102 protein-coding genes, 1 tRNA gene, 1 pseudogene, 1 riboswitch and 2 other annotated features are annotated in these 115,269 nt (G+C 29.7%); of the genes and pseudogenes, 42 read left to right on the forward strand and 62 right to left on the reverse strand.

Translation table 11 applies throughout. From position 1 onward, the window contains the following. The 11 genes and pseudogenes from BUA92_RS15525 to BUA92_RS15575 all read right to left on the reverse strand — a co-directional run. Positions 1 to 749: sulfide/dihydroorotate dehydrogenase-like FAD/NAD-binding protein (locus tag BUA92_RS15525; RefSeq protein WP_073021018.1), on the reverse strand; the 749-nt coding region annotated here is incomplete at its 3' end. 30 nt (positions 750 to 779) lie between these two features. Continuing rightward, entirely contained in the window at positions 780 to 1,853 is a 1,074-nt protein-coding gene (locus BUA92_RS15530) for a 2,3-butanediol dehydrogenase (RefSeq protein ID WP_073021021.1), read from the reverse strand. Between the two features lie 154 nt (positions 1,854 to 2,007). Beyond that, positions 2,008 to 3,948 carry a sigma-54-dependent Fis family transcriptional regulator gene (locus tag BUA92_RS15535; RefSeq protein ID WP_073021024.1) on the reverse strand — a complete coding sequence of 647 codons (1,941 nt, stop codon included), beginning with the start codon at positions 3,946 to 3,948 and terminating at the stop codon, positions 2,008 to 2,010. 34 nt (positions 3,949 to 3,982) lie between these two features. Further along, positions 3,983 to 5,926 (reverse strand): endonuclease MutS2, encoded by a 1,944-nt coding sequence (locus tag BUA92_RS15540; RefSeq protein ID WP_073021027.1) that lies wholly within the window; start codon positions 5,924 to 5,926, stop codon positions 3,983 to 3,985. A gap of 364 nt (positions 5,927 to 6,290) precedes the next feature. Next, positions 6,291 to 7,328: a low-specificity L-threonine aldolase gene (gene ltaE, locus BUA92_RS15545; RefSeq protein ID WP_073021030.1), complete on the reverse strand. Its 1,038-nt coding sequence runs from the start codon at positions 7,326 to 7,328 to the stop codon at positions 6,291 to 6,293. Positions 7,329 to 7,364: 36 nt separating this feature from the next. Next, a complete protein-coding gene (locus BUA92_RS15550) occupies positions 7,365 to 8,327 on the reverse strand; it encodes an AEC family transporter (protein WP_073021034.1) in 963 nt (320 codons plus the stop codon). Between the two features lie 165 nt (positions 8,328 to 8,492). Then, positions 8,493 to 16,505, reverse strand: coding sequence for a SpaA isopeptide-forming pilin-related protein (locus BUA92_RS15555; protein ID WP_073021037.1), 8,013 nt, complete (start codon positions 16,503 to 16,505; stop codon positions 8,493 to 8,495). 244 nt (positions 16,506 to 16,749) lie between these two features. Continuing rightward, positions 16,750 to 17,811: an anti-sigma-I factor RsgI family protein gene (locus BUA92_RS15560; protein WP_073021039.1), complete on the reverse strand. Its 1,062-nt coding sequence runs from the start codon at positions 17,809 to 17,811 to the stop codon at positions 16,750 to 16,752. Positions 17,812 to 17,813: 2 nt separating this feature from the next. Further along, positions 17,814 to 18,515 (reverse strand): RNA polymerase sigma-I factor, encoded by a 702-nt coding sequence (sigI, locus tag BUA92_RS15565; protein WP_073021041.1) that lies wholly within the window; start codon positions 18,513 to 18,515, stop codon positions 17,814 to 17,816. Between the two features lie 203 nt (positions 18,516 to 18,718). Further along, a complete protein-coding gene (locus BUA92_RS15570) occupies positions 18,719 to 19,393 on the reverse strand; it encodes an LPXTG cell wall anchor domain-containing protein (protein WP_073021044.1) in 675 nt (224 codons plus the stop codon). 60 nt (positions 19,394 to 19,453) lie between these two features. Next, positions 19,454 to 24,330 (reverse strand): annotated as a pseudogene (locus BUA92_RS15575) (SpaA isopeptide-forming pilin-related protein); the annotation flags it as partial. Positions 24,331 to 24,693: 363 nt separating this feature from the next. On the opposite strand from BUA92_RS15575, the gene rsgA reads away from it, so the two are divergent. Next, complete coding sequence (gene rsgA / locus BUA92_RS15580; RefSeq protein ID WP_073021049.1) at positions 24,694 to 25,761, forward strand: ribosome small subunit-dependent GTPase A; 1,068 nt, start codon at positions 24,694 to 24,696, stop codon at positions 25,759 to 25,761. Positions 25,762 to 25,824: 63 nt separating this feature from the next. On the opposite strand, the gene BUA92_RS15585 is transcribed toward rsgA, so the two are convergent. Together BUA92_RS15585 and BUA92_RS15590 are read right to left on the reverse strand one after the other, a co-directional pair. Continuing rightward, positions 25,825 to 26,781, reverse strand: coding sequence for a metallophosphoesterase family protein (locus tag BUA92_RS15585; RefSeq protein ID WP_073021051.1), 957 nt, complete (start codon positions 26,779 to 26,781; stop codon positions 25,825 to 25,827). A gap of 136 nt (positions 26,782 to 26,917) precedes the next feature. Beyond that, a complete protein-coding gene (locus BUA92_RS15590; RefSeq protein ID WP_073021052.1) occupies positions 26,918 to 27,472 on the reverse strand; it encodes a rubrerythrin family protein in 555 nt (184 codons plus the stop codon). Between the two features lie 178 nt (positions 27,473 to 27,650). On the opposite strand from BUA92_RS15590, the gene BUA92_RS15595 reads away from it, so the two are divergent. Then, entirely contained in the window at positions 27,651 to 28,076 is a 426-nt protein-coding gene (locus tag BUA92_RS15595; RefSeq protein WP_073021054.1) for a Fur family transcriptional regulator, read from the forward strand. Positions 28,077 to 28,252: 176 nt separating this feature from the next. Beyond that, entirely contained in the window at positions 28,253 to 28,729 is a 477-nt protein-coding gene (locus BUA92_RS15600) for a Dps family protein (RefSeq protein WP_073021055.1), read from the forward strand. Positions 28,730 to 28,989: 260 nt separating this feature from the next. On the opposite strand, the gene tyrS is transcribed toward BUA92_RS15600, so the two are convergent. The 3 genes from tyrS to BUA92_RS23760 all read right to left on the reverse strand — a co-directional run bounded on the left by tyrS (position 28,990) and on the right by BUA92_RS23760 (position 32,841). After that, on the reverse strand, positions 28,990 to 30,183 hold the full coding sequence (tyrS, locus tag BUA92_RS15605; protein ID WP_073021057.1) for a tyrosine--tRNA ligase: 1,194 nt from the start codon (positions 30,181 to 30,183) through the stop codon (positions 28,990 to 28,992). A gap of 167 nt (positions 30,184 to 30,350) precedes the next feature. Further along, positions 30,351 to 30,610 (reverse strand) — a binding site (T-box leader). 29 nt (positions 30,611 to 30,639) lie between these two features. Continuing rightward, a complete protein-coding gene (abc-f, locus tag BUA92_RS15610) occupies positions 30,640 to 32,526 on the reverse strand; it encodes a ribosomal protection-like ABC-F family protein (RefSeq protein WP_073021058.1) in 1,887 nt (628 codons plus the stop codon). 183 nt (positions 32,527 to 32,709) lie between these two features. Further along, positions 32,710 to 32,841 (reverse strand): hypothetical protein, encoded by a 132-nt coding sequence (locus tag BUA92_RS23760; protein WP_275299576.1) that lies wholly within the window; start codon positions 32,839 to 32,841, stop codon positions 32,710 to 32,712. A gap of 129 nt (positions 32,842 to 32,970) precedes the next feature. Here BUA92_RS23760 and BUA92_RS15615 point away from each other — a divergent pair, with 129 nt between their 5' ends. Together BUA92_RS15615 and BUA92_RS15620 are read left to right on the forward strand one after the other, a co-directional pair. Beyond that, the gene (locus BUA92_RS15615; protein ID WP_073021061.1) at positions 32,971 to 33,726 is read left to right on the forward strand and encodes a TSUP family transporter; all 756 of its coding nucleotides are present in this window, start codon (positions 32,971 to 32,973) and stop codon (positions 33,724 to 33,726) included. A 95-nt stretch (positions 33,727 to 33,821) separates the two neighbouring features. Beyond that, a complete protein-coding gene (locus BUA92_RS15620) occupies positions 33,822 to 34,523 on the forward strand; it encodes a lysoplasmalogenase family protein (protein ID WP_073021064.1) in 702 nt (233 codons plus the stop codon). On the opposite strand, the gene desB is transcribed toward BUA92_RS15620, so the two are convergent. Then, on the reverse strand, positions 34,520 to 35,578 hold the full coding sequence (desB, locus tag BUA92_RS15625) for a Delta(10) desaturase DesB (RefSeq protein WP_073021067.1): 1,059 nt from the start codon (positions 35,576 to 35,578) through the stop codon (positions 34,520 to 34,522). The genes BUA92_RS15620 and desB overlap by 4 nt on opposite strands. Positions 35,579 to 35,732: 154 nt before the next feature. Further along, positions 35,733 to 36,584: a GNAT family N-acetyltransferase gene (locus BUA92_RS15630; RefSeq protein WP_073021070.1), complete on the reverse strand. Its 852-nt coding sequence runs from the start codon at positions 36,582 to 36,584 to the stop codon at positions 35,733 to 35,735. A gap of 121 nt (positions 36,585 to 36,705) precedes the next feature. Here BUA92_RS15630 and BUA92_RS15635 point away from each other — a divergent pair, with 121 nt between their 5' ends. Both BUA92_RS15635 and BUA92_RS15640 read left to right on the forward strand, forming a co-directional pair. After that, positions 36,706 to 37,533, forward strand: a complete 828-nt coding sequence (locus BUA92_RS15635) for a TPM domain-containing protein (RefSeq protein WP_073021074.1) — start codon at positions 36,706 to 36,708, stop codon at positions 37,531 to 37,533. Positions 37,534 to 37,559: 26 nt separating this feature from the next. Continuing rightward, positions 37,560 to 38,123, forward strand: a complete 564-nt coding sequence (locus BUA92_RS15640) for a LemA family protein (RefSeq protein ID WP_073021077.1) — start codon at positions 37,560 to 37,562, stop codon at positions 38,121 to 38,123. Positions 38,124 to 38,167: 44 nt separating this feature from the next. On the opposite strand, the gene BUA92_RS15645 is transcribed toward BUA92_RS15640, so the two are convergent. The 13 genes from BUA92_RS15645 to BUA92_RS15705 form a co-directional block, all read right to left on the reverse strand. After that, the gene (locus BUA92_RS15645; protein ID WP_073021082.1) at positions 38,168 to 39,142 is read right to left on the reverse strand and encodes a 2-hydroxyacid dehydrogenase; all 975 of its coding nucleotides are present in this window, start codon (positions 39,140 to 39,142) and stop codon (positions 38,168 to 38,170) included. A 97-nt stretch (positions 39,143 to 39,239) separates the two neighbouring features. Beyond that, positions 39,240 to 40,268: a DUF4179 domain-containing protein gene (locus tag BUA92_RS15650; RefSeq protein ID WP_073021085.1), complete on the reverse strand. Its 1,029-nt coding sequence runs from the start codon at positions 40,266 to 40,268 to the stop codon at positions 39,240 to 39,242. Next, the gene (locus BUA92_RS15655) at positions 40,240 to 40,833 is read right to left on the reverse strand and encodes a sigma-70 family RNA polymerase sigma factor (RefSeq protein WP_073021088.1); all 594 of its coding nucleotides are present in this window, start codon (positions 40,831 to 40,833) and stop codon (positions 40,240 to 40,242) included. The genes BUA92_RS15650 and BUA92_RS15655 overlap by 29 nt, the downstream gene beginning before the upstream one ends. A gap of 124 nt (positions 40,834 to 40,957) precedes the next feature. Next, positions 40,958 to 42,406 (reverse strand): MocR-like pyridoxine biosynthesis transcription factor PdxR, encoded by a 1,449-nt coding sequence (gene pdxR / locus BUA92_RS15660; protein WP_073021092.1) that lies wholly within the window; start codon positions 42,404 to 42,406, stop codon positions 40,958 to 40,960. Between the two features lie 14 nt (positions 42,407 to 42,420). Beyond that, a complete protein-coding gene (locus BUA92_RS15665; RefSeq protein WP_073021095.1) occupies positions 42,421 to 43,317 on the reverse strand; it encodes a D-alanine--D-alanine ligase in 897 nt (298 codons plus the stop codon). Between the two features lie 304 nt (positions 43,318 to 43,621). Beyond that, positions 43,622 to 44,143, reverse strand: coding sequence for a cysteine hydrolase family protein (locus tag BUA92_RS15670; RefSeq protein ID WP_073021098.1), 522 nt, complete (start codon positions 44,141 to 44,143; stop codon positions 43,622 to 43,624). 14 nt (positions 44,144 to 44,157) lie between these two features. Beyond that, on the reverse strand, positions 44,158 to 44,484 hold the full coding sequence (locus BUA92_RS15675) for a DUF1904 family protein (RefSeq protein WP_073021101.1): 327 nt from the start codon (positions 44,482 to 44,484) through the stop codon (positions 44,158 to 44,160). 97 nt (positions 44,485 to 44,581) lie between these two features. Continuing rightward, positions 44,582 to 45,925, reverse strand: coding sequence for a M56 family metallopeptidase (locus BUA92_RS15680; RefSeq protein ID WP_083553552.1), 1,344 nt, complete (start codon positions 45,923 to 45,925; stop codon positions 44,582 to 44,584). Continuing rightward, complete coding sequence (locus tag BUA92_RS15685; protein WP_073021105.1) at positions 45,922 to 46,281, reverse strand: BlaI/MecI/CopY family transcriptional regulator; 360 nt, start codon at positions 46,279 to 46,281, stop codon at positions 45,922 to 45,924. Before BUA92_RS15685 ends, BUA92_RS15680 begins: the two co-directional genes overlap by 4 nt. Positions 46,282 to 46,444: 163 nt before the next feature. Continuing rightward, on the reverse strand, positions 46,445 to 47,587 hold the full coding sequence (locus BUA92_RS15690) for a glycerate kinase family protein (protein WP_073021109.1): 1,143 nt from the start codon (positions 47,585 to 47,587) through the stop codon (positions 46,445 to 46,447). A gap of 22 nt (positions 47,588 to 47,609) precedes the next feature. Next, positions 47,610 to 48,122, reverse strand: a complete 513-nt coding sequence (locus tag BUA92_RS15695; RefSeq protein ID WP_073021112.1) for a PTS sugar transporter subunit IIA — start codon at positions 48,120 to 48,122, stop codon at positions 47,610 to 47,612. Positions 48,123 to 48,202: 80 nt separating this feature from the next. Further along, complete coding sequence (locus BUA92_RS15700; RefSeq protein ID WP_073021115.1) at positions 48,203 to 49,525, reverse strand: 6-phospho-alpha-glucosidase; 1,323 nt, start codon at positions 49,523 to 49,525, stop codon at positions 48,203 to 48,205. Between the two features lie 65 nt (positions 49,526 to 49,590). Further along, positions 49,591 to 51,150 (reverse strand): PTS transporter subunit EIIC, encoded by a 1,560-nt coding sequence (locus BUA92_RS15705; protein WP_073021118.1) that lies wholly within the window; start codon positions 51,148 to 51,150, stop codon positions 49,591 to 49,593. A gap of 239 nt (positions 51,151 to 51,389) precedes the next feature. Here BUA92_RS15705 and BUA92_RS15710 point away from each other — a divergent pair, with 239 nt between their 5' ends. After that, positions 51,390 to 52,166: a MurR/RpiR family transcriptional regulator gene (locus BUA92_RS15710; protein ID WP_073021121.1), complete on the forward strand. Its 777-nt coding sequence runs from the start codon at positions 51,390 to 51,392 to the stop codon at positions 52,164 to 52,166. Positions 52,167 to 52,177: 11 nt separating this feature from the next. Here BUA92_RS15710 and yeiL read toward each other — a convergent pair whose 3' ends face one another. Beyond that, the gene (yeiL, locus tag BUA92_RS15715) at positions 52,178 to 52,852 is read right to left on the reverse strand and encodes a transcriptional regulator YeiL (RefSeq protein WP_073021124.1); all 675 of its coding nucleotides are present in this window, start codon (positions 52,850 to 52,852) and stop codon (positions 52,178 to 52,180) included. Between the two features lie 134 nt (positions 52,853 to 52,986). Between yeiL and BUA92_RS15720 the strand changes: the two genes are divergently transcribed. Continuing rightward, a complete protein-coding gene (locus tag BUA92_RS15720) occupies positions 52,987 to 53,409 on the forward strand; it encodes a DMT family transporter (RefSeq protein ID WP_073021126.1) in 423 nt (140 codons plus the stop codon). Between the two features lie 12 nt (positions 53,410 to 53,421). Further along, on the forward strand, positions 53,422 to 53,877 hold the full coding sequence (locus tag BUA92_RS15725; protein WP_423236813.1) for a DMT family transporter: 456 nt from the start codon (positions 53,422 to 53,424) through the stop codon (positions 53,875 to 53,877). Here BUA92_RS15725 and BUA92_RS15730 read toward each other — a convergent pair. The 9 genes from BUA92_RS15730 to BUA92_RS15765 form a co-directional block, all read right to left on the reverse strand. After that, the gene (locus BUA92_RS15730; protein ID WP_073021129.1) at positions 53,869 to 54,963 is read right to left on the reverse strand and encodes a GerAB/ArcD/ProY family transporter; all 1,095 of its coding nucleotides are present in this window, start codon (positions 54,961 to 54,963) and stop codon (positions 53,869 to 53,871) included. The genes BUA92_RS15725 and BUA92_RS15730 overlap by 9 nt on opposite strands. Before the next feature lie 11 nt (positions 54,964 to 54,974). Next, entirely contained in the window at positions 54,975 to 55,106 is a 132-nt protein-coding gene (locus BUA92_RS23765; protein ID WP_278335142.1) for a hypothetical protein, read from the reverse strand. A gap of 20 nt (positions 55,107 to 55,126) precedes the next feature. Continuing rightward, the gene (locus tag BUA92_RS15735) at positions 55,127 to 56,305 is read right to left on the reverse strand and encodes a Ger(x)C family spore germination protein (protein ID WP_073021131.1); all 1,179 of its coding nucleotides are present in this window, start codon (positions 56,303 to 56,305) and stop codon (positions 55,127 to 55,129) included. Then, positions 56,295 to 57,854, reverse strand: a complete 1,560-nt coding sequence (locus tag BUA92_RS15740) for a spore germination protein (RefSeq protein WP_073021134.1) — start codon at positions 57,852 to 57,854, stop codon at positions 56,295 to 56,297. The genes BUA92_RS15735 and BUA92_RS15740 overlap by 11 nt, the downstream gene beginning before the upstream one ends. Before the next feature lie 128 nt (positions 57,855 to 57,982). Next, entirely contained in the window at positions 57,983 to 59,344 is a 1,362-nt protein-coding gene (locus BUA92_RS15745) for a DUF4179 domain-containing protein (RefSeq protein ID WP_073021136.1), read from the reverse strand. Beyond that, positions 59,337 to 59,891 (reverse strand): RNA polymerase sigma factor, encoded by a 555-nt coding sequence (locus BUA92_RS15750; RefSeq protein WP_139259357.1) that lies wholly within the window; start codon positions 59,889 to 59,891, stop codon positions 59,337 to 59,339. The genes BUA92_RS15745 and BUA92_RS15750 overlap by 8 nt, the downstream gene beginning before the upstream one ends. Before the next feature lie 130 nt (positions 59,892 to 60,021). Next, positions 60,022 to 60,759 carry an ABC transporter permease gene (locus tag BUA92_RS15755; protein ID WP_073021138.1) on the reverse strand — a complete coding sequence of 246 codons (738 nt, stop codon included), beginning with the start codon at positions 60,757 to 60,759 and terminating at the stop codon, positions 60,022 to 60,024. Between the two features lie 2 nt (positions 60,760 to 60,761). Beyond that, positions 60,762 to 61,517 carry an ABC transporter permease gene (locus BUA92_RS15760; RefSeq protein ID WP_073021139.1) on the reverse strand — a complete coding sequence of 252 codons (756 nt, stop codon included), beginning with the start codon at positions 61,515 to 61,517 and terminating at the stop codon, positions 60,762 to 60,764. Further along, positions 61,517 to 62,428 (reverse strand): ABC transporter ATP-binding protein, encoded by a 912-nt coding sequence (locus BUA92_RS15765; RefSeq protein ID WP_073021140.1) that lies wholly within the window; start codon positions 62,426 to 62,428, stop codon positions 61,517 to 61,519. The genes BUA92_RS15760 and BUA92_RS15765 overlap by 1 nt, the downstream gene beginning before the upstream one ends. A gap of 150 nt (positions 62,429 to 62,578) precedes the next feature. On the opposite strand from BUA92_RS15765, the gene BUA92_RS15770 reads away from it, so the two are divergent. From BUA92_RS15770 to BUA92_RS15805, 8 genes are all read left to right on the forward strand, one after another. Next, positions 62,579 to 63,292 carry a response regulator transcription factor gene (locus BUA92_RS15770; RefSeq protein ID WP_073021141.1) on the forward strand — a complete coding sequence of 238 codons (714 nt, stop codon included), beginning with the start codon at positions 62,579 to 62,581 and terminating at the stop codon, positions 63,290 to 63,292. Then, positions 63,292 to 64,701, forward strand: a complete 1,410-nt coding sequence (locus BUA92_RS15775; protein ID WP_073021142.1) for a sensor histidine kinase — start codon at positions 63,292 to 63,294, stop codon at positions 64,699 to 64,701. The genes BUA92_RS15770 and BUA92_RS15775 overlap by 1 nt, the downstream gene beginning before the upstream one ends. A gap of 114 nt (positions 64,702 to 64,815) precedes the next feature. Beyond that, positions 64,816 to 66,741, forward strand: a complete 1,926-nt coding sequence (locus BUA92_RS15780; RefSeq protein ID WP_073021143.1) for a U32 family peptidase — start codon at positions 64,816 to 64,818, stop codon at positions 66,739 to 66,741. A gap of 15 nt (positions 66,742 to 66,756) precedes the next feature. After that, the gene (locus BUA92_RS15785; protein WP_073021144.1) at positions 66,757 to 68,025 is read left to right on the forward strand and encodes an aspartate aminotransferase family protein; all 1,269 of its coding nucleotides are present in this window, start codon (positions 66,757 to 66,759) and stop codon (positions 68,023 to 68,025) included. 81 nt (positions 68,026 to 68,106) lie between these two features. Beyond that, the gene (locus BUA92_RS15790; RefSeq protein WP_021804076.1) at positions 68,107 to 68,976 is read left to right on the forward strand and encodes a UbiA-like polyprenyltransferase; all 870 of its coding nucleotides are present in this window, start codon (positions 68,107 to 68,109) and stop codon (positions 68,974 to 68,976) included. Positions 68,977 to 68,995: 19 nt separating this feature from the next. Next, positions 68,996 to 69,946, forward strand: a complete 951-nt coding sequence (locus tag BUA92_RS15795; protein WP_073021146.1) for an ABC transporter substrate-binding protein — start codon at positions 68,996 to 68,998, stop codon at positions 69,944 to 69,946. 19 nt (positions 69,947 to 69,965) lie between these two features. Beyond that, positions 69,966 to 70,721 (forward strand): ABC transporter ATP-binding protein, encoded by a 756-nt coding sequence (locus tag BUA92_RS15800; protein WP_073021147.1) that lies wholly within the window; start codon positions 69,966 to 69,968, stop codon positions 70,719 to 70,721. After that, on the forward strand, positions 70,718 to 71,461 hold the full coding sequence (locus BUA92_RS15805; RefSeq protein WP_073021148.1) for an ABC transporter permease: 744 nt from the start codon (positions 70,718 to 70,720) through the stop codon (positions 71,459 to 71,461). Before BUA92_RS15800 ends, BUA92_RS15805 begins: the two co-directional genes overlap by 4 nt. Positions 71,462 to 71,525: 64 nt before the next feature. Here the strand turns inward: BUA92_RS15805 and BUA92_RS15810 are convergent, their stop codons facing one another. After that, positions 71,526 to 71,687 carry an aspartyl-phosphate phosphatase Spo0E family protein gene (locus tag BUA92_RS15810; RefSeq protein ID WP_083553554.1) on the reverse strand — a complete coding sequence of 54 codons (162 nt, stop codon included), beginning with the start codon at positions 71,685 to 71,687 and terminating at the stop codon, positions 71,526 to 71,528. Between the two features lie 155 nt (positions 71,688 to 71,842). Here BUA92_RS15810 and BUA92_RS15815 point away from each other — a divergent pair, with 155 nt between their 5' ends. After that, positions 71,843 to 72,226: a helix-turn-helix domain-containing protein gene (locus BUA92_RS15815; RefSeq protein WP_073021149.1), complete on the forward strand. Its 384-nt coding sequence runs from the start codon at positions 71,843 to 71,845 to the stop codon at positions 72,224 to 72,226. An 81-nt stretch (positions 72,227 to 72,307) separates the two neighbouring features. Here BUA92_RS15815 and BUA92_RS15820 read toward each other — a convergent pair whose 3' ends face one another. The 4 genes from BUA92_RS15820 to BUA92_RS15835 all read right to left on the reverse strand — a co-directional run bounded on the left by BUA92_RS15820 (position 72,308) and on the right by BUA92_RS15835 (position 75,713). Beyond that, complete coding sequence (locus tag BUA92_RS15820; protein ID WP_073021150.1) at positions 72,308 to 72,790, reverse strand: Hsp20/alpha crystallin family protein; 483 nt, start codon at positions 72,788 to 72,790, stop codon at positions 72,308 to 72,310. 123 nt (positions 72,791 to 72,913) lie between these two features. Continuing rightward, positions 72,914 to 74,191: a serine--tRNA ligase gene (gene serS / locus BUA92_RS15825; protein WP_073021151.1), complete on the reverse strand. Its 1,278-nt coding sequence runs from the start codon at positions 74,189 to 74,191 to the stop codon at positions 72,914 to 72,916. 70 nt (positions 74,192 to 74,261) lie between these two features. After that, positions 74,262 to 74,468, reverse strand: a binding site (T-box leader). A 141-nt stretch (positions 74,469 to 74,609) separates the two neighbouring features. Next, entirely contained in the window at positions 74,610 to 74,885 is a 276-nt protein-coding gene (locus tag BUA92_RS15830) for a CD3324 family protein (protein ID WP_073021152.1), read from the reverse strand. Positions 74,886 to 75,095: 210 nt separating this feature from the next. Next, positions 75,096 to 75,713: a DUF1062 domain-containing protein gene (locus tag BUA92_RS15835; RefSeq protein WP_073021153.1), complete on the reverse strand. Its 618-nt coding sequence runs from the start codon at positions 75,711 to 75,713 to the stop codon at positions 75,096 to 75,098. A gap of 309 nt (positions 75,714 to 76,022) precedes the next feature. Here BUA92_RS15835 and BUA92_RS15840 point away from each other — a divergent pair, with 309 nt between their 5' ends. From BUA92_RS15840 to BUA92_RS15865, 6 genes are all read left to right on the forward strand, one after another. Then, a complete protein-coding gene (locus tag BUA92_RS15840) occupies positions 76,023 to 76,514 on the forward strand; it encodes an RNA polymerase sigma factor (protein WP_073021154.1) in 492 nt (163 codons plus the stop codon). Beyond that, positions 76,507 to 77,655 carry an anti sigma factor C-terminal domain-containing protein gene (locus tag BUA92_RS15845; RefSeq protein ID WP_073021161.1) on the forward strand — a complete coding sequence of 383 codons (1,149 nt, stop codon included), beginning with the start codon at positions 76,507 to 76,509 and terminating at the stop codon, positions 77,653 to 77,655. Before BUA92_RS15840 ends, BUA92_RS15845 begins: the two co-directional genes overlap by 8 nt. Positions 77,656 to 77,935: 280 nt before the next feature. Then, complete coding sequence (locus BUA92_RS15850) at positions 77,936 to 78,484, forward strand: PadR family transcriptional regulator (protein WP_073021163.1); 549 nt, start codon at positions 77,936 to 77,938, stop codon at positions 78,482 to 78,484. A gap of 266 nt (positions 78,485 to 78,750) precedes the next feature. Further along, positions 78,751 to 79,986 carry an L-lactate MFS transporter gene (locus BUA92_RS15855; protein WP_073021165.1) on the forward strand — a complete coding sequence of 412 codons (1,236 nt, stop codon included), beginning with the start codon at positions 78,751 to 78,753 and terminating at the stop codon, positions 79,984 to 79,986. A gap of 235 nt (positions 79,987 to 80,221) precedes the next feature. Continuing rightward, complete coding sequence (locus BUA92_RS15860) at positions 80,222 to 82,216, forward strand: methyl-accepting chemotaxis protein (protein WP_073021167.1); 1,995 nt, start codon at positions 80,222 to 80,224, stop codon at positions 82,214 to 82,216. Positions 82,217 to 82,453: 237 nt separating this feature from the next. Next, the gene (locus BUA92_RS15865) at positions 82,454 to 83,149 is read left to right on the forward strand and encodes a phage replisome organizer N-terminal domain-containing protein (protein ID WP_073021170.1); all 696 of its coding nucleotides are present in this window, start codon (positions 82,454 to 82,456) and stop codon (positions 83,147 to 83,149) included. A gap of 807 nt (positions 83,150 to 83,956) precedes the next feature. Here the strand turns inward: BUA92_RS15865 and BUA92_RS15870 are convergent. Then, the gene (locus BUA92_RS15870; protein ID WP_073021172.1) at positions 83,957 to 84,628 is read right to left on the reverse strand and encodes a type II toxin-antitoxin system PemK/MazF family toxin; all 672 of its coding nucleotides are present in this window, start codon (positions 84,626 to 84,628) and stop codon (positions 83,957 to 83,959) included. A 606-nt stretch (positions 84,629 to 85,234) separates the two neighbouring features. Between BUA92_RS15870 and BUA92_RS15875 the strand changes: the two genes are divergently transcribed. Then, the gene (locus BUA92_RS15875) at positions 85,235 to 86,563 is read left to right on the forward strand and encodes a hypothetical protein (RefSeq protein ID WP_073021174.1); all 1,329 of its coding nucleotides are present in this window, start codon (positions 85,235 to 85,237) and stop codon (positions 86,561 to 86,563) included. A 266-nt stretch (positions 86,564 to 86,829) separates the two neighbouring features. Here the strand turns inward: BUA92_RS15875 and BUA92_RS15880 are convergent, their stop codons facing one another. Both BUA92_RS15880 and BUA92_RS15885 read right to left on the reverse strand, forming a co-directional pair. Then, on the reverse strand, positions 86,830 to 87,864 hold the full coding sequence (locus tag BUA92_RS15880) for a hypothetical protein (protein WP_073021176.1): 1,035 nt from the start codon (positions 87,862 to 87,864) through the stop codon (positions 86,830 to 86,832). A gap of 190 nt (positions 87,865 to 88,054) precedes the next feature. Further along, on the reverse strand, positions 88,055 to 88,288 hold the full coding sequence (locus BUA92_RS15885; protein ID WP_073021178.1) for a helix-turn-helix domain-containing protein: 234 nt from the start codon (positions 88,286 to 88,288) through the stop codon (positions 88,055 to 88,057). Between the two features lie 119 nt (positions 88,289 to 88,407). Here BUA92_RS15885 and BUA92_RS15890 point away from each other — a divergent pair, with 119 nt between their 5' ends. The 5 genes from BUA92_RS15890 (at position 88,408) to BUA92_RS15910 (ending at position 92,695) form a co-directional block, all read left to right on the forward strand. After that, positions 88,408 to 89,175 carry a hypothetical protein gene (locus BUA92_RS15890; protein WP_073021180.1) on the forward strand — a complete coding sequence of 256 codons (768 nt, stop codon included), beginning with the start codon at positions 88,408 to 88,410 and terminating at the stop codon, positions 89,173 to 89,175. A 32-nt stretch (positions 89,176 to 89,207) separates the two neighbouring features. Next, the gene (locus BUA92_RS15895) at positions 89,208 to 90,308 is read left to right on the forward strand and encodes a hypothetical protein (RefSeq protein ID WP_073021182.1); all 1,101 of its coding nucleotides are present in this window, start codon (positions 89,208 to 89,210) and stop codon (positions 90,306 to 90,308) included. 252 nt (positions 90,309 to 90,560) lie between these two features. Further along, the gene (locus BUA92_RS15900; RefSeq protein WP_073021184.1) at positions 90,561 to 91,184 is read left to right on the forward strand and encodes a recombinase family protein; all 624 of its coding nucleotides are present in this window, start codon (positions 90,561 to 90,563) and stop codon (positions 91,182 to 91,184) included. A 5-nt stretch (positions 91,185 to 91,189) separates the two neighbouring features. Further along, positions 91,190 to 91,714, forward strand: a complete 525-nt coding sequence (locus BUA92_RS15905) for an ABC transporter substrate-binding protein (protein WP_073021186.1) — start codon at positions 91,190 to 91,192, stop codon at positions 91,712 to 91,714. Positions 91,715 to 91,876: 162 nt separating this feature from the next. Next, positions 91,877 to 92,695, forward strand: coding sequence for a hypothetical protein (locus BUA92_RS15910; protein ID WP_139259358.1), 819 nt, complete (start codon positions 91,877 to 91,879; stop codon positions 92,693 to 92,695). Between the two features lie 180 nt (positions 92,696 to 92,875). Here the strand turns inward: BUA92_RS15910 and BUA92_RS15915 are convergent, their stop codons facing one another. Next, on the reverse strand, positions 92,876 to 94,201 hold the full coding sequence (locus BUA92_RS15915) for a hypothetical protein (protein ID WP_073021191.1): 1,326 nt from the start codon (positions 94,199 to 94,201) through the stop codon (positions 92,876 to 92,878). Positions 94,202 to 94,647: 446 nt separating this feature from the next. Between BUA92_RS15915 and BUA92_RS15920 the strand changes: the two genes are divergently transcribed. The 4 genes from BUA92_RS15920 (at position 94,648) to BUA92_RS15930 (ending at position 98,500) form a co-directional block, all read left to right on the forward strand. Beyond that, the gene (locus BUA92_RS15920) at positions 94,648 to 94,827 is read left to right on the forward strand and encodes a hypothetical protein (RefSeq protein WP_073021193.1); all 180 of its coding nucleotides are present in this window, start codon (positions 94,648 to 94,650) and stop codon (positions 94,825 to 94,827) included. A gap of 692 nt (positions 94,828 to 95,519) precedes the next feature. After that, positions 95,520 to 96,458, forward strand: a complete 939-nt coding sequence (locus BUA92_RS15925) for a tyrosine-type recombinase/integrase (RefSeq protein ID WP_073021196.1) — start codon at positions 95,520 to 95,522, stop codon at positions 96,456 to 96,458. Positions 96,459 to 96,670: 212 nt separating this feature from the next. Then, positions 96,671 to 96,826, forward strand: coding sequence for a hypothetical protein (locus BUA92_RS23365; RefSeq protein WP_175550916.1), 156 nt, complete (start codon positions 96,671 to 96,673; stop codon positions 96,824 to 96,826). Positions 96,827 to 96,868: 42 nt separating this feature from the next. Further along, complete coding sequence (locus BUA92_RS15930) at positions 96,869 to 98,500, forward strand: recombinase family protein (RefSeq protein ID WP_073021198.1); 1,632 nt, start codon at positions 96,869 to 96,871, stop codon at positions 98,498 to 98,500. On the opposite strand, the gene rlmH is transcribed toward BUA92_RS15930, so the two are convergent. The 10 genes from rlmH to BUA92_RS15980 form a co-directional block, all read right to left on the reverse strand. Further along, positions 98,472 to 98,951, reverse strand: a complete 480-nt coding sequence (gene rlmH, locus BUA92_RS15935) for a 23S rRNA (pseudouridine(1915)-N(3))-methyltransferase RlmH (RefSeq protein WP_073021200.1) — start codon at positions 98,949 to 98,951, stop codon at positions 98,472 to 98,474. The genes BUA92_RS15930 and rlmH overlap by 29 nt on opposite strands. Positions 98,952 to 99,108: 157 nt before the next feature. Next, positions 99,109 to 100,173, reverse strand: a complete 1,065-nt coding sequence (locus tag BUA92_RS15940; protein ID WP_073021202.1) for an ROK family protein — start codon at positions 100,171 to 100,173, stop codon at positions 99,109 to 99,111. A 123-nt stretch (positions 100,174 to 100,296) separates the two neighbouring features. Beyond that, positions 100,297 to 101,727, reverse strand: coding sequence for an MFS transporter (locus BUA92_RS15945; RefSeq protein ID WP_073021204.1), 1,431 nt, complete (start codon positions 101,725 to 101,727; stop codon positions 100,297 to 100,299). A gap of 161 nt (positions 101,728 to 101,888) precedes the next feature. Continuing rightward, positions 101,889 to 103,025, reverse strand: coding sequence for a trans-sulfuration enzyme family protein (locus BUA92_RS15950; protein WP_073021206.1), 1,137 nt, complete (start codon positions 103,023 to 103,025; stop codon positions 101,889 to 101,891). 5 nt (positions 103,026 to 103,030) lie between these two features. Beyond that, a complete protein-coding gene (locus tag BUA92_RS15955) occupies positions 103,031 to 104,182 on the reverse strand; it encodes a trans-sulfuration enzyme family protein (RefSeq protein WP_073021208.1) in 1,152 nt (383 codons plus the stop codon). 75 nt (positions 104,183 to 104,257) lie between these two features. Further along, a riboswitch (SAM riboswitch) is annotated at positions 104,258 to 104,372 on the reverse strand. A gap of 49 nt (positions 104,373 to 104,421) precedes the next feature. Further along, positions 104,422 to 104,925, reverse strand: coding sequence for an SEC-C metal-binding domain-containing protein (locus BUA92_RS15960; protein ID WP_073021211.1), 504 nt, complete (start codon positions 104,923 to 104,925; stop codon positions 104,422 to 104,424). Positions 104,926 to 104,990: 65 nt separating this feature from the next. Further along, positions 104,991 to 105,143, reverse strand: a complete 153-nt coding sequence (locus BUA92_RS15965; protein ID WP_021804048.1) for a CxxH/CxxC protein — start codon at positions 105,141 to 105,143, stop codon at positions 104,991 to 104,993. A gap of 16 nt (positions 105,144 to 105,159) precedes the next feature. Further along, complete coding sequence (locus BUA92_RS15970) at positions 105,160 to 105,951, reverse strand: MBL fold metallo-hydrolase (protein WP_073021213.1); 792 nt, start codon at positions 105,949 to 105,951, stop codon at positions 105,160 to 105,162. Between the two features lie 18 nt (positions 105,952 to 105,969). After that, on the reverse strand, positions 105,970 to 107,232 hold the full coding sequence (locus BUA92_RS15975; RefSeq protein ID WP_021804047.1) for a UDP-N-acetylglucosamine 1-carboxyvinyltransferase: 1,263 nt from the start codon (positions 107,230 to 107,232) through the stop codon (positions 105,970 to 105,972). Between the two features lie 259 nt (positions 107,233 to 107,491). After that, a complete protein-coding gene (locus tag BUA92_RS15980) occupies positions 107,492 to 107,659 on the reverse strand; it encodes a DUF1540 domain-containing protein (RefSeq protein WP_021804046.1) in 168 nt (55 codons plus the stop codon). Between the two features lie 129 nt (positions 107,660 to 107,788). Between BUA92_RS15980 and BUA92_RS15985 the strand changes: the two genes are divergently transcribed. The 5 genes from BUA92_RS15985 (at position 107,789) to BUA92_RS16005 (ending at position 111,598) form a co-directional block, all read left to right on the forward strand. Further along, a complete protein-coding gene (locus BUA92_RS15985) occupies positions 107,789 to 108,337 on the forward strand; it encodes a 2'-5' RNA ligase family protein (protein WP_021804045.1) in 549 nt (182 codons plus the stop codon). A 135-nt stretch (positions 108,338 to 108,472) separates the two neighbouring features. Next, entirely contained in the window at positions 108,473 to 108,952 is a 480-nt protein-coding gene (locus BUA92_RS15990) for a dUTP diphosphatase (protein ID WP_073021215.1), read from the forward strand. Positions 108,953 to 109,052: 100 nt separating this feature from the next. Next, positions 109,053 to 109,484, forward strand: a complete 432-nt coding sequence (locus tag BUA92_RS15995; protein WP_073021217.1) for a DMT family transporter — start codon at positions 109,053 to 109,055, stop codon at positions 109,482 to 109,484. Between the two features lie 14 nt (positions 109,485 to 109,498). Beyond that, positions 109,499 to 110,314: an MBL fold metallo-hydrolase gene (locus tag BUA92_RS16000; RefSeq protein WP_073021219.1), complete on the forward strand. Its 816-nt coding sequence runs from the start codon at positions 109,499 to 109,501 to the stop codon at positions 110,312 to 110,314. Positions 110,315 to 110,401: 87 nt separating this feature from the next. Continuing rightward, positions 110,402 to 111,598, forward strand: a complete 1,197-nt coding sequence (locus tag BUA92_RS16005) for a S8 family serine peptidase (RefSeq protein WP_073021221.1) — start codon at positions 110,402 to 110,404, stop codon at positions 111,596 to 111,598. Between the two features lie 30 nt (positions 111,599 to 111,628). On the opposite strand, the gene BUA92_RS16010 is transcribed toward BUA92_RS16005, so the two are convergent. Next, positions 111,629 to 112,786 carry a peptidoglycan DD-metalloendopeptidase family protein gene (locus BUA92_RS16010; protein ID WP_073021315.1) on the reverse strand — a complete coding sequence of 386 codons (1,158 nt, stop codon included), beginning with the start codon at positions 112,784 to 112,786 and terminating at the stop codon, positions 111,629 to 111,631. Positions 112,787 to 113,038: 252 nt separating this feature from the next. Between BUA92_RS16010 and BUA92_RS16015 the strand changes: the two genes are divergently transcribed. Continuing rightward, positions 113,039 to 114,034 carry a DnaD domain protein gene (locus BUA92_RS16015; RefSeq protein WP_073021223.1) on the forward strand — a complete coding sequence of 332 codons (996 nt, stop codon included), beginning with the start codon at positions 113,039 to 113,041 and terminating at the stop codon, positions 114,032 to 114,034. Further along, the gene (locus BUA92_RS16020) at positions 114,027 to 115,013 is read left to right on the forward strand and encodes an ATP-binding protein (protein ID WP_073021225.1); all 987 of its coding nucleotides are present in this window, start codon (positions 114,027 to 114,029) and stop codon (positions 115,011 to 115,013) included. The genes BUA92_RS16015 and BUA92_RS16020 overlap by 8 nt, the downstream gene beginning before the upstream one ends. Positions 115,014 to 115,188: 175 nt before the next feature. Here BUA92_RS16020 and BUA92_RS16025 read toward each other — a convergent pair. Next, positions 115,189 to 115,265: transfer RNA gene (locus BUA92_RS16025), tRNA-Asp, on the reverse strand. Between the last annotated feature and the right edge of the window lie 4 nt (positions 115,266 to 115,269).

Here is a 115,269-nt window from a genome sequence, read left to right on the forward strand (position 1 = left end):
TCTGGACCATCTACACAAGCAAACTTAACTTCGTTTCCCACAGTTACTCTACAAGCTCCACACATTCCTGTTCCGTCTACCATGATTGGGTTTAAGCTTACTATTGTGTTTATATCTAACTCTTTAGTTAATAGACATACGAACTTCATCATTATCATAGGTCCTATGGCTACTACTAAGTCATATTCTTTTCCTTGATTTTGTACTAAATCTTTAAGTACTTCTGTTACTAATCCTTTATGTCCATAGGAACCGTCATCTGTTGCTATATATAGGTTTCCTGCTACTTCTCTCATCTCATCTTCTAATATTAATATATCTTTGCTTTTTGCCCCAACTATAACATCTACATTAATTCCTTTTGAATTTAGCCACTTAACTTGTGGATATACTGGTGCAGTTCCAACTCCACCTGCTATAAATACTATTTTCTTTTTCTTTAACTCCTCTAAATCTTCATGTACCATTTCTGAAGGTACTCCAAGTGGGCCAACAAAGTCATGGAAGTAATCTCCTTCATTGTAAGTAGCCATTTTTTGTGTTGAGCCACCTAAGGTTTGAAACACTATTGTTACCGTTCCAGCTTCAGCGTCATAATCACATATGGTTAATGGAATTCTTTCACCTTTTTCATCCATTTTAACTATGATAAATTGTCCTGGATTTGATGATTTTGCTACTCTTGGTGCTTCTATATCCATTAGATAGATATTTTCGTTTAACTGTCTTTTTTTAACTATCTTGTACATTTTTCTCCTCCATATATTAATCTTCTGTTTTTACAATAATTCTTTCTCTGGTGTTACTAATATTTTTACGTGTTTCTTTTTCTCTGGTCCTGTTAATGCTCCAAATCCTTTTTCAACTATATCGTCAATGTATACCTTAGATGTTATATATCCCTCAGCTTTTATTCTTCCATCATTCATTTGTGCCATTGTTGCAGGGAATTCATGTCTGTAAGCTAATGTTCCTACTATTTTCTTTTCAGTAAATACTAGCTTGTTAGGATTTATATTAACTTCACCTTCCCAAATACTTGTTACTACTAAAGTCCCTTCAAATTTAAGTGAGTCAAGGCCTGTATCTAAACCTATCTTTGCTCCAGTTGTCTCAAATGCTACATCAACACCCAATCCGCCTGTTAACTTTTTAACTTCTGTAGCTATGTCACATTCATTAGGATCTAATACATAATCAGCTCCAGCTCTTTTTGCATATTCTTGTCTTATAGACTTTCTTTGTAGTACTATTACTAAACTAGCTCCTGCTGCCTTTAAACACTCAATAGTAGCAAGTCCTATTGGTCCTGAGCCCAATACTAAAGCTGTGTTTCCAGTTACAAACTTAGCTATTCTTATTGAATGTAGTGCTACTGCCATTGGCTCTACTAGTGCTGCTTGTTCGTATGACATTCCCTCTGGAATCTTGTGTATGTATTCTTGTTGGAAAACTGTATATTCTGCAAATCCACCACCAGATCCACATAAACCATGAAAACCTAATTTTTCACAAAGATTGTATTTTCCTTCTTTGCAGGCTGGGCATTCACCGCAAACAACCATAGGCTCAACTATAACTCTATCTCCTTTTTTAAACTTACTAACACCTTCTCCAACCTCTACAACTTCTCCAGAAAACTCATGTCCTAATACAACTGGTGCCACATTTTTACTTAAAGGATGAGGTTGTCCAACTGGTATAAAAATAGGCCCTCCTAAGTATTCATGAAGATCTGACCCACATATGCCACACCATTTTACTTTAACTTTTACTGTTCCTTCTAAAACCTTTGGTTCCTCTATCTCTTCTACTCTAACATCTTTAACTCCATACCATAATGCTGCTTTCATAACTATTCCTCCTAATCGTTACTTTCTTAACGTTAATGTTAATTTATTCACAAATATTAAAGCAACTATTATGCCAAAACAAAAAGGACTTAATTAAGCCCTTTTTATCTTCACATTCTCAAAATGAAACATTTATATCTGTATCATTTTGAGATTATTTAAAGATTTTCTCATTATGATACAGTGATATATTATATTTTTTTATCTTTCTATAAATAGTTGCTCTGCTAATATTGAGAAGTAAGGCAGCTTTTACTATATTTCCTTCACAACTATATATAGCTTTTTCTATGTTTTCTTTTTCTAATTCCTGCATTGATATTACTTCTTCATTATTTGTGAGTAATTCCTTATCTAAACTTACTTCACAATCTTCTTTAGCGCTTAGTTCATCTTCGCTTAAGTAATAGTCTCTTTCCACAACATTTCTAAGCTCTCTTACATTTCCGCTCCATTCCAACTGTTTAAGTTTCTCTATATAATCTGGAGTAACTATCTTATCAATAGAATTATTGCTATTCAATAGCTGGATAAAACTATTTACTAATGACTCTATATCTTCTTTTCTTTCTCTCAGTGGAAGTGTTTTTATATTTATTACACTTAATCTATAATATAAATCTTCTCTAAAACTCTTTTTTCTTATCTCATCCTTAAGAACTCTATTAGTTGCACCTATAACTCTAACATTTAATTGTTTCTCATAAGTTGCTCCTATTCTAGTGATCTTATTATTATCCAATACCCTTAAAAGCTTGCTTTGTATGTCTAAAGGTAGTTCTCCTATCTCATCTAAAAAAATTGTTCCTCCATCAGCTAGTTCAAACTTTCCTGGGTTACCTTCTTTATTGGCTCCAGTAAAAGCCCCTCTTTCATATCCAAAGAATTCACTTTCCACGAGTTCTCTCGGAATAGAGGCACAATTTATTGCTACAAAAGGTTTATTAGATCTTTTACTGAAGTTATGAATAGCCTGTGCTATAACTTCTTTACCAGTGCCACTCTCTCCTTCAATTAAAATATTACAATCACTACTTGAAGCTTTTCTTGCCATATTTATAACTTCTTTCATCTTAGAGTTATTGGTTATAAAGTCCTCAAAGGTATAGGTTGCTTTATAACCTACAATTTTTCCTACAAGTTTATGAACGTGTTTAGCTTCTCTAAGGCTAATAACTATACCATTAATCTCTTCATTTGTTTTTATTGGTACAACATTTATTATGCATTTTATAATTTTAGATTTTATATAAAAGTCACAATCTATATTATTATGTCCTTTAGCATTAATTATTTCTTCAAGATCTATGTTTCTTATTACACTCTTTATATTTAAGTCTAGAGCTTCTTCTCTGGATAATCTTAAAACTTCACTTGCTCTATTATTTATTCTTTGTATTTTTAAATCTCTATCTAATGAAATAAGGCCTTCAAACACAGAATCAAATGTTGTATTTAAAAGATTATATGAATTAGTTAAAGCTACTTGTTTCTCTATTGCTTGGGCAGCTGAAATAACCATGGCTAATGTATGTAAATGGGCATCTGACCTATTTCCAGACATATTAATACAGCCAACTAAGTTCCCATGTTCATCATTTATGGGAGCTGCAGAGCAAGTCCATGAATGTTGACTCTTTCCATAGTGCTCTGCTCCAATGGTTTGTAATGGCTTATTTAAATACATAGCTGTTCCTATAGCATTAGTTCCAACCATCTTTTCAGTCCATAATGCACCCTTTACAAAATTTAGCTCATCTGCTCTTTTCATTATGTCCTTATCTCCGATTATATGAATTATATATCCATCTCTATCTGTAAGCATTATTGCAAAACCTGTTCCTTCAACAATATTATAGAGACTTTTCATTATTGGAATTGCTACCGATATTAATGTTTCATTTTCATTTTCTTTTGCTTTTACTTCAACATCTATTTTATATCTGTTACTTCCTCTTCCGCTATTATAATCAACCCCATAGGTTTTGCATCTAACCCAAGATTCAGAAATTTCTTTTCTCACCTTTGGCTCCACATAATCATTCTCTACAAAGTTTTTCCATGCATTCTCTATAAAATTTATATAATCTCCCATACAAATCAGCTCCTAAAACTAAAAATATAAAGTTTTATTTATCCTCTATATTAATTATCATACCATCAACATGTCTCTTGTTCATAACTTTATTCTTTTTTCTATTTTCTTTGCTTTCAAAAATAATATCAAAGTCATAATCCTCAGGATACAATTCTTCTTTATCTATATAAAGAGATAATCTTTTCTTATTAACTCTTATTTTTTTCCTCATAACCATAACTCCATACTCGCCTTTAGAGTTTTCAGTTTCACATATAACACCTGTTCTATTCATAAAGGTTATAAATACAGAATCTCCAATATTAAATAGGGGTTCCTTTGGCTTATCTTTAACCTGATTATTTTTCTTTTCTAAAATCTTTATCTTTTCTATTTTCTCTTCATTAATTTTAGTTTCTTCAAGCTTATTAGTGTTTACTATTTTATATTGAGAGTAATCCACTTTTTCCTTATAAGCTATCTCATGGGCTTTTTCAATTAATTTCTTTTCCATCCCAAGTCTTAGTGCAATTAAAAAAGCGTTGCTTTCACCAGGTTTTCCTATATTAAGCTTGTATAATGGTTTAAGGGTTTCTATATCAAACTCCATAGAGCCATTTATAAAACCTTCGTGTTTTTCTGCAAAATTTTTAATTTCATTGTAGTGAGTTGTAGCACATATAGTTGCCCCTTTATCGTATATCTCTTCAAGTACTGAAATAGCAATCCCCATACCTTCTCCTGGATCTGTTCCCGATCCGATTTCATCTAAAATAACTAAGGTATATTTATCTGCATTATCTAAAATATTAATTATATTTTTTATATGAGAAGAGAAGGTACTTAGGTTTTGTTCTATACTCTGACCGTCTCCTATATCTACTAATATGTCTCCAAATATACCTATTTCACTTCCTTCATCTACAGGAACATGAAGAGCTGATTGAGCCATCATTGTTATTAACCCTAAAGTCTTTAATGCAACTGTTTTTCCTCCAGTATTAGGCCCAGTTATAATTACTCCTTTATAATCTTTTCCTATTTCAAAATCTAAAGGTACTGCTGATTGACCTATTAGTGGATGTTTCCCTTTTATAATATTTGTATAATTTTTAGTGTTAAAGCTAACTGCTCTCCCATCTATTGCTTTGCTGTATTTTCCTTTGGCAAATATAAAATCATAGTTACTCATTATCTCAATATTTATATTCAGTTCTCTTTTATAATCGCAAACTAGATTAGTTAAGGTCGATAGTATTCTATATACTTCCTTTTCCTCTTCAAATCTATAGCTTTCTAATTCATCTTGAGCCTTTTTAACTTCTACTGGCTCTATAAATGTGGTTGATCCAGTATTGGATTTATCATGAATACTTCCCTCTATATCTTTTCTATAACTGCTTTTTACAGGAATCACATACCTTCCATTTCTTTGGCTTATGACTGAATCCTGAATATAAGTTTTATATTTTTCATTTCTAAGCACAGCTTCTAGCTTAACCTTTATTTTATCTTCTAGAGCATATATCTTTCTTCTTATTTTCCATAAAGCAGATGTTGCTCTATCATCTACAGCTCCTCTAACTATACATTTTTCAATTTCTTCTCTTACATCCTCCATTTCATATGCTGAATGTATATAACTGCTTATATTAGGTGCATAATACTGCTTATCTTCCATAAATTTCTTCATCTTTTTTATCTCTTTTAGAAGCCCACAAAGTGTTTCTAAATCTTCTGGAGATAGTATTATTCCCTTGTCTAACTTTTCCTTTATTCCATTTATGCCTGCCAAACTATGAAGTGGTATGCTGGAGCTTATATTTACTACATTTCTCGCTTCAGTAGTTTCCTTCATATCCATCTCTATTTTGTTTTTGTCTACTAACGGCTCTAGTTTTTCTATATTGCTTTTTGCAATTTCTGATAAAGCATATCCTTTTAATATATCTTTTATTTTGTTATATTCTAATAATTCTGTGGTTTTATTATTCAACTTTAATTCCTCCATTATTTTTATTTAGAGGATTTTAAAGACTCTTCACTTAATTAAAGCTACTCAATATTTAATTCAAAGAATAAAAAAACTGTAAGCAAACAGAGTTCACCTACAGTACAAATACAATTTAAGTAATAAAATTTTTCATGAGAAAAAATCCTATTTACCTTAAGGAGTTGTGAACAGTTTTTACTAAGTGTAAGCCTAAAAAATCCATCAACAAATAAACCTATAAAAGGTTTGATTTTTAAGACTTATTATTTAATTACTTAGTTTAAAACTACCTCACTCACAAATATACTCCCTTTCTTATTTAAGATAATTACATACTATCATTAGTTTTTAACTTTTTCAATACTCTTTATCTTAATATTGATTTCATTACCTCAACTACATAGTCTATAGCTTCCTTGTTAACCCAATAGTGAGTTGCAAATCTCATCTTGCCGACCTCTGGTCCATTTATTTTTATTCTTTTTTCACTAAAGATATTAACCATTTCTTCTGAAGATAGCGGACAGTTTTCTATTTTAAAGAATACTAGATTAATATCAAGATTGTCTCTATCAACCTTTATGTTTGGAATTTCTTCTAGTCTTTGAGCTAAATATTTTGCATTATCATGATCTTCCTTTAATCTTTTAGTCATGTCTTTTAAGGCTATAAGTCCAGCAGCTCCTAAGAATCCAGCTTGTCTCATTCCTCCACCTAAAAGCTTTCTTTTCTTTCTTGCTTTATCTATAAATTCTTTACTTCCTGCAAGCATTGATCCTATAGGTGCACAAAGGCCTTTTGATAAACAAAACATTACTGAATCACAATATTTTGTAATTTCTTTAACATCAACTTCTAAAGAAGTAGCTGCATTAAATAATCTAGCTCCATCTATATGAAGATTTATATTTCTATCCTTAGCTATTTCATAAACTTCTTTTACGTAGTCTAAAGGTAAAACAGCTCCGTTTGAATAAGCATTTTCAAGGCATATTAAAGAAGTTCCTGGAAAATGTATATCCTCATCCTCAGTTCTTATAATTGACCTTACCTTATCTAAATTAAGTTGTCCTCTAACTGTTTCTAAAGCTCTAAGTTGAACTCCAGCAATAACCGCAGATCCCCCAACTTCATGAGCTACTATATGACAATCATCCCCAAGTATAACCTCATCTCCTCTTTTACAGTGAGTAAATAAAGCTAACTGATTTCCGAAAGTTCCACTAGGTACAAATAAAGCAGCTTCTTTTCCTACTACCTTAGCTGCATATTCTTCAAGTTCATTTATAGTTGGATCATCTCCGTATACATCATCACCTACCATAGCTTTAAACATAGCTTCTCTCATTTCTTGAGTAGGTTGTGTTACCGTATCACTTCTTAAATCTATAATCTTATCTTTCATAATATCACCCCATAAAATTATATCATATTAACTTATTTATACTGGAAAAATAATTCTAGAAATATATACAACTAAAACCAAAGTAACAGCACTACTTAAAGTAGCCACCATAACTGCCTGAGATGCAAAATCAGGATGATTTTTTCTCTCTACTGCAATAAGTGCGGTATTAACCGCTGTAGGTAACGCTGAAGAAATCATTAATGTTTGAGCAGAAACTCCTGTAATATTAATAAACTTTAATATTATTAAGGCAATTATAGGCCCTCCTATAAGCCTTACAAAGCTTGAAATATAAACTTCTTTATTATTAAAGGCAAACTTAGTCTTTGCAAGTTGTGCTCCTAAAGTTATAAGTGCTATAGATATAAGTCCTTCTTTTAAATAATTAAAGGCAGGCCACAAAGGAAAATTCTCTAAGTTATATGGTACAAGTTTTAATAAAAATGCTGTAGGTATAGCGTATATTGCTGGCATTCTAAATATACTCTTCACAGAATCCTTCCAATGCATACTTCCCTTTCCCGCATTATAAAAACCTACTGTATTGGTAGATATATTTTGTACTATTAGCACTACTATTTGAGTTGTTAATGCCGCTGTTAAATAAGGTGTCTGTCCATCTACTATAAACGGTGCACTGCTAAACACTAAAGTAATTAGAGGAATTCCTATATTTCCTGAATTATAAAATATTATAGAATTTATAAATGCATTTTTAAAACCTTCATCATATTTTCTTATTTTAGCTACTAATGATGATACTATGGAATTAAATACAGCTAAAATTATTACAAATAGAAGAACTCTCCCCATATTATCAGGCATTTTGGTGCTATATATCTGTGTAAAAATAAAAAAAGGCATGTACAAATATATATTTATTTTACTAAGTGTATTAATGTCAAAATTAAACTTCTTGCTTAATATATAACCTAAGATTATTAGAAAAAATATTGGTATTATGTTATTAGATAAGATATAAAGAAATATACTCATTTGTCTCTCCCCTCGCTATAAATTACTTTTATTAAATCCCCTTATTACAAGTCATTTTTATTAATTATACACCAAATTATATCTTTGATAATTTTCTTAATATGAAAATAGCCTCAAGACAACCTTTTATGTTTATCTTGAGGCTATAAATTTTATAGATTTTTATTAATGTTTGGAAATATATCTTCTTCTCTTAGTAAAAATCATCATTAATCCAGAAATTATTGACATCAATCCCATCATTACTAATCCTGTTAATCCAACCAAGCTTCCTGTTTGAGGAAGTTTTGAATCATCAACTTTATCAATAACTTGAGTGCTCTTTGCTGGCGTCATTTGTATATCTAGTTTAACAATCTCATCATTAACTTCTATTGTACCACTTGTGAATGTATCATATCCTGGTTTAGTAACAACGATATAGTAATCAGTGTTTGGGAAAACCATAAACGCATAATTTCCACCCTTATCACTAATTTGAGGATTTTTATTGTTTGCTGGAGGGAAGTTTTCTAGCCCTGGAAGCTCTACTAAAGTTCCTGGTTTCTTTCCTGCATCCACATTTCTTTTAGTGTCTGCATAATATAATCTAACATCTGCTCCTTCTATTACTTTACCTGTAGTTGCATCTGTAATAATTCCATATGGATCAATAAGAGCTGTACTTATTATCATTTCACCATTTGAATCTAATGTTAAATTAATCTTTCCAACTACTATCTTAGTTCCATCCTCAAAGTGATATACAATATTTAAATTATATTCATGACCTTTTTCAAGGTTTGGAATTTCAAAAATACCTTTAGAGTTTCCATCATTTCCGATTTTGATATCAGTACTATTTCCTGGGAACTCAATTGAATATTTAGAATAATCATTTAGATATCCTTTAGTTCCATCTACATTTTTAACTAATATTACACCAGCGGCAGTTTTTACGGAATCAAAAACATCTTCACCACTTCCTGTCATAGTTCCAGCATGTGATTTTTGGGTAAATGTCTTATTTTCCATCTTTCCATTAATCTCAACTGGTTTAGTTATAAATAAGTTATAGGTTACATCTCCCTTAGGAACAACTATCTTGTATTTTCCATCATCTGAAGTAATAACTTTGGCTGTAAAGTCTATTACTCCATCTCCGTCAAAATCTTGTTTTATTTCAACTATTGCTCCTTTTATCGGAAGACCTGTATCATTATCTACTACTACACCTTGTATTATCCCTGGCATAAATGTAATGTTTATTTTATCCTGGGCATTTAATCCATGCTCTTCATCATGAATATATACATTAACAGGTATAACTTGATTTTCTATTCCTTCTATTTTACTAGATCTATATACTACTGAAGCAACTCCATTTTCATCGGTGACTGCTGAACTTCCTTTTGGAAAATCACCTTTTTCTGCGGAGAACTCTACCTTAATTCCAGCTAAAGGTTTGTTATTTTCATCAACTACCTTGGCTGTTATAACTGTTGTTGATTTACCATCACCAACTATTGAATTAGGTTCTGCATCCATAGTAATTTGGAAATTAGCTATATCTGTTAAGCTATCTTTTACAATAACACCATCCTTCTTGATACTAAATGGATGTTTGTTAGGATTTAATAAGTATCCTACTGGAGCTTTTGTTTCTATGAAGTAGTAATCTCCATAGTTTAACTTATCAAATTGTATAGTTCCATCTTTCCCAGTTACCCCTTCTACTACTTTTTTATTGTCACTAGTATAAATAGTAAGAGTTGCCCCTGGTACTGGCGATCCTGTTGAGAAGTCTGTTTTAGATATTTTTATTCCTCCAGTTATTAAAGTGTTTGTTAAGCTATCTTGTAGAATAACTCCATCTTCTTTAATACTGAATGAATGTTTATCTGGGTTTAATAAATATCCTTCTGGAGCTTTTGTTTCTACAAAATAGTAATCTCCATAGTTTAATTTATTGAACTGTATTGTTCCATCTTCCTCAGTTAAACCTTCTACAACTTTTTTACCATCTTTTGTGTAGATAGTAAGTGTTGCTCCTGGTACTGGCTCCGATGTTGATAAATCTGTTTTTGATATCTTTATGCCTCCAGTTATCATTGTATTAGTTAAACTATCTGTTGATATAGCTCCATCCTCTTTGATACTGAATGAATGTTTATCTGGGTTTAATAAATATCCTTCTGGAGCTTTTGTTTCTACAAAATAGTAATCTCCATAGTTTAATTTATTAAACTGTATTGTTCCATCTTCCTCAGTTAAACCTTCTACAACTTTCCTATCATCTTTTGTATATATAGTAAGGGTTGCTCCTGGTACTGGCTCCGATGTTGAGACATCTGTTTTTGATATCTTTATGCTTCCAGTTATCATTGTATTAGTTAAGGCTTCTTCTACTACAACGCCATCTTCTTTAATACTAAATTCATGTTTGTCTGTATTTAGTAAATATCCCTCTGGTGCACTTGTTTCTATAAAGTAGTAGTCTCCATATAATAGATTTTCAAACTTAACCTTACCTTCTTCATCTGTTACAGACTGGAATTCATCTCCTACTGGGTGTCCAGCCTTAGTGAATAATGCTATGCTAGCTCCTTTTATAGGATTACCTGTTACAGAATCAGTTTTTGTAATCTCCACTCCTCCAGTTATCATAGTGTTAGTTAAACTGTCAGTTAAAATAACTCCATCTTCTTTGATACTGAATTCATGTTTATCTGGATTTAATAAATATCCTTCTGGAGCTTTTGTTTCTTCAAAATAGTACTCTCCATAGTTTAGTTTATCAAACTCTATAGTTCCATCTTGTCCAGTTATTCCCTCTATTACCTTACCACCCTTCCTATCGTATATAGTAAGAGTTGCTCCTGGTACTGCCTCTTTTGTTGAGAAGTCTGTTTTTGATATCTTTATTCCTCCAGTTATCATTGTATTAGTTAAGCTATCTTTTAGAATAGCCCCCTCTTCTCTGATACTAAATGGATGTTTGTCTGTATTTAATAAGTATCCTTCTGGAGCTTTTGTTTCTTCAAAGTAGTAGTCTCCATACTCTAAACTATTAAATTGTATTTTACCATCCTGACCAGTTACTCCTTCTACTACCTTGTCTCCATTTTTAGTATAGATAGTAAGGGTTGCTCCTGATACTGGTGCTGATGTTGAGATATCTGTTTTTGATATCTCTATTCCTCCAGTTATTTTAATATCAACAATATTACCTAAGTCATAAACTTTACCATCTTCAGTTACATTAACTGACTTTTCTTCATTATTAATATTATATCCTGTAGGTGCTTTTGTTTCTTTTACGCTGTATTGTCCATATATTACGTTATTGAAAGTTACTAATCCATTGTTATCACTAATTACAGTCTCTACTTCATTTTCATTACTATCATAAAGAGTAAATTCTGCTCCTTTTAATGGATTTTCACCTAAATCAGTTTTTTTGATTTTAATGGTTCCTTTTTTCTTAACATTTACAACAAGCCCTAACTCTATGTTTTTACCATCATCATTATCACCTATTGCTGCATTTAAAGGAGTTGTTGAAAGCACAAAGCTATTATCAGATGTTTTAGTTTCAACTACAACATAATCTCCATATACTACATTTAAGAATTTAATCACTCCATTATCATCACTTAATACAACTGCTAATGGATTTAAATATAAAGTATCTGACTTATCATAAAGTGTAAATTCTGCACCTTTAATAGAATTACCCTTTTCATCATTCTTTTGAAGGCTTACACTACCTGTTATTTTTACATTAGTAACATCATAAGTATATGTCTGAGCATTATCACTAGTTGAGCCTATCTCTCTTTTAATAATTATCTGAGATAAAACATATCCTTGTGGTGCTTTTGTTTCTTGCACTCTATATTTTCCATACTTTAAGTTTCCAAAAAGTATTATTCCACTTGCATCAGTAGTTTTTGTCTCTATAACTTGATTTGTATCATCATTATAAAGTGTAAACTCCGCCCCTGCTAAAGGTGTTGTACCATCAGCTTCATATTTAACAATTTTAATAGTTGATTTAACTTTTGAATTATTAAATACAGAAACATCATTTCCTGAAATACTGTCTTTAGGTGTAACTGTGTTTCCTTGCACTTGTATGGTAGCATTTAAAACTTGTGTTGATACATTGTATCCTGTAGGCGATAAAATTTCTTTTATCTTATAGCTACCATATTCAACTCCACTGAATCTTACTTTACCATCAATATCACTAGTTGATGTTATATCTCCAAGTAAATTTGTAACTGGTGTAACCCCGTCTTGTTTATATAATCCAAATACTGCACCTTGAAGTGCTTGAGCATCTGAGTCTTCTCCAGTTTTAATAAACTCTATAGTTCCTCTTATTTTAATATTTTTCACAGTACTTACAGTTTGACCATCAATCTTAGGATTTACAGTTTGTCCATTATCATTTTTTCCAATTGTAGCTTCTAAAACTTCAGTATTCAAATTATAACCTACTGGTGGAGTTATTTCTTTTATCTTATAGTTTCCATACTCAATACTATTAAACACTACTTTTCCATCATTTCCGCTAGTAACTCTTACAGGTTGATTGCTTGAATTTCTAACTTCAGTAACTCCATCATTTTGATAAAGTCCAAAAACTGCTCCTTGAAGCTTACTACTATCACTGCCTTCTCCAACTTTTGTGAAAGATATGTTGCCTTTTACCTTTCTATTAGTAAAACTTAAAGCCTGAGGATTTGATGATGTGCTATCTGCTTCAATTTTAAATGAGTGATAAGTATTATCTAAAACATAATTATCTGGAGAACTAATTTCTTGATAAAAATAATCTCCATATTCTAAGTTATCAAATTGAACTTGTCCGTTTACATCTGTACTTTTAGCATTCCTAATCTGTTCTTTATTATTATCAAAAATAGCTACTGATGCACCCTGTATTTTAGCTCCAGTTTCTTCATCAGTTTTCGTTATTTTTACCGAGCCTTTTATCTTAGTATTAAATACTAAATATGGGGATGCATGCACAGATTGTCCATCTCCACTAATAGTTGTTAGGTCAGCTGTTATGTCTGCCTTATATATGCTATAAGATGTAGGTGCTGAAGTTTCCTTTATCTTATATTTTCCATAAGGTATGTTTGTAAATAACACCTTTCCATCGCTTCCACTAGTTGCAGTTATGTTGTTTCCTGAAAAATCTTTAACTACTGTATTACCATCTTCTGTATAAAGAGTAAATACTGATCCTTGTAGAACTCCGTCTACCCCATTTTTATAAAATTCTATACTACCTTTAAATATACTATCTCTATAATTATAAGTAACAATTTTATTAGTATTATCACTACTTGAATATTTAAGCACTCCATCTGAACTGTCGTAAGTAGTGCCTTGGTTTAACCCTGTTTTAATTTGGAATGTATATACACTGCTATTCAGTTTATATCCTGTTGGTGCTGTAATTTCTTTAATAGAGTAATCCCTATCATACTTAAGTTTACTAAATGTAACAGCCCCATCACTTCCAGTAGCAGCTGAAGTTGCCTTAACATTTCCATACTTATCTATAAGTTGGAATACTGCCCCACTTAATTTTTTAGAACCATCATCATTATATTTTATTAACTTAATGCTAGCAGTATCTCCAGTAGCGCTTCCACCACCTACTGAAAACCAAACGCCAGTGCGGCTATTAGTAGAGCTTTGTTGAACTCCACTTCCCTTAAATTCTACTGTATTAGAAAAATCACCTGTTCTAGTTGTATTTGTTCTAAACTTAAGTATATATGCATTTGTACCTGCATCTGCTGGGAAGGTAAATTCAAATTTTCTAGTTACAGGATCATATTTAACATTATCTCCTGTAAGTTCTATACTGTTTCCTTGAGTTAAACTTCCATCAGTTGAACTTACTATTGCCTTATATAATTCTACGGTATCTGTATCTAACTCTAATCCACTTGGTAGTGAGTCTGTTATAGTTGCATTAGATAAATCGATATTCCAGTTAGAATTAGTTTTTACTGTCCAATCTATATATGAATTACCATAAGCATATGCTGATGCTTTATTAACTACAGAGTTATTAATAGTTCTATTTCCTTGGCTATTCGCTACTCCAGTTGTAGGGATTTCACTTCCTGTAATTGATGCAGTATTATAAACCGTTTTATTACCGTTTGTATTAAAAATACTTAAATCTATAATCTTTGTTTTAAAAGTTATAGTGTACTTTTTATTTATTTGACTATTAAAAGTATACTTAAACAAACCTGTTGAACTTATATTGCTATCACTATCAAATGCACCTTTAGTAGAATCATCAATGCTAGCTGATCCACTAACATACTGCTGTCCGGCTGGAATTGCATCAGTAACTACTACATTAGTTATAGGCATCTTATTGTTGTTAACTTCTATTTTCCAAGTAAGTTCTCTTGTTAAGTAGTTATAATTTGTTCCTGATTTAGTAATTACATTACTAGTAATACTTTGAGTTCCTGTAGTAGTTTGATTTATGCTTGGTGCTACTACTTTAGCATCATTACTAAAACTACCAGTATAGTTTGCTCTAAACTTATTAACGTCTGTAACTTGTGTTTTTAAAGTTATAACATATGTTTTGTTAAATCCATTATTAAAAGTATATACTACTTGACCTGATTCTAAAGTAGTGAAGGAACCATTTTGGGTATCATCTATACTTGCAGAACCTTCCACATATGTTTGTCCACTAGAAATTGTGTCAGTAACTACTGCACCTGCTCCTACATTGGTTAGATTACTATTCACTGTAATTTTCCATGTGATTATACCTGTAGAAGCATCATACCCATCGCCCTCTTTTCTGATTATATTAGTATGAACTCCAACTCCTATCTCTCCAAATGTTCCACTTGCTACTCCATCTCCTGTTAATGTTGCTTTATTTGTATATGTAGGAGATGTATTGCTATTGTAAACAGCTGAATCTACATTCGTAGAAAAAGTAATAACTTTTTGTGAAGTTATATTGCCTAAATTGTAAGTGAAGTTCTGTCCTGAAATTGTATAATTTGATCCATTAACTCCATCTACCTTAACTGTTGATTGATCTAAAGTAAGACCATCAGGAATAGGATCACTAACTACCGCATTATTAATCGTTCTCCCACTCTCATTAACAGTTATAGTCCAATTAATTCTCTTATTTTCACTATCATAACTTCCACTTTTACTAATTAGCTTCACTGGAACAGAAACAGACTTAGTACTGGATGTTACACTTTTAGCTGAACCTTTTTCTGTGTATTTCAATGTTGCATTGTTACTATAAGTATAAGTATCTTGTCCTTTGGCTGCTAAATCATCATGTATGCTTGTCTTAAATGTAATCACCTTTTGTGTGGTTATGTCACCAAAGTTATATACAAATTTTTTGTTATCTGAATCATAGCTGTGGTTACTACTGTTATCTAAAACCCCATTAACTTTAACTGATCCAGGTACAAAATTCTGCCCTACCTGTATGGTATCCTCAATACTTGCACTATTTACATTTACATTTTCCTTATTAATAGTTATCTTCCATGTTATTTCATCAGTAGCGGCACTATATCCACCATCTACATCTTTTTGTATTGATGGATTTGCTTGAGCAAAGTCTACTTTTACTATAGTTGGCTCTTCAATTCCAGGAATAGTAAACTCAATTGGTATAGGATTATTAGTACCTATTTTAGTAGAATCAAATCGACTACTAGCATAAAAATTTCCTGCTACATTTGAGTGCGTGGATGGATAATCTGTAAATGTGATGGTTACTAATCCACTAGTATTTATGTTCATGGTTGCTACTCTATTTCCACTAGTATCATTAATATTTGAATTTATTGCTGAATAAATTTTAATTTCTTGAGGTAATTGCAATCTATAATAATCACCTGAATTAACATCTAAATCTTGACCATCAATTCTATTAGGTATACTCCAAGTATAATTAATTCTTACCTCTGCATCTTTAGCTACATTTGCGCCTAAAGCATTTCCATTGTTATCAGTTAAACTTATCCCAGTTATAAAATCAAATGTATTAGTAACATCCTTTCCTGTAGCTGCAAGACCCCTTACAGGTTGGATTATAGAAATAATCTGCATAATCAATGTAAAGATAGCAGTAACCATAGAAAATCTCTTTTTCTTCATTCTCTCACCTCTTTCAATAAAAAATTTAACATATTATCTATGTTACATTACAGTATACTAATGTATTCTAAACACTTTCTAAACATTTGGGTGCATTTGTCGCAAAATACACCTATACTTCATGCTTTTATATAATAATAGTTAATATTTATAAGATAATTTCTTAAAAACTAAAAATAGAGCATTACAAAATTATTATTACTTGATTTTGCAATACTCTATTTACATATAAAACCCTTAGCGGTTATTTACCATTAGGTTTATTACCTTTGCTTTTTTCACTAGCATTATTATCTTTATCTTTTGAATTATTACTTTTTTCTTGTGAATTTGAGTTAGCATTTTCAGACTGTTGTTGACCTTTTTGGCTATTATCACTTGGAGAATTGTTAGCTTTACTCTTTACTTCAGTAGTTTTCTCAGATTGTTTCTCATCGTTTTTATTTATAGACTTGGTTTCAACTTTCTCTTCTGTTACTGCTTCGTTGGAAGATTGTTCTGTCCCCCCTAGTAATGAATTATCTTCAATACTACTATCTTTATCTTTTTTAGCCTCTTTTTTGATTTCTTTAGCTTCAGCTATGTCTTCGGCCCTTTTAGCATTTAATGCCTTCATTATTTCTCTCACTGGTTTATTTGCATACTCCTCAGCATTAACCTCTAAATCAGCCGCTTTAAGCTTTTCTATTAATAACATCTTTCCTGGTGATATTCCTAATCGTTCTGCTTCTTTATGTCTCTCTGTATTTATGTTTTGAGCTATAATCTCAGTATCTTCTAAATTTTGATTTTCAAGTTCAGATTTTACTGCTTCTTCGGCAGATTTTAGAATATCTTCTCCTTTAGCTTCATTGTCAGTTGAAACAGTAACCGCTACAGCATTATCTAAATTCTCATCAAGGTATCCTTCGTTCTTAGCTTCCTCAATTAAAGTTTGTAATGCATCTTCAACTTTCTGACCCTCAAGAGTTAACCCCTCGCTTATTTTCTCGCCATCTTCATTTAATGGGTTAACATCAATAACTGTCCCAAAAGAATTAGTTGCTAATTCCACGCTAGGATTTATGTCGAGTGATACATATGCTTTAGGTACTGCATATGCGTTATAACCAAACAGACTCAATGTTCCAACTATCATTAACGCAGATACTTTAAAAACTAATCCCTTGTTTAATCTTAAAAACTTATCTTTCTCATATTCAGCTCCAACTATTATGTCATTTTTATCTTTCACTTTGTGAAACTTTCCTTGTTTATCCACCAAAACTGCATGCCCATCTTTTTTTTCTAAAACTATACCCTTCATCCTCATTCCTCCAAACTTATATAATCTCTTAAGTATTCATAATCTCCAACAAGTATTATTAATACCGCTACTATATATCTTCGCGCTCTTTCTATTTTTTTTCGGGGTATATTCGTAACTTTTTCTAACTCACTAATATTTAATGTTTTATTTCTAGTAAAACTTTTCATAACTAAAGGGTTTTTAATAGATTCCTTAATCAATTCGTTATATAAAACTTTTGTTGACTTCCATTTAGGAGATACTTTAATTAAATCATCAAATCTTATATCATACTCTAATAACTCCTTTGAAAATTGTTCTATCTCTAATTTTCTTAAATAATCTATTCCTTCTTGCTTATAGTTTTCTAAAGAAACTTTATCTATATATTGAACTTTAATCTCATCTTCTAATTCCTCTAAACCGCTAAACTTAGCTTCTTTTTGCCTATTCTGTTTTCTATAATTATCAATTAATCTTAACTTTATTAATCTTTGAGCGAAAGATAAGAAGTCTCCCTTGTCTACTTTATAACTCTGAATTGCCTCTGAGAAAGCCATTAATGCTATACTATATTCTTCATCGTTATGATAATCTATGTATCTTTTAAGTATTTTACTGGTTGCAGATATTATAAATGGTCTATACTGCTCAATAAGTATGTTTATATCTTCATTATTATTTTTTATGTATATTATTTTATTATTAATACTTTTAATCAAGTGAATATCCTCCTAAAAGATATGCTTAAATATATAATTCGAAAAAATGAATATATTTTTTAAGGTACAAGGAAACTTTTTATTATTATTTAACTTAGAATAGATTTTTATAATTTTAATTAATCTGTTAATATAAACAATTAAGGAGTATCATGAGTTTAAAACTTAAACTACACAATACTCCTAGATCTTAATCCTTTATTTTAGTTTATTTTTCTTTTCCTAATGAATATAAATACAAATCCTAATACTATAGAGAAAATCCCTATATATATTAAAGTTGTAAGACTTATTAATCCACCGGTCTGTGGAAGATCTATGACAACTTTCTTTGTATTTGTTATACTATCTTTTAATATTACACCATCTTCTTTTATGCTGAATTCATGCTTATCTGTATTCAATACATATCCATCCGGCGCATTTGTTTCTACAAAATAGTACTCTCCATAGTTTAGTTTCTCAAACTTAACTTTTCCGTCTTCACCAGTTATTCCTTCAACTACTTTCGTACCATCTTTTGTGTAGATAGTAATCGTTGCTCCTGGTACTGGTGCTGAAGTTGAGATATCGCTCTTAGAGATTTCTATTCCTCCAGTTATCATAGTGTTACTTAGATTAGCTTTTAGTACTACACCATCTTCCTTAATACTAAATTCATGTTTATCTGGATTTAGTAAATATCCTTCTGGGACGTTTGTTTCTACGAAGTAGTAATCTCCGTAGTTTAGTTTTTCAAATTTAACCTTTCCATCTTCTCCTGTTACAGCTTCAACTACCTTTGTACCATCTTTTGTATAGATAGTTATTGTTGCTCCTGGTACTGGTACTGAGGTTGAAATATCTGTCTTTGAGATCTCTATTCCTCCAGTTATCATAGTGTTACTTAGATTAGCTTTTAGTACTACACCATCTTCCTTAATACTAAATTCATGCTTATCTGGGTTTAGTAAATATCCTTCTGGGGCGTTTGTTTCTACGAAGTAGTATCTCCGTAGTTTAGTTTTTCAAATTTAACCTTTCCATCTTCTCCTGTTACAGCTTCAACTACCTTTGTACCATCTTTTGTATAGATAGTTATTGTTGCTCCTGGTACTGGTACTGAGGTTGAAATATCGCTCTTAGAGATTTCTATTCCTCCAGTTATCATAGTGTTACTTAGATTAGCTTTTAGTACTACACCATCTTCCTTAATACTAAATTCATGCTTATCTGGGTTTAGTAAATATCCTTCTGGGGCGTTTGTTTCTACGAAGTAGTAATCTCCGTAGTTTAGTTTTTCAAATTTAACCTTTCCATCTTCTCCTGTTACAGCTTCAACTACCTTTGTACCATCTTTTGTATAGATAGTTATTGTTGCTCCTGGTACTGGTACTGAGGTTGAAATATCTGTCTTTGAGATCTCTATTCCTCCAGTTATCATTGTATTAGTTAAACTTGCTTTTAGTATAGTTCCATCTTCTCTTATACTAAACTCATGTTTATCTGTATTTAGTAAATATCCCTCTGGGGCGTTTGTTTCTTGGAAGTAATAGTCTCCGTAGTTTAATTTTTCAAACTTAACCTCTCCATCTTCTCCAGTTATAGCTTCAACTACCTTGTCCCCAGTTTTAGTATAGATAGTTATTGTTGCTCCTGGTACTGGTGCTGAAGTTGAAATATCGCTCTTAGAGATTTCTATTCCTCCAGTTATAAGTTTATTTATAACTACATTTGCAGCAACCCCACTTATAAATGTCGGAGTAACAGTCACTTCATCTTCTGTTATATTTGCGCTAAGAACTTCTTTAGATAAATTATATCCTTCTGGTGCTTTTGTCTCTTTTATTTTGTATTTTCCAAACTTAATACCACTAAATCTTACCTTACCATTTTCATCGCTAGTTGAGATTATATTCCCTAGCAAGCTTTTAACAGGATTACCTTCCTCATCATAAAGTGTAAATTCTGCCCCTTTAAGAGCTTCTTTGTTTAACAAATCACCCTTTTTTGTAAATTCTATATTCCCTCTTATTTTAATGTTTTTAAACTTATCTCCACTTTCAGGTTTAACAGTTTTTCCGTTATCATCTTTCCCTATAACTGCTGTTAAAACTTCCGTAGATATTTTATATCCTGTTGGAGCAGTTATCTCTTTTACTTTATAGCTTCCATATTCAATGTTCTTAAATTGAACTTTTCCATCATCTCCACTAGTTGAAGTTATGGCTTCTCCATTAGAATTTTTAACTGGAGTTATTCCATCATTTTGATAAAGTCCAAATACTGCTCCTTTAAGTTTACTGCTATCTGAATCTTCTCCAACCTTTGTAAACTCTATATCTCCTTTTACCTTTTTATTGGTAAAATTAATCAGTTGAGGAGCTAAAGCTGTACTATCTGATTTTATTTTAAATGCATGGTAGTTATCATCTAATACGTAATTATCAGGTGCAGAAATTTCTTTATAATAATAATCTCCATATTCTAGATTATCAAATTGAACTGATCCATCTTCTCCAGTAACCTTTGAGTTTCCCTTTTGTTCTTTTTCATTATCATAAAGTGCTATCTTAACTCCTTGTATCGGTTGTCCAGTATTTTCATCGGTTTTAATTATTTTTAGTGAGCCTTTAATTTTAGAATTATATACATTGTATGGATTAGCATAAATAACTTGTCCGTTTGCGGTTAAACTTGTTAAATCTACAGATATATCACCTTTATAGATGCTGTATGGTGCTGGTACAGATATTTCCTTGATCTTATATTTTCCATAAGGTATATTAGTGAATAATACTATTCCATCTTTTTTACTAGTTGAAGTTATATTATTACCATCAGAATCCTTAACTGGAGTTATTCCATCTTCTTTATAAAGTTGAAATACTGCTCCCTCAATATCTTCTTCAACCCCTGCTTTGTGAAGTTGAATACTTCCTCTTAATATTTCATCCTTATATTTGTAAGTTACTATTTTCTTACTGTTGTCACTACTTGAGAACTTAAGCACTCCATCAACACTATCATAAGATGTCCCTTGATTTAACCCATTCTTTATTTGGAAAGTATATATATTGCTATTAAGAGTGTATCCTGTTGGTGCTGTTATTTCTTTAATTGAATAATTTCTTTCATATTTAAGCTTATCAAATAAAGCAACTCCATCATCTCCTGTAGCTGATGAAACAGCCTTAACATTTCCGTATTGATCTATAAGCTGGAATATAGCTCCTTTTAATGGTTTAGAATCTCCATCAGTTTTTATAATCCTAATTCCAGTTGTATCTCCTGTGGCACTACCTCCTCCATCTGAAAACCAAACTCCTGTTTGAGTAGTACCATCTTCATCACTTATTCCAGTAGCTTTAAAATTAACTGTATTTGTGTAATTACCTGTCTTAGATACATCTGTTCTAAACTTAAAAATAAATGCTCCAGAACCAGAGTTTTGAGGAAAAGTAAAATTAAACTTTCTAGTATTAATATCATACTTTACATTTTCCCCTGTAAGAGTTACTTTATCTCCTTGAACAAGAACCCCCTCAGAGTTTACAGAGGCTTTATATAATTCAACTGTATCTGTATCTAGCGAAAGTCCATCTTGTAAAATATCAGTTATAGTCGCTCCGGACATAGGAACATTCCAGTTAGGATTACTTTTTACTGTCCAATCAATATAAGCATTACCATTAGTGTAACTAGATGTTTTACTCACTATTTCATTACTAATAGTTTTGCTTCCTGTACTATCATTATCTCCATTTGTTGGTATCTCATTTCCAGTAATACTTGCTGTATTTTCTACTGTTCTATTTCCACTAGTATTAAATATGCTTAAATCTATAATCTTAGTTTTAAATGTTATTGTATATGCCTTATTTATAGTGCCATTAAAAGTATATTTCAATATTCTTGTAGATGCTATATTACTATCACTATTGAAGGATCCCGCTGTACTGTCATCTATAGTCGCTGAACCAGCCACATAATCATGTCCATTCGGAATTGCATCTGTAACAACAGCATTAGTTATTGGCATTTTATTTCTATTAACAACTATTTTCCACGTTACTTCTCTTGTAGCATAATTATAGCTTACTCCTTCTTTTCTAATTATCTCGCTATCTACCTTCTGATATCCTGTAGTATTTTGATTTATATTAGGTGCAGTTAAATTAACTATATTTTTATAGTTTTCGTTATGGTTTGCTCTATAATGAGTAGGGTTTATTACTTGAGTTTTAAATGTTATTACATACTTTTTATTAAAAGCGTTATTAAACTTATAAACAACTTGACTACTGGATAGGTTAATAAAAGATCCATTACTTCCATCATCTATAGTGGCAGAACCTTCTATATAACTCTGATTTGCTTCAATATTATCTGTAACTACTGCTCCTGCTCCCACATTTGTTTCATTACTATTTACAATAACCTGCCAAGTAATTATTCCTGTAGCTGCATCATAACCCGCTCCATTTTTCTGAATGATATTTGGGGTAAATCCTACTCCGTTATTTGAAGATGTTCCTTCTTTTACTCCTTCTCCGGATAAAACCGCTTTATTATTATAACCTACTGGATTATTGGAATTATAAACATTTATATCAACATCAGTTGTAAATGTTATAACCTTTTTGTCAGTTATATTTCCTAAATTAATATCAAGAATACTATCAGTTTGGTAATCTACAAACTGATATTGATATTGGTTAGACTGAAGAATACTACCATCTAATTTTAAACTTCCTTCTACTAGCTTTAATCCCTTAGGAAGAGTATCTTTTACAGTTGCATTATTAATTGTTCTACCACTCTCATTTACAGTGATTGTCCAGTCTATCTTCTTATTGGTATTTCCTTTATATTCTCCACTCTTCTTAATTAAATTTATAGGAACAGTAACCGATGCATTATTTGACGTTACGCTCTTAGGGTTACCATCATCTTTATAATTTAAAGTAGCTTTATTCCTATACGTGTAATCTCCTTGATCCTTAGTTGCTAAATCGTCATGTATGCTGGTCTTAAATATTATGGTTTGTTGCTTAGTTATATCTCCAAGATTATAGGTGAACTTTCTAGTAGTTTCATCATAATTATAATTTGTATTACTTGCTGGCTGCCCATTTATTGTTACTGAATTTGCAATAAATTTTTGTCCTGCTTCTATAGTATCTTCTATACTAGCATCAGCAACATTAACATTCTCTTTGTTAACTACTATCTTCCATGTTATTTCATCAGTAGCCTTATTATATTCAACTGATTTTTGAATAGATGGATTTGGTTGTTCAAAATCAATATTAACTCTTACTGGCTCAGATTTGCCTGGGATATTAAATATAATCTCGACTGGATTATTAGTTCCTATCTCATCGGCTTTAAAATGGCAGTTTACATAGAAGTTGCCTGTTACATTCGAATAATTATTTGCAAAATTAGTAAAAGTAAGCTTTACTAATCCATTTGTATTTATATTCATATCTGCAACTTTTCCATCTGCTGCATTTATAGCTTGATTAATTGGGGCCACAATTTTAATTTCCTTTGGCAATTGAAGTGTGTAATAATCTCCTGGATTAACATCCTCACTATTAGGAATCATCCAGCTATACTTAATAAAAATAGCTGAATCTTTTTTTACATTTTCCCCCAATTCAGTATCATTATTATCCTTTTTGATCTCTACATTAGTAATCTGAAACTTAGATGTACCTGTAATATCTTCTCCTGTTTCGGCTAAAACACTAGCAGGTTGTATTATAAAAACAAGCTGCATAAACAATGTAAGTATAGCTGTAAACACTGAAAATTTTCTTTTTCTCATTTTTCCACTCCTTATTGAAATAAACTTAACTATGCAATCCCAATTTACATAGTTTGGTAATCTATATTATGTTTACTCAATAAGGTTTATTACATTAATTCTCATTTAATCAAAACTACGGAAAATCTATTTACCTTCTTGTGCATATTAAAATAAAATGCTATACTTATTAGGTATTAAACGAAAGGAGTGATGTTTTATGAGCAAATATATATCAGAAATATTGGTTTTTAATAACAATTACTCCGGAGTTAAATTCGCTTAGAATTCATTTTATTTAACGCTATTTACCCGAGAGTAATTTATTTGAACTACTCTCGGGTATTTTTATACCCAAATTTAATTAAATTGGAGGATTCAGCGTTGAATAATAATTTAGAAAAAATAGGTTTAAATCAAGAAATTTTAAATAATTTTGAGATTTATAAAGATGGTTATTTAGGAAGAGTCATAGCAGAGCATAAGGGATCTTATAAGGTTACTACTGATATAGATACATTAATTGCAAAGGTTCCTGGAAAACTTCTTTATAGCTCTCAAGGAAGAGAAAGTTACCCAGCAGTTGGCGATTGGGTTGTACTAGATAGAAATGATGGCTCTTCTGGTGATGCAATTATAAATAAAATACTTCCTAGGAAAAGTAAACTTTCTAGAAAAATTGCTGGAAACACTATTGAGGAGCAAATTATAGCAGTAAATATAGATACTATATTTATTTGTATGTCTTTAAATAGAGATTTTAACTTAAGAAGATTAGAAAGATATATAAGCATTTCTTGGGATAGTGGGGCTACCCCAGTAGTTATTCTGACTAAAGCAGATTTATGTGAAGACTTAGACGATAAATTATCTGAGGTTTATAATACTGCAATAGGTATAGAAGTTCTAGTAGTAAGTTCCCTTAAAGATGCAGGAATTGATAAGGTGAAGTCTATAATAACAAATGGTTCTACAATAGCATTTTTAGGTTCTTCTGGAGTTGGTAAATCAACTTTAATAAATAAATTATTAGAGGAAGATAAGCAATTAGTAAGTAATATTAGTGAATTTAATGATAAAGGAAGGCATACAACAACTCATAGAGAACTAATTCCTCTACCTTTTAATGGGGCAGTAATAGATACCCCTGGTATGAGAGAACTTCAGCTTTTAGATAATTCGGATGGCATAGATGATTCCTTTTCTGATATTCAGGAACTTTCTAATAAGTGTAAGTTCTCAAATTGTAATCATAACACTGAACCCGGCTGCGCAGTAAAAGAAGCTATAGAAAATGGCACTTTATCCTTGGAACGTTTTAATAGTTATAAAAAGCTAAAAAAAGAAGCTTTATTTATGGAATCTAAGATAAATAAATCTCTTAAATCGGAAAAGAAAAAAGAATTTATTAAGATTAACAAATCTCAAAGAAAAAATAAAGATATATTTTAAAAATTAAGATAAAAAGTGGCTATTACAAATTCCTTTGTAATAGCCACTTAACCTATTAAGTTATTATTTTGAGATTTCCTTACTAAATATCCATTGTTTTTCTTTAAAATCTCTACCTTTAACAGTAACCTTATTTCCGTTAACCTCTACATATAAGCCTTTAATATAAGGTTCATTTCTTCTTCCACCTTCACTATTTTCATCTGGAATTATTGTGTAATGAATTGCTCCAGTATGAATAGTTGTGAAAGGTTGATCTAAAACCACACTACTTTCAGTTAAATCTCTATGAGTATGTGAAGTAAACAGAATAACTTCAGGATACTTATCTAATATCTGTCTAACCTCATCAGCTTGATCTGAACCTACCCATCCACCATTTTTACCATTACTTAAATGTTGATGTAAAAATACAAATATAGGCTTACCCTTCTCATATTTCTCCGCTAATTTTTCTTTTAACCAATTTTGCTGCTCTGGAGAAATATAAGCTTTTACAGAATTTAAAGTTTCGGAATTCCCATCTTCTGATCCTAAAGATATAAAATGATAGTTATTTACCCAAGTATCATGATATACCTTATCTTCTCCTGAAAAGTCCAAATATTTACTTATGAAATCTTGAACATCTTCTGCTGAATTCTCCCCATGCTCATAATCAAAAAATTCATGGTTTCCTATATTTTTTATTATCTTGTCAGGAAGTAAATCTTTATTTTTATTAATTGTATCCTTCATAGACTTATACTGCACATCTAATCCTTGGTCCACACTATCTCCATTTAGTACAAGTGCATTAATACCAGGGTTTATTGTATACATGTCATTAATGGCCTTCTGGAAACTATCTACATTTTCATGTACATCTCCAAAAACCCCAAAAGAAAGATCTACATCTGGAATCTCAGCAGTTTTTACATCTTTATTAACAGGACCATTTTGGTTTTTAATAACTAAGCTAGCAATAATCCCTACAACAAATATCACAGCTATAATAATTAACACTCTAAATCTCTTCATATATAAATCACCTCTAAAACAATTTAAACTTATATAAATTATACCATATAATTCCTAGTAAAATGGTCATGTTTTATTCATTTTAAAAAAAATTGCTAATACTTTTAAGTATTAACAATTTTTTATATATAAAATTTTAGAATGCTTTAAATCTATCTTTACTTACTCCGCAAACTGGGCATTTTTCAACATTATCACCTATTTCAGTAAAGCCGCAAACAGGACAAATATATATAGTATCTGCTTCAATATCTTTTCCTTCTTTAGCTTTATCTTGAGCTTTTTGAAATAAGTCAGCATGGATTTTTTCTGCTTCTAAAGCATAATGAAATGCTCTTTGAGCATCTTTTTCATCTTGAAATTTAGCTGTTTCAAGATATACTGGATACATTTGTTCAACTTCATGAAGCTCTCCATCTATAGCCCCTTGAAGATTATCTACTATATTAGTTTCTCCAAATACAGCTCCTGCTGCTACAGTATTATCTCCAACTTGATTCTTAAGTACATTAAAATGGTTTTTTGCATGAGCCCATTCAGCATAAGCTACAGCTTTAAACAATCTTGCTATGTTAGGATATCCATCCTTTTCAGCTGCATCGCCCCAAATAAGATATCTCATATGAGCCATACTTTCTCCACCATAAGCTGAACGTAAAAAATCTGCTGTCATCGCATTTTTTAATGCCATTGTAAACACATCCTCTCAAATAATCATTACTCCCCTATATTATGTACCTTATGAAGGATATTATACCTAAATATTCTAGTAATATAAGTTTATTCCCATTCACATACTCAATAAAATCTGATAATATTATAATAAATATAAAATTGTAACGTTTATAACTCTGAAGGAGGTTTTATATATGATTAACATAGATAATGTTGAAAAATACCTAAGAGATAATGGAATAAGTCCTTCTTATCAAAGAAAAAGAATATTTGAATACCTTTATGAAAATAAAAACCATCCAAATGTGATACAGATATACGAAAACTTAGTGAAAGAGATTCCAACTTTATCAAAAACTACAGTTTACAACACTCTTAATTTATTTGTGGAGAAAAAAATAGCTGAAGTAATCACTGTAGAGGATAATGAAGTTCGCTATGATTTATTTAATCCAAATGTTCATGGTCATTTCAAGTGCGAGAACTGTAATGAAGTATATGATATAGATATTGATTTTAACAATCTTGCCATTAAGGATTTAGAAGGTTTTACAATAAAAGAACAATACTTTAACTTTAAAGGTATTTGTAAAAAATGCGGGGATTTAAATAAAGAATAATCCTCCTCTTTTAGGGTATGTTAAGCACTGTAAAATTAAAGTTTTACAGTGCTTTTTATTTATAATTTCTTAATAATCATTATTGACAACACTTATCAATAATGTTATTATAATATTGTAATCATTACAAAGTTTAAATGATTATAAAATTTGTTTATTATTTGGAGGGATTATTTATGAGTAAAAATTTTATAGGTTTAGAAAAAAAATCGTTAGAAAATGTAGTAAAGGAACTTAATGTTTATTTAGCAAATTTAAATACACTATACACAAAAATACACAATCTTCATTGGAATGTTGAAGGACCTGCCTTCTTCCAATTACATGCAAAATTTGAAGAATTCTATAATGGGATATCAGAGGATTTAGATGCTGTTGCAGAAAGAATATTAATATTAGGTTTTAGACCAGCTGCTTCTTTAAAAGAATATTTAGGTTTAACAACTGTTAAAGAATTAGATAGCAAGGGAATCTCTGGAGATGAATCAATTAATATACTTCAAGAAGATTTTACTTCAATGGTCGAACATTCAAGAAAAATACTTACTTTAGCTGAAGATGCTAAAGATCAAGGAACTATAGATCTTGTAGCTGGATTTATATCAAATTACGAAAAAGCTTTATGGATGATAAGCGCATATAAAGCTAAATAATTTAAAGGAAGTTTTTTACTTCCTTTATTTATTTTTAGGTATATAATTCTAAATACTTGTCCACAATTTCTAATGAGGTGATTGTGGTGAGTTTAAAAAATATTTATCTTAATGAAAATTTCTATATAACCTTGGCTTTTATATCATGGTTTGGTTTTATGTGTATTCAACTAGCTCCTTAGAGGGAGCTTTTTCATTTATATAAAAAACTCCATAAGCCTAATTTCTAAGCTCATGGAGTTTTAATACTGGTACATATTCTAATCCTCAATTATAATTTTTATAAATTTCTTTTTTCCTATTTGTATAATCATTTCTTCAACTAATTTAATATTTTCTAGTTCTAAGGTTCTAGTATCATTTATTTTTATTCCACCCTGTTCCATAAGTCTTCTAACTTCCTTTTTGCTTTGAACTAAAGAATGTTCAGTTAATATCTTCATTAAATCAAACCCACTTGAAGTTGCTTTTACAGTTAAAATATCATTAGGAATATTGCCTTTTTGAAAAATTTCAATAAATCTTTCTTCTGCTTCCTTAGCCTCTTCTTCTCCATGATAAAGTTTTACAATTTCTTTTGATAACTTCATTTTTATATTTCTTGGATTTTCACCTTCATCTAAAGACTTTTTTATTAACTGTATATCATCTGGATGTACATCCGTTACTAATTCGTAGTACTTAATTATTAGTTCGTCTGGTATAGACATTGCTTTTTCATACATTACTTTACTAGGCTCATCTATTCCTATATAATTACCAAGACTCTTACTCATCTTCTCAATTCCATCTAAACCTTCTAATAAAGGCATAAATATAGTTGTTTGAGAGTCCTGTTTATATTCTTTTTGCAAAGTTCTCCCCATAAGAAGGTTAAACCTCTGATCTGTGCCTCCAAGTTCAATGTCTGCCTTAATTTCTACAGAATCATAAGCCTGCATTAATGGGTAAAAAAACTCATGAATACCAATTGGTTCGTATTGGGTATATCTTTTCTTAAAATCCTCCCTTTCAAGCATTCTTGCTACAGTTGTGGTTGCCGCTAATTTAATTACATCTTCAAAATTTAACTTTGATAACCACTCACTGTTGAACCTAAGTTCTGTTTTACTTTTATCAAGTACTTTAAAAATCTGTTTTTCATAGGTTTTAGCATTTTCTATTACCTGCTCTTTTGTAAGCTGTTTCCTTGTTTTAGATTTTCCAGTAGGATCTCCTATCATTCCAGTAAAATCTCCAATAATTATCACTGCCTTATGACCTAAATCTTGAAGTTGTTTTATTTTTCTTAATACTACGGTATGACCTAGATGAATATCTGGTGCACTAGGATCTAATCCTAGTTTTACAGTTAAGACTTTTCCTGTTTCAAGTTTTTCCTTAAGTTCATCTTTACCTACAACCTCATCTACTCCTTTCATAATTATTTTTAGTTGTTCTTCAGTGCTTTTCATTTAAATTTCCTCCTTTAAACTAATATATATTCATACATAGATAATTACTTAATTACCTATGTATCTAAGTATCTAAGTATCTACGTTCCTAATTATCTAATTATTTAATTAGACAATTAGATAATTAAGTATGCAGTTTTTTTGCGCAAAAAAACTCCCGTCCTTATAAAAAGGACGAGAGTAATAATCCCGTGTTACCACCTTAGTTTATCTATGCGTCACCACATAAACCTTATCAAGTACGCCAAAATCTTGGTTATACTCTAGCACTATAACGTGTGCAGGATACGTCTTATTCCTACTAGTTGTTATCTTTCAGAATGCTGCTCAGAGATGTATTCAAATTAAAATCCTTTGCCCCTCTCACCTACCGGGAACTCTCTTTAAAGGTTATCCTAATCCTACTTATTCTCTTCAAAGCTTTTAACCATATATATTTTATATCATTCTAATTTATTAAATCTGCTCTGTCAAGTATAACCACTCTTCCATACAAAGTTCTAGTTCTACTTGTAAATCTTCTTTATTTTTGAAACATTTATTTATTTCTTCGTAGTTTCCTTGAATAGTCTCCATCAATTCGTCCAAGGCTTTTATTTCTTTTTCTATTTCTACTATTTTTTCCTCTAACTTATTTAATTTATAGCTGTTATTTTGAGTGTTATTAGCTTTAGTCTTTTGTTGTTTTTCTATCTTTAAAGGTTTTGTATCTATCTTGATTTCTTCTCTTTCATTTTTCTTAACCTTATAATAATCGTAATCTCCCAAATAGCTGTTAAATTTTCCACCCTCTAAAGCTACTACTCTACTGCTCATTTTATTAATAAAATATCTGTCATGAGATATAAAAAATATTGTTCCTTTAAACTCATCTAAGGTATCTTCCAAGGTTTCTATAGAATCAATATCTAAATGATTTGTAGGCTCATCTAATATTAATAAATTCGCTTCATGATATAAAAGCTTACTCAGTTTTAATCTAGTTCTCTCTCCACCAGACAATCCCTTAACCTTCTTAAATACTGTTTCTCCAAAAAACATATACTTTGATAAATACTCTCTAGCTTTTCCTTCTAATATTTCTATATCTTCTCTAAAACATTCTAATACAGTTAATTCCTCATTATTAAATATAATATTTTGAGGTAGATAGGCTAATTTTACATTAGCACCAATCTCAGAAACTCCGCTGTCTAAAGATTCTTCCTTTAATAATGTCTTTAACAAAGTTGACTTTCCAGAACCATTTGCACCTATTAGGGCTACTCTTTCCTTAAATCTAACTAATAAATCACCTTCATCAAATAGAGTTTTATCCTCAAATCTTTTAGAAGCACTTCTAACTCTAATCACTTCCTGCGCTGACCTATCACCTTCAGTTAGGCTTATATGCATATTTACTTTTTCTGTTTTAGGTTTATCTACCTTATCCATTTTTTCTAATCTTTTTTGCATACTTGCAGCTCTTCTATAGAATTTTTCATTTCCAGAACGATTAGCCCAATCTCTTAAGGTCTTTATGGACTTCTCCATTGAGTTTATCTTTTTTTGTTGTACCTTATACAACTCATATTGCTGCAATAAATTATCTTCTTTTTCTTTAACATAAGCTGAATAGTTTCCTTTATAACTAATGCTTATCAAATCCTCTATTTCTATAGTTTTTGTTATTACGTTGTCTAAAAAATATCTATCATGGGATACTATAATAACTGTTCCTTTATAATTTCTAAGATACTCTTCAAGCCATTCTAAGGATTCCATATCAAGATGATTAGTAGGCTCATCTAAAAGAATAATATCTGGATTTTCTAGTAGTATCTTTCCAAGTACTACTGTAGTTTTCTCTCCACCACTTAATAAATCAAAGCTCCTATCTAAAAAACTATCCTTAAACTTAAGGCCTTCACAAACCTTACTAAGCTTCTCTTCCTTATCGTATCCTCCTAGAACCTCATACTTTTGCTGAAGCTCGCTATATTGACTTAATAACCTAGAAATATCTTCTCTTTCGTCTGACATTTTATTTTCTAGCGACTTCATTTTCGTCTCAAGCTCTAATAATTCTTTAAATGCTATATTTAAAATTTCTCTTACTGTTGAACCTTCTTCAAACCCATGAATCTGTTCTAAATAGCCAATAGAAGCACCTCTCCTAATACTTATACTTCCATTATCAAGATTTTCAGTTCCATAAATAAGTTTTAAAACAGTACTTTTTCCACATCCATTCCTTCCTACTATACCTATCCTTTCACCTTTATTAACTTCAAAGGTTATATTTTTTAGAACTCTATTAGCTCCAAAATACTTTTCTACATTGTTTAATGATAATTCGATCATGTTAAAATCCTCCTTAATTTTAGGCAGGAATGTACTTGTGGAATTTTAAAGTATATTTTTAAATAGAGAAAAATCCGCACAAGTAAAACATTGCCCGGATAAGATATAAAGGTATATAAAAAAACCAGGCAAGGCCACACCCTACCTGGATACTATCTCTAAATAAAAAATATATCTGGTAAACTATGAATTACTCGCTTCTTGCATTGAATATCTAATTTTAGACGCACCTATCCCGTAAACTATAGAATTTGCTGAAATTCTAGTGGAAGTTGCTCTAACTTTTGACATTCTATCAATAAAGCAATTATTCATTTTCTACCCTCCTTAAATAATATATTTGGTTTAATTATAGTGTAAATATAAGTAAAAATCAATATTTAAATAAATTTCTGTGCTATCATAGTAATATTGATATATAAATCGCAGCATAGGAGGAGTATAATGAGCAGCACTTTAATATTTTTATGTATAGCAGGTTTTTTCGCCACTTTAGTAGATTCTATAGCTGGAGGTGGTGGACTTATAAGTCTTCCTGCATATATGCTTACAGGAATGCCTACATATTTAGCCTTAGGAACTAATAAATTTTCAGCATCTTGTGGTTCCTTTACTAGCTCTCTTAAATTTGCAAGATCTAAAATCCTAGACTTTAAACTTTTAAGAATTTTAGTACCTTTTACCTTTATAGGCGCTATATTAGGAGTTAATACAGTTTTAATTATTGATACAAAATATCTTAATGTCATTGTACTTATATTATTGTTATCTGTAGGTATTTATAGTCTATTTTCTAAAACTGCTGGGATGGAGGACAAGTTTCAAGGTCTTACTAACAAATCTATCTTTTTAGGAATAATATTAGCATTTTCATTAGGCTTTTATGATGGCTTTTTTGGTGCAGGAGTTGGATCATTTTTAATATTTGGACTTGTTAAAGTATTTTCTTTTAATTTTGTAAGAGCAAGTGCCAACTCTAAAATCTTAAATTTTACTAGCAATATAACATCATTAGTTATGTTTGCAATAAAAGGACAGATAGACTACAAACTTGGAATTCCTGTAGCTATATTTATGATATTAGGAGCCCAAGTAGGAACAAGAATGGCTTTGGATAAGGGTGTTAAACTAATAAAACCATTATTTGTAACTATGTCTTTAGGAGTGGCCTTAAAGATGCTTTATGAAATTGTTCTATAATTCGTATGAATAGAAACATAGATTAAAGAAAAAAATAGCTGAGAATAGATTAAATCTGTTCTTAGCTATTTTTTATTTCACATAGGAGTTTTGATATGAGCAAAAGTTCAATAATTAAGTCATTAATCTTATTAAATATAACTCTTTATTTTGCTTTTCTAATTATAGATATAACCAATAAAGATACAGGAACCATATACTCCCAATTCTTAAAATATTCAACAATACTACTATGCTTTGTTATATCTTTACTAATAGATAAAGATGGTTTTAACGAAAAAGATACTAAATTTTTGCACATAGCTTTATTTTTCACTACTTTAGCTGACTTGTTCTTAGTTATCTTAAATATACTAAGTCCAGGTCTAATCTTTTTTATACTAGTTCAGCTTACCTATATAAAAAGGCATCTAAGTATTTATAAACCCTCTAAAAAAATAATTTTTCTAGTTTTATTTGTATATCTAGTACTTCTTATTTCTTTGTTTCCACTTAAACCCACCTATATAGATTGGGGTTTATATTTCTTAGGTATAACCTATGGGGTTATCTTAATAACCAGCTTATTAATTGCCTTAAGCACACTAAAAAAGAAATCCTATCCTAAAGAGAACTCAATAATTATAGCTCTAGGTATGTTTTTATTTTTTATGTGTGATTTGAATGTAGGCCTAATGAATATTCTGAGGGGCTATAATTTTTATATAGCTTTTTTAATATGGCTATTCTATTTTCCTTCTCAGCTTCTTCTTTCATTAAGTGGTTTTTCATTTAAATACTTAAAAAGTTTATTTTAATTATCCTTTGCTAGCTTATAGGGTTTAATATTATTACTCTTTAACCCATTGGCTAGGGATTTGTATAATGTTTTTTTATGTGGATCAACTAGTTCTTCATCCTTATAATAAATCCTTGGAGTCTTCCACAAAGCCTTTAGCGCTGCAAATAAAGGCATCTCATGATACTTATCCGGCCAAAGCTCTAATATGTGCGCTTTAATAATAGGATAATGTTTGGGATTTATTCCTGGAAACAAATGATGTTCTGTGTGATAAGAGAAATTAAAATGCAATACATCTAACCATTTAGGTACTGTAACTGTAAGGCTATTTGCTAATGGATCATTTACAGGTACTAATGGATTTAATCTATGGTTTGTTGATATATATCCCATAACTATAAGATTACCAATAAGTACAGGTATTAGATATATATATACCCATTTTTCAAAACCTACAATAGCTAATAATCCAAACCAAAAAGTCCAAGGGAAAATAAACTGAAACCAAGTGCTTATTGACTTTTCTTCAACTAGCTCTTTAAAATACACAAAAAACATTCTAACGGAATGCAGAGTAAAAGAGATGCTTAATGCAGTAAAGCTAAATAACGATCTAAACCATAGTGGAAGTTTATATACTAATTTTATAAAACCTCTTTTATTAAAACTCTCTAAACTCATCCATGCATCAGGATCTTTTTCATCATCTTGAGTATGAGCGTGATGATTAAGATTATGCCACTTAACCCAAAGTCTTGGTCCAACACTTAAAGGTAAAAATGCTATTCCTCCTAAAAAATTTCTAAGCCACTTATTTCTAACAACAGTTCCATGTAATATTTCATGACCTAAAAAGCCCATAGAACCAAAACTAAAGCCTAATATTAAAGCTATAGCTAACTTCCCAATTGTATTTATATCAAATAGAACTACCACTGACATTCCTATGGCCACAACTATAAGATATATAAGTCCCCCGATAAGTCTTGTTGGGGCAGGTTTAAAAATATCTTTATCCAATTTAGGATGTATTTGCTTAGCATACCAACTCATATTATGAAGATCCTTCATATTTTTCACACCTTTCAATAATTACTTTGATTATCAAAGTAATATAATAAATAAATTTACTATATCTTATCAATAATATTTATCACTTGTCAATAGTTATCATTTAATAATTATATTTCATGGAGAAAAAACAGCCATAATTTTATGACTGTCTTTACAATAATTTATACATTTCATACTGTTCTATATTTTGTTTGTTAAATTTTAGCTTTCTCAAAAATCTCTCAAGAGAAGAATTATTAGTAAAACCTATATTGATATTATCTAAATTCAAGTTTTTTGTTGCTTCAGTAAGAAGATTGCTTGCAATGCCTTTTAATCTATATGCTTTATTTACATGCAGATTCCCTATTCTACCTTTGTCATTTATTGAAATACATCCTATTATCTGCTTTTCATCATAGGCTCCATAATAAGAATAATCCTTAGAAGCTTTTATATAGTCAATATCATTTTGCCAAGGAATGTGCAGGTTCTCTTTATTAGAAAAATATTTTTCGTATTCTTCTATAGCTATTATTTTAATGTGTATATCTTTTAATAAATAGTTTTTTATTTCCTGGGAATTTTCTAAAGAAAAATATGAGATATTGTATATGCTTTCATATCCTTGCTTTTTATAAAAGTTAATAGCTCTATCATTTCCTTTTATAACTTCTAGAAATAGTTGTCTACATCCATTTTTTCTACCATCTTCTAAATGTAGTTTGAATAACTCTTCACTTATCCCTTGCCCTCTATAGCTATTATCTACGGCTAATGCTCCACATCTTAATGTCTTAATTCCTTCATAAGATTTTATTCCACCTAAAATTATTCCAACCCCTATTCCATCTTTAATGGCAATATAAGAATTATCTAAAGAGTTTCCCTCAACTTCAAAAAATTTATGAAAAAAATCATCTTCTTTTATTTCAAACTTGATTATATAATCACTAAATCCCTTTATAAATGTCTTATAAATTGTTTGTTTATCTATATCTGTACATTTAATATAATTAATCATTTTATCCTTCCTTAAATATTATAATTTTAATCTTTCTACATACACTAATATTATCATATTAAGATTATTTTCAATATCTAATTGTCCAAATATGGTATAATTAAGTAAAAGGGAGGGTATTATGCGAATATATATTAAGAGATTTCTATTATCATCGTTTTTAATAATATTAAGTTTGTTATCAATAGGATACCCTAGTAAAGCCGCTGAACTTCCTAAGAAACCTACTTCTGAAATATATTTTCAAGATTATGCAGGAATGTTTTCTAGTGGCACTAAAAACTACATTTTAAATGCATCGGAAGATGTTAAAAGCAAAACCACTGCCGAAGTCGCAGTAGTTACAATAAATTCACTAGATGGTGATTCTATTGAAAATTATGCTAATAACCTTTTCAGATCATGGGGTATAGGAGATAAAGAAAAAAATAATGGAGTTTTAGTTCTTATATCTAAAGATGATAGACAATTTAGAATAGAGGTTGGATATGGATTAGAAGGAGCTATTCCTGATGGAAAAGCAGGTACATATCTAAGGGAACTTACTACTAATTTTAAATCTGAAAAATATGATGAAGGTATAACAACTCTATATAATAGAATTATTGGAGATATTGGACAAGAATATAATGTCGATGTTAGCAGTTATACCCAAGATACACCTAAACTTTCTTCTTCAAATTCAGGAGATGATTCATCCTTCTTTAATGTAGGATTAATAATATTTCTTTTATTGATAGGTATTTCCTTCATTGGAAGAGGAGGTCCTGGAGGCAGAGGAGGAAGAAGACGTAGAAGACCTTACAACCATGGTGGATTCTTTGGTGGTGGTTTTTATGGCGGCGGCTTCGGAGGTGGCTCTGATGGTGGCTTTGGCGGCGGTTCATCTGGTGGCGGCGGCTTTGGTGGTGGTTCTTCAGGCGGCGGTGGCTCTTCTGGAGGCTGGTAATTAAATATTTAAGGAGGTTTGCATCAATGAAAAAAGGATTACTTTTTACTATAATAGGATTTGTTATAGTTATTATAATAGCAGTTGGAGGTTATATTGGAACTTACAATAGCCTAGTTTCTAAAGATCAAAATGTTTCTTCTAAATTAAGTCAAATAGACAATCAACTTCAAAGAAGAAATGATTTGATACCTAACCTTGTTGAAACAGTAAAGGGATATACTAAACACGAAGAAAAGGTATTTGGAGATTTAGCTGCTGCAAGAGCTAAAATCTCAGGAGCATCTAGCGTTCAAGAAAAAGCAGAAGGAGATGCTGAATTAACTTCAGCTCTTAGAAGCCTTAATGTTATAGTTGAAAACTATCCAGTACTTAAAGCTAATGAAAATTACTTGAAACTTCAAGATGAATTAGCTGGAACTGAAAACAGAATTGCGGTTGCTAGAAAAGATTATAATGATTCAGTTCAAGTTTTCAATAGTTATAAAAAGAGATTTTTTGTGAATATGTTCTTTGGTGGAAGATACCCAGATAAAGAATACTTTAAAGCTGCAGAAGGAGCTACTGAAGTTCCTAATGTTAATTTCTAGAATATTAAAAGCTGTGCACTAGAAAATTCTATGCACAGCTTTTTTTATATATTTTTAAGTTCTGGAACAATATTTGGAGGAACTTCTCCACACACACCTTTTATAAGATTCTCAGCTCCCACCTTAGCCATTTCAAAACGTGTTTGATCATTAGATGAGCCTATATGAGGAAGTGTTACTACATTGTCTAGTTTAAGTAGAGGATTATCCTTTTCTACAGGTTCCTTTTCAAAAACATCAAGACCTGCTGCATATATCTTTTTATTCTCTAAAGCATCGATTAATGCTTTTTCATTTACAGTTTGACCTCTAGATGCATTAATAAATATAGCTGTCTTTTTCATTAAATCAAATTCTTTATATCCTATTAATCCTTCTGTTTCCTTTGTTAGTGGAGTCATTAAAACTATAAAATCTGAAACCTTTAAAAGCTCTTCCATATCACTATATTTAGCACCTAGTTTTTCTTCAACCTCTGGTTTTCTGCTTCTATTATGATAAATAACATCCATATCAAAGCCTAATTTAGCTCTTTTGGCTACAGCTTCACCTATTCTTCCCATACCTATTATTCCTAGAGTTTTATGATGTACATTTAAACCAAACAGATTTAAATCATCTCCTCTTTTCCACTTTCCATCTTTAACATACCTATCTAACTCAGGTATTCTTCTTGAAGCAGATAAAATAAGTCCAAATATTAAATCTGCCACAGTGTCATCTAAAACATTAGGAGTGTGAGTCCCTATCACATTTCTAGCTTTCATAGCATCTAAATCAAAATTATTATATCCAACAGATATATTGCTAACTATCTTTAGATTTGGTGCGTGACTTAATAACTCTTCATCTATACGAGTTCCAGTAGTTATTAACCCATCTTTATCTGAAAGCTTTTTATATAGTTCTTCTCTTGTTCTTTTTTCATCTGAGTCCCATTTTTCATAGTCACAGTACTTACCTATATACTCTAATATTTCATCTGGAACCTTTCTTGCAATAAAAACCTTTGGTTTCATAACTATCCCTCCTGCTACAACTAATTAATAATTTAATTATAGCATAATGTTAATTTTTAGCACAAAGAGTCTGTACATTAAATGTACAAACCCTCTTTTAATTTAGCTCTACTTCCATAGAGCTTATATTTTCATCATTATCTGTGTATTCTAGAATAAATTTATTAGGAATAGTAGTGGTTGGCTCAAATTTATATAAAGCTTTTGCACTATATATTAAAATTTCACTGCCTTCATAACTGTACGCTCTAGGTTTTAATTCTATTCCGTCTTCAGTTTTAAATTTGAGTTTAGTATAATCAAACGCCCCATCTCCTTTAAGAAGCATAGCTGTAGAAATGGGAGAAATACTTATTTTTTCAAAAGTTAAAGTCATATTTTTATTGTCTACATCTTTAATTTTAAGTTTTTTATCTATATCATAGCTCTTAATATCTTTATTTATTTTTTCTTTACTCATATTAAAAGAAAAATCCCAGTTTCCTGCTATATTATTGATTTCATTAAATTTTATATCTATGGTAAAGTTCTCTGGAATCTTGGTGTCTTTAATGCCAAAATCATTTATGACTTGGACTGTATGCTCATCTATAATTCTATGGCTACCACCAGCTCCCCCTAAAAATTCTTTGTTATTTAAGGTAATACTTGTACCTGGTGTATATGGAAAGGGATTATCTGTAGCTTTATTATTAATTAAATCTTCAATATTTTCAGGTGTCTTTATAGTATATATAAGCTTAAAGCTAAAGTCATCCATAACAGCTTCATTAATTGTAACTTCATACTCCTTATCTACTATACTCTTGTTTATTACCTCTGTATAATTGTCAAAATCCCCACCGTAACCATATCCGAACTCATGAAATAAAGTATTTAGAACAGGAATGTTATCGGCAAAAGCGGAAATCTGAGGGGAATATACAGTAACTACTCCAGCTAAAAACACTACCATAGCAGCTCCTACTATAATCTTTTTAGAATTACTTTTTCTATTTTTTAAACTTTTATGGAGATTATTTTTTATTCTCTTTTTTGCCAACTCGTCCAGCTCTATATCTAATAAATTTATACTTTCCATGTCCATATCTATATCATTAAAGTACTCGTACAGGTTGTTTTCCATTACTATATTCCTCCTTACTATTAGCTTGTAATTTTAGTTTCAAGAAACGCCTTCCTCTTGATAGTCTTGAATCTACACTCCCTCTAGCTAGATTTAAGGATTTGGCTATATTATTTATAGATTCATCAAGAAAATATCTCGTTATAAATATCTTTTTATCTAAGGGTTCCATTAAATCAATATATTTAAGAAGTTCTGTACTATTTTCTTCATTAATCAGTTCTTCTTCAACTGATAAATCTGAGATAAGCACACAATCATCTATATCTGTAGTTTTCTTAGCCTTTGAAATTTTACGTTGATAGTCTATAGCCTTGTATTTAGCAATAACACAAATCCACTTGGGGAACTTAGACTCTTCTCCTGAAAACTTGTTTATATTATTCCAAATATTTAGAAGCACATCATTTAAACATTCTTCAACTATTCCGGTGTCTCCATAACTGCCAATAACATTATAAATTACCTTATACAAAAGATTTCCATATACATCTACTAATAAATCCAAAGCTTTGGGATTTTTAGATCTTAATTGAGGAAGCAAATTATCCTTGCTTATTTTCATAACAGAAAAACCTCCTTGGTTTATTTTGAGCTGCTCATATATATAAACGAAAAGACCTATTAATTTCTTGCAAGAATTATGAAAAAAGTCCCAAAATCTTAATTTTGAGACTTAATTCTAATACCTATATGTTTTTAATTGAATTAATAACTTCCCCAATTACCTTAATCCCTTTTTCTATATCCTCTTCACTAACTCTAGAAAATCCTATTCTAAAGGTATCTTCTCCTCCTCCGTCAGTATAGAAGATATCTCCTGGAGTAAAAACCACTCCTTTTTCATAACATTTTTGAAGAACTTCTCTTGCATTTATCCCTTTAAGTTTTATGAATATATGAAGTCCACCTTCTCCAGTTATGCTTTTATAAGAAATATATTTATTAACCTGTTTTAAAGTAAATTCATATTTGTCCTTATAATGTTTTCTTACCTTTTTTACGTATTTATCAAAAGCCCCACTTTTCATATAATGATAGAGTATTCCCTGGTCAATAAAAGAACTGTGAATAGTTCTAGCTCTTTTAACGCTTTCTAAGGTATCAATTAAGTCTTTATCTCCAAATATCCATCCAAGTCTTAAGCCTGGAAAAAGTATTTTAGATAAGCTCCCTACATACACAACCCCGTTTCCATCTGTACAAAAAGAGGCTAAAGAAGGTACTGGAGAACTGGTATATAAAAGCTCTTCATTAAACCCATCTTCTATAACTGGAATGGAGTGTTTTTGAAATATATTGAGTACTTCCTGTCTCTTTTCTCCATTCATAACTATCCCTGTAGGATTGTGATAAGAAGGTATAATATATGCAAATTTAGGTGAAGTATTTTCTAGCGCCTTCTCTAAGGATTTAGTATCAATTCCATCCTCATTCATAGGAACTCCTATAATATCTAACCCATGGGCTTTCATTATTTTTATTGCTGTATTATGAGTAGGATTTTCACATATAATCACATCTCCAGGCTCTGTTAATGTATTTATTATTATATCAAAACCCTCTGTAAAGCCATTAGTTACAAGTATATCTTTTCCTTCAGTATTGATTCCTTTACTTTTCATATACCCCATCAAATATTCTAATAAAGGTTTATACCCTTTTGCATATCCATAGTTTAATATCTTATTCCCCTCTAAAGATATTACATCTAAAAAGGCTCTTTTAAATTCTTCTATATCAAATAAATTTTCCTCCGGTGCAATGCTTTTAAAGGAAATCATATTTTTTTCCCAAGGAAGTTCAGTTTTTAATATATCCATACTTTCACATATAGTGCCGTAACTATTAATTCTAGTTCCCCAATCAATATTAAATTCATTTTTAGGTTTAGAAGCCTCTATAGTTACAAAAGTTCCTTTGCCCCTTGAACTTTTTATTATTCCATCTATCTCTAGATTTTCATAAGCAACTACTACAGAATTTCTACTTATATTTAAAAAACTACTTACCTCTCTAGTAGATGGAAGCTTGCTACCTTTTTGAATCATTCCTTTTTCTATACTTTCTTTTATATGATTTTCAACTTGAATATATATAGGCTCATCTTTATTAAGTTTTAGAGATGAAAATATCATCTACACTACCCCTCTCAAACTAGTGAATATTCTATAATCTTATCTAATAATTCACTATACTCCATATTTGCTCCCTTTGCACTTTTAGGAAAAAGTGAGTTTTTAGTCATTCCTGGTAAAGTGTTTATTTCGAGTACATAAGGGAGCCCCTTACTTACTATAATATCAATTCTTACATATACTTTACAATTAAATATATCCCAGCATCTTTTTCCTATCTCTTCAAACTCTGTTTGTAATTCTTTAGGCAAGGTTACTAATTCCTCTGTTGCTCCATCATCTGCATATTTTGATACATAATCAAAAAACTCTGTATCAGATTTTATTAAAAGTATAGGGAAAACCTCTCCATTTAATACTGGTATAGTATACTCTTCGCCTTCTAAATATTCCTCTACTAATATTTCTGTAGAATATTTTAATGCTTCCAGTATACTTTTTTGTAGTTCTTCTTTATTTCTAACTATTGATACCCCTATACTAGATCCTCCAGCATTAGGCTTAACCACCATGGGATAACCTAAAGCTTCTAAATCCTCTATGCTGGAGTTTTTATTTTTTAAATTTATTTTTATATCTTTAGCTACCCTTATTCCTTCGCTTTTTAATATTCTCTTAGTTTGCTTTTTATCCATACAAAGTGCACTAGTTAAAACTCCACATCCAGAATAATTCATTCCTATGCTTTCTAATAAAGCTTGAATACTTCCATCCTCTCCAAACTCACCATGCAAAGCTAAAAACACAAAATCCAAACCTTGAACTTTTTCTATTACTTCTTTTTTTGAATTTATTATTATAGGAAAAACCTCATATTTATTTTTATCTAAATTTTTTATTATTCCTTCTCCTGATTTTAAAGACACTTCTCTTTCTGATGATATGCCTCCCATTAAAACTCCAACCTTCATTTATCTTCACTCCTATTAATTATATTTTCATTACAATTATATTCGTATTAAGAGCTTTACTTAAAATCCACTTTTATAGGAATTTTCTTATGAGGTGGAGAACTTCTATTCTTAAACTTTTTTTCCACAGCTTTTTTAAAACTTTTGTACAATTGTACAGCTGTACAATTTTTCTTCTGTACACTTGTACAGCTGTACAATTTTTCTTCTGTACACTTGTACAACTGTACATCTGTACATCTGTACAAAATATTTTTTCCAAAATAAAAATAGCTAAAACCTTAAGTCTCAGCTATTTTTATATTTAAAATATTATATCCTCTAAATTCTTTAACTCCCCAAAGGATCCCCATGTTCTCTCATGATGTTTTATTATATCCTCTGCCTTTAATACTTCTGTATCAAAAGTTGTATGGCAACCTCTCACAAATGTATTTTTATATTCTTTACTAAAAGCTGCTCTTATTGTTGTATCTACACAGAACTCAGTCTGCATACCAACTATAGTCAATTTCTCTATACCTTTTTCTTTAAGAACCTCTTCTAAATTAGTTTTAAAAAATGAATCACATTTAGTTTTAGCAACAACAACTTCATTTTCTCTAGGAGTTATCTCAGGATGTATATTCCAAGTTTCTGTCCCTCTTTTGTATGGACTATCATAGTCTACAGTATGTTGAACAAAAATAACTGGAGTTTCTTTTTCTCTTGCTCTTTCTAAGAGGGTTTTTATGTTAGCTAAAGTTTCCTCTCCTCTATATACTCCCCCGTCACACATAAACATAGCCAGTTGTACATCTATAATTAATAAAGCTTCCTTATTCATCTTCTTCCCCTCCCTTAAAAATGTTCGCCATTTTCATAGTACTTTTTCTCTTCAAGAGCAGTAAATATAACGTCCACTTCTTTATATCCAATGGAATTTATGTTTTTAGTAATGATTTTTGCAGCTTTATCTTGAACATCTTGACCCCTGTCAAACCAGCCTACTTCAACTATTGGACTTCCTTCAACATAGGCTCCATCTTTTATAAATTTTGATTCTACAACCTCTAAAGAAAAATAACTTCTTGGACATTGTATTAAATCCTCTAATTCATCTATTAGATTTTTACTAACTGTAATTAGTTTTCTACCTTCTATAGCTTTAAACTTTAATAATGGCATAAATTTTCACCCCTACTTTAATTTAAATATAATTAAAGAATACCATAAATATGAAGGTAGTAGCTACAAAATCACCTTAGCTACTACCTTTATATTTTTATTCATAGATATTTTTTAATTTATTATTTAAATCCTTAAATTTCTCTATGGAAGTTCCGTAATTGCTGATATCTTCACCCACTTTTTCAGAAGCCCACTCTCTTGTATATTCAGGAATTCTATCTCCTAGATAATATTTTATAATATCTAAATTATCAATAAGGGCAAACATAAAAATTGCATTTTTCTCAAGTTTATCTCTACGTTCCTCATTTAGAAAATATGTTTTATTTTCTCCGAATTCAACTAAACTTACATTTATACCATAAGGATGATCATCTGTTTGAAGTTGTACAGTCCCCACCTTAGCTCCTTCTGGAAAATCTAGTCCAGATACTATATTAACTACTTTCGAATTATCTCCTACATATGGTGTTTTATTTTTATACAAGGTTTCAGTTACATCTTCTTTAATAAAACTCCTAGTATAGGAGTTTGTAACTAATCCTATTATTACCACTATGACTATAATGGAAGTTATCAGGATTCCTAGGAAAGTTCTTTTTCTATTTATTAATATATTCTTTATGCGAGCCTTTACACTACTTTCTCCAAAAGCAAAAGGTGTAGTTAAACTACTTTTTCTTACTGAATAAGAAAGTAATATATTAGAATAGGTTTTTTTATCCTTAACACTATAGTTTTTTATAACACTCTCATCGCAGGACATTTCCATGTCTTTTTCCATAAGATAATAACACATCCATACAACTGGATTAAACCAATGGAGCATAACAATAAAAAATGCAAACAGTTTTATAATATAGTCTTTTCTTTTAACATGAACTTTTTCATGGTTAAGCATATACTCAAATTCACTTTGTTTTATATTTACAGGCATATAAATCCTTGGTTTTAACGCCCCGAACACAAAAGGCGACTCAATTGAATCTGTTTCATAAATATTTTCTTTGATCAGTGTAGCAAATTTCAACTTGTTTTTAAGTCTTATATAATCTAATAGACTTTTTGAAAGAAAAATAACAAACCCAACTATCCAAATCACAGCTAAAGTTTTCATTATATTATCCATGTTGGTTAAATCATTATTTGACTGATTAGGTAATATATTAGACTCAACTAATGCAGTTATATTACTATTTGATGATAGGTTATTTGAATTGCCAACTTGATATGATATTGGAGTATTAATTTTCGGCATAAAGCTCAATATGCTATTAATTGAAAAAGGAACTATAAGTCTAAAGAATACAGGAATCCAAAGAATATAGCTAAATATCTTAGGTGACTTTTTTAATAAAACCCTAACTAATATTACAACTAAAGCTACATAAGTGCCGGTAATACTCATATTTAATAAATACTCAAATAGATTTTTCACTCAATAGCCTCCTCTATCATTTTTTTGATTTCATCAGCTTCTTTGTTTGATAATTTCTTTCCCTTTAAAAATGTTGTTATAAATTCAGGGATGGAACCATTAAAAGCTTTATCTAAAAGTGCATCACTTTCATATTTTTGAACCTGCTCCCTATTGATTAAACTAGTAACAATCGCATTATCATTTTTAAGTATCTCACGTTCAGAGAGTTTACGAATCATATTGAAGGTTGTAGATTTTTTCCACCCAAGCTTTTCTAAACATACTTTTGATAATTCAGTAGAATTAACTGGCTCTATCTCCCATATTATACTTATAAACTTAAATTCTGCATCAAAAAGTTTGTAATCTTTCATTCTAATCCCCCTTTTGGTTTGTCATGATAAACCTCTTATATCTAGTTTATCCCGACAAACCTATTTTGTCAAACAAAAAAAGACATGCATCACATGTCTCTTTTTTTATTCTTTAGGTATAGTTCATATCTATCAAATGAATTTTATGAAGCTGAAAAAGCTTCTACAGCAATAATGTGTGTAGCTTAACTATTCTCATTATCCGCTCAGCTGTATCTTCTAATAAATTTTCTGCATTTTCCATAGCTTCATCTAAAGTCATAGGTTTATCTACTATTGAAAAAATACTATCTATTCCTTTGTAATAAAGGTCTGATGCATCTTTACCTATTCCTCCAGCTATAGCTATTACTGATTTACTGTATTTTTTACTCGTCTCCGCTACCCCAAAAGGAGTTTTACCAAATTGAGTTTGATAATCTATCATTCCTTCTCCAGTTATAACCAGGTCACTATCTTTAATCCTTTCTTCTAACTTTGAGGCCTCTATAACTATATCTATTCCTCTTTTAAGTTCTGCATTTAAAAAAGCTAAAAGTGCAGCTCCAAGTCCACCTGCTGCTCCTGCCCCTGGGTAGTTAAGTACTGATACATTAAGATTTTCCTCAAGTAGATTTCCATAATGCTCTAAATACTCATCTAGAACTTTAACCATATCTTCATCTGCCCCCTTTTGAGGTCCAAAAATATGGGAAGCTCCCTTTTCCCCAACAAGAGGGTTATCAACATCACAAGCAGCTATAAATTTACATTCTCTTATTTTCTCATCAAAGGTAGATAAATCTATGGTTTTAAGTTTTATTAATCCTTCTGCTCCTAAAGGTATATCTTTATCATCTTTATCTAGAAGTTTTGCTCCTAATGCCATAGCCATACCAGCTCCACCATCATTTGTAGCACTTCCACCTATTCCAATTATTATATTTTTACAACCACTATTTACTGCATGTTTTATCAACTCTCCTGTGCCATAAGTAGTAGTTTTCATAGGATTTCTTTCTTCTTTTTTTAGTAATGGTAGGCCTGAGGCCTGAGCCATTTCAATTGCTGCTGTTTTATTATCACCTAATATCCCATAAACAGCCTCTATTTCTCTCATTAAAGGGTCATTAACCTTAACTTTAATATATTTTCCTCCTGTAGCTTCTACCAAGGACTCTACAGTTCCTTCTCCCCCATCTGCCATTGGAATCTTAACTGTTTCTATGCTTTTATCAACTTTTTTTATTCCTTTTTCAATGGCATTTGCAACTTCCGTAGCTGATAAACTTCCCTTAAAAGAATCTGGTGCAATAGCTATTTTCATTTTAATCCCACCTTATCACAAACTATTTTTTAATTATAACAGCTACAGCTCGCTCTGCAAGAGAAACTTGTTTGTATTTTTCTACTACAATTTTTTCATCCTCTTTTAGATTAGCTATGACTACTGGAGTGATAATTGATGGAACCTTATCTTTAATTTTTTCTATATCTATTTTTAGTAATTCATCACCTATAGAAACTTTCTGCCCCACTTCAGCTAAAACCTCAAAACCTTCTCCATTTAAGCTAACTGTTTCTAATCCAAAATGTATTATTATTTCATATCCTTCTTTTGATGTAAGCCCAATAGCATGTTTTGTTGGAAATATACTTCCTACTGTTCCTTCTATAGGAGAGACTATTATGCCTAGAGTAGGTTTAATTGCAAAGCCATCCCCCATCATTTTCTCTGAAAACACTGGATCTGGAACTTCTGTTATAGAAACCAGCTCACCCTCTAGTGGTGCTGCTAAAATTAGCTTTGGCTTAGCTTGAGGTTCTTTATTAGAAAATATATTTTTTATAGCCTTGAACATTTTAAAATCCTCCTTTTTAAATAAGGAAAAAATCCAGCATAGCTGAATTTTCTCCTTCATTGTACATTCTAAACTATCTATTACTTAAGTTCTGGCCAATATCCCTTATTAGCTTCTATTAAAGCATCTAATACTTGTCTTGCTTTTTTAGCAGAGACTATAGTTCTGTTTAAAGTTAATGCTTGTAAAGCCTTGTCATAAGATTCTTCAAAATAAGCATCTACTGCAAGTTTTTCATAAGCTAATTGAGATTCCATTAAACCTTTGTAGAAAGTTCCTATTTTTCCTACAGCTAGAGGACGTGGTCCATTTGAAGTCATAACTGCTGCTACTTCTACCATTGCATCATCTTGAATATTAGATATTATTCCGTTATTCTCAATAATTACAATATATATGCGTTGTTTATTGTATGCTATAGATTCTGCTAGTTCTATTATAAACTCACTATGAGCATCATTGTGCACAAGTACTGAACCCTCAGAAGTCCCAACTTCTGCTACTCTCTTGCACTCTTCAAATATTCTCTTTTCTCTTCCATTCATAACCTCATTTGCACGAGTATAATTAGGATCTAAATGTGATACTTTATAGTCTGGATAATAATAGTATTGTAAATAAGTGTTTGGTAGGTACTCTGGGAAATCGTCTAACATATCTTTAACCATTCCATAAGTATCTAACCAAGACTTGTCTCTTTGCTCTGCATCTACTGGTTTAAAGCCATTTTCTCTTATAGTGTCTCTTAATTTAGGTAATAAATCATTTCCTTGTCCATCATAAAGATTAGTAAACCAGCCAAAATGATTAAGCCCAAAGTATACTGGTTCAAACTGGCTATCATTCATTCCTAATATTCTTCCGTAAGATCTTAATAAGTTTACAGGCTGATCGCATATGTTTAGAATTCTCTTATCATCATGGAACACTCTATTAGTAGCTTCTGCAACTATAGCCGCTGGATTTGTGTAGTTTAATATCCATGCATTTGGAGAATATTTACGTATATCCTTTATAGTCTTTATCATATCTCTTATAGACCTAAGACCATATGCAAATCCCCCTGGACCACATGTTTCTTGTCCTAATACCCCAAGACTTAGTGGAATTTTTTCATCTAGCTCACGCATCTTATATCCACCAGTTCTCATTTGCATAAACACAAAATCTACATCTAAATAAGCCTCTTCAACCTTTGTAGTGTAGCTAAAATCTAGTTCTGGGTAATTTTCTTTAAATAATATCCTTGCAAATTCACCTATAGTTGCTTGACGTTCTTCATTTACATCAAACATAACTAGTTTCTTTAGAGGAAAACTATCCTTCATTTTGCATAAACTTTGTAGAAGTCCTGGTGTCCAAGTACTACCTCCACCTACTATTGTTATATTAAATTTCTTCATTATGAAATCCTCCTATGCTTCTAAAACTATATTATTTGTGTTGCTGTATTTATGTTAAAATTTAATTATGACTTTCTCTTAAGCTCTTTTGCTACTGAAGCTTTTATACTTGAAACTGAAGGTCCATATATTACTTGAATATCTGTTTCACTTGGTTTTATAACCCCAGCAGCTCCAGTTCTCTTAAATCCACTCTCTTCAACTAAACTCATATCTTTAACTACTACACGAAGTCTAGTAAAACAATTGTTAACTTTCTCTATATTGTCTTTTCCACCTAAATACTTAATTATTTCTATAGCTTTTCCATCAAAATCACTATTGTCTAAAACTAAATTTTCTTCGTCAAGTTCTATATCATCTTCTCTACCTGGAGTTTTTAAGTTCATCTTTAATATTACGAACTTGAAAGTAAAGTAATATATAAATGCATAAGCTATCCCTATTAATAATGTTATAAACCATTTGGTATTAGGTTGAAGCATACCGAAAACTACTAAATCAATAGCGCCTCCTTGAGTATTACCTATTGCAACTCCTAAAATATGATTTAACATAAAGGATATTCCTGATAGCACTGAATGAATTCCATATAATACTGGTGCAACAAATAAGAAAGAGAATTCTAGTGGTTCAGTTATCCCTGTAACCAGTGATGCTAAAGCTCCTGCTGTAAGTATCCCTTTTATTCTATTTCTATTTACAGGATTTGCAGTTCTATACATTGCAAGGGCTGCAGCTGGTAAACCAAACATCATTATTGGTATTTTTCCTTGTGCTAAAAAACGTGTTGCTTCAGTTGAAAATGATGTAGTATTAGGATCAGCAAGCTGAGCATAAAAAATATTTAGTGCTCCTGCTATAGAGTTTCCTCCTATAACCATTTCTCCACCAACAGGTGTAAATCTAAACATCGCATTTAATATATGATGTAACCCAAATGGTATAAGAAGTCTTTCAAGTAATCCGAATAAGAAAGTTCCAAAGTATCCTAACCTAGCTATTGTATATCCTAACCCTTGAATTCCAGCTCCTATTGGAGGCCATATTACTGGAATAAGCAATCCAACTACTGTAAATGCTAAAGTTGTTATAATTGGTACAAAACGTGTTCCTCCAAAGAATCCTATATAGTCAGGAAGTTTTATTGTATAGAACTTATTATGGAGCTCTGCCACAATTATCCCTACGATTATTCCTCCAAAAACACCTAGCTCTATTGATTGAATACCTAAAGTCATTCCTTGACCAGCTGATCTTAAATTTTCTGCTGTTGCTAAGGTTTTGCTACTTATAAGAAATGCATTTATTGTTATGTGCATTACTATATATCCAATAAATCCTGAAAATCCAGCTACAGCTGTTTCATCCTTTGCAAGACCTATAGCTAAAGAAATAGCAAAAAGTACTGGTAAGTTACTAAAAAGTACTCCTGTTATTGCTTTTGTAAATACAAATATTAATTGTAATATTTCATTGCCTAAGAAAGGCATTTTTGCTATAACATTAGGATTTGAAAATGCTGAACTGATTCCTAGGAATATACCTGCAAAAGATATCAATGCTATAGGAAGCATAAAGGCTTTACCTAGGCGCTGAAAATAATTATTCATCTTTTTTAACATTTGAGATCCTCCTCTTAATTCATATTGTTTTGAATCTAGTTATTAAATATAATTTGTTATAAATCCCTTTAATTTGTCGACAAATTTATTGATTAATTATATTATATATATGATAACGTATTTAAGAAACCGTTTCAGACCATTCAGTAATTATGTTCAAATGTTGAATTTTTTTCACTTTCTGAAATTTTTTTCACCACTTTTTCTTTTATCGTTAATTATTGAAACGAGGTGTTATTTTGAATTTTTTTAATTATATTGAAAAAACAAGAGTAAATTTAAATAAAAATGAAAATGAACTGTTGCAGTATTTTATAGAAAACGCAAGCTCTGTTAAAAGCATGAAAATTCAAGATGTATCAAAAAAGACCTTTGTTTCTACAGCTGCAATAATAAGATTTTGTAAAAAGCTAGGCTTTAGCGGCTATTCAGAATTTAAAAATACTTTATATCATACTGTGGAAAACCAAGAAGATAATAATAAACTTCAAAGTCCTAAAAATATTGGATCACACTTTGATATATTTGATGATATATTGAAAACTAAAAACCTTATTAATGATTCGGTTATTGATGAAATAGTAGATTTAATCTATGAAAGTAATAGATTGGAGTTTTATGGGGAAGGTTCTTCAAGAATAGTTTGTGAAGATATGACTAGACGATTTAGATTAGTAGAAAAACAAGCATATTATTATGATGATACAAGTCTTATGTATTTATCTGCATCTAATTTAAACTCAAAAGATTTAGCATTTTGTATATCTATGTCTGGAGAAACATCTCAAATCGTCAAAGCTGCAAATATTGCTAAAACAAAAAAAGCTACTGTAATATCAGTAACCACTATGAGCAATAATACTTTATCTAACATTGCTCACAAACCTTTATTTGTATGCTCTACTAGATACTCAGTTGGAGAGATGAACTTTGTTTCAAGAATTCCTGCAACTACTGTATTAGAATATATATTTAATAAATACCTTCATAAATATTCCAATTCTAATCCTCAGTAAAAAGCGGAGATTTACTCATATAAATCTTCCGCAAGTCCTCTTAATACCTCTTCATCTATAATTTCATAATAATTTTTCTTCTTTCTTATTATTGATTTACTACATAAAGAATTTAGAGTCCTTAATAAATGTCTGTAGCTAGCTCCTAAAAGCTCTGCAGTTTCTGTAAGATTTTCTTTAAAGGTGTTTTTTTCTTTATTAGATAATATATAACTAGCCACTCTATTTTCTAAAGGGTACAATAAATTAATTGAACTATACTTACTTAACCTTGTAAGTTTTTCAGCCAATCCATCGCATATAAATCTTAAAAACTTACTATCTTCAATGGAGTATTTTCTTATATGTTCAAAAGCTATTCCAACGCAGTAGGTTTCTTCAATAGCTTGAACACTACAGTCAGCTTTATTAAAGTACATAAATTCAACGTCACCTATTACCTTAAATGGTGTATAAAAACACAATAACAGAGACTTTCCATTGCTCATTACAGTGTAAACTTTAGCTTTTCCACTAACAAAAAAATATAAGTACTCTAAATCCTCTTGTACTCTACATATATGTTCACCCTTATTAAACTTAAATAAATGCATATAGGGTTTCATATCATTACTGAAAACCTCGTCTATTTGATATTTATTTATATAGTTTTCTAAAATCTTCTTATCAATAATCTTTTCTCCCATATATTAACTCCACCCTCAATTTTACTCCAATAATAACATTAAAATTATAGCATAAATTCATATGACATATGTCATAATATCATTTATCTAATCTATGATAAATTTATATTAATCGTAGAAAAAGGAGAAATGTTATGTATAAAATATATTCTGCTCTAATAGGTATTTTAATTACTATAATGATTGTTTTTAACGGAAAACTCTCTTCCTCTTTGGGTAATTATACTGCTATTATAATAATTCATCTTACTGGACTTATTGCAATGATTATTTGGGTTATAGTAAAAAAACAAAAAATATCTTTTGATAAAAACATTCCACTTTATATCTATAGTGCCGGTTTAATAGGAATTTTTACTGTTTTATTTACAAATATGAGTTTTAATTATTTAGGAGCTTCTCTAACTCTTTCTTTAGGCCTCTTGGGTCAATCTGTAGCTTCAATACTTATAGATCATTATGGTTTTCTTGGAGCTGAAGTTGTTAAATTTAATAAACAAAAGCTTATTGGATTAATTGCTATTTCTTTAGGTATTTTTATAATGAGCGTATATTAAGGGGGATTATCTATGATTTTAATTATAATATTATCTATACTAGCTGGTGCCTCTACGGTAATTGCTAGAAATATAAACTCTTCTTTAGCAGAAAAAATAGGACTAGTTCAAGGAACCTTTTATAACTATGTTACTGGACTTGCTGGAGGAATACTTGTTTTCCTTATAAGCAGAGAATTTATGAATTTTTCCACTGATACCTTAAAATCTGTACCATTTTGGGCATATTTAGGTGGACTAGTCGGTGTACTGGTTGTATCTTCATCTAATATTGTTACTCCCAAGGTTCCAGCTTTTTATCTAACCCTATTAATGTTTATAGGACAACTTTTTTCAGGAATGGTTGTTGATTACTTTAAAGACGGTGTGTTATCTAAAGGTAAGTTGATTGGTGGTATTCTTATATTAATAGGTCTTACCTATAACTTGTTTGTTGATAAAAAAGCATCAGAAGAAGAATTAGTTTAACTGACTAATTCTTCTTTTTATTATTGTTATAATTAATAAAAGTATAGGAAGTATATAAAACAATGGTAGCCACAAAGTAAATGGTATTATTTTAGTTCCAACTTCTAGGTGTTCCGCTGCTGATGTTGACATATTTAACGACATATATAAAACTAAAGCGCATATTGGAATAATAAATTTTCTATAATTTTTAGAATAGGTTAGTATTTGAATAGACTTCAAAGCACAATATAAATGAATATATAACTTAAAGAAAAGCGTAGTTAAAAAATATAAAACATTTATGGCATCCAAATTTTCAATAAAATGACCTACATTTATTACCCTTACTAGTCTATACATAGGAAAAATGGAGCTAGAAAATGTTGTTTCTCCAAAAACTGATACAGCTATAATATCTAAAAGCGCTATAAATAGTCCAGCTATAGTTATCCCTTTTATTGTGCTTTTAAATATATTACTAGAATCTTTTACTATAGGCCAAATCATTGCAAATTCTATACTTTGCCCAAATGTTTGAGTAATTCCTAATGGAAATACTGCATCTTTAATATCTTCCCACCCTTTTCCAAAGAAAGGTTTAATATATTGATAATTTATAACATCTGATTGTGCTAGTAGTATAATTTCAATTATTGATAATATAGCCATTATGGGGAAAAATAATTGTGAAATCCTCGCAACAGTTTTTATTCCACTAAATAGTGCATACATTATTACTAAAATAAATATCAATTCAACTACAAACATAGGCGTTTTAGGTAAAATAGTTGTGGGTATTAATATCTGTAAATCACTTAAAGCTCTTCCACCATCATAAATAAATTCTAGGGCATATATCCATGCTATTGGTGTTCCTATAAAAAAGCCTAATTGAGCTGGATACCATTCAATTAATGTTAGTCCAGAATTAAGTTTCATTAGGGTGTAATATACAATGTTAATTAAAATGCCGATTAATGTGGATAAAAGAACAGATGCCCAAGCAGCTCTACCTGCATGAGTAGAAAAACCAAATATAATTGTACTACCTATTTCAAATAACAGCAGCATTGAGAATAATTGCTTACTTGATATCTCTTCCATAACAAAACTCCTTATTCAATGTATTTTCTTATAAGCCAAGAAAATACAGACAACAAAATTCCCAGAATTAAAATAAATATAGGCATTATTTCAGGATAGTCTAACATGTATTCTGATTTCCAAGGAAATAAATATTTACTCATATTCTCTTACCCTCCATTTATTAATTACTTTTTTCCATTATTGATTTATTATCAAAACCAGTTCCCTTTATCTTCACCTTAGAATTTACATTAATATTAATAGTTTTCCATAACTCATCCCAATTATCTTTATATAATGAATGCCACTGCTTTGGATATTTTCCATGTATTATAGTTCCAAAACCAAAAACATCTACCCCGCAGTTATGTTTTACATATTTGATTGTGTCATTTACCAAGTTTTCAATGTCTTTAGAATATAAGTCCTCTATGTAGTGTATATTTTTAACTTCACTAAAATCTAATCCTGCACTACTGTCTATAATATTTGCCTCCATAAAAACATCTATTTCTATAGTTATCTCTCCATTATCAATGGTGGGTGTAACCCTCGTTTTTACTTTAGTAATTTCTCCTGATACCTTGCCTAATTTTTTTAACTTGTCAGCATTAACACATATATAATTTTGACGAAGCTTATTTTTTACTATCATGATACCTTTAAGCTCTTTAATCCCTATAAACTTAATCAATTTATCTTCATTAAACACAGCTCCACCTATAACCCCAACTGTCTTCTCGTTGTTTTCACAAGAATCTCCTATAATATCATACTCTCCAACAACACAAATACAAGGCTGAATACCGCTTTCATTTATCATATAAATAAAATCCTTTATATACATTTTAGTCGCTGTATTTAAATCTCTGAGCTTATCAATCTTTTTAACTGAATTATACTCTAAATAGCTCTTCAAACTTAGAGCATCTATTGCTTTTCCTTTTGAAAAAGTTATAAAAGCTTTCATAGGTATCTCAGGCATACGTGGAAAAAAATCTAAAACCTCTTCTAATCCATTTTTAGCCATTTCTTCTCCAATTATTATACCCTCAAGCTGTGAAAAAACTAATTTCCTTGACAATTTTTTTGATATCTTACTGCATATATCAACCATACCTTCTCCCTTTTCTGATATCAAAATAAATTCATCCAGTGGAGAGCTACTTAAATTAGACCCTGAACTCTTATTAGCTTTAGGATAGGTTGATAGCAGAGTCAATTTTATTTGTCCATCCTCTAGCTTATCAATTCCTACTCCAGAGACTATAAAGACAAAATCAAGTTCTTGTTGATCCCAACAACCCGTTAAAGTGAATGAAATTATAATAGCTACAATGAAAATCCTCTTAATCTTCATTCTTTTTATTTCCTCCTTCACTTATTCTTGAAACATCTTTTTTTGCAATAAATGAAGGTCTTTTTTTCATCAACCACCATGGAGCTCTAAAGAACACATCTTTTAATGATTTTGAATCAAGGGGTGCTAAAGGTGATAAATATGGAACCCCAAAAGACTCAAGTTTAGCCATATGTATCAGCATAATCAAAATCCCCATAAAGACCCCATATAAACCAAATGCTCCAGCTAAAATCATGAAACTAAATCTTAATACTCTGATCGATAACCCTAAATTATATTGAGGAATAATAAATGAAGAAATACCTGTCACTGAAACTACTATAACCATTGATGCAGAAACAATTCCTGCCTGCACTGCTGCCTGACCAATAATCAGGGCTCCAACTATACTTACCGTCTGACTAGTCGTCCTGGGCAGCCTTACTCCCGCCTCTCTCAAAGCTTCAAAAAATATCTCCATGACAATTGCTTCAACAAATACAGGAAAAGGAACATCTTCTCTTGATGCCCAAATATTTAGAAGCAACGCTTTTGGAAGCATCCCGGGGTGAAATGTTAACACAGCTATATAAATCGATGGTAGAAATAAAGCTGTAGTTAAAGCTAAATATCGTATTATCCTAATCATTGCACTAGGAATATATCTTTCATAATAATCTTCACTTGACTGTATAAACTGAATAAATGTTTGTGGAGCTATAAGTACTATTGGTGTATTATCAACAATTATTCCAACTTGACCTTCTAGTAAGCATGCAACTAATCTATCTGGTCTTTCAGTATATCCAATTTGAGAAAATATTGAATATCTATTATCTTCAATAAGCTCTTCTATATATCCGCTCTCTAAAATAACATCAATATCAATTTTTAAAATTCTTTTCTTTATTTCATCTATTAAATGTTCCTCTGCAATTCCATCAATATATGTGATTATAACGTTAGTTTTTGTAAGCTTACCCACCTCCATTTTATTTACTTTCAATCTAGGAGTCTTTAATCTTCTTCTTATTAACGTTATGTTGGTCTCAATAAATTCTGTAAATCCTTCCCTTGGTCCTCTTGTTGCAGGTTCAGTAACAGGTTCCTCTATATTTCTTGTTTTAAAATTACAAACATCTATTATAAAACCTTCATCAATTTTATCTACTAATAAAATGACTTTCCCACATAAGACATTATTAAGTATGTCTTTAATCAATGAAGTAGTTTTAATATCTGAAACCCAAATCTCTTGTTTTATATGGTTTTTAAGAAGCGTATTTTCTTTTTCACTATAATCATGTGCAAATTTATTTAACGGCTTTAATATATATGAATTAATTTCTTCATTGTCACTAAAACCAACTAGAAAAAATATAATAGCTGAATACTTATGGTTAATCATAAACTCTCTAAATATAATATCATCAGAACCCTTAATGATTTTTTTAAAATCCTTAATATCATTATTTAATAATCCTTCTAATTTTTTATTTTCAGCTAACCCATAATATTTTTCTAAATCATCTATATTTTCTTTTTTCTTCCTTGATAATTTAGACATAATATACCTCCACACTAAAATATTTACACTGGGTATAGTTTTTTCCGCAAAGCAAATAATATACTGGATATATGTGGGGTGCTGTAATATAAAAAGGCAACCTAAATAGGTCGCCTTTACCGTTCATATTATTTTAAATCTACTCTTATTTTCTGATCTTCTGCTAGTTTTATTCCATTTTTGGGTTTGTTAGTTGCTATTTTAGCATATTTTGAGAAGTCTTCTGACTCATTATAAGAAGTATAAGTAGTTGTGTAAACCCCTGTTGATCTATCAACTGGTATTTCAAGTGCACCTCCTTTACTAAACTCAAGTTCATTTCCATCTTTATCGTAAAAGTAGAAATCACCTGTGCTTAGCACTACTCCATTCTTTCTAAACTTAACTTTTATTTGATTCTTAGAGAATATAACATCATCTATAGTAATACTTCCTTTATCATTTAAGTTAATAGTAGAAGGTAGCTTTTTAATATCTATTTTTTCTGTATATTCTCCTTTACCATCATAAGATTTTATAGGTATTATATTTATATACTCTGTCTCTTTATCAAGTCCTATAAACTCAAAAGTATTCGTCATTTTATTCCCATCAGTTCCTATAGATCCGTGATCAAGAGGTGTCGTAATATTTCCCCTTGAATCCTCTATTGCAAAATGCTGAAAGCTATTGGCATCCTCATCTGTATATTCGGTTATAACTATTTGATTTCCTAAAGGTGACATAGCCACTTTATCTATTTTAATACTATTAATTTTTACCCCATTATCAATTTTAACTTTTTTCTTAGGGGTAACTATTTTACTTACTGCTACTACCTTACTCTTATCTACTGATGCTTCTATTTTCCAGTTGCCTTCTGTTTTTAAAGCTCTATCAGTAGATATTTCTATATTAAATTTATCTGTTAACTTTGTTTCAACTACATTAGCTCTATATACCCCTTTTAATATCTTATTAGTTTCAAGATATGCTTCATCTTTATAACTACTCCCACCACTTATGTTTTTACCATTTACCTTTAAATCTAAGAAAGGTCTTAACTCAAAAGCCGACCAATAATCCTCATACTCTGACCTAGGTATATCCTTTTCACTTTCAGCAGTATAAAAAATGTTTAAGAAGTTATCATCTGCTACTATGTTGTCTATAGTAAGTTTAATCCCCTTATCTTCGGCACTTATTCCTATAGAATTATTAAACTCTTGAAAGGTACTTGCTTCTCCTACATACTCGGAGTTTTTATTTATATTAAAGTATTCTATAACATTGCTAACTGCTGCCTTAACGGAAGAAGAGTTAAACGCTAATAAAATTGTTAAAGTCACCCCTGCAGCTGCAGCTATTTTTCTATAACTTATACTGTTTCTGCTCTTAGGTTCACTAGGTAATTCATCAATAATTTCACTTAATTTATCATCTAATGTCTTAGGCACTGCCCAAGCTTCTTTATTAATTTTATTTTTAATAAGTTCGTCAAAACTACTCATTATATACACCCCATTCACTATTTTCTAAAAGTTTTTTAAGTTTTTCCTTTGATCTACTGAGCCTAGATTTAACTGTCCCATTAGATATTTCTAAAACTTCGCTTATACTTTTTATACTCATATCTTCATAATAAAATAAGGTCAATATTACTCTAGAGTCTTTGTCCAACTTGTTTATATAATCAATCATATCACCGTTATGGTTATCTTCATAAGTTATATCATAAACACCCATATCATCTTGAAGATCCACCCTCTTTTTCTTGTTTAATATACTATAACACTCATTTACAAGTATTCTCATAATCCATGCCTTAAAATTGTTTTTATCCTTCAGTTTATTTAAATTTTTAAATGCCTTGAGAACTGATTCACTTACTGAATCCTCAACATCATATTCATTTCTTAATATCCCCTTAGCAACCCTGTATAGAGACACTTTATAAGTTTCAATAAGTGTTGCAAATTCTTCCTTGCCTATTTCTTTCGTTTTTTCTCTTTTAAGTCCCATATTATAAATACTTATTACGTTCTCCCCTACTTTCAAATTATTCACCTCCTACACTACTAAGATAAACTCATCTGTATAAAGGTTCCATTTTTGCATCAAGTTCATTATAAAACAAAAAGAACCGTTATACACGGCTCCATTTATCTTATACTTTTATACCTCTTACCTAAACCACTACGTCTATCTTTTTCATTCTTCTTATTGTAACTCTGCTAATTAAAACAATATAAAAAAGATTTACCACAAAGAATATTATCCACTGGATTCCTGAAATACTTTGCTGGCTTATTATTCCCATACCAATAGATAATAATGAGTAAGGAAAAATCATACCTAGCTTTACTACGTATAATCCAAGACCTATAAAAGAAAAACATAAGCCAATACCTATAGGAACTGCAAAACTCTTCATTCTAATTGATAAAGCTAGCTGAATTGTACTTATTGTTAAAGAGGCTAAACATCCACGTATAAACCATCCATATATCTCTATAGGAAAAGGACTGTTAAGACCTATAAGCTTCCCACTAAGGTAATATAGTGAAAAAAATAATCCTTGAATAAAGAAAGTTATTATTCCTGCCATAATAAGTTTTGACAAAAAAACATTACCTATAGGTATAGGCGTAGTCATTGTCATGTTCCAATTTCTATTTAAATGTTCTAATCTACATAAGTAGGCGCAACATATACCAATCAAAATAGGTAAAAAGAACTCTCCATAAAATAAGCCTACTTGAGACCACAAACTATACCACTCTTTTTGTAAAACTCCTATATTCATAGAAAAGTTTGCACATCCAATTAACACACTTATACTTGGTAATGTAACCATTACAATCCATATATGCGAATGCTTTATTTTTATAAATTCTGCTATAATACTGTTTTTTAAACTTCTCACATTTACACCTCCTGACTCTCTATATACATACTTCCTAAGAAATAAATGATTATTCCCATCATAGCTATTATTGCTAATAATGAGGCTGAAGCTCCTATGTTTCGAACTGCAAAACTCATTTTCTCATTTTCATAAACTTGGATAATAGGGCTTAGTCCATTATAGTAAGACCATATAAATATTCTTCTTATAACTATAGGAAATAAATCTGCTGATAGTCCTATAAATCCACCAATCATCCCAACACATAATGAAAAAGCTTGATTACTAATAGCCATAGATACCCATTGCTGTAAAGCTATTATTACTGCATTTACTATAAATATGCCTATGAAATATCTAATTAGTAAAGGTATAGGTAGCGGTTGTGTAAAACCACTCTTTTTCCCATAAATAGCTACAGCAAAAACTTGAATAAGAGCTGCATAACTCATGATTATACATGAACATATATATTTAGCTTTGTAGATATTTCCTCTCTTTAGTGAAACAGATAATAACATTTTCCATGTATTCCCCTTATTCTCCATATCACAAATCCTAGATACTACAATAGCGCAAAGTATAGGTAAAAAAAGTCCATTCATTGATGATAACATAGCAATTACAGGTTCCCACCCCGCTGTTTTAGGATTACGTGAAAAGGACATACTTGCTGCCATAAAGGCCCAGGCTATCTCCCCTAACATAAACATTGTAATCATACTAAATAAATGTTTATGTCTTAATTTATAAAATTCTAAACTAATAGCTTTCATTATAAGCTCTGCTCCTTTCCAGTAAGACTAAGAAAAATGTTTTCTAAACTTTTCTTATGTTCCTCTATACGCAATACACCAATATCATGATTAGTTAATTCTTTATTTATTTGAACTACTTGTCTATCAATGATATCCCTAAGCATTAAGAAATCGCCTTCTTGAGTATTTACAATCCCTCTTCTGACTAATATATCCTTAGCTAATCTATTATTATCTGTCTTAATTGCTATAGTTGACTTACTTTTCATCTTAAGCTCATCCATTTCTCCTTGAAAAAGCATTTTCCCGTTATTTATTATACCTACAGATGTAGCTATTTGCTCAATTTCAGAAAGAAGATGACTGGATATTAAAACAGTAATTCCATATCTTCTTGGCAAAGTTTGAATTAGCTCTCTAATTTCACTAATACCAGCAGGATCAAGTCCATTTGTAGGTTCATCTAATATTAGTAATTTAGGAAATGCTAAAAGTGCCATAGCTATTCCTAATCTTTGCTTCATTCCAAGTGAATAATGAGAAACCTTTTTATCCTTTTGATTTTCTAATCTTACTATTCTTAATGCTTCCGCTACATTCTTATCCGGAACTTCTCTTAATCTTTGCATTACCCTCATATTCTCTATTCCACTAAGATGTCCATAGTATGAAGGTGACTCAATTAAAGAGCCTACCTCTTTTAAAATATTACTTCTATTACTCTCAAATTCTTGATCAAAAATCTTAAAAGTTCCGTTTGTTGGTTTAACTAATCCTAAAAGCATTTTTAAAGTAGTTGATTTCCCAGCTCCATTAGGCCCTAAGAAACCATAAATATCTCCTTTTTTTACGAATAAATCAACATCCTTAACTCTATAGGTATCCCCATATTTTTTAGATAGTTTACTTGTGGAAACAATGTTATTCATTATTTACTCCATCCTTCCTAATATTTTATAGGTTAAGTATACTTATCTTATATTTCTTTAATCTAACATCAACATTACGCTAACCTTAAATAATTACAAAGAATGTTTATAATATCTTATAACTGATATACTATTTTTAGGTGATTTAATATGAATGATTTAAAAAACAAAAAGTTACTTATCGTTGATGATGAGTTTGAGATAAGAAATATGCTTCATGGTTTCTTACGTAAAAATGGATTCAATAGAATATATGAAGCATCTAATTGTTCGGAGGCTTTAAAGATATTTTATGAAATAAGTCCCGATATTGCTGTTTTAGATATAATGCTCCCTGATGGAGATGGATTTTCTCTTTTATCAACTATTCGTAAAACTTCAAGTATACCCGTAGTTTTTCTATCAGCAAAAGGAGAGGATGAGGATCGTTTATTAGGACTTGGTCTTGGAGCTGATGATTACATAGTTAAGCCATTTTTACCACGTGAATTAGTTTTAAGATTAACATCAATTCTACGTAGAGTTTATTCTCCAATTGTTCAAGAAAAGAAACCTATTTTTGAATTAGGAAATCATAAAATAGACTTAGAGAGTGGAATTGTATCATATGATGATAAAGAATGTCCTTTTACCGCAAAAGAGCTTATTTTATTAAATAAATTCTACGAAAATAAAAATCGTATCGTTACTAATGATGCCCTTTGCCAAGTTACCTGGGGTGATGATTATTATGGATATGAAAATACCTTAGCAGTTCATATACGTAGAATTCGTGAAAAGATTGAATCCAATCCCTCAGACCCCAAATATCTAGTTACAGTTAGGGGTTTAGGCTATAAGCTTTTAATAAAGGAGAATTCTTAATGGAGGGTGCTATAAAAATTTTAAAGAGATTTATTGGGTCAACAATATTTATTGTTATATTTATATTGTTACTTAACTTTTTTTTGCTTTTTATCTGGTTATCTAAAGGTATGAACTCAGGTCACTCTCCTTCAATTGTAGTAGAAGAAATATCAAAGGATATATGCAAAACAAATAATGATTTTTATTTATCCACACCCTCAAAAGAACTTTTAGATAAAAATTCTGCTTGGGCAATGTTACTTAATAATAATGGGGAAATATTATGGAGTTATGATCTCCCTACTGAAACTATTAAAAATTATTCAATAACTGATGTAGCTAAATTCTCTCGAGGTTATCTTATGGATTATCCAGTCTTTGTTTGGGAAAATAATTACGGTCTAATGGTAGTAGGATACCCAAAAGATACCATAGCTAAATATCAGCATGTTCTTCCCTTTAACTGGATAAAAGATCTTCCTTTTAGAATCTTACTTCTAATCATGGGTAATATTTTTTTAATACTGATTTTATCATTATTAATAGGTTCAAAACTAATTACATCTATTCGTCCTCTTACTAAGGCTATAAAATCTTTGGAGGAAGATAAAAATGTATTTATAGAACCAAAAGGTGTTTTATCTAATCTTGCTGAAAGTATAAACCATGCTTCCTCATTATTAAGTGATAAAAACTCAGCTCTAAAATCTAGAGATGAAGCAAGATCTAACTGGATTGCAGGTATTTCTCATGATATACGTACTCCATTATCCATAATTCTAGGATATGCCAATGACTTAGAAGAAAATTATAATCTTTCAACTGAACAAAGATTGCAAGCAGGCATTATTCGTAAACAAGCTGAAAAGTTAGGTGTTTTAGTTAGCGATTTAAATCTTGTTTCTATGCTAGAATATGAAATGCAGCCACTAAATAAAAAAATAGTCAGATTATCTTCCTTGGTGAGATATGTAGTATCATATTTTTTAAATAATGATCTAAATGAAAAATTTATTCTAGAAATAGATGAACTTGATGATAAATCAACTATAAACGGAGATGAACGTCTATTAATTCGTGCTATTACAAATCTTATACAAAATAGTATTCATCATAATGAAGACGGCTGTCATATTCATCTAAAAGTCTCTTGTGATTCAATTTGTAACATAGCTTCTCTTTCTATATATGATAACGGAAAAGGAGTTAACAGAGACTCTTTAAACGACTTACTTGAACTTCCTTTTTCATCCAAAAGAAAACATCAGATTCACAATGGTCATGGACTTGGCTTACCCATGGTTTCAAGAATTATAAAAGCTCATGATGGTATATTAACTTTATCAAGCGATATAGAAGAAGGCTTCTATTCAAAAATAGAACTTCCTTTAATAAATTCTTATAGTAGAAATTTACAAGAAAGATAGTTTTATTTTTAAACTATCTTTTGTTTATATTCCATTAATTTTGATTTGTGATAATATTATCTATATGATTATTTTATAAAATATAACTAATGAGGCATTTATATAGGAGGAAAAATGGCAAGATATTTTAATGGTAAAAAAGTAGAATTACTAGCTCCAGCAGGAAATATGGAGATTTTTAAAAGTGTGGTAAATGCAAATTGTGATGCCATCTATCTAGGTGGAAAATCCCTTAACATGAGAATGATGAGAAAAGGATATAATTTCTCAAACGAAGAGATTAAAGAAGCCTTAGATTTAGCTCATGAACAAGATAAAAAAATCTATATAACAGTGAATAATATGATGAATGATTCTGAAGTTGATGAAGCTATTGAATACTTAAGGTACTTAAATGATATTAAAGTAGATGGATTAATAGTTCAGGATCTAGGTATTCTTCAAATTTGTAAAGAACATAATTTCAACAATTTTGAGATACATTCTTCTGTTATGATGAACGTTCATAATATAGAATTTGTAAATGCTCTTAAAGATCTTGGAGTTACAAGAGTCGTATTATCAAGGGAAATGGATTTAAAAACTGCTAAAGCTCTTCAAATTGCAACTGGAGTAGAAACTGAATATTTCATGCATGGAGATATGTGCACTGTAAATGGTGCTAATTGTTATTATAGCTCTGTAGTTTTAGGTAATAGCTCTAATAGAGGAAGATGTTTTAAACCTTGCAGATGGGCTTATACTATAAAAAAAGATGGATACTCTTACCCCTCAGAATACCCTTTAGCTGCAAAGGATATGTATATGTATGAACATATTCCTGAACTTATTGAGGCAAACATAACTTCATTTAAAGTTGAAGGGCGTATGAGAGATACAGATTTTATTGTTAATTTAATAAATACTTATGGTGAAGCCATTGATCGTTACATAGAAGACCCACTAAGTTTTAATCGTAAAAAACATGCTGAAGAATTATTTGAAGGCAGAAAACGTGATTTTACTACTGCCTACGCCTTTTCAAAACCTGGTTTAGATTTCATAAATACTCGCTATGAAGGTACTGGAAAATTCTACTCTACCGGAAAAGTATTTTCTTCCCCAACAGAAGAGCCTGAAATTACTGACACTTCTATTGAGAAAGTTTTATCTGAATTAAATATTCCTGATTCTAAGTCTAACCTGAAACATAATTTATCTGTAAAGGTAAATAGCTTTGAACAAGCTAAGCTTGCTATAGAAAAAAATGTAGATAGGATTTATTTGCCTAGTGAAGTTCTTCTACCTGATGAATTCATTAATTTAGATGAACTTAACACTTTGATGACTATAAAAAACTCTACTAAGATTTATTTGGAACTACCTCAAATGATGAATGAACTTCAATTTGATATTATAGATCAATATTTAAGCAAACATGGTCACCTATTTGATGGATTACTAGTTTCTAACTTAGGTGCTATAAAGAAGTATGCACATAAGTATAAAACTATTTCAAATTATAACTTAAACATTTATAACCATAAGGCTCTAGAATTCTATAAAAATCTTGGAGTTAATGAATTTACCTTATCCATTGAGACAAGAAATAATGAACTTGGTTCTTTTATTACTTCTACCAAAGAACCATTAGAGATGCTTGTTCATGGCCCAATAAAGGTAATGTATTTAGATCATAATTTATACGACAATATAGATAGTCTAGAACCTATAGAAAAAGCAGATAACTCTTATGTAAATAATAGTGTATTAGTACTTATGACGGATAAAGGAGAAAACCCAGTATATATAGATCAAAATGGGAAAAATCATTTATTTACTGCAAAGGAACTATGTTTATTACCTATTTTAGAAGGAATAAATAACTCTGTAAGTTTACGTATTGAAGGAGAAACATACTCAACCCAAGAACTTGAGAGTGTAATTGATGTTTATAAAAAAGCTATAGAAGACACTAGTAAATCTAAAGATTTATTTAATGAATTAGAAACACTTAGAGCAGGTTTCACTCTTGGTGCATTAAACTTTAAAGCTATTTAGAAGGGAGATTATATTATGACTTTTATAGGACCTCAAAAGATATTAGAAAAAAGAAGAGAGTACTTTTTTCCAGCTACTGCACACTTTTATAAAAATCCACCACAAATAACAGCTGGAAATATGCAATATTTATTTGATGAAAACAATAAAAAATATACTGACTTTTTCTCTGGTGTATCGGTTATGAATTGTGGTCATTCGAATCCAGAAATACTTAAGTCAACAATAGAGCAGTTAAATACTCTTCAGCATACAACAACGCTATATTTAACTCAACCTATGGTAGACCTAGCTGAAAAACTTTCTGAGATATTCCCGGGAAATATTAAAAGAACTTTCTTTTGTGCTACTGGTTCAGAGGCTAATGAAGGCGCTATGGCATTAGCAAGACTACATACTAAAAAAAATGGATTTATAGCTTTAAATGGAGGATTACATGGCAGAACTCATTTAACATTAAGTGTCACAGGAATACCAATGTGGAGATTAGATGATAACCTAGTTAAAGAGAATATCTTCTTTATAGAAAGACCTTATTCCCCTGATACAAGTTATGAAGAAGCCATGGAAAAGTCTTTAACTCAATTGGAAGAAGTGCTAAAGGAAAACGGAGATAAAATAGCTGCCATGATGCTTGAACCACTTCAAGGAAATGGCGGCATAATTCTATATCCCTTTGATTATGTAAGTAAAGTCAAAAGCCTTTTAGAAAAATATAATGTTTTACTAATTGTTGACGAAGTTCAAACTGGATATGGAAGAACAGGAAAGATGTTTTGTATAGAACACTATAACGTAGTTCCAGACATAATTGTAACTGCGAAAGCTCTAGGTAATGGAATTCCTATATCAACATTTTCTACTACAGATGAGATAGCTAAGTCTTTTGATAGACCTTCAGCTTCAACTTTAGGAGGAAATCCAGTGTCTGCTTATACAGCATTAAGTGTTCTTAATTATATTGAGAAGAATTCTTTAGTTAAAAAGTCCGAGGAACTAGGTGCTTATTTAAAGTCAAAATTAGAAGAACTATCCTCCCCAGTTATTAAAGAAATTAGAGGTATTGGTCTTATGCTAGGAATACAAACTCAATCAAGCGATAACCTTACTTCTGCAGAGGTCACAGACATTATATTAGAAGAAATGAAGGACTCTGGATTCTTTATTGGGAAAAATGGTTTAAATAGAGATGTTATAGCCTTCCAGCCTCCTTTAGTTATAACAAGGGAAGATATACACAATATGTTATTTACTTTGAAAAACATTCTCAAAAAATTTGATTAACTAGTTACATTCATACTTTAGTTGTGCTATACTTTCATTTGTGAAAATTTACGTAGCATAATTGCCGAAAGGAGCATTAAAATGGTACTTAATAAAGCTATAAAAAAAGCCCATGATTATGGAGTATTAGTTATGTTTTCACATACAATATTCTCTTTATCCTTCGCATTAATATCCATGTTGCTTGCAAGTAAGGGACTTCCTTCTCCCTACGTTATATTTTGGATATTAGTAGCCTTCATGGGAGCTAGAACTGGTGCAAATGCTATTAATAGAGTTATAGATGCTGAAATAGACAAGAAAAATCCACGTACAGCTACTAGACAATTACCTCAAGGACTTATGAAAAAGAAAGAGGTAATATTATTTTCTTCTCTATGTTTTTTAGTAATGATTATAGGGGCTTATATGCTAAATCCTCTATGCTTAATACTTTCACCTATAGCACTATTTTTATTAATTATATATTCATATACAAAACGCTTTACTTGGGCTTGCCACTTGGTTTTAGGCATAACCTCAGCAGCTGCCCCTGTTGGCGCTTGGCTTGCAGTTACAGGAAAAATATCTTGGCTTCCTCTTTTTATTGGAGCAGCTAACACATTATGGGTTGCTGGTTTTGACATAATATATGGATCTCAAGATTATGACTTCGATACAGCTAACGGAATTAATTCGATTCCTGCAAGATTCGGAGTTAAAAATGCCCTACATATTGCAGCTTTTTTCCATGCTATAACATTAGTAATATTAATCATAGTAGGATTATTAAGTCCACAACTTGGTTTAATATACTTTATTGGTATAGGAATCATTTCAGTTTTATTTATTTTGGAACACAGAATGGTTTCTCCAACTAATTTATCAAATGTTAAATTAGCTTCTTATAGCATAAATCAATTAATAAGTATTGTATTTTTAATCTTTGGCGTTATTGACGCATTAATTTAAAAAATAGGAGAATTATAAAATGACTAAATTAAAAAAATTATTAACTATATTAACCTCAGCAGCCGTATTATTATCACTTACAGCTTGCTCAAAAACTGAAGAAACTAAAGCACCTGAAAAACAAAGTTTAACTTTTGGAATGATGGGTTCTATAGACTCAGTACCTTTCGTAATTGCTAAAGAAAAAGGGCTTTTTGAAAAAGCAGGTGTTGATGTAACAATTGAAACCTTTAAAAACTCAAAAGACAGAGATGCAGCTTTTCAAGCTGGAAGCTTAGATGGAGTAATATGTGATGAAGTAGCTATATCCCTTTATCAAAATGCTGACTTTGATGTTAAAATAACTGGAATTACAGATGGTGATTTTATGCTTGTAGCTGGAGCTAAATCTGGAATAAAGTCCTTAAGCGATCTTAAAGAAAAAAGTGTAGCTATATCAGAAAAAACTTCAATAGAATACACTCTAGATAAGATATTAGAGAAAAATTCTATGAATCCTAAAGATGTAAAAAAATCAGTAGTTCCCGCTATACCAACTAGACTTGAGATGCTTAATAATGGTAATGTAGATGCTGCTTTACTTCCAGAACCATTCTCTTCAATGGCAATAAGTAGTGGTGGAATTCTACTAGGAAGCGCTAGTAACTTAGCTTCATACCCTTCAGTATCTGCTTTCACCCAAAAAGCTATAGATGATAAATCTAGTGAAATACAAGCTTTCTACAAGGCATATAATGAAGCTGTTGAATATATAAATAGCACATCTGTTACTGAATATGAAGACTTAATTATAAAAACAGTTGGTTATCCAGAAAATATGAAAGGTAAAATTAAATTACCTACTTTTAGAAAAAATATGCTTCCTAAAGATGAAGAAGTTCAAGAAGCTATAAATTGGTGCAAGGATAATAACTTAATTACTAAAAACTTAACTCCTAAAGATGTTACAAATAATATAGGCGTTAAATAAATTTCTATGGAGGTCTCTTATGCTAAATATAAATAATCTTACAGTCAATTATAAATCAAAAAATCAAATAATTAATGCATTAGGACCTATAAATATGACTATAGCAGAAGGGGATATCTATGCTATCATAGGCCCTTCTGGCTGTGGTAAATCCACTTTACTTAATGTCCTTAGTGGTATCATTAAAAGTTCTACCGGGGATGTTCTTTTGAATGATAAATCACTAAACCCAAAGACTCATAATATAGGACTTATTCCTCAAAACTTTGGACTTTTGCCTTGGAAAAGTGTACAAAAAAATTGCCTATTATCTCTTAAAATAAAAGGAGTAAAAATTGATTCCTCTTTAACTGAGAGAATAGAGCATATTCAAACTAAACTAGGCATAAATGAGCTAAAAGATAGGTATCCTAATGAATTAAGTGGTGGTCAAAAACAAAGAGTTGCTATAGCAAGAGCTTTTATAATGAACCCAGATATATTGCTTATGGACGAGCCATTTTCTGCACTTGATGCTTTAACGCGTGAAGAAGCTCAAGAACTTTTCATAAACATATGGAATCAATATAAGCTTACAACCCTATTTATAACTCACAACATAGAAGAAGCCATATATATGGGTAAAAAGATAGTTATAATGTCTCATTGTCCTGGAACTATAGTTGAAATTATTGATAATCCATTATTTAATACAGAAAACCTACGAGAGGATGAAAGATATTTAAAACTATCTTCATACTTAAGAAGCATTATAAAAAGAGGTTGGAAAATATGAAAATTAGAAAAAAACTATTAGTATTCATACAAGGATTCATTACCTTTAATTTGTTATGGTATCTTTTTTCACTAAAAGTTAATATGAAAATTCTTCCCCGCCCTACTGAAGTATACTTAAATATGTTCAAGTTATCTAATCAAGAGCTTTATAAACATGTTATCGTTAGTCTCTATAGGGTTTCAAGTGGAATTATAATTTCCTTAATTATAGGATCATTGATTGGATTACTTATGGCTTACTCTAAAATGTGGAATAAAATTTTAAACCCATTGGTTTATTTTACCTACCCCATTCCAAAAACCGCTCTACTTCCTATAGTGATGCTGTTATATGGATTAGGAGATAAATCAAAAATTATTATTATAGTTCTTATTTTGGTATTCCAAATTATTGTGGCAGTAAGAGATGCAGCTCTTAATATACCCTATGAAACCTATAATCCTATACGAAGCCTTGGTGCCTCAAAACTTCAAATATTTTCTCACATAACATTACCAGCTATATTGCCAGAGCTACTTACAACCTTAAGATTATCTATAGGAACAGCACTCTCAATATTGTTTTTTGCAGAAGGTTATGGAACCAAATATGGAATAGGTTATTATATATTAGATGCATGGAGCAGAATTAGTTATTTGGAAATGTACACAGGAATAATAATCCTTGGTCTATTGGGATTTGTTTTATTTATGTTAATAGATATACTTGAAGAAAGTTTATTTAAATGGAAATCTTAATAATTAGATGAGCATATTAATAAGCTTAATATGCTTATTCTTATTATAGATCAGGAAATATGTACTACAACTCATCTTTATCATTATTCTTCTCTTTATTATTAATAAATTCCGCTATTAACTTGTCTAGTTCAACGCTTGTCTTTAATATTTCATTATAATCAGCATTTTCATTTATCAGCGAATGTAATTCATCTCTTAATTCGCTTATTTCTCTTTTAATCATCAACTCTCCTCCACCTTAGCTTTAACTATCAGTAAATATTTAACATATATAATTTTACTGAACTACTATGCTATTTGCAAACAAAATATAATAGCTCTCTGCTTATTTATCTAATTAATTTTTATGTATAGAGTTATCTTGAGGAGTGAACTAAATTGAAGAATGAATTACTAAATATAGATAATAAAGCCATCGGGCATAGAATAAGAACTGAGCGAGAAGCATTAAGCCTGACTAGAGAGAAATTTGCTGAGATTGTTGACTTTTCACCCTTATATATTGGACAACTTGAACGTGGGGAAAGACAGATGAGCCTTATCGCTTTAGTTAAAATATCTAATTGTCTCCATATTTCTACCGACTATTTGATATATGGAAATAAATACACTGATACTGCTAATGTGATTTTAAGAGAAGATTTAGCGAATTACTCTGTACAGAGTAAAAACTTAATATATGACTTAATTAATAAGTGTTCCACTAAGGAACTACATTTAATTGAGGACATTATAAAATTAATACTACCTTACATAAAATAATAGCTTAATCTAGCCTTTTATTATCTTTAACAAAAAACCTCCTATGCACCCTATTTTTTTTGCAAAGGAGGTTTTTTTATTTCACTCAACTTCATAACTATCTACATCTACTATTATTGGAGTTTCCTCTTCCTCATATTTTTTTATCATCTTTTTCTTAGGTAAAGTTAATAGAAGTATACTTCTATCAAATGCTGCACCTATCTTGCTTTTATCTATCTCTTCTATATTGAAAGTTTTAATTAAATTACCGCCAGTCTCAACTATACTCATCATTACATTCAATCCATTACTATATACTTGTCTTCTTCTGATAGTTAAAATAGCTCTATTCCTTTCAAAATCTATACTTATATCTTTAGGTGAAACCCCTGGTAAATACCCTTTTAATAGATAATAATCTCCATGATCTTTCATCTCAACACTATAATCCTGCTCCCTTGGTCTTTCATTAACTAAACTACTCGCTAAGACTTGATTAATCATATTATTAAAAAATGTATCAGTAAACATACCACTGAAAATATTAATTCCGTTAAGCATAAAAGGAAACATTCTAAACATATATGCCATCCTTTCTAAAATATACTTTTACTATATAAGTATTAATATTTTCCTATTTTTGACACTGCTTTACCAAATAAATATAGCGCATTGAATTAAATAAATTCAATGCGCTAATATATACTATTTAATTACTTCATTATTACCCATATATGGTCTTAATGCTACAGGAATATTTATAGAGCCATCTTCATTTAAGTTATTCTCTAAAAATGCAATTAGCATTCTTGGAGGAGCAACTACTGTATTATTTAAAGTATGTGCAAAATATTTACCATCTTTTCCATCTACACGAATCTTTAAACGACGAGCTTGTGCATCACCTAAATTGGAGCAGCTTCCAACTTCAAAGTATTTCTTTTGTCTAGGAGACCAAGCTTCAACGTCAACTGACTTAACTTTCAAATCTGCTAAATCACCTGAACAACATTCTAATGTTCTTACTGGAATATCTAAAGAACGGAATAAATCTACAGTATCTCTCCATAATTTATCGTACCATTCCATGCTTTCTTCTGGTTTGCATACAACAATCATCTCTTGCTTTTCAAATTGATGAATTCTGTATACTCCCCTTTCCTCTATACCATGAGCCCCTTTTTCTTTTCTAAAACAAGGAGAATAACTAGTTAACGTTTGTGGAAGTGAAGTTTCAGGCAATATAGTATCTATGAACTTTCCAATCATAGAATGTTCACTTGTTCCGATTAAATATAAATCTTCGCCTTCTATCTTATACATCATAGCTTCCATCTCTGCGAAACTCATAACCCCAGTTACAACTTCACTACGAATCATAAATGGAGGAATACAGTATGTGAAGCCCCTATCTATCATGAAGTCTCTAGCATAAGAAATTACTGCTGAATGTAGTCTTGCAATGTTACCCATTAAATAGTAGAATCCATTTCCAGCTACTTTTCTAGCACTATCTAAATCTATTCCTTGTAATTTTTCCATTATCTCTGTGTGATATGGAATCTCAAACTCTGGTACAAATGGATCACCATAACGTTGAACTTCAACATTTTCACTGTCATCTTTACCTATTGGTACACTTGGATCAATTATATTTGGAATTACTAGCATAATATTTCTTACTTTTTCTTCTAACTCAGCTTCTTTTGCTTCTAACTCAGCCAACTTTTCAGATTGCTCAGTAACCTTTTTCTTCATTTCTTCGGCTTCATCTCTTTTTCCTTGAGCCATTAATCCACCTATTTGTTTAGAAAATTTATTTCTATCAGCTCTTAGTCCATCGGCTATTACCTTTGCCCCTCTAAGCTCTGCATCTAACGCAATAACCTCATCTACTAATGGAAGTTTGTTATCTTGGAATTTATTCCTTATATTTTCTTTAACTAACTCTGGATTTTCTCTAACAAATTTTAAATCTAACATTTTTTTATCCTCCTGATACATTTAATATAAATTGAAATAAAAAAAACCATCCCATATATAAAAATATATATATTGGGACGGAGATATCCGCGTTGCCACCCAACTTGCTAGTTTATAAATCAACTAGCCACTCGACAATAGTACAATAAAGAGTACAAACCTTTCGATTCATCACCGACAGCTCCAAAAGTGGAAAGATTTAACCTTTCACCGATTCACACCAACCATCGGCTCTCTTAAGAAATTTATAAATCGTAGCTTTTATAATCACTGTTTTCCATATATAACTATTATGTACTAATTATATATGCATTTATTCAGTTCTTCAAGATTTTTATTCATTAAATAGTTAAAATTACATATATGATAAAAATAGGACTGTAACACTAATTATTTAGTTTTACAGTCCTATTTTCAATTATCCCATATTCTTTTTTTGTAAAATAATTCTTTGTATAGTCTTATATGATAAATAATATTTATCAGAAATACTTTGTATTGATTCTCCGCTTAAGTAATCTTCGTATATATTTGTATTTCTATCTGAAAGTTCTTTTCTGCTCTGTGATAGTTCTCCCCATGCAATTTTATTTTCTTCCTTTCTCGGTATATAGATATACTTCCCATCTACATACTTTTGAATTAACTCTAATATTTCATCTGGAAAAATATCCTTAGCATTTGCATAGCTCATTATATGCCCTCCTAAATATAATTTGTTTCTTTAGGATTGAGCAAAGGCTAAAACTATTTATTATTTAATTTTTATGCAGTAGCCTTTGCTATGCATATATAACATATTTTCTCATAAACAAACTATGCCCCTTTCAATGTTTTATATTTCACCTTATATACAATTATAATGTTTTATTTAATATTTTGTCTAACAAAATGATTCAAACTTCTATACTATATGGTGTAAGGCTTTCATAATATCTTCTTCCATCCAAATACGTATCTCCATTCCATTTTTTATTTTGGCAGCTGAAGGATTTTCATTACCTTTAATATAAAGTTGTCCGAGTTTCTCCTTACTCTTTATTTTACTTCTAGATAATTCAAGCTTCTCACTTAATAGTCTATCTACTCTCACATCTATAGGATATTTACATTCTATTTCAATAATAAGTTCAGATTCCATTTTATAATTTATTCCTATTTTCTGCGATACTAACTTATATTTCAAATCTTCTAAAATAACTTCAACTTTATTTTTACTATATACGCTTAAATTAAATGCGTACTCTTTTATTAAATTTACATCATTCACAAGAAATTTTTCATACTCATTTCTATTAATTTTGTGAGGTTTTACTCTCTCATGTATAGTCATATTCCAAGTTGATTTACACTTATCACATTTATAAATCATCCAAACATCTATATTATTCTTATTTGCATTGACTCTAAATTTCCCACTATTAATGTAATGTGATTTTTCATTACATTTAGAACAAATTCTTTTCACCTTAGGTAAACTTTCAGGTATTAGTTCCCACCTATATTTATTTAAATAGCTCATGTCGCTCCTCCTAATTATCAAAATCTTAGGATTAGCAAAGGCTACTTTATTATCTTTTAATAATGCACTAGCCTTTGCTATGCATTAAAAATCTCTGTAGTCATAAAAATCGCCTCCAATATTTTATATACATATATTTTATCAATCCTAATTAATTCATAAAACCTCATTCTTATTTCATAAATAAAAATGAGATTAGTGTGTTCATTTGATTATTTTATATAATATTATTATAAAATAGTACGATATTTTTCCAATTTAATCGTATATATAATGACAGACTTTAAATAAAAGTATGGAGGTGACTGATTGAAGAGGGACTCATTTATTAAAATTTATAAAGAATATTTTCCTTATGTATATAGATACCTTTATGGACTTACCTATAGCCACCAAACAGCAGAAGACTTGACTCAAGAATCTTTTGTTAAGGCTTTAAGTATTCTTCAAATTTCTAATGAAAGCATAAAATCCTGGCTTCTCACAGTGGCTCATAACCTCTACGTAGACTATGTTAAAAAAAATAGTAGATTAAGCTTTCATGAATATACCTTTTTAAATAAAATAAACATACAAGATTTTACAGACAAGTTAATGCTTAAGGAAAGTGTCAACTCTGCTTTTATATTAATAAAACAACTTCCAGAGAATCAACGACAAGTAGTGCTGTTATGCCTAGTAAACGAGTTATCTTATCATCAAGCATCAGAAATTTTAGGTATAAGCGTTTCAGCAGTTACTAATTTAATCTACAGAGCCAGAAAAACACTTAGAGAATTAAGGAGGAAAATTGATGAATAGCGAATTCCAAGAAAAACTCAAGTTATATAAAGAAGGAAAATTAAATAAAGAAGAAGTTTCTGAAATAGAATCCTCTATTGATAAATTCATTGCTATATCAGATTATCTTAATAATGATGAAAAGGATTTTTTTGAAGAACTTAAACAGCAGCTACCAACAAGTAATGTAAAAGAAAATAAATTTGACAAGATATTAAAACGTAAAATAAATCTACGAATTATACTAATAACCGCATTTTCATCTATTTGTGTTTTTTTATTTTTTATATTTCTATATTTTACTTCATCTAAAATAATTACATCTTTGTTTGGATTAGACTATAAGGAGTTATATGTAAAAAGAGAGATTATAGTTCAATTTGCAGAGATGTTTCAACCTCAATATAAATCAAATCGTAGCGGAGTTAGCTCATCACTTTTTGCACAACAAAATATCGATATCTCTCTTGAAAATACTATCGGAAACACTAAAATAGATGAAATGGATTTAAATATAAAATACAGTTTTGGTGAGCCTTCTAAATCAAAAGAAACAACGGCGCCTCAACTAATATTTCAAGAATTCACTCCTTTTTTTGATCATGAATCTGATCCAAAAGCAGGTTTTAATGTACTTGAAAATGCTCCTCAAGGAACTAAAGCAAAGATATTTATACAATTTAATAAACCCTTAACCTCTGAAGAAATAAAAGAATCTTTTGTGGATAAGCTTGACTCTACAGATGCCGATATGTCAACCTTTGATATCTCACCTATAGCTGTATTTAACTCAAACTTTGTATTAGCAAATCCTTCTTATTTTCTACGTACAACAGTCTTTCCATATGACAATAAGAATGCAAAAAAACTAGAGAATAACAGAGGAAAACAAACTCAATATGAAAATATGGATAACGAAGCTCATAAAGAATCTCTTATAGGAAATCTATATCTTATAAAGAACAATCTAAGCCTTCTGAGGTCTATGTACTATCAGGATATGTTTGAAAATATTAATATTGACGATTTAATTAAAGAAACTGAAGATAAAGGTGCTGAATATGCTGGTATGTATATATCTGCTGACAGTAAAGATCTATTAAAACTTAAAGATAGTTCTTTTATTCACTGGGTTGGAGTTCAGAATATAGTTATCTGGTGAATTTAAGCATTTGATCAAAGTGTAAAAGATTATTTGTGAGATATCCTTAACCTATTAATAATCGAATAACTTTATTAAAAACATCATAATAATTATTTATGTGATATAATATACAAGTAATAATTTTACTGTTTACAAGATAAGAAATACTAAACTAAAGATTCGAATTTGATAAAGGTGTTACCAAAACAGTAACACCTTTATATTGCTATAAAAATATAAAAATTATTTCTAGATAATCAAATATAAAAAATAATTATTAAAGTAATGGAGGATAAATATGAGAGTTCTTAAACACGCTATTTTAGGTCTACTAGATAGAGGCGAAATGAGCGGTTATGATATTATGACTGAATTCAAAGATAAAGAAATCAGACACTTTTGGAGCGCAAAGCATAGTCAAATATATCCAGAATTAAAAAAATTAACAGATGAAGGCCTAATAGAATTCAAAATAGAAATACAAGGCGAAAAATTAGAAAAGAAAGTTTATTCAATTACTGATGCGGGGAAAAAAGAGTTAAATAAATGGTTAAGTACACTAGAGCAAGAATTTATTACTTTAAAAGATGAGTTTATGTTAAAGGCTTATTTTATTTCATCTATACCCAAAGATGAGGCTAGAGAACAATTTTTAAATGAGTTAGAAAAACATAAAAATAGGCTATCTTTTTTAGAAGAGGAGTTTGAAAAACTAAAGGTAGTTATAGGTGATGAAATTACATATGAGTCAAAAGAGTTTGGAAATTACTTAGTTTTAACCAATGCTCTAAAACGGGAAAATAGATACTGTGAATGGTTAGAAGACTCCTTACAATTGATGAAATAAATCATTTAAATTAATATCATTTTTATAAAAGCAATTAGTTTTTAGCTAATTGTTTTTTTTTTAACAAAAATATATTGATTTAGATCAAAATATATGATATTTTATACATGTAAATAGTGACATGTATAAAATTCCTATGTATTCATAGTCTCTTGTTTTATATATTACTATTTGTGAGAAATATATACAAAAATATTTGTTAAAAATATAATTATAGAGCAAATAAAATGACAAAAATATACATAAAAAAGGGAGAATGATTAGTAATGGTAGATAAAAAGATTAATCGTAATTTAGTTCTTTTAGCATCTGTAATGGTAAATTTATGTGTAGGTGCAGTTTATGCTTTTAGTGTACTTGCAGGACCACTTGGTGAAAAGTTTGGATGGTCTAAGGCGGTAGTAATGACAGCTTTTACTATAAACGCAGCAATATCACCAATTCCAATGATTTTAGGTGGAAAACTATTAGACAGAGGGTTAGCAAAACTATCTATTATAGGTGGTGGAGCACTGTTTGGTTTAGGATTTATGCTAACAGGTTTTGTGAAAGAACCTATCCATCTATACTTAGCATATGGAGTACTTGGAGGTTTAGGACAAGGTATAGCATATTCAGGTACTATAGGTAATACTGTTAAACTATTCCCAGATAAGAAGGGATTAGCGACTGGTATAGTTACAGCAGGTTTTGGTGGAGCTACAATTCTAGCCGCTCCAATAGCTAATAACTTAATCCAAAATAGCGGAGTTTTATCAACATTTAAAATCATGGGAATAGCGTATATGGTGATTACAGTAGTTTTTGGTCTACTTATAACAGCTACCCCAGCAGGCTATAAACCAGAAGGCTGGAATCCACCAACTCCTAGTTCAGCTAATGGATCAAATGTAAATATCAACTGGATAGATATGATAAAAACTTCAAAATTCTATATAATTGCATCTATGTTTACAATTGGAGCTTTATCAGGAATGATGATAACATCTAATGCTTCAATTATTGGACAAACAATGTTTGGATTATCAGCAGCAGTAGCAGCATTATATGTAAGTCTATACTCATTAAGTAACTGTATGGGCCGTATATTCTGGGGAGCTGTTTCCGATAAACTTGGTCGTTACAATGCATTAATTTGTATATATACTGTTGTAGCTGCTATGTTGCTAGTTCTTGCTACAACACACTCTGTAGTTGGATTTGCAATTGGATTAATAGGAATAGGTTTATGTTTTGGTGGAACCTTAGGTATTTTCCCTTCAATAGTAGCTGAAAAATTTGGTATGAAATATTATGGAGTAAATTATGGAATCACATTTATAGGATACTCCGCAGCAGCATTTTTCGGACCTAAAATAGCAGTTCAAGTTGCTGGTGCTAATAATGGTAGCTTTACAAATGCATTTTATATAGCATTAGCACTTAGCTTAGTAGGTATAGCATTAACAACATTATTTATAAGAATAGAAAAAAAATCAGCAAATAAAAAACTTGCAGCATAAGTTGTTACATCAATGTTTTAAGGTTAGATTATCTTAGTATGAAAAAGAGCTAATAAGACTTCGAAAGTGGTTTTATTGGCTTTTTTATGATTATATTAACAAATTTGTTAAAGTTTATCTTATTATCAGTCGAATATACTTATATAATGTAAATTTTACAGATAAAAGCTGATTATAAATTATAACTAAAGATGGCTAACCATCTTTAAATACATATATCTAAAAAGGAGATATTATGAAAAGTTTAAAATCAAAATTAATGGTATTATTCGGATCATTAGTTTGTGTTGTGTGTATAGGATTAGGTATAATTTCTTTTATTAACTCATCAAATGCTCTAAAATCTAACTTAAATAACACTATGCCTAGAATTGCTGAGCAAACAGCTAGTAATATTCAAAGTAAGCTTCAAGGAGAATTAAATACACTAGAAGCTATTGCTGCAAGATCAGATATAAAAGATCCAAACAATTCAATAGATAATAAAATATCAATTCTTACAGATGAATCTAAAAGAATTGGAAGCATTAGTATGGGTATTGTTGATATTAATGGAAATTCAATCCTTACTGATGGTTCAAAATCAAACTTTAATGAGAGGTCATATTTTAAACAAGCACTGGAAGGCAAAGCTAGTGTATCCGACCCAATAGTTAGCAAAACAGACGGTATTATAATCGTTGTATATGCAGTTCCAATTAAAAATAATAATAAAGTTGTAGGAGTACTTGTTCAAGCTAGAGATGGTAATTATTTAAGTGATATGACTGATGAAGTAAAAGTTGGGAAAACAGGCACTGCATTTATGCTAAATAAAAACGGAACTTCTATTGCAAATAGTAATAGAGATTTAGTTATACAAATGTCAAACATAATAGAAGAGTCAAAAAAAAATTCCAATTTTCAAGCCTTAGCTGATGTACATAAAAAAATGCTTGCAAAAGAAGCTGGCCTAGGTGAGTATGAATACGGTGGAGAAGAAAAATATGTTGGGTATGCTCCAGTAGGCGGAACTGATTGGTCCGTAGGAATCTCTGTAACTCAAAATGAAATATTATCAGAATTAAATAGTTTAAAAACTTTAGTTATACTAACGTCAATAATATTTATTGTAATAGCGTTTATCATAATTTACATAATCTCTAATGCTTTATCAAAAGGAATAAAATCAGCTTCAAATCATCTGAGATTATTATCAGACGGAAATTTATCTGTGGAAGTTCCTACTAAGTATTTGAATTCAAAAGATGAAATTGGGATCATGATTAATTCTATGAAATCAATGCAGGATTCACTAAGAACGATGATTAAAAAAATTAAAGATAATTCCCTAACTATTAATACTCAATCAGAAAACTTATCTGCCATTTCAGAAGAGATATCAAGCGTATCTGAAAGTTCTGTACAATCAACATCTGAAATAGCTCAGGGTATAAATACTCAATCTCAAGATTTAATGCAAATGACAGAAATTCTAAATGAGTTTGGTAATAAGCTATCAGAGATGCTTGGAGAAATAAAAGTTGTAGACTCGAATTCTAGAGAAATAAGTATAATGGCTAATGATAGTAGTACTGAAATGAATGGATTAAATCACTCAGTAAAAAATATAAGTAATTCATTTAAGGCTTTTAATTCAAAAATAATGGATCTTGGAAAAGATATAAATGAGATAAATGAGATTACAAATATGATCAATAGTGTTGCAGAACAAACTAATTTATTAGCGCTAAATGCAGCTATTGAGGCAGCTAGAGCTGGCGAGGCAGGTAGAGGGTTCACAGTAGTCTCTGAGGAAATAAGAAAGCTTGCTGAACAATCAAAGGCTTCATCAGAAAACATTAGTAATTTAATAAATGTAATATCAAATAATACATCTATTATAGTACAAGAAGCTGTAACAATGGATGGTGAGATGATTAATCAAGCTGGAATTATTGACAAGACTATAGTTTCCTTTAAGCGAATAATACAAGCTGTGGATGAGGTAATTCCTAAAATAGAAATAGTTAAAAGTTCAGCTGATAATATAGATAACGATAAGGATATTATTCTAAATAGAATAAATACATTATCATCAATTTCCGAGGAAATTTCAGGGTCATCTGAGGAAATCTCAGCATCCTCTGAGGAGCTTAATGCCTCCATAGAAGAAGTAGCCTCCTCCGCTCAAGACCTTAGTAATATGACTAATAAAATGATAGAGGAAGTTAATAGATTTAAAGTTTAAATTATTATTTATAGAAAAAGACGATTTACTATGTGTAAGCCGTCTTTTTTTATAGAACCAATACTTAATCCAATATGGAGATTGAAAAGTTATTTATTTTTAAAAAAATTACTATAATACCCGCTAATTATTTCAATTATTGTATATATATTAATTGTAAGGATTTCTTCTATCTTAATTTGCAGTGCAAAGACAAGAAAAGTTTCCTTTTACAAAAATATTAGGAGGGTGAAAAACATGAAAGAGAGAAAATATGTAAAATTAAGAGTAGATATGTATGAGGATACTAAATTTAAAATAATTGATATGAAGCCGGAAAGAGATGTTATTTATTATATCTGGAGCAGAATTTTGCTGTTAGCAGGTAAAGTTAATTTGGAGGGGGAGCTATATCTTTCTAAGAGTATACCATATACTATGGAGACATTCTCAATAGAGTTTAATAGAGATATTGCTCAAATTAAATTAGCCTTAGATATATTTATAGAATTAGAAATGCTTGAACTTACTTTAGATAATGTTTATAAGGTGAGAAACTTTGCTAAACATCAAAATATCAAGGTGAAAGAAAAAGAAATACCTAAGAATAAAGAATCTGAGGTTAAGGATAGTCCAGCGTTAAGTGAAAACAGATCATCCATTAGTGAGGATGTTACTGGATTAAATTTAGATATTATCAATGAAAGCAAAGATACTGCTACAGTAACAAATTGCAAAGATAATAATATTAAAGGAAATAGTACCCTTAAAGATACGCAACTATTATTTGATACTATGAAAAGCAAAAAGAAAACTAGAAAAAAGAAAGATACCGTAATAGATATTATTGATACAGATGAAGGGTTTATAGATGAGGATATAAGTAATTTTATCGATGTTTATATACCTTTAGATAATGATGATAGCATCGTTTCAAAGTGGAGCTTTGGGTAAAAGGGGGCAATAATTCTATTTGTTTTATACTAAACATTCTCCTTTTTATAGAATGCTTTACAATTAAAGCATTACTTGTGATACATTTTTTATACAAAAATAACCTTAACCAAGTAAATTCTATAGTTAAGGCTAAAACCATCATTTATAATGAAACTCGACTCACATTCGTTCGCTGAGTAAGTTCCACCTACCAAATCGAAGATTTGGGGTGTCACTTATGGTACGGTTCACCGTAACTTTCTTCAACCAAACAATTTTTATATTGAATTGAAATTATACTGTTACTAAAAAGAAAAGGACTGTATAAATAACCTTTTTCTTTTTAAAGATTATATAAAATTTGCTTTTTAAACTTATTTTTATTAATATCCTCATGTGAAATATAAACAAAAATATAGATAATACTATATTTTCAAGGTCATTTCTGCAAGAAATAAGAAAAATTAAAAACAATAAAATTTTTATTCAAATTTTAGTACGTTTATAGATAATTCTAAAAAATAAGATACTCTTTTTGTTTTTAACTGAATTACAGTACTGATTTATTCTATAAAGTAAAAGAAGCCCTATGGGCTTCTCAACTAAAAAGACTGTGTTACAATCTAGATTAAATCTAGATTACTATAAAGATGTTACATTATATATTATGTGTCTCTACTCAATTTGTATACTAAAAAGACTAAAAGCCAGAGTAAACTCTGGCTTTGACGAATCTTATTTGAATTAAATTCAAATACACTAAACGATGTATATTTACTTTATGAATATATTATATAATAATATATATACTTTGTAAATGCTTTTTTATATTTTTTTCTTTAATTTAATATCAAACATTCTTAATAAAGCACTACTGATATCGTAAAAACAATCTTCAGTTATTTTTGCAACGTGATTTCCTACAAGTCTTTTCTTACTAATAGTATATATTTGAGATAGATTAATTATCCCTTCTATCTTTTCATGTGGATTCTTCTCTAGTTCAACTGGTATTTCATAGTAACTTAATTTTCTTTTTACATTATTTCCATAATTATCATTATAATGTAATTCATAGTAATTATCTACCTTAACAAGTTTAGAGCCTTGATGTGTAGTTATAACTGCAATCATTGTTGTAGTAGATGACTTATTACCATTATCATTTTGTATAATTACTACGGGTCTACGCCCCCCTTGTTCACTTCCAATATTCTTGCCTAACTCACAATAGTAAATGTCACGCTTAAATATATATTTAGGTGAACTAGCAAACATTAATTTATATTTTTTTAATGTCCATTCTATTAGTTCAAATGCAGTTTCGAGATTTTTTAAGTATACATTTCTATTTTTTTCTGGCTTAGTCATAAGTTGTGTTAGTCTTTTTATACTTTTATCAATAATTGAAATTTTATCAGTTATCTTATCATCAACTTTATCCTCATTGTTATTGATAATACTCTGATTAATATCATTATTTACTTCTGTTGACATTAAAACTCCCCCTCTTTCATATACAACAATATTATACATCAAAATTACACCAATTTATAATTTATTGTAGAAAATGCTAATAATCTTGAAAATTTATATTAGAAATATGTCATTTACAATACTTTATAATCCGACTTTCGCATTTCACAAAGATTGTGTTATATGTACTAGTAGAAAATAATTTGTTTATATTACATATTTATTATTTTTTCTTGCATTTTATATCTAAATGATGTATTATATGTAAAATATAAATTTTAAAGATAATAAGAGATAAATTTAGAGATTTTTTATAAATAAAGAAGGAGAAATTAGATATAAACTTGTTTAAAACAGGTTTTGTTCTAGTTTCTCCTTTTTTTGTTTTATTTTAAGGCATAAAAAAGAACTTTGCACACGCCTGGTAAGCACACAAAGTTCTAATCCACAAATTACTTTTTTCAATATAGAGATGTTAACATAACAACAAGCATGATGCAAGTTTTATATTAAAATTTTATAAAAAAGAATATGGGTTAGAATGTATGTTGTTTAAGCGAGGCTATGTAGCAAAGGGAATATGCTAATAGTCTCTTTTTTATCTCCAAAATAAAAGGGGGGATAAAAATGATAGCAGAACACCTATTAAAACAAGAACTTACAATAGCGAAAAATAAATTGGAATTAGTTAATAACACTACAACTACAAAAGAAAAAATACATACAAGCGAAAAAGAAATGGCTATAACAAATTTACAAATAGTATTAAACAGAGCGGATAATACTGTATTTATTAAGGATTATATACAATCTGCAGATTTAAAAGTTTACGATAAAGTTAGAAACAGAAAAGAGAAGGAAAGTAAAGATACTGTAGAAGTTATTAGCAGAAATATAGATGGGAATAACACTACTATAAGAATAGAAACAAAAAAGAAAAATGAACTTACCGCAGAAGAGATAGAAGAAATAAGAGTTAAAAAGCAAAAGGCAAGAAGACTACATACACTTAAAAAGGCTCTTTCCGATTTTGAAAATATTAATGCTCTTAATACAGAAGTAAGTAAAACCGTTATTTTTGTGACTATAACAACAAGATACGCTATATACGACAAAAAAGATATGACAAAAATAATGAACAATTACTTCAAAATTCTTAATTATACTCTATTTAAAAGTAAGAGAAATAAATTAAGATACATATATTTTATAGAGGAACATAAGGACAAAACCCTGCATGTGCATGGAGTTATCTACGATTGTCCTAAATATGATTACTCTTTACAACATGCTAGAACAAATAAAATGCTAGATAATTACGCAATAAAACATAATTTAGATTTAAAAAAATCTAAAGTGGAAAGTAATAGTGATAGTAATATAGCAATAAAAAACATAATTAAATATACTGATAAAAAGAAGGATTTAATACAAATTAAGGAGTACATTGCTAAGTACATAAGCAAAGAAATAGAAAATACAATAAAGGAAGAAACTTATACTAAACCTGAAAAGGTTAGAGAAATGACAAGATATAGACTTGTAAATTATAGCAAAGAAGCATTGAAACTAGACAAGCCTTATAAATTTAACCTCTATCTATTTAGCAGACAAAAGGAAGATTTTTTTAATAGTATAGATAATTTAGTAGAAGTTACTGGAGAGGAATATAAAACAGAAACTATTATTAGGGATAATAAAACCTTTGCTTATAATTTACACAATAAAACTGCTAAGATTTTAGACATAGAAGAAATAATAAAGGTAGTATGTAAACAAGTTGCTATTACTGCAAGCAATGTAAGTAAAAAAGCAGAAAAGATACTAAAAGATAAAACTGCATTTAACTATAAAAAATTATATTTAAGTATTAACTGCTATAAGTATAATTTAGACTTTAATAATGTTCTTAATAGTATAGGGATATTTGAAGAACTAGATTTATTAAATTTATAAATATTATTTTAAGGAGGTAAAATTTTTTCTGACGTATGATCCATATGTCTTTTTGTGTTGTAGTTAAATTTATAGCTATAAGTTTACTTATAGCAAAGGGGAGAAAAAATTTTACAAGTAAAGAAAAAAAGAAGAAGAAAAATGAAATCTCCTTTCCCCTTCTCTATAGTTTACTTGTTAATGGGTAAGTCCTATTTAGGCGAGAAATATATATAATATTTTATGATATGATACCTTAGGATTATATTATGACTGTTCTTAAGTAATTAAAATATATCATAAATATCCATATTTCTAATTTTAGAGTCAACCTCTCTATTAGGTACAGTTATATCTCTATTTATCTCTTCGTCACTAACAATTTCTTGACATTGTAGACAACTATCTAATCCAAACTTTGTTAGCGTTTTAATTAAAGAAATATTCATGCCCTTTTTTATCATTTGTATAATTGTATATTTTGCTAACCCTTCTGAAGCCGAACTGCCTAGTGTCTTTTTCAATACCTTAAATGCTGTTGAATAAGTGGTTCCAATACCTTCTCCATACCTTCTTACAAATAAAGGATGTCCTTTATCAATGTCATCAATAACTAACTTTCTTACTTTAAGATAGAATTTCATTTGATAAGCAAGTTTATTTGGTAAATGTATAGAAAACTTATTTATTTTTATGGTATTTAAGTCCTCATTATAATCTCCTAATTTTATAGAACCAATTACCTGATTCTTCAAACCTAGAAACATAACTAATTTGGTTATAATAGCAGATGTAAGTTCAGGTATTCCACTCTTTTTAGGCTTATCCTTATTCAACAAAAAATCTTCATAATCACAATTATCTATTATATTATCACATGCATTCAATGCCTTTAAAAATATATACTCAGCGCTTGGTGGCTTTTTATCACTTACTTCCATTAACTTCAAATCTTTAATTTTTCTATTTACAGTATCTTTTATATGAGAGTATCCAATATTACTATCAAAGTATTCATTTACAATGTATAAGTGATGACTTAAGTAATCAAAGAATGACTTTATTACTGAAATATATGTATTTATTGTACTTTTAAAAGATATTCCGTATCTATCAACATAGAATTCTACACTTTGGGCTATTATTCCACTATCAATCCCTTTCAATATTACCTTGTAGTTAGTATCGTTTATCCCATATTTATCAGTTAAAAATTCAAAAAAAACATCTAATTTTCTTTTGTAAGTAGTTATTGAACTATCATAAAATTCTCCATCTGTGCAATTGTTTAAAAACTGTTCCTTCAATTCATAATATTCCATAAAATCCTCCAGTTTACAATTATGTATATATTGTATCATTTAGTAGGATTTCATAAAATATTATTTACAAATTTAATTTGTGATTGTTTATTAACTTTTCTATCTTTGTAATAAATCTAATAATATTCTCTACTATTTATATATATAGATATATTTTACTTCATATTAGAAAAGGTACATTAGATAACCTTTATATCTTTTTCTCTAATAATTCTTCTACTTCCTTAACAAAAACACTTGCCTTTATATTTAATACTGTACACATTGTAAAAACCACACTTAACGTAGGTTTACGCAATGCACGCTCTAGTAGACTTATATAAGTAGTATCTAAACTACATCTAAATGCAAATTCTTCCTGCGTAAAATTATTTTCTAATCTATACTTTTTTAGAACTACTGCAATTGCCTGTTCTAGTGACATAATTTCACCCCCACTAAAACTAATTCTGAAAGATACGTGAAATTTGTCCAACGACTATAGTCTTAGTTGAAGAAAAATGATATAATTTTATTGGAATTTAAACTTAGGGGGTACATTAAATGGTAAAAGGAAAATTTATAGTAACATTATTAGCGTTATTTACTGCTCTATCTTTTACTTCTTTCAGCAATAAAAAGAAAGATACTGTTAAAGAAGTTTCTAAAGAAGTTATAGAGGAAACTATAGAAAAAGATTCTACAACAGGTAATGTAGAAGAAGATTCTAAAGAAATAGACGAAGTTAAAGAAGAAACACAAGATACACAACAAATTACAGAAGATAACAAAGAAGAAACTAGCAAAGGTACTCCTCCTAGCAACAATACTGCTAATAAAGAAGAAAACAAAACTACTACTAGTAATACTAATAACAATTCTATAAGTAGTAACAATAATTCTTCTAACATCACACAACAACCAAATAATAATAATAATAACGAAAAGCAAGAAACTCCTGCTCCGCAACCTACTCCTACCCCACAGCCTACGCCTACTAAACCTACAAAAACTTATAAGGTTAAAGGAGATTTGGTAGCAACTGTATTTAACTCTGTTAATAATTACACCAGTACTAATTTAAATAGAAAATTAACTTTAAATAGTAATTATAACTCTGTAGGCGAAACATATATTGCTTATAGAATAGGACAAGGGAATAATCCAACGGCAGTTAATGTTAAATATACCTATGTGGAGACAGATTCTATAAATATGATTACTGAAATGCCAGATATTATAGGAGATAGATACATAGGACAAAACGAATGTAGTGTAGTTGTTATAGAAAATAACGGAATGTATTCTATAGTCTTTGTTTCTAAGTATTAAAATTTTACATAAAGACATAAGGGGGATAAAAAATGATAAGAAGTAAAAAAGTTATTGTAACTATATTAAGTTTAATATTAAGTACAAGTATTTTTATTGGATGTGGAAAAAAAGAAAATATTGAGAATTCTAATAAAATTGAAACTAAAGAAATTACTTCAATAGAAGAATTACCAAAAGAAAATACCAAAATTGAATTTTTAGCCTACGGCACAAGTATAGAAAAAAGGCCTGAGGAATTTAGTAAATATAAGGAACTACATGATTTTGTAGATAATTTTAGTAAAGGGAATTTTGGAGTAGACTATACTAATGAGGAAAGTATTTTTGCTTCTAAAAAATATTTAAGCAATGAGTTGCAAGAAAGAAATGAAAAAAACTATGAAAATATTAAAAGCGACATAGTAGATAAAAAGAAACAGATTGATTATGTTAAAACTAATATAGATAGTATAATTTTTAGTAACTATAGCGGTAATTACTTTGTTGATTGCACAATTTACACGTTTGTTAGGAATGACCCTTCTGTTAAAGAACAAAATAAGTATTATCAGACAAAGTACTATATGTTCATTACAGAAGAAAATAATAAATTGGTTTTAAGCAATGGTAATGGTTATGGTAAATTTAGAGCAGAGGAAATTCCATCTACATCTCCAGCATATATGATTGATGAAGGAACTGACGATGATTTTAAAACAACATACGTGGCTGAAAAAGAACTAAGTAAATTTGAAGAACTGGATTCTGTGAAAAACAATATTACACAATATTATACAGATTATTATTCAATAAACTATACATCAGACATGAATAAATTTAAAAGCGAATTATTGAAGTTTATATCTGATAACTATAAATCGGATATTGGAACACTAATTGATAATAGGATAAAAGATATAAATGAAAATAAATTTGAATTAGAATTTAAAAGCGTTAATTATAGAGTAATTAACTATACTGCATATGATAATAAATACTATATAGCCTTAGATGTAATATATAATATTAAAAATACTGATGAAACTATAAAGACTCCATTTTTGCTTGACTTAACTAAAGAAAATGATGAATGGAAAATTTTAAAGCAAAGATATCTAGGAGAAAATTTTATAATAAAACAAAATAAATAAATTAAAGCCTTATGCTCTTAGGTATAAGGCTTTACTATATAACAAATTAGACTATACTCTATGTTGCAATTGGGTATACCTAAACTTTCTTTGCAATAATCTTCTGTACAGTGTTGCATATAAATATTTTTAAACACCCAAAAGAAATATTGCAAAAAATTTGACTCTATTGCAAGTACATGCTAACATGCACATGTAAAATATTTTGTAGTTTAATACAAAATAGTAAATATACAGAAATGAGGTGATAGCATGTACTTTGCATACTGTAGGGTTAGTAGTAAAACACAGAATTTACAAAAACAAATAGAAAACATAGAGAACTATTGTAAGAAAAATAATATAGAAATAGATAAATGGTTTTTGGATAAAGAGAGCGGAAAAGATTTTAACCGAACAGAATATCTAAAATTGAAAGAACAATTAAGAAAAGAAGATATTGTTATATGCACAGAATTAGACCGCTTTGGAAGAAATAAAGAGATGATAAAAGAAGAATGGCATTATATAACTAAACAAATAGGTGCAAATATTATATTAACAGACATGGAAATCTTAAATAGTGCCAATAAAAGCGACTTGGAAAGGCAACTTATAAACGATATTGTTTTTAATCTCTACTCTTACATGGCAGAAAAAGAGAGAATTAAGACTAAAGAAAGGCAAAAAGACGGCATTACTATTGCTAAAAAAGCAGGAAAATATAAAGGTAGACAACCTATTAAGTTAAATAGAGAGCAATTTGCAAGAGTTTATGCCGAATGGAAAAGAGGTTTAATTACTGCTAAAAGGGCAATGGAATTGTTAGGAATAAAGGCAAACACATTTTATAGAAATGTAAAAATTTTTGAGGAAGAGAATAATTTAAGGGGGTAATAAAAATGAGAAAAATATTAATGTTATTAACAACTATATGTATTGCTACTACTTTGGTAGCCTGTGGAGGAAATAAAGAAAGTGTAAAAACTGCAACAGATAAACCTTCTGTTACAGATACAAAAGAAGTGCAAGCAAACGGACTTACAAAAGAAGAAGAAGAAAATGCTAAAAAAATTACAGTGGATTTTGCTACTGCTCTATTAAATGTTAATTATAACGAAGATACAGAAGAAACCTATAATAAGTGGTTAAGTATGATTAGTGAATCTACAAGGCAAGGTTTTGATGAAAACTTTGTTAAGAGTTCTTTACAAGATGATAAAGACAATGAAAGAATAATAAAAGTAACCAATATAGATATAACATCTGTAAAGAAAGAAGATACTAAAATAAAAGTTGAATATACTGTAGCAGGATATACTGTACATTCTAAAATCGTTGAAGAAAATGAAAAGAATATAACTGCTAAATGTACATTAACAATAGAAGATAAAAAAATAAGTTCTTTTAAAACAGAGAGCGTTTAACCTAAAATAAGATACTAATTTTAGTATCTTATTTTTATACGAAAAATTTGATTTTCCTTTCTTTTTTAGATACCATGCATGTATGTTAAGAAAAAATGAAAGGAAGTGATTTATATGAAAAATAAAGCAAAAAGAATAATTATTACTCTATTATTGGTTTCTATGTTTACTGTATTTACACAAAGTATAGCACACGCAAATCCAAGATGGAATTTTACAGGAGAAGAAGGCGAGACAACAAAAACATCGGATAAAGACGATAATGGTAATAAAACTACTAATCCTACAAATAATACTGCTCCTACTCCTAAGCCTGCAATAGTAAACATTAACGTTAATAGTTGGAATGGCTATAACATGCGTTACGTTAGCGGTCTTGGACACTATACAATAGACAATATAGATAAGAGAAAATACAGATATAACGCTACGCAAGAAACTGCGGAGTTTAAAAAGGAAATAAAAATCCGAAACTACGCTTGGACAGTAGACTACAAGCAAAACAAAGAAGGTTCTTATAATAGAGAAAATAACTTTACAACATCTACAAATACAACAACCTTTACCGCTCCAAGGGCGGGATATTACTACATTACCGCAGTTCCTGTGGTTTGGGATACCTACGGAAAGTATACTAGAATACTCTACCTTGCAGGAGAGGGAAGAAATGGAGATACAATTTTAGATGTAAAGACTTCTAAAGGTGTTACTGCAACATATACACAAACTAGGCAAGGCGAAGATTACCAACAAACATGGCTAAAAAGAGATTGGGAAATTTACCTAGAGAAAGGACAAAAATTTAACCCTATCTCCCCTACTGGTAATACAAATCTAACAACGGATGGAGGTAAAAACGGAGGCGGAAATAATAGTAATAATGGAAACAACAACGGCGGTAACGGAAACAACGTAGGCGGAGGAACAATTATAAAAGAAGAAAAGCAGGACATAGAAGTAAAATCGGTTTTGGTTAAATAAGATAGTTTATTCTATCTTATTTTTTGCCTAAAAACATCGATAAATATATCTATATTTCTTATAGGTATTGCTATCATAGTTATAATAAAGCCCATCTAAAATCTCTAAAAAAATATTGATGTATTTATTAATAAACATAGAAATCATACTTTATGCCAATTAAAAAGTAGGTTTACTATCCTACTTTTTAATTAATGAGAATTTTTTAACTTTTTCTGTAATATAAAAAACTAATATTGGAACTATTATTAATACATTTAGCAGAGTATATATAAACTTATTCAAGGCGAAAAATGTTACCCCTAAAATCATAAAAAATACAGATGCTAAAATAATAATTCTACTAATATAGGCTATTCTATCTACTAAATTTAAATCTTTAAAATTTTTATATAAATCTAATATGAATTTTATATTTATTATTAAAATTACTAATAGTATAGCAACTCTATCTCTTAAAAATCTATTTCCTCTAAATAAATATAATGAGATATTTTCTATATACTGAGGCATAAGGGTATTTATACTATCTTGATAAATTACATACATAATAAAACAAAGTATAAGTGCCAAGGAAATAGATAGTCCTTTAATAACTCTTAATTTATCCCCACTTTTCCATATTCGTACTATGTATTTAAAGTCTTCTATAATATTACTTTTTATTTCATAAAGTTTTTGGATATATTTATCTATATTGTATTTGTTCCTAAGCAGTCTTGAACGCTTCTTAATTAATTTTTTATCTCTATCAATGGATTCTTTATATAAATTTTTCAGTACGTCCGTTATTGTAGGGAGCGTAAATGCTAAACCTATAACTTCTGAACATATAATTACAATTAAATTTACAGAAACACCATTCAATATATAATCATTTATTTTATAAACTGTGTATCCCATTACTGGCAAGTATAAAAATAGCCACATAATAAACTGCCTTGATAACTTCTTAATAGTGTTTTTGGTCGCTCCCCCTAAAATTATTAAACTAATTAACAAAGAGAATACGAAAACACCTATATATACTATAGAATTGACATTAAATTCAACCAGAAATATTGAGAATAGTAATGTCAATGTTAGTGGAAGAAAAACCATATTAATAGACATTTCTATGAATAAAGCCTTTAATTTACTATTAATTAAAAACCAACATATTGAAAAGGTAGTTTTGGGAAAATTAAAAGTTTTATCGTCATGGTTAAGAAATAATACTGCTAGCATTATCATTAATAGTATTATTTGAACTAAAAACACCCTATGAATTCCTATTCTAGTAACTGGATATATTGTTGCTAATATAATTTGAAATAACAATCCTAATACTGAACCTAATGTTATAGAAATTGAAATACAATATCCAACTTGAATAATATTACGAAGCACATACTTATGCTGTGAATCTCTTTTTTCATTTTTAAGCAAAACACTTTCAAAAAAAGATGATAAAATAATTATCGGCTTAAATATACTTTCAAAAAATATACTATATGAATTTTCCAATGTTAAACCTCCCCAAATTAATTGTTACTTTATTCTATTTTCTTCCCCTGTCCCCAAAACTTTATAGGTAATACGAATATACTTTCTATTCGCTTAAAATATCAATAAATATATTGTGAATTTCATGAGGAACAGTTATTAAAGCATATCTACTCTACCTCTAAAAACTCTACTAAAATATAAATAAATATATTTATAAATTTATAGAAAAAATGATGATTTTATATATACGTAAGTATAAAAGAACCGCTATCCTACCTCCTAACTTTTTTTACCTAAAAAAATGCAACGGAACGTTGCCTGTACTATTTTTATAGAAGTAACTCCCCTTTTTTTCTTTATATATCTTTATATATCTTTATAAAAAATATTGCATCTATACTCTATTTAGTTTTACATCTACATGTATTAACCATTAATCTAATAAAATTTAGGAGGATTTTTTTATGACTGAAGAACATTTAAAAATACTGGAGTTTTTAGAGAAGTATCTCGAGTTTGAGGTTGCTGAAATGGAAGTTATTAATCCTGTAACTTTAAAAGTTATGGATAAAGATAATACGGCTCTTTACTTTGCATATAACACCGCATACAATTATGTGCAAGTTCTTGATAGGAAGGAGTAATTTTATAAGAAGAGATAGAAAAATAACTATCTCTTTTTCTGTGTAAAAAAACTTGCAAAGTGTATTCTATTTGCTTTATACATGTAGGTATAACATTTTTATATAAAATTTAGAGTTTTTATTTCTTTAGAAACAACTGGAGATATTTTATTTCTTAATTTTAACAACTTGGAGATTTCTACTACTGCTTATGCTCTATATACCCTACTGCTCAATCCTAATATACAAAACCTTAAATTTTTAACTCTAAAAGAGTTGGCTTGTTTACAACTATTATAGTTGTGTGTGCATATTTTAAGTAGAAATAACACACTTGCTTATAAATGTGCTTTTTTACCAATCTACCCAAGATTGGTGGTGTAGTCTTAACTTTAGTGTGTAATGTGTAGCCTATGGCTAGGATAAAACTCCTTGCCGAAGGCGAGGTGGAGTGAGTACCAGAGGTACTCTAAAAAAATACAACTATTATACACTATCGGGATTAACGGCTTGACAACGAAGTGGAAAGCAGTGTTAATCCCGTATAGTGGGTGGGATTAAAGCAAATTTATAAGTAAAAGGTATAGTAAAAGAAAGAAAAACGAAGTTTTTTGTATTTACATAGATATAAATATAATGAATAGCAATAAATTACGTTTTTAAATAGATTTTAGAGAAATAAAGAAAAAATAAAGATTAAAGGGGGCGATATTATGGCAAGTTTAAAGCATCAATTTTTAACGGCTATAGATAGGAATTTTAACGAAAATGGTGGAGATAAACACTCTGCAAAAGGTGGACAACACACTGGAACTGAAGAAACAATGGGGCGTGTATGGTCTTATGCAGAAAGGAAGGGTCTAATAGATGTAAGTACGCAACTTGCTACTTACTGCAAAGAGAATTTTGGAACAAAACAAATAAAGGACATTTCTGCAAGTAATGTCCAGGATTTTTTAAAAAGTAAGTCCTTAGATTGTAACAATAACACATTAAAAAATTATACAAGTAGATTGAACAAACTGGAGGTACTTGTAAATAAAACCTTTAGTTCTGCAAATTTGGAATGGAGAGGTGAAATAGTTCCTCCTGCATCTTCTGTTAGCACACAAGAAAAAATAAGAGACGTATGGATGTCTAGAGACGATTTTAACAAAATTTTAGATTACGGAAAAGATGCTAAAAGTGCCGCACCTATTGGTATAGAACTAGCAGGAATTGCAGGATTAAGGTCTAGCGAATTAGAGAAATTACAACTAAGAGACTTAGATTTTAAGAACAATATAATACATGTAATAGAAAGTAAAGGTGGAAAATCTAGAGATATAGAAATTAAAGAAGAAGTTATGCAAAGGATAAAAGACATAGTACAAGAAAAAGGCTTAACTAATTACACAGATAAAGTAGTAGGGATTAAGGCAGAGAGCATAAATGCTTGGCTTAATAGGGCGTGTAAAAATTTAGAACTAACACAATATACAGAGGGGAAAACTGGAATACATAGTATTAGGAAGATGGTAGCAACAGAAAAATACGAAGAACTTAGGCAGCAAGGTTACAATAAAAAGGAAAGCGTAGATAAAGTAAGCAACTTTTTAGGACATGGAGACAATAGAATGGATATAGCGCAAACCTATATAAAGAATCTATAAAATAAGCCTCTTGGCTTATTTTTAAATTGATATAGATTAACTTGTATTAGTTTAAATTAATCTATACTAATATAAATTAACACAAATTAATCTATTACACTTTATATTTTAAATTTATTATTGATTTTAGTTGAATTTATATGTATAATTTATGTTAATTCAATATTTTTTTTACATATGTAACCCTAATTAGGGTAAGGAGGCATATGTATATGGAAAATATTGGATTAAACTTAAGCAATGAAAAAGATATTAGAATTGAAAAATTTTTTGATATACTAGAAGAGATATTAATTTCTTCGGAGGAAAGTGAGATACAAACTTCATCAGATGATGAAGTTTTTTTATTGCTTATATTGTATGGTTAATATAAAATATGGTTATATTATTAATCCTAAACGGAGGTTTTTATGTCTGAAGAAAATAAAAATATTCTTTTATATTACAGAGTATCTACACAAGAGCAAGTAGCCGATGGCTATTCTATTCCAAATCAGAAGCGTTCGTTACATAAGTATTGTAATGCTATGGAATATAATATCGTTGGAGAATTTGAAGACTTAGGGATAACTGGTACAAGCATAAACGAAAGAAGCGGTATAAAAAATCTTTTAAAAGAAATAGAAAAAAATAAAGATATTGATGCTATAATTGTTACTAAACTTTCTAGACTTTCTAGAAAAATGCTAGATTTATTAATAATTCTAGAGTTTTTAGAGCAACATGATGTTACCTTAATAGCAAAAGAAGATGGAATAGATACAAGTACTGCTTTTGGTAAACCTATGTTAAAACTTGTAGGTATATTTGCAGAAATGGAACGAGATACAATAGTTTCTCAAACTAGAGCGGGTATGAAGGAAAAAGCAACACAAGGTGAGTTTAATGGAGGGGTTACATCTATTGGATATGACTATATAAATAAGGAGTTAGTTATAAATGAAAAAGAGGCTGAAACAGTAAGAAAAATCTTTGATTTGTACACAAATAAAAATTGGGGATATTCTCGTATTTGTCAAGAACTCAATAGAAATATTGAGCAATATCCAACTAAAAAAGGAAGTACATGGGCTTATTCTACTGTTAAATATGTATTGGATAACCCAGTTTATGTAGGCATGATACGTTGGGGAGTTAGAAAAGATTGGGCTAAGAAAAGAAGAAGAGGGGTTACAGATGATTATGTTTTAGAAAAAGGAAAGCATGCGCCTATAATAGGTGAAGATTTATGGCAAAGAACTAGAGAAAAAAGAGATTTAATTGGGAAAACTCCAGTTAAAAAGACTAATTTTAAATATCTTTTGAGTGGATTGCCTAAATGCCCTGACTGTGGCTCTGCTATGGTTGCACAACGTTCCACAAGGAAGAATAAAGACGGCACTAAAGTAACATATAGATATTATTCCTGTAGTAGATGGAATAGCCACAAGGGCGATGTGTGTAAACCAAATTCTATAAAAGCAGAACCTTTAGAAGAACAGGTTATTAGTAAAATTAAAGAATTTATATATAGTGATGGTATTATAGATAGAATTGTTAAGGATTTAGGAAGTAAGAATAACTCCGCGGAAATACAAAAAAATATAGACAATATAACAAAGAGAATTAAAAAATTAAAAAATGACGAAGATAAATATTATAAATACCTAATTGATGATGAAATGTTAAAAATATATAAGGAGTCTAAAATAAGGGAACTGGTAAATGGAATTAATAGGGAATTAGACAAATTAGAAAAAGAACTAATCAACTATAAAACTCAACTCGAAAACATAAATAAAAAAAATATAAATGCAGAAAAAGTTGCATTAATGCTTAGAAACTTTGATAAGATTTTTGAAAAGGCAGATTTTGAAAATAAAAAAGAATTACTTCATACAATAATTAAAGAAATAACAATTAGCCCCTCTACAAGAATTGAAGGTAGAACGGCTAAAGAAATTATTTTGTGCTTTAATAATGAGGATATACTTTCACATGAAAATAAGAAAGCGAAAAACGATTCGTTGTTGTTTACTTATGGTATGGTTCCCCCTTCATAATCCTAAAGCTTCTATAAATTTGTTCCAAAAGCATAACTCTAAAAAGTTGATGTGGAAACGTCATTTTAGAAAAACAAAGCTTATAGTTAGCTCTATTTAGAACAGCCTTAGATATACCTAAACTTCCCCCTATTATAAAAGCTATATTAGAGTTACCAGTTACTCCAAGATTATCTATGTAATCTGAAAATCCTTCTGAGGATAATTGCTTACCACCTAAATCCATAGCTATTACAAACATATTATCTTTAATTTTACTTAATATGTTTTGTCCTTCCTTTTCTTTAATCGCTTCTTCTTCTTTTGCTGAAGCATTATCTGGTGTTTTTTCATCTGGAAGCTCTATTATATCTAATTTACAGTATCTACTTAGTCTTTTTGAGTACTCATCTATTGCATCTTTTAAGTATTTTTCTTTTAATTTTCCTACTGTTATTATGGTTATGTTCATTATATTCTCCTTATCGCTGTAGAGCTTTTTCTTTATCAACTTAATCATATCATAAAACAAGGGATGTGCATTTCATTTAGTATGCATCATCCCAAGCATTATTAAAAGTTTTAAGTTACGCTAACCATTACGTTATTGCGCCTTAATAAACTGATAATCAATTTTTTGTAATTTTTATATCTGAATACATAAATTCAGAAGTTATATATGCTATACCTGTTAAATAATCTCTTTCACTGTCTTCTGATAAAAGTATTGTTGGCTTTATATTGTTAGCTAAATATTTTTCACAAGTGTTTCTTATTTTTTCTATTAAGTTTTTTCTTAATGTCTCTCCACCTATAACTATAAAAGATGGATTAGTAACACAATTTAAAATTGCTATAGTTTGAGAAATAATATCTACATATGTATCGTCATCAATATTATTATCTAAAACTTTTTCCAAATGTCCCATGCTATTTATAGGAAGAAATCCTAGTTCACCAGCAAAATTATTTCCACCTCTTATTAATTGCCCATTTGCTATTATTCCAGCCCCTACTCCAGCTTCAGTAAAATGTATATATACAAGATTTAATTTCTCTATATCTAATACCTCTATGCTTTGAGAATAATTTAGACTAAATCCTAATGCCATAGAATTCAGATCATTTTCTAACACTACAGGTATGCCTAATTTTTTCTGTATGTAGTCTCCTAGCTCAAATTTTCTCCAATCATTAAGTCCTTTTCCACTAAAAAAAGTTCCATTTTCCACTACTCCAGGAACTCCTATTCCTATAGCTTTTATATCTCTATCCTTAACTATATTATATATAAAGCTCTCAATTACTACATTATCTATAAAGTCTTCTATAATCTTTTCATTAAATTTAGAGTATATTTTTACTTTATTTTCCTCAATAATGTTTCCTAGTAGATTTGTTATTGCGTAATTTATATAACCATCTTTAATATAAAAAGATAATGCATTATTATAATCCAAATTAAGTGAATATCTTTCAGCTCTTCTACCCCCACTTGAATCATCAAATCCTAAGCTTATTATCTCTTTTTTTAAAAGTAATTCCTCGATCAACGTCCTTATAGTTGTTATACTAATTCCAGTTATTTCAGATATTTCGGCTTTAGTTGCAGAACCATTATTCTTTAATGAATCTTTAATTAATGCACTATTTACTCTTTTCATTATTTGTGGCTTTGCTGATAAGTTGTTCATTTCTAATCACCCTTAATAAACTTATATCAGATACTTTTAAAAGTATCTGATATAAGTTTATTATATTTATTTGCAAAATACAATAGCATAGAAAAGAAAAAAGTTGATGCTTAACATCAACTTTTATGCAACCTCTGCTTTTTCTTTTAACTTTGAACCATACAATCTATATGCAGTAAGTACAGCACCTAATGAGCAAATTATAGCTGCTGATATATATACCCATCTCATTCCATATACAAATACATCATCTCTTCCTGATATATATCCAGTAACATGGTATCCTATCTTATTACTCATTCTATTGTATAAAAGGGTAGTAGAAAATGATATTCCAAATACGAGTCCTAGATTCCTAACCAAAGCATTGATACTTCCTGCTATACCTAGTTTATTTTTAGGAACAGTTGACATTACTAGAGAGTTGTTAGGCGACTGGAACATTCCATTTCCTACAGTCATTATTGCTATAAATGAAATTAGTACTCCTAAATGAGAATATTGATTTAAAGTAGACATTAAAAATAATCCTAAACTAGTTCCCAAAAGACCTAAGAAGGTAAGAATTTCTGAACCTATCTTGTCTGATATATATCCACTTAAAGGTGCTACAACTGCCAATATTATAGGTGATACCATCATAAGTAATCCAGTAACTGAAGGTGTTAATTTCATTACATATTGTAAATAGAACGGCAGTATTATATTAGAGCAACTTATTGCTACAAATGATATAAATGCACAGAATATACTAAGTGAAAATAATGTGTTTTTAAATATCTCAAGATTTAATAGTGGAATTTTAACTCTTTTCTCTGTCTCTATAAAAACTACAAATAGTATTGCTGAAAGTGCAAAACACATAATAATTATAGTATTATTATATCCAACTTCTTGACCGTGAGTTAATGCTCCAAATAATAATATAATCGTAAGAGAAAATAAGCTTCCACCTTTCAAATCAAGTTTCTCATTAACCACTTCACTATGTTTTGATAATGTTTTACTCGCAAGAATAAATGCTACTATTCCTATTGGAACATTTATTAAAAAAATATATTGCCAGCTTAACGCATCTACAATTAATCCACCAAGAGGAGGACCCACCATAGATCCTAATGCCACAAATGTACCATTTATACCAAGGGCTCTGCCTCTTTCATTGGGAGGAAATACGTGTGTTATAATCCCATGACTTGTAGACATAGATGCTGCAGCGCCTATAGCTTGAAGTGCTCTAGATATTACTAACATAACTAAAGAATTAGATATTCCACAAGCTAATGATCCAATTGTAAAAATAATTATTCCTAACTTAAAAATATTTCCTTTACCTTTAAGGTCTGCAAGTCTTCCGAATATAAGTATAGTTGCTACTATGACAATTAAATAAATAGTTACTACCCATTCTATTGAAGCCATACTTACAGATAACTTATTTGATATGACAGGTAATGCAACATTTACTATACTACTATCTAGTGTGGCCATAAATGTTAGCATAACCGTGGTAAGCAGTATTACCCATCTCTTACTATCAACTTTATTCTCCATTATAATTTATCCTTTCACTGTTTAATAAAGAATAGTTGCGATTGCAACTATTCTTTATTATTATAATATATCTCTATTATTTATTCAAATACTAAAATTAATACTTTAGAAAAAAATTAAAGCAGAAGATTTAATTTCTTAATTCTTCTACTTTAATATAATTAAATATTTAATGCTTTATCAAAACTTTCTATCAAGTCCTCAAATTCCTCTAGCCCTACAGAAACTCTTATTAGTGTGTCTGTTACACCTAACTTTTCTCTCTCTTCCCTAGGTATAGCAGCATGAGACATCTTTGCTGGATAAGACACTATGGTTTCAACCCCACCTAATGAAACTGCAAAAGCAGCATTTTCTATATTATTTAAAAAATATTTTGTTAAATCTAAAGATTTTAGTCTAAAAGATAAAACAGCACCTCCCCCTGATGCTTGAGCTAAATGAATATCTCTACCTGGATGTCCTTCTAGTGATGGATAATATACAGCTTCAACTTCTTCTCTTTTTACAAGCCACCTAGATAATTTTTCTGCTGTTTGTTGATGAACATCTAATCTTACCTTTAAGGTTTTTAATCCTCTAAGCAAAAGCCAACAATCATGAGGTCCTAAAATTGCTCCAAAGGAATTCTGTATTGCATATATTCTATTTGCTAAGTCTTCTGTCTTAGCTACAGCTAAACCACCTACTACATCACTATGTCCTCCTATAAATTTAGTTGCACTATGAACTACTATATCAGCTCCTAAGTCTAAAGGTTTTTGAAGATATGGTGACATAAAAGTATTGTCAACTATAACAATTAATTCGTTACTTTTAGCTATTTCTATAGCACCTTTCAAATCTGTTATTTTTAATAATGGATTTGATGGTGTTTCTAAAAATATAGCTTTAGTATTTTCTCTTACAGCTGCTTTTATATTATCTAAATTAGATGCATCCACAAAAGTAAATTCAATATTAAATCTACTAAGAACTTTAGTAGTGATTCTATAAGTTCCGCCATAAACATCTTCGCAAATAATTATATGATCTCCAGCTGAAAATATTGAAAGCACCGATGATGTAGCTGCCATTCCTGATGAAAAAGCAAATCCTCTATACCCATTCTCTAATTGAGCAATCGTATTTTCTAAAGCCTCTCTTGTAGGATTTCCACTTCTTGAATAATCGTATTTTCCAAAGCTATCTATATCTCTTTGATGATAGGTAGATGCTTGATATATAGGTATACTTAAAGCCCCTGTTTCTTCATCTATTTCATTTCCATTATGAATTAATTTTGTTCCAAATTTCATATTTATCACCCCAATGCTTTCTCTAAATCTTTAATTAGGTCCTCAACATTTTCTATTCCAACAGACAACCTTAAAAGAGTTTTAGTTATACCTAATTTATTTTTTATTTCCTCTGGAATTTCCGCATGAGTTTGAGTCTGAGGATATGTAATTAAAGTTTCTACTCCACCTAAGCTTTCTGCAAAAGTTATAACTTCTACATTTTTTAATATCTTTGCTACTTGTTCCTCTTCATAAACATTAAAAGAAATCATAGCGCCGAAACCTGTTGCTTGACTTTTAGATATTTCGTACCCCTTATGATCCTGTAAACCTACATAAAATACCTCTTTTACCTTATGATGATTCTTTAAATAGTTAGCTATCTTTATAGCATTTTCCTGACTTTTATCCATTCTTAGATGTAGTGTTTTCATTCCTCTCAATAAAAGCCATGAATCAAATGGTGCTAGTACCGCGCCTGTAGATTTCTGATAAAATCTTATCTTATCATTTATCTCATCACTATTTGTTACTACAAATCCAGCTAAAGCATCATTGTGCCCACCAAGGAATTTTGTTCCACTATGAACTACTATATCTGCTCCTAGATCTAAAGGTTTTTGATAATATGGCGTTAAGAATGTATTATCAACAATTACTTTTAAATCTCTTTCTTTAGCTATTTCAACTATTTTTCTTATATCAGTTACCTTCATCATAGGATTTGAAGGTGTCTCTAAAAATATTGCTTTAGTATTTTCCTTAAGGTTACTTAAAACCTCCTCAATACATGTAGTATCTATAAAATCATGTTCAATTCCATAAGGTTTATATATTTCCTCAAATAACCTGAATGTTCCTCCATATAAATCGTCTGAAACTAAAATGTGATCCCCACTTTTAAAAAGATTTATAATTGCTGTTATCCCAGCTACTCCAGTAGAAAAAGCTATACCCCACTTTCCACCTTCTAACTTTGCTACTGTTCCCTCAACTTCTTCTCTAGTTGGATTTTGAAGCCTTGAATAATCATACCCCGTACTCTCATTTAAACCATTATGCTTAAATGTAGCTGTTTGATATATAGGAAAACTCAAAGATCCTGTTAATGGATCTACTCCTTTTTTTCCATGAACCGCTATCGTCTCAAAGGATAAACATTTATCTTTACACATAATATAACCCCCTTATAAAATAAAAAATGCCAGAGATAAACTCTGGCATACAAATATGCTAATTACAGAAATCTACCCTCATCTACCAGTTTAAAAACTGCAGGAATTAGCACCACTACATAAATTGAATGAAATTTATGTTGGTTGCTGGGCTTCATAGGGCCAGTCCCTCCACCTCTCTTGATAAGTTTTTTAATTTATTAGTATTATTACACTTTTATATTGCTTTGTCAAATTAATTACGCATTAACTCCACAACATTTTTTATATTTCTTTCCACTCCCACATGGACATGGATCATTTCTTCCTATTTTATTTTCATTTCTTACTGTCTTAGATTCTTTATATGACTTAGATATTTCTTTTCTCTTTTCTTCTGAGAATATACCTTCCCATTGAGAAAGAGTATAAAGGTATTCAGCTTTTGCATCTAACATATTAAAATATAGTTTTTCTAGATCCATATCAAAAACTAACTCTTGTTCAGCAGTTACTGTTTCTAAATCGTATGGATTATTTAAACTGTCATTTATTCCATCTAAAAATCCCATAACGAACTCATTAGTAGCATTAAATTCTTTTGCTAACTCTTCAATAGTTGATTTTTTTATTTCCTTGTGGTTTGATAAAAGTTTTTTATATATTCTAGTTTCTATATCACTATATTCAGCCCAGAAAGCTTCTTCCCCTTTACTTTTAACATATTCTACAACCATGTCTGTCCATTGTTTATATAGACTCATATTATCTTCTCCTCTTTCTTATATGTATTAATTTATACCAAGTACCTTTAATATAGACAATTTCTCTATTTCTCTAAAGAATACTCTGCTTTATCATTGCAATAATTACATTTTCCTTCTTTTGCTTCGTTCATTATTGGAAAGGTCTCATTAACTACTAAGAATTCATCTAAAGCCTCGTCTATGTGTTCTTTACATGCCAACACTTTATTTTCCATGAGTATCTTCTCCTTACTAGAATTCTATATAATTACTAGGTTTGTGCCTTTCAGCTAAAGAAATAGCAACATCTTTACCTATATAAATATTATTCTCATTTAATATATTAAGTACTGTTTGATATGCTAAATCTGGATGATTATTCGTATTGCTTAAATGTCCTAAATATAGGTTTCTAAGTATTCCGTGGTTTATCAGAGTTACTATAGCTTTACCACAGTCATCGTTAGATAAATGTCCTATTTCACTTAGAACTCTTCTTTTTAAAGGATATGGATAAGGTCCAAATTTAAGCATTTCAACATCATGATTACTTTCAAGTAACACTACTTCAGAAGATTTTATATTCTCAAGAATTTCATCTGTAAATACTCCAAAATCAGTTGCTACACTTGACTGTTTTCCTTCTGCTTGTATGGTATATCCTACAGGGCCTGCAGCGTCATGAGGTATACAAAATGACTTTATTTGCATGTCATTTACTTCCACGACTGTTCTTTTATCCATAACTTTTATATTATGTTCTTTTATTTTTCCTAGGGATGATTCCATTGCACACCAAGTAGCATCATTTGCATATATAGGTATGTCATATTTCCTAGAAATTATGCCTACACCCTTAATATGATCTGAATGCTCATGTGTTATAAATATTCCATTTAAATCTCTTGGATTTTGCCCAATCGAAACAATTGCTTCGTCTATCCTCTTTCCCGGAAGACCTGCATCTACTAAAATTTTTGTGTTTTTGGTTCCTATAAAAACCGAATTTCCACTACTACCACTATATAATGGGCAAAAAATCATAATATATTTCCCCCAATGTTATTCGACTTCTTTTCTACAAATACTTGCTCCTAAGTCTTTAAATTTATTTTCTATATGAGGATATCCTCTATCTATATGCTCGATACTATGAATTTCAGTGACTCCCTCAGCTATTAATCCCGCTATAACCATTGCTGCTCCAGCTCTTAAATCAGTAGCTTTTACTATAGCTCCCGTTAATCTCTTAACTCCATCTATAATAGCAGTTCTTCCTTCTACTTTAATATCTGCACCCATTTTCTTCAATTCATCTATATGCTTATGTCTGCTTTCCCATATAGTTTCAGTTATTATACTTCTTCCTGAAACAGAACTTAATAAAGTTGACATAGGTTGTTGTATATCTGTAGGGAATCCTGGGTAAGGAGCAGTTTTTATATTAACTCCTTTTAAAGGTTCATCTACATATACTCTAACAGTGTCATCTCCCTCTTCAATCTTTACTCCCATTTCTATAAGTTTTGCAGAAATAGATTCTAAATGTTTTGGTATTACATTTTTAATTAAAATATTTCCTTTTGTTGCTGCTGCTGCAATCATGAATGTTGATGCTTCTATTTGATCTGGAATTACACTGTAATTACAACCCTTTAAAGATTCAACCCCTTTAATTCTTATAATATCAGTTCCCGCACCTTTAATATCTGCACCCATTGAATTTAAGAAGTTTGCCACATCAACAACATGTGGTTCTTTAGCAACATTCTCAAGACTTGTAGTCCCCTCTGCTAAAGTAGCTGCTATCATAACATTTATGGTTGCTCCAACACTTACAACATCAAAAAATATATTTGCACCTTTTAATTCTTCAGCTTGAACTCTTACAGCTCCATGCTCTATGCTTACCTTTGCTCCAAGTGCTTCAAACCCTTTAATATGCTGATCTATAGGTCTTACACCTATAGGGCAACCCCCTGGAAGCTCTACTCTTGCTTCTTTAAATCTCGACAATAAAGCCCCTATAAAATAATAAGAAGCTCTCATTCTTCTAACATCTTCAGTACAAGCATCAACTCTTTGTATAGTTGTTGCATCAACTTCTAATGTATTTCTATCAATTTTATTTATTTTACAACCTAAGTCAGTTAATATTCTTTCTAAACAATGTACGTCTTCAATATCAGGAATATTTTCAATCAAACATTTTCCATTACTAGCTAGTACTGCCGCTGGCAAAATTGCTACTGCTGCATTTTTAGCGCCATTAATATCAACTTCGCCTCTTAAGATTTTGCCTCCATCGATAACTAATTTTTCCATCCGTTTTCACCCTTACCAATTTATTTATATATATTAAAGTTCCCAAACAAAAAATATTTATCCATATTATAACATTAAATCATTTTATTCATTCTATCCATAGTTCCCATTATAACATAAAGCATAAATATTTAAATATTTTTTTAACTGTTTTTATTAGTAATTTATTGCTTTTGTACTTCTAGCATAAATATTTGATTCATATAGTTTTAATCTTATAATAAAATGAAGTCGAACTTAATAGTTCGACTTCATTTTATTAGTACATTCCTTTTTCAAAACTTCCACAATCTGTACATTCAACTGTTTCAGCTTTATGATCATGCTTTACCACCATTATTTTGTCTAAAGTACAAAACTCCTCACTTCTAGCATGAAATTTACATTCAGAAACATTACAACCTATACTCTTATTCTTTTGATCCATTCCAATCTACCTCCTTTCACACAAAATTAGTATTGGCATTACAAAATAATTTATACTAGTGTTTTGATTATTCAAATATGGTATAATCTAAAATAATAGTTAAATTTATTCCAATTGGTGAGGTTAAATATGAGATATTACTTAGTTGCATTATTTGATGATGACTCTTATAAACAAATAGAGCCTATACAAAAAAATTTATCAAAAAAATATAAATTATATAGAAATTTACCTAAATTACACATAACCTTAGAAGTAATAGAAGATCCAGACATAGAAAAATTAGATATTGTTCTATCGAAGATTTTTAAGCCTTATAAAAGATTTAAAGTTGAGCTTAAAGATATTCTTTGTTTTAATGAACCATATAAATCTGTGAATCTTAAGGTTGAAAGTAAAGGTTATATAAAAAAGATAACTAGAAATGTCAACGATACTCTTAAACTACATGGCTTCCGTGTTAGAGATAACATAGATAACTGGGATTTACATGTATCCTTAGCTAATACTAACTTTGCCCAAAGAGAGTGGAAAAAGAATGAATATGAAATTGCTTGCAGTACTGCTAAAACTGAAGGATTTTATAATTTAGCTAAAATATCAAAGGTTGAACTATGGAAACCTATAAATAATAAAAAGGAAATGGTTATTAAATCTTATGAATTAAAAACCTTTTAAATTTTAATTATGAGAATATTCATAAATTTTTTATAGAAAAATCTTTGAATTCGTTTACCCAGTCTTTTCAATATCAAAAACTTTTTGTACAATATAAAAGACATAGTTCCTAAATGGAATAGGGGGATTTATAGAATGAATTTACAAAACTTTTTTAAAGTACAAGATGAAGCAAATAAACTATTAGTTATGGATAAAACTCTTAATGATTATAAGTTAACTGCTAGAAAACTGTTATCTCTTCATGTTAAATTAAGTGATCTAGCAAATGAAACTAAGTGTTTTAGATACTGGGAGGAAGAGGATAATTCCCCTTCTAAGGACGCTATTATGACAAAGTATATTGATTGCTTAAGTCACATATTAACTATAGGATTGGATAAAAATTATTCTGACTTAAAAGAAGTTGATTTAAACCCTAATGATGATTGCTTAAGTGACCAGTTTTTAAATCTATTTATAGATTTAAATGACATAATTATTTCTCCCTCAAAGGATCACTATCAAACATTGTTTGAAGATTTTATGAGTCTAGGAATCAGCTTAGGTTATTCTGAAAGTATTATTGATGATAAATATCACTCAAAAATGCACTCATTTATTTCTACTAAATAGAATTAAAGTTAACGGCTAAGAGAAAAGATACTTTTTAATTTCTCTTAGCTTTAATTATATTAATTTTTATTTTGAGAAATACTACTCTAGAGGTGATATTATGATAGGTGTTTTAATTTCTATACTTGCTGGAGTAGCTATGTCTTTTCAAGGAGTATTTAATACAAAACTTTCCGAAAAAATAGGTCTTTGGGAAACTAATACCTTTGTTCAAGGAAGTGCTTTTATTGTTACTTTAATAATCACATATTTTTTTGGTAAAGGAAGTTTTAAAAATATAACCACAGCTAAAAAAATATATCTTTTAGGTGGAATTTTAGGTGTAGTAATTATCTTCACAGTTATGATGGGAATTAAAAGTTTAGGTACTACCTGCTCAATTGCCATTATATTAGTTGCTCAATTAACAGCCGCCGCTCTTATAGATGCGTTTGGTTTATTTGATACTGACAAGATAACATTTGGAGTTAATGAGATAATAGGCATTATTCTAATGATTATAGGTATAGTTATTTTTAAATGGAAATTTTAATTAAGGGGTTATAGATGGATACTTTAAAAAATATTAAATTTCTTACCGCACTCACTTTAAATAATATAAAAACATACAGAACTAAACCGTATCTTACCAACAGTCAAGAAATCGAAGAAAATTCTATATATTGGTATGGTCATGCAACTACAATTATAAATATTGAAGGAAAGCTCATTTTAACTGATCCAGTTATCACTAAAAATTTGGGATACTTTAAACGACAGGCGGAAATTCCTATGGATATTACTAATTTAAAATTTGATTACATTCTTTTATCACATGGTCATATGGATCATTTGAATTTCTCATCTTTAAAAAAACTTAATAAAGATGCTGTAATAATAGTTCCAAAAGGTTATAAAAGATTAATAAGTCTTTTGGGTTATAAAAATGTTCATGTAATTCGCCATAATGAAACATATAAAGATTCTTATTTAACTATAAAATCTTTTGAAGCTAATCATGATGGAAGAAGATATTATCTTGGAATAGATAATGAAAGCCATTCATTTTTAATTAATGGTAAAACTAAAAAAGTTTTTTTTGCAGGAGATACCGCCTATACAGAGGCTTTTAAAGGAATTTCTTCTGATGTTGCACTATTACCTGTGGGGTGCTATAAACCAGAGAGATTTTCTAAAATGCATTGTAATCCTGAAGAGAGTTATAAAATGTTTAAAATGATGGATTGTCCATTAATGATTCCTATACACTATAAAACTTTTATTTTATCTTTAGAAAATTTTGATGAGACCATTACCTCTTTGAAATCACTAAATGATAATACTATTAATGTACTTCATATTGGAGAAGTCTCAAAATTTTAAAGCAGCTTAGGCTGCTTTTTATTTATAGTATCTAATTTGGTGGAATATAAATATACTATATAGTGTATTAATTTAAAGGAGTTATTAATGTTTTCTTTAAAGAACAAATTAGATCCTCAACTTAAACAAGTTTATACTTCACCTTTATATAAAAGCTTCAGAGTCATAATAAAGTGCAAAAACTTTTTAAAAGATATCGAAAAGAAACTTAATAGTTATAAATGTATTCATATAGGCTCAATTTCTTCTGAAAAACTTATCTTTGCTGAAGTTAATAAAAGAGGTCTCGATAGACTTCTTGAATTTCCTGAAGTATCATCTATACATTTTGATGAGTTTTGTCATATATGTGGTGGTATGTCCGTTTCTACTGCCAATAGAGTAAACCTTCCAGATAAATATAGATTAACTGGAAGGGGTGTATCTATTGGTGTTATAGATACAGGGGTTTATCCTCATACAGACCTAACGCTTCCTTGGAATAAGATTTCGGGGTTTAAGGATTTTATAAATAACTATAATTATGCTTATGATGACAATGGGCATGGAACTATGGTAGCTGGAATAATAAGTGGTAGCGGATATATGTCTAAAAACATTTTTAAAGGCATAGCAGAAAATTCATCACTTTATGTTTATAAATCATTTGATGCAAAAGGGAAAGGTTATATTTCTGATATACTATTGGCTATAGATGATGTTATTAATAAGAAATCTGAAACTAACATAAAACTATTATCTCTACCATTTGAATACTTAGGGAACAACCCCTTAATTTTAGACTTATTTTCGAAATTTTTCTCAAGATGTATTAACAATAATATAGTTCCTATAGTTCCTTCTGGAAGCCTACCCAATATTACTCAAAGTATAATTGGTTTTAGTAGATTAGATAATTGTATAACGGTCGGTGGGATAGATACCACAAAAGATTTAAAACCTTATACCTATTCTTCTTGTGGTTTTATAGGAAAAACACTTAAGCCTGATTTATCGGCGGCTGCTAAAGATATTTTATCTTTAAATACTGAAGTCTCTTATATACCAGAAAAATCTGGAATAAAGATCTATCCACCTAAACTTGAAAAGTCATACTTAACATTTAGCGGAACTTCTTGCTCTTGTGCTTATATTACCGGAGTTTGTGCGCTTATATTTGAAAACAATCCAAATCTCTCCTTTAGTGACTTATTATCGCTCCTAAAACTATCTTGCGAAGAACTCCCTTATGATAAACCTCTTGGAGGTGAAGGGTACATTAACTTATCTAAGATAATGAATTAAAAAATCCACCGATGATGTCGGTGGATTTTCTTAATCTATGTACTTTATAGGATTTATAGCACTACCATTTACCTTTAATTCAAAGTGCAAATGTGGACCTGTGCTTCTTCCAGTGTTACCAATCTTCGCTATGATATCCCCTCTTTTTACCTCTTGGCCTTCTTTAGCTAATAATTTACTACAATGAGCATATAAAGTTTGTATTCCATTTCCATGCTCTATGGTAATAACATTACCATAAGAACTACTATAATATGCTTCTATTACTTTTCCATCCAAAGCAGCTTTTATAGGATCCCCTATGTTTCCTGCAATATCTATTCCTTTATGTACCTTTCCCCATCTAGCTCCATAGTTTGATGTAATACTCCCTCTGGATGGATTCTCTAAAAATGCTACTCCACCAGCAATAGGATCTTTTACACCTTTATAAACTATGTTATCTTTAGGCTCCACTATAACTTTTTCAGATATGTTTTTCTCATTTAGCTTCTTACCATTTGAATATATTACCTCCTTTAATACTTCTTTCTCTCCTGGTAGGCCTTCTTGATTTTTACTTTGTCCTAAATATATTTCGTTTGTAGATAATATTGTTGTTTTTGGCATTATAGCTTCTTTAACAGTTTCATTTAGTGTTATATCTATATTTAAAATAGGTTTATCTCCTTTATTAGTTTCATATAGTCTTTCAACAATAATTTCTAATGGATCTAAAGAAGATATATTAACCGTCTCTTTTTTGAGTTCTATGCTTCCATTTATATTTACAGATAAAACATTGTCTTTATCTACATTTATATCTTTTAAGTATTTTCCCACTAATGAATTTAGTGCACTCTTTTTTTCTTCTTCCGATGATATATATCCAAATTCAATACCATTTATAATTAATCTATTAGTATTAACTGTACCTTCTAGACTCTTAAGTGCATTTTTTTTAACTTCTATATCATTAGTTATTGTAGTTTCGCTTTTATTAACTTTTTTGAAACTTAACTTATATTTTTTTATATTAATGGTTGGGTATTGATCTACAAGCCCATTAGCTATACTTTTAATAGACTCTTTAAAATCTTTTTTATTATCTACATATCCTATAAGTCTGTTATTTATATATGCAGAATAATTTAAATTAATTTTACTATATGCTCTATATGTGATTATTCCTATAGATGTTGTGAGCATAATTACAATAAAACATATATATATCACAACCCTTTTCAGTATAATATTTTCCTTATTACAATTTTTCAGACTATCTTCCATGCAATTTCCTCATTTACTTTAATTTTGAAATACAAATACTACTATTCCCGAAATTAAAAATACTATACATTTTTTTATACTGAATTAAGTTGTTAGATGTTTTCTGCTTTGTTATAATGATTTTACACTTATGAGTGTTATTAAATTTATGGGGAAGGTGTAAATAAATATATGAGTACTTTTATGCTAAAAAATTCACCTGTTACCTTTACTCCTATTAGTAATATTTTTATTGAAAAACATATGCCAAAAGCGCGAGGAGAATTTGTTAAAGTTTATATATTAATGCTTAAATATATTTTATCTGGAGAGCTTGGAGTAAGTTCTTCTATAATAGCCTCTAAACTTAATCTTTTAGAGTCAGATATTATGAATGCTTTTTATTATTGGCAAGATGAAGGATTACTAAAAATAGTTCCTATAGATAAAATGGGTAACTACAGTATTGAGTTTTCTACTTTATCAGAGGAAATAGAAGAAACAAATCCTAAGCTCAGTCTATTAGAAGCTTTAAATTCCAGTGGAACTAAAGATATGCTTAAGGATATAGAAAAACTTATAGGAAGACCTCTGTCTCCTAAAGAAATGTCTTCTTATTTAGGTTGGCAAAAAGATTTTGGTTTTTCATCAGAACTTATTTTGCTTCTAATTGAATACTGTGTATCTAAAGGAAAAAAAGATTCCAGGTATATTGAAAAAGTTGCTCTTGCTTGGAATGATAACAATATTAAAACTATAGAAGCAGCTCAAAGCTATATAACTAAATCCGAGGATAAATGGGTAAAAATAAGAAGTATTCTTTCTTATTTGGGAATTAAAAATACAGATATCATGAAACCTCAAGAAGAGCTTTTAGATAAGTGGATTACTAAATACAATTATTCTCTAGAAGTTATATATAAAGCTGTACAAATTTGTTTTGATAGATTAGGACGCTCTGATTTTAAATATATTGATGGGATATTATCTAAATGGTATGGAAGTAATCTTAAAACCCTTAAAGACATAGAACAGAGTGAGGCTAACTATAAAGCTACTAACTCAAATAAAACCAAGTATACTCAAAAAAATGAAAAACCTAAGCTTAGGTTTGATAATTTTCAAGGAAGAAATTATGATTATGATTCCTTAGAAAAAAAATTATTAGGATGGGATAATGATGATTAAAGGATACAGGTCAGAAGTTTTATCTCTCTATGAGTTAATAAGAGAAAGAGAATCTAATGCCCTTAAAACTAGAAAAAAAGAAATTCAAGAGCTTCATCCAGAAATTATAGCTATAGACCAAGAAATAGGAAAACTATCTTTGAGTCTTTCTATGAATATTTTAAAAAATCATGATGATATAGCTCCAGTAATTACAAACTTAAAGAATAAAATAATGGATTTAAGAGCTAAAAAATATGAAATGCTTGTTCAAAACGGTTATCCTCAAAATTACTTAAATATACGTTATACATGTAGTAAATGTAAAGATACCGGTTATATAGGAATTGAACAATGTGAATGCTATAAACGTAAACTTATTGAAGTATATTATAAAAACTCCGAGTTATCTGATACTGTTAGAAATAATAATTTTGATAACTTCGATTTATCTTTATTTTCTTCCCATAGAGTTGGCGATGAAAAATTTTCGCCTAGAAAAAATATGGAAAGTATATTTCAAGATATAATAACCAGGTATATGCCCTCTTTTAAACATCATAATGAAAATTTATTGTTTTATGGAGATCCAGGTACAGGCAAAACGTACTTAACCAACTGTATAGCAAGAGAACTTTTAGATAGTGGAGTTTTAGTTGTTTATAGAACAGCTGATGAGCTTATCAAAAATCTTAGGGAAGTTAGATTTGATAATAATAAAATCTTAGAAGAATTGCTTATTAACTGTGATTTGCTTATTATAGATGATTTAGGAACTGAACAAATAACAGAATTCTCTATAGCCGAGTTATTTAACTTATTAAATGTCAAACTATTAAGGAAGAAAAAGATGATAATATCAACAAATCTTACCTTAACTGATATAACAAAAACCTATACTGAAAGAATAGGTTCTAGGCTTATAGGAAATTTTAAACTTCATAAATTTTATGGAGATGATATTAGAGTACAAATTAATTTAAAGAAAAATAGAAGCTAGAATTACGATAGATACAAGAAGCTATAATCTATTATAATTCTAGCTTTCTTGTATTTATAAATCTTTATTTGATTTTATCAAATAATTATCTAATTAGATAATTATTACTGTATTGCCGTATCACCATATCTAATCATAAATAAAAAAAGCTTTAGAAAAATCTAAAGCTTTTTTGTGGCGACTCAGAAGGGGCTCGAACCCTCGACCTCCGGCGTGACAGGCCGGCACTCTAACCAACTGAGCTACTGAGCCATAT

This window comes from Clostridium intestinale DSM 6191 (assembly GCF_900130055.1).
Lineage (GTDB): Bacteria > Bacillota > Clostridia > Clostridiales > Clostridiaceae > Clostridium_T > Clostridium_T intestinale.

Bases quoted from the DNA above. Each gene is read 5' to 3' on its own strand.
- BUA92_RS15740 (WP_073021134.1), bottom strand. From the start codon at position 57,854: ATGTCTAAATTATCAAGGAAGAAAAAAGAAAATATAGATGATTTAGAA.
- rlmH (WP_073021200.1), bottom strand. From the start codon at position 98,951: ATGAACATAACCATAATAACAGTAGGAAAATTAAAAGAAAAATACTTA.
- BUA92_RS15965 (WP_021804048.1), bottom strand. From the start codon at position 105,143: ATGGAAAATAAAGTGTTGGCATGTAAAGAACACATAGACGAGGCTTTA.
- abc-f (WP_073021058.1), bottom strand. From the start codon at position 32,526: ATGATCGAATTATCATTAAACAATGTAGAAAAGTATTTTGGAGCTAAT.
- BUA92_RS15905 (WP_073021186.1), top strand. From the start codon at position 91,190: ATGAGAAAAATATTAATGTTATTAACAACTATATGTATTGCTACTACT.
- BUA92_RS15560 (WP_073021039.1), bottom strand. From the start codon at position 17,811: ATGAAGGGTATAGTTTTAGAAAAAAAAGATGGGCATGCAGTTTTGGTG.
- BUA92_RS15570 (WP_073021044.1), bottom strand. From the start codon at position 19,393: ATGATAACTGGAGGAATAGAGATCTCAAAGACAGATATTTCAACCTCA.
- BUA92_RS15975 (WP_021804047.1), bottom strand. From the start codon at position 107,232: ATGGAAAAATTAGTTATCGATGGAGGCAAAATCTTAAGAGGCGAAGTT.
- BUA92_RS15830 (WP_073021152.1), bottom strand. From the start codon at position 74,885: ATGAGCTATGCAAATGCTAAGGATATTTTTCCAGATGAAATATTAGAG.
- BUA92_RS15835 (WP_073021153.1), bottom strand. From the start codon at position 75,713: ATGAGCTATTTAAATAAATATAGGTGGGAACTAATACCTGAAAGTTTA.
- BUA92_RS15790 (WP_021804076.1), top strand. From the start codon at position 68,107: ATGGTACTTAATAAAGCTATAAAAAAAGCCCATGATTATGGAGTATTA.
- BUA92_RS15805 (WP_073021148.1), top strand. From the start codon at position 70,718: ATGAAAATTAGAAAAAAACTATTAGTATTCATACAAGGATTCATTACC.
- BUA92_RS15720 (WP_073021126.1), top strand. From the start codon at position 52,987: ATGTATAAAATATATTCTGCTCTAATAGGTATTTTAATTACTATAATG.
- desB (WP_073021067.1), bottom strand. From the start codon at position 35,578: ATGAAGGATCTTCATAATATGAGTTGGTATGCTAAGCAAATACATCCT.
- BUA92_RS16005 (WP_073021221.1), top strand. From the start codon at position 110,402: ATGTTTTCTTTAAAGAACAAATTAGATCCTCAACTTAAACAAGTTTAT.
- BUA92_RS15780 (WP_073021143.1), top strand. From the start codon at position 64,816: ATGGCAAGATATTTTAATGGTAAAAAAGTAGAATTACTAGCTCCAGCA.
- BUA92_RS15730 (WP_073021129.1), bottom strand. From the start codon at position 54,963: ATGGAAGAGATATCAAGTAAGCAATTATTCTCAATGCTGCTGTTATTT.
- BUA92_RS15645 (WP_073021082.1), bottom strand. From the start codon at position 39,142: ATGAAACCAAAGGTTTTTATTGCAAGAAAGGTTCCAGATGAAATATTA.
- BUA92_RS15635 (WP_073021074.1), top strand. From the start codon at position 36,706: ATGCGAATATATATTAAGAGATTTCTATTATCATCGTTTTTAATAATA.
- BUA92_RS15920 (WP_073021193.1), top strand. From the start codon at position 94,648: ATGACTGAAGAACATTTAAAAATACTGGAGTTTTTAGAGAAGTATCTC.
- BUA92_RS15595 (WP_073021054.1), top strand. From the start codon at position 27,651: ATGATTAACATAGATAATGTTGAAAAATACCTAAGAGATAATGGAATA.
- BUA92_RS15550 (WP_073021034.1), bottom strand. From the start codon at position 8,327: ATGAGTATATTTCTTTATATCTTATCTAATAACATAATACCAATATTT.
- BUA92_RS15895 (WP_073021182.1), top strand. From the start codon at position 89,208: ATGATAAGAAGTAAAAAAGTTATTGTAACTATATTAAGTTTAATATTA.
- BUA92_RS15995 (WP_073021217.1), top strand. From the start codon at position 109,053: ATGATAGGTGTTTTAATTTCTATACTTGCTGGAGTAGCTATGTCTTTT.
- BUA92_RS15945 (WP_073021204.1), bottom strand. From the start codon at position 101,727: ATGGAGAATAAAGTTGATAGTAAGAGATGGGTAATACTGCTTACCACG.
- BUA92_RS15890 (WP_073021180.1), top strand. From the start codon at position 88,408: ATGGTAAAAGGAAAATTTATAGTAACATTATTAGCGTTATTTACTGCT.
- BUA92_RS15775 (WP_073021142.1), top strand. From the start codon at position 63,292: ATGGAGGGTGCTATAAAAATTTTAAAGAGATTTATTGGGTCAACAATA.
- BUA92_RS15910 (WP_139259358.1), top strand. From the start codon at position 91,877: ATGTTTACTGTATTTACACAAAGTATAGCACACGCAAATCCAAGATGG.
- BUA92_RS15885 (WP_073021178.1), bottom strand. From the start codon at position 88,288: ATGTCACTAGAACAGGCAATTGCAGTAGTTCTAAAAAAGTATAGATTA.
- BUA92_RS15880 (WP_073021176.1), bottom strand. From the start codon at position 87,864: ATGGAATATTATGAATTGAAGGAACAGTTTTTAAACAATTGCACAGAT.
- BUA92_RS15665 (WP_073021095.1), bottom strand. From the start codon at position 43,317: ATGAAGGTTGGAGTTTTAATGGGAGGCATATCATCAGAAAGAGAAGTG.
- BUA92_RS15685 (WP_073021105.1), bottom strand. From the start codon at position 46,281: ATGAAAGATTACAAACTTTTTGATGCAGAATTTAAGTTTATAAGTATA.
- BUA92_RS16015 (WP_073021223.1), top strand. From the start codon at position 113,039: ATGAGTACTTTTATGCTAAAAAATTCACCTGTTACCTTTACTCCTATT.
- BUA92_RS15860 (WP_073021167.1), top strand. From the start codon at position 80,222: ATGAAAAGTTTAAAATCAAAATTAATGGTATTATTCGGATCATTAGTT.
- BUA92_RS15770 (WP_073021141.1), top strand. From the start codon at position 62,579: ATGAATGATTTAAAAAACAAAAAGTTACTTATCGTTGATGATGAGTTT.
- BUA92_RS15650 (WP_073021085.1), bottom strand. From the start codon at position 40,268: ATGGAAAACAACCTGTACGAGTACTTTAATGATATAGATATGGACATG.
- ltaE (WP_073021030.1), bottom strand. From the start codon at position 7,328: ATGAAAGATAAGATTATAGATTTAAGAAGTGATACGGTAACACAACCT.
- BUA92_RS15875 (WP_073021174.1), top strand. From the start codon at position 85,235: ATGATAGCAGAACACCTATTAAAACAAGAACTTACAATAGCGAAAAAT.
- BUA92_RS16010 (WP_073021315.1), bottom strand. From the start codon at position 112,786: ATGCTCACAACATCTATAGGAATAATCACATATAGAGCATATAGTAAA.
- BUA92_RS23765 (WP_278335142.1), bottom strand. From the start codon at position 55,106: ATGAGTAAATATTTATTTCCTTGGAAATCAGAATACATGTTAGACTAT.
- BUA92_RS15970 (WP_073021213.1), bottom strand. From the start codon at position 105,951: ATGATTTTTTGCCCATTATATAGTGGTAGTAGTGGAAATTCGGTTTTT.
- BUA92_RS15800 (WP_073021147.1), top strand. From the start codon at position 69,966: ATGCTAAATATAAATAATCTTACAGTCAATTATAAATCAAAAAATCAA.
- BUA92_RS15930 (WP_073021198.1), top strand. From the start codon at position 96,869: ATGTCTGAAGAAAATAAAAATATTCTTTTATATTACAGAGTATCTACA.
- BUA92_RS15985 (WP_021804045.1), top strand. From the start codon at position 107,789: ATGAGATATTACTTAGTTGCATTATTTGATGATGACTCTTATAAACAA.
- BUA92_RS15870 (WP_073021172.1), bottom strand. From the start codon at position 84,628: ATGTCAACAGAAGTAAATAATGATATTAATCAGAGTATTATCAATAAC.
- BUA92_RS15820 (WP_073021150.1), bottom strand. From the start codon at position 72,790: ATGTTTAGAATGTTTCCTTTTATGCTTAACGGAATTAATATTTTCAGT.
- BUA92_RS15535 (WP_073021024.1), bottom strand. From the start codon at position 3,948: ATGGGAGATTATATAAATTTTATAGAGAATGCATGGAAAAACTTTGTA.
- BUA92_RS16000 (WP_073021219.1), top strand. From the start codon at position 109,499: ATGGATACTTTAAAAAATATTAAATTTCTTACCGCACTCACTTTAAAT.
- BUA92_RS15960 (WP_073021211.1), bottom strand. From the start codon at position 104,925: ATGAGTCTATATAAACAATGGACAGACATGGTTGTAGAATATGTTAAA.
- BUA92_RS15600 (WP_073021055.1), top strand. From the start codon at position 28,253: ATGAGTAAAAATTTTATAGGTTTAGAAAAAAAATCGTTAGAAAATGTA.
- BUA92_RS15940 (WP_073021202.1), bottom strand. From the start codon at position 100,173: ATGAACAACTTATCAGCAAAGCCACAAATAATGAAAAGAGTAAATAGT.
- BUA92_RS15865 (WP_073021170.1), top strand. From the start codon at position 82,454: ATGAAAGAGAGAAAATATGTAAAATTAAGAGTAGATATGTATGAGGAT.
- BUA92_RS15615 (WP_073021061.1), top strand. From the start codon at position 32,971: ATGAGCAGCACTTTAATATTTTTATGTATAGCAGGTTTTTTCGCCACT.
- BUA92_RS15990 (WP_073021215.1), top strand. From the start codon at position 108,473: ATGAATTTACAAAACTTTTTTAAAGTACAAGATGAAGCAAATAAACTA.
- BUA92_RS15810 (WP_083553554.1), bottom strand. From the start codon at position 71,687: ATGATTAAAAGAGAAATAAGCGAATTAAGAGATGAATTACATTCGCTG.
- BUA92_RS15640 (WP_073021077.1), top strand. From the start codon at position 37,560: ATGAAAAAAGGATTACTTTTTACTATAATAGGATTTGTTATAGTTATT.
- BUA92_RS15725 (WP_423236813.1), top strand. From the start codon at position 53,422: ATGATTTTAATTATAATATTATCTATACTAGCTGGTGCCTCTACGGTA.
- tyrS (WP_073021057.1), bottom strand. From the start codon at position 30,183: ATGAAAAGCACTGAAGAACAACTAAAAATAATTATGAAAGGAGTAGAT.
- BUA92_RS15700 (WP_073021115.1), bottom strand. From the start codon at position 49,525: ATGAAGAAATTTAATATAACAATAGTAGGTGGAGGTAGTACTTGGACA.
- BUA92_RS15705 (WP_073021118.1), bottom strand. From the start codon at position 51,150: ATGTTAAAAAAGATGAATAATTATTTTCAGCGCCTAGGTAAAGCCTTT.
- BUA92_RS15675 (WP_073021101.1), bottom strand. From the start codon at position 44,484: ATGCCATTATTAAAGTTTAAAGCTATAGAAGGTAGAAAACTAATTACA.
- BUA92_RS15530 (WP_073021021.1), bottom strand. From the start codon at position 1,853: ATGAAAGCAGCATTATGGTATGGAGTTAAAGATGTTAGAGTAGAAGAG.
- pdxR (WP_073021092.1), bottom strand. From the start codon at position 42,406: ATGATATTTTCATCTCTAAAACTTAATAAAGATGAGCCTATATATATT.
- BUA92_RS15955 (WP_073021208.1), bottom strand. From the start codon at position 104,182: ATGTGTAAAGATAAATGTTTATCCTTTGAGACGATAGCGGTTCATGGA.
- BUA92_RS15735 (WP_073021131.1), bottom strand. From the start codon at position 56,305: ATGAAGATTAAGAGGATTTTCATTGTAGCTATTATAATTTCATTCACT.
- BUA92_RS15980 (WP_021804046.1), bottom strand. From the start codon at position 107,659: ATGGATCAAAAGAATAAGAGTATAGGTTGTAATGTTTCTGAATGTAAA.
- BUA92_RS15760 (WP_073021139.1), bottom strand. From the start codon at position 61,517: ATGAAAGCTATTAGTTTAGAATTTTATAAATTAAGACATAAACATTTA.
- BUA92_RS16020 (WP_073021225.1), top strand. From the start codon at position 114,027: ATGATTAAAGGATACAGGTCAGAAGTTTTATCTCTCTATGAGTTAATA.
- BUA92_RS15630 (WP_073021070.1), bottom strand. From the start codon at position 36,584: ATGATTAATTATATTAAATGTACAGATATAGATAAACAAACAATTTAT.
- BUA92_RS15590 (WP_073021052.1), bottom strand. From the start codon at position 27,472: ATGGCATTAAAAAATGCGATGACAGCAGATTTTTTACGTTCAGCTTAT.
- BUA92_RS15670 (WP_073021098.1), bottom strand. From the start codon at position 44,143: ATGAATAAGGAAGCTTTATTAATTATAGATGTACAACTGGCTATGTTT.
- BUA92_RS15690 (WP_073021109.1), bottom strand. From the start codon at position 47,587: ATGAAAATAGCTATTGCACCAGATTCTTTTAAGGGAAGTTTATCAGCT.
- BUA92_RS15950 (WP_073021206.1), bottom strand. From the start codon at position 103,025: ATGAAATTTGGAACAAAATTAATTCATAATGGAAATGAAATAGATGAA.
- serS (WP_073021151.1), bottom strand. From the start codon at position 74,191: ATGTTAGATTTAAAATTTGTTAGAGAAAATCCAGAGTTAGTTAAAGAA.
- BUA92_RS15795 (WP_073021146.1), top strand. From the start codon at position 68,996: ATGACTAAATTAAAAAAATTATTAACTATATTAACCTCAGCAGCCGTA.
- BUA92_RS15555 (WP_073021037.1), bottom strand. From the start codon at position 16,505: ATGAAGAAAAAGAGATTTTCTATGGTTACTGCTATCTTTACATTGATT.
- BUA92_RS15585 (WP_073021051.1), bottom strand. From the start codon at position 26,781: ATGAAGAGATTTAGAGTGTTAATTATTATAGCTGTGATATTTGTTGTA.
- BUA92_RS15695 (WP_073021112.1), bottom strand. From the start codon at position 48,122: ATGTTCAAGGCTATAAAAAATATATTTTCTAATAAAGAACCTCAAGCT.
- BUA92_RS23760 (WP_275299576.1), bottom strand. From the start codon at position 32,841: ATGAATAATTGCTTTATTGATAGAATGTCAAAAGTTAGAGCAACTTCC.
- BUA92_RS15620 (WP_073021064.1), top strand. From the start codon at position 33,822: ATGAGCAAAAGTTCAATAATTAAGTCATTAATCTTATTAAATATAACT.
- BUA92_RS15855 (WP_073021165.1), top strand. From the start codon at position 78,751: ATGGTAGATAAAAAGATTAATCGTAATTTAGTTCTTTTAGCATCTGTA.
- BUA92_RS23365 (WP_175550916.1), top strand. From the start codon at position 96,671: ATGGAAAATATTGGATTAAACTTAAGCAATGAAAAAGATATTAGAATT.
- yeiL (WP_073021124.1), bottom strand. From the start codon at position 52,852: ATGGGAGAAAAGATTATTGATAAGAAGATTTTAGAAAACTATATAAAT.
- BUA92_RS15850 (WP_073021163.1), top strand. From the start codon at position 77,936: ATGAGAGTTCTTAAACACGCTATTTTAGGTCTACTAGATAGAGGCGAA.
- BUA92_RS15745 (WP_073021136.1), bottom strand. From the start codon at position 59,344: ATGAGTAGTTTTGACGAACTTATTAAAAATAAAATTAATAAAGAAGCT.
- BUA92_RS15900 (WP_073021184.1), top strand. From the start codon at position 90,561: ATGTACTTTGCATACTGTAGGGTTAGTAGTAAAACACAGAATTTACAA.
- BUA92_RS15785 (WP_073021144.1), top strand. From the start codon at position 66,757: ATGACTTTTATAGGACCTCAAAAGATATTAGAAAAAAGAAGAGAGTAC.
- BUA92_RS15655 (WP_073021088.1), bottom strand. From the start codon at position 40,833: ATGAAAATAAGCAAGGATAATTTGCTTCCTCAATTAAGATCTAAAAAT.
- BUA92_RS15845 (WP_073021161.1), top strand. From the start codon at position 76,507: ATGAATAGCGAATTCCAAGAAAAACTCAAGTTATATAAAGAAGGAAAA.
- BUA92_RS15765 (WP_073021140.1), bottom strand. From the start codon at position 62,428: ATGAATAACATTGTTTCCACAAGTAAACTATCTAAAAAATATGGGGAT.
- BUA92_RS15925 (WP_073021196.1), top strand. From the start codon at position 95,520: ATGGCAAGTTTAAAGCATCAATTTTTAACGGCTATAGATAGGAATTTT.